Source organism: Algoriphagus sp. PAP.12 (assembly GCF_026652115.1).
GTDB lineage: Bacteria > Bacteroidota > Bacteroidia > Cytophagales > Cyclobacteriaceae > Algoriphagus.
Window position 1 is genome coordinate 1 of record NZ_JAPPSQ010000008.1, and the last position, 115,343, is coordinate 115,343.

The following is a 115,343-nucleotide window of genomic DNA, read 5'->3' on the forward strand; positions in this document are numbered from 1 at the left end:
CTCGCGTCGATTGGGAGTGCAAATATCCGAGAATTATCCGACTCCACAATACCCCAGTAGAAAAAAAGTTGAAGTTTTTTATAACTATCTGAAAACGAATAAAAAAAATATCAGATTAGCCTTTTGGCTTTTTGTACAAAGGAACTGTACTACAAGGTTCACCATACATAATCGACTTTGCATGCCTTTGAACTAAAGAAATCAATCTTCCATATGCATACATCGGAATAGGAAAATCACTACATCCTTTTATAACTACAGGACGGTTTTCAAACTCTTCAAAGTCGATATTTGAAATAAAATCTTCAGAAATAAAATTCTCGAGGTCTTTCAAATCTCCAATCACGTAACCTTTTGCCACATTCTCCAGATAAGTGGCCACCAACATAAATGCCCAATTAGGAATAATCGCATCTGCGGTACATGTTATAGCAACCCATTTATTAGAATAATTATCCCAAGACAACTCTTTTAAAGCAGTCCGAAAGTCTTTTTCTTTCAAAATGAGTTCTTGAAATAAAAAGGGTTTCAGATCAAAAATGATTCTTTCCTCTTTTGGATATCCTTCCTCCAGATTGATTGTTGCAATTGAACTATTGGCTACCCTATTGACGATCTCTGTCATGACAACAATGGATTCTTTTTCGAATGAAGAGCTTTAAACTCCTTTAAATAGTTTGGAACAAAATAAGCTAAGTCCGCGAACTCACTTTTCTCGTATTTCTTCCAAGCAATTTCTCCAACAGATTTTGATGAAACTTGGTTCTCTAAGAATAAAGCATTTGGATGAGAGATAATAGACTTTGATTTTTCCACCCCATCTCCAACAAAGGACACTTTCCCTTTTTCTAAATATTCTAAATAAAGGTCCTCAGTCAGAATTTCTGCTTTAAGCTCACGGATTACTTCTCCATCCATTCCAAAGATCTGGCTATAGACTTCCATCCTCCTTGCGTCCATCAAGGCTATAATTATTGGCGAATCATTGACTTCCTGAAAAGCCAATGCTTCTAAGGTATTTACAGCAATCAGCGGAATGTCATTAGCAAAGCAAATCCCCTTGGCTGTGGAAACCCCGATCCGAAGCCCAGTATAAGAACCAGGCCCTTCTGAAACAGCAACAGCTTTTAAATCCTTGACCGAAACACCAGATTCAATAGAGACCTCCTCAATCAAGCCCATAATCTTTTGAGAATGGGCTCCTCGTTCATTCACCTCACGAATGGACAAAAGCTGACCTGACTCATGAATAGCAACCGAACAAATATCAGTTGCAGTCTCTATCGATAAAATCGGGGTCATTTATTTTGCGGATGCAGTTAATATTTGTGTGACTTTAGAAGGAGCATTCAGTACCTGCACCGCAGCTTTTACATCAGAATCATCAGAAAGACTAGCTTCCACCATGCCTTCTTGGAAATAATAACGAGAGACGATCTCTTCCGAAATCACTTTTCTCACCTCTTCGGCATAAGTCACCAAATCTTGCTCCTTGCTATGATGAACTCTTTTTTCTAATGCCTCAATCTGATCTTTGATTTCATCATAATAAGGTGCCTTTTCAGCATTCTCCTTCAACTCATCCATTGACTTTTCCAGATAGGTAGTATAATCATACTCTTTCCCGTCAAGCCAAGCCACAAATTCATCGTAGTCTTGATCTGAAATCTTAAATGATCGTGGGTCTGAAATGGACGGATGCTCATAAAAGTATTCTGTCGCAAAATCAAAGACATGATTTCTCGCCACCAAGCTATAAGTAATCGGAGCATATCTTTTGGACTCAATCTCCTCATCTGGTTCGATCCCAGCACCATCCAGCACAATTCTCCCATTTTTGGTTTTGAATTCCTTTCTTAAAGAATCCGGAACTGAAACAATTTCTCCGTTCTCCCTGCTTTGAGCATAATCGATTGCCTGAATACATCTACCACTTGGAATATAATACTTTGCAGTAGTTACCTTCATTTGGGCATTGTAGGTCAAAGGAATTGTAGTTTGCACCAATCCTTTTCCAAAAGATTTTCTACCAATCAAAACTGCTCTATCATAATCCTGTAAAGAACCGGCAACAATTTCAGAGGCAGAAGCACTTCTTTCGTTGATCAATACGACCATTGGAATATCCTTGTCAACCGGAGTCTTGGTTGTTTTATAGGTGAAATTCACATTCTCCAACTTCCCAATTGTCTTCACCACCTCTTTTCCTTTTGGAATAAACAAGTTAACAATCTCAATTGCTTCATTGACCAATCCACCTGGATTATCTCTCAAGTCAAAAACCAATTTCTCGACCCCTTGACTTTTCAATTCCACCAAAGCGTTTCTAACCTCATTGGATGCATTGGTGGTGAAATCACTTAATTTGATATATCCAGTCTTATCATCAAGCTTTCCGTAATAAGGAACATTCTTCAAGAAAATCTTTTTACGCATCAGGTTAAACTCCAAGGTATCCTGATCTCTTTTCACTTTCAGATAAACAGGAGTATTCGCTGGCCCTTTCAACAAGTCAGAAACATCTGATGTACTTTTCTTAGTCACATCTACAGTATCCACCAAAAGCAATTGGTCGGCGATTTTCAATCCAGAGTTCTGTGCAGGAAAACCAGTATACGGCATGATGATGATGTTTCCTTCACCTCTACCACCAATTAATGCTCCAATCCCAGCATATTCTCCAGTGGTCAACATTCTAAAATCAGCAGACTCTTCCTCGGGAATATACTCGGTATAAGGATCAAGCTCCTCCAGCATGGCATTGATACCAATAGTCACCAATTCATCCGGATCGACGTCATCCACATAATAGGAGTCCAACTCCCTAACTAATGTGGCAAAAATGTCAATGTTCTTCGCCAAAGCGAATAGCTTATCGTTCTTTTCTTTAAAGGCAAAAAAACCAGTCACTAGCAAAGTGGCTCCTACAAAAACGAGAAGACGATTCTTCATTTTTTTATTCATGACTATCTATTGGTTCGGAAATTTGAGAGTTCAATTTAGAAAGGACTTGGCTCACTTTGGATGAAATCGAAGCATAGTCCATAGGTTCAGAAGCAACATAAACCAGTCCAATGTACAGAGGACCAACGGGATTTTGAAGTGAATGTTTGTTAAGCCTATAGGCTTCACGCATCCTACGCTTTACAAAATTCCTTTTTACGGCGCTTTTGATCTTTTTCTTAGAAACTGAAAACAGTACTTGAGTGGATTCAGTTTCCTCCCCGCCCTTTTTCAGATACAAAACCTTAAAGGGATATAAAAAAAAAGAGGAACCTTCGCTAAAAAGTTCCTTGATAGATTTTTGGGCATGAAGCCGCTCTCTCTTTTGAAGTCTGTAATTCATCGCAAGGACAGGATGCTTACTGCAACTTACGAAAACTACCTCGAAGAATTACTTCTTCAAGGTCTTTTCAGAGGAAACGGACAATTTTTTTCTCCCTTTTGCTCTTCTGGCTTTCAATACTCTTCTACCATTGGCAGTTGACATTCTTTCTCTAAAGCCGTGCTTGTTTTTTCTTTTTCTGCGAGAAGGCTGAAATGTTCTTTTCATGACTTATATCTTTAACTGATTTCTTTCTTTATATACTATTTTGGAATCGGCTATATAGGCTTACCCTCCAAAAAGGACTGCAAAGATATGCAGCCTTTTCTGAAATACAAACTACAGCTTTACATTTGTTGAAAGTCAATTGATTAAATAATGTTCGAATTCCACATTTCCACCCCAAATCCATGCTCTCAGTTCCTAGAAATCGAGCTTTCCATTCCAATTTCCTATTCAACAAAAATTTCACTCCAACTTCCAGCTTGGAGAGCCGGACGCTATCAATTGGCAAATTACGCTCAAAATCTCCGAAATCTCACGATTCAAAATCCTCAAGGAGAACACATTAATTCCTTGAAAATAAGCAAAGACTGTTGGGAATTTGCTGCCTCCGCACCGGGAACGTACAAAGTCAAGTATGAATATTATGCTTCAAAAATGGATGCAGGTTCCAGTTGGGTGGATGATCAACAGGTCTATATCAATTTTGTCAATTGCTGTTTTGAAGTAAAAGGGGCTCTCAATTTGCCTTATCAGGTTTTTTTTAAGGACAAAAACTACCCTAAAACTATCTGTACCCTCGAAAAATCAGACTCTGGATATAAAGCAAAGGACTTTCAATCGCTAGCGGATTCCACCTTATTGGCTGGAAAAAAACTCACGAATTGGAAATATCAAGTTCAAGAAACTGACTTCCATATTTGGATTCATGGAGAAATTACTTTTTCAAAAAATGATTTTATAAAGGTCTTTAAAAAATTTACCGAGACGCAGATTAGAGATTTTGGAGACTTCCCAGAAAAAGAATACCATTTCATTTTTCAGCTCCTTCCGTATAAACACTATCATGGTGTTGAGCATAGGAAAGGAACCGTCATTACCTATGGACCTGCCGAAAAACTTTTAGATAAAGTAGCCTTAGCGGACCTAATTGGCGTGAGTTCCCACGAGCTATACCATAGCTGGAATGTCTGCAGAATCCGTCCCATTGAAATCAATCCTTATGATTTTTCCAAAGAAAACTACACCGACGCAGGCTGGATTCTAGAAGGGATCACCACCTACATGGGGGACCTTTATTTATTAAAGTCCGAGTATTTCACACTGGAGGAATACCTACTTGAACTGGAGAAAATCATCAATCGAGTCAGTGTGAATTTTGGATGGAAAAACTCTTCTATCCTTGAATCTTCATTTGATCTATGGCTGGATGGTTATCAAGAAGGGATTCCAGATAGAAAGCAGAATATCTATGCAAATGGATGCTTGATTGCTTTGGCTTTGGACATTTCATTACTTAACCATGGCTCTTCCCTTCCTGAAGTCATGAAAATGGCTTGGTTGAAATTCGGCTTACCTCAAAAAGGATATCGACAATATTCCTTCTGGAAACTAGTAGAAAGGGCATCCAAAAACTGGGACTCTAAAAGCTTTTTCTCGAAATACATTGCTGGAAATCATTCCATCATTGATTTATTGAAAATTATCGTCTCTGACCTCGGGTTAGATTTAATCGAAAATGAAAATGACTCTGACCTGACCAACTTATTGGGAATCATTGAATCCGAAAAAACGATCAAGAAAATCCATCCAGAAAGCCCTGCTTATTCCAAATTAATGGTAGGCGATCAAATTCTCGAACATGGGGTATCAGGATCAAAAATCAGTCTATCCATCAAAAGAATTAACGGACAAGAACTCAAGCTTTCATTCTCTGTCCCAAAAGAGCGGTTTTTACCGAGCTATAAACTTGTAGTTAATCAAGAAACCGAACTTCAAAAAACCTGGAGAGCATAAAAAAGCGGAGAATAAATTCTCCGCTTTTCACTATTATCATTTTCTAATTATTTAAAATCATCTTCTGTCAAAGCAGGATTGATCTCCAGTTTAGAAATTTTTCCATCCAAAGGAACTGGGATCATTTGGGATTTGATTGTCCAGGTCATTGGGAATAGAACCCCTTCAATTTCTTGGTAATCTTTATAAAAGGTATCCCCTGCCATTGGATTTTCATTTTTAATCTTCAATCCGGTCTCTGCATCATAAAAATTAACCAATTGAGCTCCTGATGGAGACTCTATGACAACTTTATAACTAGGAGTTCCATCCACATCTTTCAAACCTTCCAAAGTCGCTTTGAAACCCAAATCATTCATCCAAGCTTCCGGAATCAAGTAAGAACTGATTTTTGCCATATTAAATTGCTCAGGAGTCAACTCAATAGTTTGTCCTTGAACACTAGAAGATCCACTTTCTTCAAGGATAGAGGAGGTTTGCATCACATTTCCTGAAACCAATGTCTTTTGGGCATATTTCCCACCATTAATATCATAGATTGACTCCATTGTGAGTGGAGTCCCCATCACATCTGCAGTTAATGTCATCGCTGCAGTTTTTACAGCTCTTGCTTTTTCAATCCCTCCAATTGCATCCAAATACTTAGAAATAACCGATTCTGCAGTCGCATTTGCATCAGCTGTCAATTCTTTTGCCTGAAAGCCCATGTTATCATACATGGTAACTTCACCAAACTGTGCCAATTTATCTTTGATTTCATCGGCATTACCAACAGCGGTGATATAAAGTTTATTAGGGTCAATCAGTTTTTTCGCAGTTGCATTCACCTCAGAAACAGTAGTTCCATTTAGCTTTTGCAAATAAGTCTTATAGTAATCAGCTGGCAAATCATATCTCTCGATATTCAAAGCGAAATTCGCGATGGTAGCAGGACTTTCTAAAGAACGCCCAAAGGAGCCAGTCAAATAGGCTTTTGCTTTATCCAATTCTTCTTGAGTCACTCCTCCATCTACGATTTTGTTGAACTCATGAATAAATTCCACAACTGCTGAGTCAGTCACCTCGGTTCTAACTGCTGCATTGGCAGAAATCTCACCTACCAATCGATCTGCTCCGATTGAGGAATACGCTCCATAGGTATAACCTTTGTCTTCTCTCAAATTCATGAACAATCTCGAAGAAGATCCTCCACCAAATATCTGATTCAAAAGACGGCTAGAAATATATTCTCCATCCCCAATAGATAATTCTACTGGCTGAACGATATCGATTACAGTTTGCACAGCAGCAGTGCTTCGATCAGAAATACCCACCTCATTTTTAGCAGGACGGACCGGAAGCTTATATTCAAACTTTGGCACATCACCCGGCTTCCAAGCTGAGAAATATTCTGTTACCACTTTCTCAGCTTCTTTTTTATCCATATCACCTACAATCGCCAAGTATGCAATGTTCGGCTTGAAGAAAGTATTATAATAATCCTTTACATCCTGAACCGTCACATTCTTCACTGTTGCCTCAGTTTCAACTTCTCCATATGGATGGTCTTTACCATAAACCATAGCTGCAGCCATTCTTCCAGAAATCGCATTCGGGTTATCCTTACTTTGAGCCAAGCCAGTTAAAGTCTGCTTTCTCAATTTCTCAAGCTCTTCCTCAGGAAAAACTGGATTGTAAAGAACGTCCGTCATCAAATCCAAAATCTTCGTCTGATGTTTTTTCAATGCAGATGCAGAAATTGAAGTAGAACTTGCACCCAAACTTGCTCCTATAAAATCAATTTCTTCATCCAATTGATCTTTGGTGCGAGAAGTTGTTCCAGAAGTCATCATCTGACCTACAAATCCAGTAAGACCGGCTTTATCTCCTTCAAACAAAGGATCCCTGTCCAAAATCAGCGTAAATGCAACTCTTGGAAGCTTGTCATTTTTCACCAAAAAGACTTTCAGTCCATTATCCAAGGTGAAAGTTTCAGCATCAGAAATCTTGATCTCCGGTGCAGGGCCTGGTTCTGGGAATTTGCTTCTATCAACTTGTGAAAAAGCAAGGGAGGCCATAATAAAGGCCATGAAATAGGTTAAAATATATCTTTTCATTGATTTGCTATTTTGAAGTTGAAACAATTACTGAACACCATCTTTAGGCTTAGGAAGGTAATAAAGCACCACTCTCCCAGTCAGGTTCAAATACTCGTTTGCCACACGCTTGATATCAGCCTGAGTCACCTTGCTGTAGTTTTCCATGGTTTTATTGATGTAATCAGTATCTCCATAGATCACGTGAGCTTCTGCCAAATTCTGACCGATTCCAGACATGGATGAATTGCTACTCACTATGTTGTTTTCCATGATATTCTGAAGCTTCGCAAAATCCTGATCAGATATCCCTTCTTCCTGAACCTGCTTGATTAATTTGTCGATTTCACTTTCCAAATCTTCAGGAGCAACTCCCATATTGGTAATGCCATACATGATGAATAATCCACCGTCTTCCAACTCCAGAGGAATAGCTGCCACTGCTAATGCTTTTTGCTGCTTATCCACCAACTCTTTTGTCATCAAAGAAGAATTCCCACCAGTCAAATAGGTGGAAAGCATATTCATCGCATACGAATCCGGGCTAGTCTGCTTCGGTAAATTATAAGCTTGAATTACAGCAGGGATCTGAATATTGTCATAAATCACATCCCTGATTTCCTCAGTCTTCTTCGGCTCAACTATATTCGGTCTGTAGATTTCTTTGGTTCCTTTCGGAATTTCAGAGAAATACTCTTTCACCCACTTTTCAGTCTGTCCATAATCGATATCCCCAGCAATGGTCAAAGTTGCATTATTAGGCACATAAAAATCTTTGTAGAACTGCTGAAACTCCTCAATCTGAGCAGCATTCAAATCATCTAATGAACCTATTGGAGCCCAACGGTATGGATGTGCCGAATATGCTCTTTTTAAAGTTTCAGGAAGGATGGTACCATAAGGTCTATTTTCATAACTCTGACGGTATTCCTCTTTCACCACTTCACGCTGTGTCTCCACTCCAGTCAGATCGACTTTGGAATGTAGCATACGCTCACTTTCCATATAAAGAGCCAATTCCAGTTCATTAGACGGCAAAGTCTCATAATAGAAAGTAATATCATTAGAGGTAAACGCGTTTAAAGTTCCTCCTCTTCCTTGGATAATATTCATGTATTGGCCTCGATCAATGTTTTCAGTCCCTTCAAACATCAAATGCTCAAAGAAGTGAGCGAAGCCTGTTCTATCAGGTTGTTCATTCTTTGATCCAACATGATATAAAACAGATGTATTGACAATCGGCGTTGAATTATCCTGATGCATGATCACATGCAATCCATTGTCCAAGGTAAATTCCTTGAACTCAATTTTGTTTTGGGCAAGGACTGGAGTACACAATACTCCAGCAAGCAAGCCAAAAGCTGCAATTTTTCTCATGGTAAAAATTTAGGGTTTGTTTCTGTAATAGTAGATCGTAATTGGATAGAATTTGTTCAAATATCCAGAATTGAACGAAAGGAAGCAATTTCGAACATTATTGTAGGGACAAGAACAATTTTTCCCTTAAAAAATCATAAATGCCTCAAATAAAAAGATTAGCTGCTGATTTTTAGCTGAAATTATTAGTTCAAGGATTTATGTCAATAACCGTATTTATCCACCCATTTGGATTTCAAATATCTCCTCAATTCATTTTCACGGGCATTATCTCCTGGATTATAAAGTTTAAGCCCTTTGATCTCATCCGGTAAAAACTCCTGATTTACGAAATTCCCTGGAAAATCATGGGAGTATTTATAGGCTTTCCCATAATTCAAATCCTTCATCAATTTCGTTGGAGCATTTCTCAAATGAAGAGGAACCGATAAATCTCCTGTCTCTCTGACCAAAGATTGAGCCTGTCCGATTGCCATATAGGCGGCATTACTTTTCGGAGAACTCGCTAAATAGGTCACACATTGTGAAAGAATAATTCTGGATTCTGGATATCCGATCATCTTTACTGCCTCAAAACAGTTCGTAGCCAAAAGCAATGCATTAGGATTGGCATTTCCGATATCCTCAGAAGCTAAAATCACCAACCTTCTTGCTATAAATTTCACATCCTCTCCTCCTTCGATCATTCTTGCAAGCCAATAAACCGCAGCGTTGGGATCGGATCCGCGAATGGATTTAATAAAAGCAGAAATGATATCGTAATGCTGTTCACCGGATTTATCATAAAGAGCTACTTTTTGCTGCGCAATACTCATGACCTTTTCATCGGTAATCACACAGGGATTTTCATTGATCCCATCAATTACGATTTCAAGCAAATTCAAAAGCTTTCTCCCATCCCCACCTGAAATTCTTAACAAAGCGTCAATTTCCTTCAAATCCACCTTGATTTTCCTCAAATCACCATCCTTTTCCAAAGCCTGCTGAATCATGGCTTCCAATTCCGGTTTACCCAATGAATTCAATGTAAAAACCTGGCATCTTGAAAGCAATGCAGCATTTACTTCAAAAGATGGATTCTCTGTGGTAGCTCCTATTAATCGAATGATCCCTTTCTCCACAGCTCCCAACAATGCATCTTGCTGAGATTTATTGAAGCGATGGATTTCATCTATAAAAAGAACCACTCCTTGTTGAAACCGAGCTTTTTCAATCACCTCTCTGATATCCTTTACACCAGAGCTGATAGCACTAAGGGTGTAGAAAGGTTCTTTGATTTCATTAGCAATGATATTGGCAATAGTAGTCTTACCCACTCCTGGAGGTCCCCACAAAATCAATGAAGGGACATTCCCAGATTTGATAGCTTTAAAAAGAAAGGAATTCGGTGAAGACAAATGATCCTGTCCGATTAGATCTTCTAATCGAGTGGGACGCATCCGTTCTGCCAATGGAGTGGAGTTCATCTATGAATACTCTTAATCGATGGAAATGAATCGGTTTTTTTAGAAAAGACCTTTGATTCTTTTTTCAAATTCAGCCAAATGCTCATCTGTGAAATCAAGATGAGTCACAAAACGCACTAGATCCTTCCCAAATTTGACTGATTTGATATTTTGATCTGCCAATTTACCCATAAAAACCTCTGGACTCAATCCATCCAGTCGGGCTATGACAATATTTGTCGTGACAGGAAAGATTTCTGAAACGACAATAAGATCGGATAGAATTGTTCCCAAAGTTCTTGCTCTCTGATGATCATCTTTCATACGATCCACCTGATGATCCAAGGCATAGATTCCGGCTGCTGCCAAAAATCCAGCTTGTCGCATTCCTCCGCCAAATACCTTCCGGACCTTTCTGGCTTTTTTGATTGCAGTTTTAGAGCCTAAAAGAACTGATCCAACCGGACAGCCCAATCCTTTACTCAAGCAAATAGAAATCGTATCAAATTCATTTCCCCAATCCGCAGGACTTTCTTCAGTCTCAACCAGCGCATTGAAAAGTCGTGCTCCATCCAAATGAAAATTGATTCTTTTTTCTTGGCACAGAGTTTTGATCGGTTTGATCTCATCTAATGTATAAATGCTACCTCCACCTTTGTTCATGGTATTCTCCAGAGAAACCAAGGTGGTCTCAGGAGCATGCACATCATCAGGATTGATGACATCGGCCACTTGAGAAGCTGTGATTTTTCCCAATTTTCCGGGCAAAAGCTTTACAGAAGCTAGAGAATTGGCCATAATCCCCCCTCCTTCATAGAGATAAATATGGGAATGCTCATGGCAAATCACTTCCGTCTGAATACCAGTATGGAGGCGAATCGCAATCTGATTGGTCATTGTTCCAGAAGGACAGAAAATGGCTGCTTCCATGGCGAACATTTTTGCTATTTTCTCCTCCAAGGCATTTACAGTTGGATCCTCTCCGAACACATCATCTCCAATCGGAGCTGAAAACATTGCATCTTTCATCCCCGGAGTTGGCCGGGTCACGGTATCACTTCTTAAATCAATCAACATGGGTAAAATAGGGTGATTTTGAACTATTAGATGGACTTAAACTTTTTAGAACTTTCGCAGCCTCAATCGGTCTGTCTGTAGCTAGGATATCGGCTCCTTTTTGAACAAATGAAGCATAAACCTCATCTCCTCTTCTTTCGGCCATTCTATCCAAGTTTCCCAATACTCCCAGAATTGTAAAAGCTCCTTTTTCATGAATGGCGTTATTGAATTCTGGATTCCTCTCGGCAACTCCTGTAAAGGCAATTACTCTAGTCCAAGGAATTCCAGTTTCCTCAAATCTTCTGATCTCTTCCTCATTTCTGATTGTCACAGATAGCATTAGATCAGGAGCCAAATAATGAAGTTTTTTTGCCGCAGGAAAAGTGTAAGAAATCAAAGCTGCATAAGCCTCCGATTGAGTCTCCCTAACAACATCAACTACCATTTCAAAGGGAACGGACTTTTTGATATCGACTGTTAAAAGTGCTTTTCCTTTACTCCAAAGTAAAGCCTCTTCCAAAGTCGGAACTTTGAAGCTTGTCTTTTTACCATCATTATCTTCCAAGAAAAGCCCCTGAATATATTCATAGGTCACATCCTCAACTTTGCCTGTCCCGGTAGTGGTACGATCCAATTCATCATCATGCATCAATACCAAAACCGAATCTTTGGTCATGGCAACATCCAATTCGATAATTGCAGGAGTGTATTTCAACACATTGTCAAAAGTCTCAATTGCATTTTCCGGGAAACCCGGATAGGGTCCTCCTCGATGTGCAGACACCAAAGGGATTCGATCTGAAGTCCAAGTATAAAATTGTCTGGTTTCATCCAGGTTGATTAATCGGATATAATGATTTCCCCCGGTTGAAACTGAAGCATTTTCTTCAGATTTACTTTGGCAGCCAAAGACAACTAAAAGGGATAGTATCCCTCCATAAATTTTATTCATTCTTTTTATTCTCTTTTTTGAAAAGGAAATCCAGACTTCCCGCTCTTTTTTCAAAGATTCCCTCCATATCTGCCAATTCCAGATTCAAGGCTTTGGTAGAAATCTGAATCTCTATCATTGACAAACCCAATGCAATCAGCAAAGAAGCCATACTTCCCACAAATACCCAATTGGCAGCGGATGTAAATCCGTGAAACAGCAAATACATACAAACCACACACAACAAGAAGCTAAATACTCCAAATAACTGCATATTTTTGATCAGGGAAAGGCGCTTACGGAGATTATGGATCTGCTCAACAATCATTTCCTCATCCGGGTTTTCATTGAATTTGGTATGCAAACCACGAATCAAACTAGCAATAGCCAAAAAGCGATTGGTAAAAGCCAACATCAATAAGGTGATGGCTGAAAAAAGCAAGGCGGGGGTCGAAAGTTGAAGTTCCATTCAGTAGAATTGGTTTAACCTGGATTATGCTCTCCTAAGTTCAGAAAAATCACGAAAAAAGCCCGCTTTTTAAAACGGGCTTTCAAAATGTATCTAATGAAGATCTATTACAAGTGGATCACCTCATCATACGCAGCAGCCGCAGCTTCCATTACTGCTTCTGACATGGTTGGGTGAGGATGAACAGTTTTGATCAATTCATGACCAGTAGTTTCCAATTTACGAACGGCAACGATCTCAGCGATCATTTCAGTTACATTGGCTCCGATCATGTGAGCACCTAGAAGCTCTCCATATTTCTTATCAAACACCAATTTCACGAAACCGTCTTTCGCGCCAGCAGCAGAGGCTTTACCAGATGCAGAGAATGGGAACTTACCGATTCTTAATTCATAGCCTGCTTCTTTCGCTTTTGCCTCAGTCATACCGACAGAAGCTATCTCTGGAGAACAGTAAGTACATCCTGGGATATTTCCATAATCCAATGGCTCTGGAGTATGGCCAGCAATTTTTTCTACACAAATAATTCCTTCTGCAGAAGCTACGTGAGCCAATGCTGGACCAGGAATAACATCACCAATTGCATAGTAACCTGGCATATTGGTTTTGTAGTACTCATCAACTTTGATTTTTCCTCTGTCTACCAAAATACCCACATCTTCCAAACCGATGTTTTCCAAATTGGAAACCACACCTGCTGCAGAAAGAACAACATCACATTCCAAAGTTTCTTCACCTTTTGCGGTTTTGACAGTCACTTTGCAACCGGTTCCTTTGGTATCAACACCGGTAACTTCAGATGAAGTCATGATGGTCATTCCAGCTTTCTTGTAAAGTTTTTCCAAAGTTTTGGAAACTTCAGCATCTTCGACTGGAACAATTCTATCCATAAATTCAACGATAGTCACCTCTGTTCCGATTGAGTTGTAGAAGTAGGCAAATTCTACTCCAATAGCACCAGAACCTACTACCACCATTTTCTTAGGCTGCTTCGCCAAAGTCATTGCTTCACGGTATCCGATGATCTTCTTACCGTCCATTTTCATAGAAGGCAATTCTCTTGATCTCGCTCCAGTTGCAATAATGATATTGTCAGCAGAATAAACAGTTTTGTTTCCGTCTTTATCAGCTACTTCTACCTTTTTGCCAGGCTTAACTTTACCCCAACCAGCGATGATTTCAATTTTGTTTTTCTTCATCAAGAAGTTCACACCTTTGGACATGCCATCGGCAACACCTCGACTCCTTTTGACCATTCCATCAAAATCAGCTTTGGCATCCTTTACAGTGATTCCGTAGTCAGTAGCGTGATTGATGTATTCGAAAACCTGGGCACTTTTCAACAAAGCTTTGGTAGGAATACAGCCCCAGTTCAGACAGATACCTCCCAATTCAGCTGCTTCAACGATAGCAGTTTTCAAGCCCAACTGAGATGCACGGATAGCAGCCACGTAGCCGCCTGGTCCGCTTCCCAATACGATTAGGTCAAATTTGGTAGAAGACATATATTATTTCGGTTTTATAACGATTTGAAACTATGCAAAAATAGGCCTTTTGGCTTCAGAAAAAAATTTGGAAAAAGCCCCATAAATCATTCAAAAACTAGCATAAATCAGCCCAAGCCACAATTCACCAAATGAATTTTGGACAGAAATCATTTGACTTCCAAAATATTCTATAATTTCACACTAGACCAGATTTATCGATTGAAAATCCAGACATTTTGAAATGTAATTTCTACGGAAACGATTCTTCTGGCTTTTTTTCTAATTTTGGCAAAACAAAATTTTAATAATTCATGGGTTTACTTTCAGGAAAAACCGCATTGATCACCGGAGCCTCTAAAGGAATCGGAAGAGCCATTGCTATCAAATATGCTCAAGAAGGAGCAAATGTCGCTTTCACTTATTTGTCCTCTGTTGAAAAAGGACAAGCATTGGAATCTGAATTAGCTGAATTTGGCGTGAAAGCCAAAGGTTATCGCTCCGATGCTTCTGATTTCAAAGCTGCTGAAGATCTGGTAAACAGTGTAGTGGCTGACTTTGGTGGATTGGATATTTTGATCAACAATGCAGGAATCACCCGCGACAACTTGTTGATGAGAATGACTGAGGAGTCTTGGGATGAAATCATGAATGTAAACTTGAAGTCTTGCTTCAACACTGTAAAGGCAGCAACTCGTACCATGATGAAAGCCAAAGCTGGATCTATCATCAACATGACTTCTGTAGTTGGTGCAAAAGGTAATGCTGGACAAGCAAACTATGCTGCTTCCAAAGCAGGGATCATCGGTTTCTCCAAATCCGTGGCCTTGGAATTGGGTTCCAGAAATATCAGATGCAATGCCATCGCTCCTGGATTCATCGAAACTGAAATGACAGAAGTTTTGGATGAGAAAACCGTGCAAGGTTGGAGAGAAGCCATCCCTATGAAAAGAGGTGGGAAGCCTGAAGAAATCGCAGATGCATGTGTGTTCTTAGGATCAGATATGAGTACTTATATTTCAGGTCAAGTGCTTCATGTAAATGGAGCGATGTATACTTGATTTACGATTTTAGAATTACGATTTACGAACGGCTGGAGAGATTCAGTCGTTTTTTTTTGTTTTAACCCCACAAATTCGCATGAAAAAAGTCACAGATACTCACTTGAACAAAAGATAAAAAATCCGTGAAATCTGTGTTTTTAATTTGTGTCTATCTGTGGGAAATGGAAGCTCTGAAACTATTTAGAAGTTACAAATAATACCTCGAGGCCTTTGAGGCCTAAAAGGATTTATATACTTGAAAAGACGTTCAGGGAAATACAACCCTCAATGGTCAAGCATACAACAGTGGAAATCCAATCATTTTTTTTTTACAACAAATTGATTTTCAAAACAATCCGATATAATGAAGAGTTTCGTATATACTTTTATTCATTTATCAACCTAAATAACCATCTCATGAAAAAACCTTTTCAAAAATTAATGGGACTGTCATTTTTAGTCCTTTTAGCATTTGCTTGTCAATCTCTTCCAGAGGAAGCCCCTATGGTCAATGAAAATTCAGACGAAGTCGCATCTGATTTAACTTCATCTGATCCAAATGCCCGAAAAAGCAATATGCTTGAATTCGGGGCATTCTTAATCGGCACTGAGGAAGTTCCCCCAGTCTCCTCCTCAGGTTCTGGAGCTATCAAAATCATGAAAGTGGATGAAAACACTTTGAGCTATGAGCTTCGAGTTGCAAACACAAGTGACATCATAGGAGCTCATTTACATTATGCACCTTCTGGAACTAACGGGCCTGTAGTTGTTTTTCTCTATATGACTCCTCCAAATGGACTTTACAATGGGTTGTTAGCTGAAGGCACCATAGATGCATCCAAACTTGTGGGTCCATTAGCAGGTATGTCTATTGATGATTTGGTAGAAAAAATGGAAGCTGGTGAAATCTACACAAATGTTCACACAGCATCGAACCCAGGAGGTGAAATCCGAGGTCAAGTAAGCATGGTGGAAGCGAGCGACAATAAAAATTATGGGACCAAGCTAAGTGGGGCAAATGAAGTCCCAGCTGTAATGACTGACGCAACTGGTGTAGCTAAATTTCATTTCTCAAAAGATGGAGAATCGGCTTCATTCCAAGTCAATGTAGATGGAATAGAAGATGTGCGATTCGCACATATCCACTTAGCTAAAGCTGGAAGTAATGGAGGAGTTGTTTTCACTTTGAGAATGGATAAAGTTGAAGGACCTGTTTCAGGGGTCTATGCCAAAGGAGAAATCATGGGTTCCACCCTTTCCGGACAGATGATGGGAGGAGATTTAGAAATTTTGAGAGAAGCTTTCCGAACGGGCAATGCTTATGTTAACGTACACTCTGATGATTTCCCTGGAGGTGAATTAAGAGGGCAGATCAATTAAAAACATGCTGTTGAAATCAAGAAAGGCTGAATGTTCCAGCCTTTTTTTGTTACCAAAACCTCAATCCACAAATCGACTTAAATCAATTTTATAAAACTCATACTCATCTTCGGAGGCTTGCTCAGGTTTATTGATGAAAAGCCCTTCGGAGGTTGAAAAGAGATTTTCAAAGCGGGTTCCTATAGGATAAACCATTTTAAGTTCTCCTTTCAGATTCCACTCAGAATCATAAATCAATAGCAGAAATGTTTCCTCATCTGAATACAATCTATCATGAGGATCTCTAACATTTGGATCAGGCCCTCTCCTACTAATTGAAGTCAATCTCACTTGTAGACCTGTAGTCTGATCTTTTATCAAGCGATAATTGATTGCACCATTCTCTGGCCTTTCCCAAGAACCTTTAAATTCGTCACCTTCATATTTATCAGGAAAATAGGTGACTGGAGTAATTGATTTGAGTATTCGCCTATCAACAATTTGGCAATCCTGAATCCTAAATAGTGAATCAGAATAGGAAAACATAGCCCAAGACTCCCCTTTCTCTACCATCCTAACCATGGCTGAAGCATCGGCCGAATTAGCATAGGTTTCATCATATGGAGCTTTAAAATCAGTTTTGCAAATCCAGTTTCCTTCTTCATCAAATTTCAAAATCCAAGATGAAAATTCAAGATCAAAGCCATCTTTCCCTATTCTGTGTGCCATGGCATCGAAAGGATTCACGGTAAGTTCAAATTCACCCGGGCTAACTTGATGCAAGGCATTTCCACTCATAGGGAATGAAAAGAATGTATTTGATTCCAAATCACTCAAATCCAATTTAAACTGACTAACCAACTGCTCATCTTTATAAATTAAAGCAAAGCCTGTGTGATTAGTCGCAACCAAAGTCGAATTATTAAATGCTTTGGCTCTAAGTACACCTCCTTTAAGGGAACCAGGTCCTTCTGCAGGAATTTGAAATTCTCCAACTTTCCTTCCAGTTTTGGGATCAAAAAACCTAAACAAGCCATTTCTTGAAATGTAGATCGTCTCTTCTCCTTTGTACTGGATGGTTCCCAAAAATGCCATAAAACCCACACCAACTTCTCTTTCGAAACTGAGGCTATCGATAAACAAATCTTTCAAGTCTCCTTGAAAAACAACTCTATCTTTTTTTGTCCCACAGCTTAAAAATCCAAAAATCAGAATCCCTAAAAATATTCTACTCATATAGCTGCGATAAATTCACTTTCAAACTAACTCTTTTTAGCTTTAAAAAGAAAAGCCTCGGAAATAATCCGAGGCTCTTGTGAAACCTTTGAGGTCTTTAAGACCTGGAAGGTTTGATAAAGTTGAAAAGACCTTCGGGGTTTTAGAAACCCCAAAGGTCAGATGAATCAATCTTCTCCCAAGAATGGGTATCTGTAATCTTTAGGAGAGACAAATGTTTCCTTGATAGTACGAGGAGAAACCCAACGCAACAAGTTGATCATAGATCCAGCTTTGTCATTGGTTCCCGAAGCTCTCGCTCCACCAAATGGCTGCTGACCAACCACTGCTCCTGTTGGCTTGTCATTGATATAGAAGTTTCCGGCAGCATTTCTCAATTTGGTCGTCGCCAATTCAATCGCATAACGATCCTGAGAGAAAATAGCACCAGTCAACGCATAAGGAGAAGTCTGATCAACCAATTCTAACGTCTGCTCAAAGTTTTCTGAGTCGTAAACATAAATGGTCAATACTGGACCAAAGATTTCCTCCTGCATGGTCGTATACATCGGATCCTGAACCACCAACACAGTCGGCTCGATGAAGTATCCTTTGGATTTATCATAGTTACCACCAGCTATCACTTCTACTCCCTCAGCTTCTTTCGCTTTGGCGATATAGCCTGAGATTTTATCAAATGCTTTTTCGTCGATTACAGCATTGATGAAATTGGTGAAGTCCTCTGTACCTCCCATTTTCATGGAAGCAAGATCTTCCTGCATGTATTTCTTCACATCCTCCCAAATGTTGGAAGGGATGTAAGCTCTAGATGCAGCAGAACATTTTTGTCCCTGGAATTCAAAGGCACCACGAACCAAACCAGTGGCCACAGCTTTTGCGTCAGCAGATTTATGAGCTACTACAAAATCTTTTCCACCAGTTTCACCTACGATTCTTGGGTAAGACTTATAACCATGAATATTTTCACCGATAGTTTTCCAAATATGCTGGAATACACCAGTCGAACCGGTAAAGTGAATCCCTGCAAAATCAGGATGTTTGAAAATCACCTCACCAGCAACAGGACCATCTACATAGATCAAATTGATCACTCCATCAGGAACACCAGCCTCTTTGAAAATCTCCATCAAGACATTCGCCGAATAAATCTGAGTATAAGCAGGTTTCCAAACGATGGTATTGCCCATCATTGCTGCAGAAGCTGGTAGGTTTCCTGCAATCGCAGTAAAGTTGAAAGGAGTCAAAGCAAAAACAAAACCTTCCAAAGGACGCTGCTCGACTCTATTCCAAACGCCTCCACCAGAAACTGGCGGCTGCTGCGCATAGATTTCAGTCATATACTTCACATTGAAAGTCAAGAAATCAATGATTTCACAAGCTGAGTCAATTTCGGCCTGGAAAGCATTTTTGGATTGCCCCAACATGGTCGCTGCATTCAATTTAGCTCTGTAAGGACCAGCAATCAATTCAGCAGCTTTCAAGAAAATCGCTGCCCTTTGTTCCCAAGCTAAATTTTCCCAAGCCTCCTTCGCGCCTAGTGCAGCATTGATTGCCTGCTCTACGTGAGATGCATCACCTTCGTGGAAATATCCCAAAATGTGCTGATGATCATGAGGAGGAGACATCGGGTGTTTATTTCCAGTCCGAACTTCCTCGCTACCGATATACATCGGCACATCTACTTCTTTGGATCGAAGCTCTGCCAACATCGCCTGCAATTCTTTTCTTTCCGGACTTCCCGGTGCATAGGACTTAACCGGCTCATTGACTGGAGCAGGTACGTTGAAGAAACCTTTTAACATACTATTTGGAGTTTATATGAATTTCTGATTGGCCAAAGATAAGGCATCCCTATGGAAAGAGCGGTGATTTCTTTTACAAAAGCGACTCTAATTCTTTCAGGTGCTTGATTTCAAAAGTAGGTGTTATTGAAATCGCTCTACCCTCTGGATTGAAAAAAACCTGGTCAATCTCCGCCCTTTGGGCACCTAAAATATCTGAATCCGGATTATCTCCTATCATCAGACATTCTCCACTTTTGGTTTGAAGAGTTTCCAATGCATAGTGAAATATCCTTGGATCAGGCTTTTTATGCCCTGTCGTTTCGGAAGTCACCACCAATTCAAAAAAGCCATCCAATCCCGAGGATTTCATTTTTTTAGCCTGTGATTCATTAAAGCCATTAGTAATGACATGAATTCGGTATTTATCTTTCAGGTATCCCAAAATCTCTTTTGAATAAGGGAAAACATGAGGTTTTGAGGAAGTTCGATGCATAAAATCCTCTTCAAATCCTGCTGGAATTCCATCTGCGATTCCTCCTGCATGGGAGAAAATCCTCGGAAAACGTTCCTTTCTAAGATTGTCTTTATCGATCTTTCCCACGTTGTACCAATCCCAAAGCTGGAAATTGACAGCATGAAAAGACTCAAAAAACTTTTCGAACGAAGGGATTCCCATTTCTACCAAGGAATAAACTTCATACAACTCGGATAGGGACTCAGCCACATTTCGATCGTAATCCCACAAGGTATGATCTAGATCGAAGAATAGGTGTTTGTACTTTTTCAATTGAAATTATCTCCTGTATTGATTGTTCTGGATTTTATTGATTGCCAACTCCCGGTTGGACTTAAGGACTTCAAATGTTTCCTGATCTCTGATAAGGTTAGGGTCCTTTTGAATAAACTTAAAAATCGCCTGAAAGATTTCCAGATACTCCTCCAAAATGTAATAAAACATCCATTGATCCACTCTACGGCTTCCCAAAAGTCCCGCATTTTTTAAGTATATTAAATGCCTGCTGGTTTTGGTCTGGGTAAAATCAAGGATATGCTCCAGGTCGGAAATGGTGAGTTCTTTATTAAGCATGAGTAAATGAATAATCCTCACCCGAGGCTCCTCTCCCAGTGCTTTAAAGATTCTCAGACCATAATTTAAACTGATGTTTTTGAGACGCATTAGTAAGTTTTAACGCTGTTTTCTGGGTGAATTTAAAAAATCACCCGAAATTAGGGTATTATCGCAGATTCAAAGCCAAATTTGGCAAGCCAATAAGATATTTATTTGTGAAGAAATCAATTCTACTCCCATATCTAATCCTATTCATCGGATTCTTTTTTTCAACTCAGCTAGCACAAGCCCAGGATGAAAAGAAAGTAATTCAGCTTTCTGGTATCATCTTGAATGCAGATAGTACAGATGCCGTTGCTGGCGTGAATGTCTATGTACCTCAAAAAGGTAGGGGTACAAGCAGTGGTCGCTTTGGTTACTTCTCCATGCCGGTACTTGAAGGAGACAGTGTCGTATTCAGTTTCATTGGATTGAAAAAACAAACATTCAAGGTTCCTGACAAAGTTGACAATGATAAAATCAGTTTGATCTTGACCATGGAAGTAGATGAAATCGCTTTGGCGGAAATAGAAGTAATGCCTTATCCAACCGAAGATGAGTTCAAGGACGCGGTTCTCGCCATGACTGTTGTAGACCCTATGTCCATCAGCCGTGCCAACATGAGTCCTGAGATGCTCCTGAGATGGGCGGAATCTATGCCCGCATCTGGAAATGAAAATTTCCGAACTTTTCAGCAGGGCATGATGCTACAAAATCAAGACTTGTATGGGCCTAGACCTTTGAGATTGTTGGATCCTTTTGCATGGTCACAATTCATTAGATCTATCAAAAGAGGAGATTTGAAAAGTAAGTAAACTCCAACTTGATAAAAAAACTCTCGCTGAAACTATACAGCGAGAGTTTTTTATTTCAATCCATTTGCTATTATCTCTCGCAAAGGAGCAAAGAAAAAAAGATTTGTTTCAAAGGTTATTGACAACCCTTTCTATATCATAGGTTAGCTTAGACTCTTTGAAATTGATGTTTCTCGCAGCGTCGCTGTGACGCCGCGAGAAATACTAAATCTTAATGAATTTCAGGAAGAACCCAGTTTTCCAAGACACTAGGAATCTTCATCATTGCCTCGATATCAGCCACTTTTCTTGGAGCATCCCCAGAAAGGTTCACTGGATCTTTAGAGGTAATCAAAATATCGTCTTCAATTCTTACAGCAATCCCCCACCATTTTGGATCACAATCGCTTCCCTCAGGGATATAAATCCCAGGTTCCACAGTGATTACAACACCTTCTTTCAGCGCTCCTCTTGTTCCTCTATCATGAACATCCAGTCCCAAATGATGACTTGGCCCATGAGGATAATAGCTGTGTCTTTGGCCTTCTTTGATGATACCCAACTCGACCAACCCCTCGTCTATGATCGTTCTTGTAATTTGACTGATTTCAGAAAACTCAGTTCCCGGCTTACATAGGGCAATTCCAGCATCCTGTGCTTTCAAAACCAATTCATAGATCACTTTTTCCTCAGGGTTAAATTGACCAGAAACTGGAATAGTGCGAGTGACATCAGCGGTATAACCTTTCCATTCAGCTCCCAAATCCATCAACAGCAAACGATCATTCACATGCTTCATGTCATTCTCAATGTAATGAAGGATACATCCATTATTACCTCCACCGACAATCGATGGGTATCCCAAATCTTCCGCACCATATCTTTTGTAGATAAACTCGTGAATCCCCTGAATTTCTCTTTCAGACATCCCCACTTTGGCAGCCTTCATCACTTCAATCTGACCTATTGCTGAGATTTTAGCCGCAGAGGCAAGAAGAGCAATTTCTTCTTCAGTTTTCACTTCACGCAAAACATCCATCATTTTGTCCAAAGAAAAAATATCAGTTTTGGACTCAGGCATTTGGTCTTTCACCTGCATTCTTTTTTCAGGTGAATCCGCAACAAGGAAATCCTTAATAATTGGATCATTTGCAATCTCAGGGTTTCGGTCTGTAAAGCGAGAAATCATTTGTGCAACATTTTCTGAATTGGCAGCATCAGTAGCTCGAATCATATCATACAGTTGCATCTGAGTATCTGACACCTCCATAGGATAGCCTGAAGCTTTCTTGAATTTCTTCACCATGTTTTTCAATGGGGCATTGCTGCTGCTACTTTCGATGTCTGCACCCAAGTTGAAGGAAAGCACCTTTTCAAAATCTGAAAAATTCACTGCTGGTTCTTTCCCAAAATCGTCATAAACGTATGCGAGATCAAAACCCAATTTATCCTTTACTCCTTCAGTACCCAATCTTTTCCCATTCCACATTTCAGACCTGGGATCTCGAGGCTGCACATAGATGATTTCATCTGTTTCTACGCCATCAATCATTTTTTTTTCTGAAAAAATAATCAAGGCCGCATTGGGTTCTCTCAATCCTGTTAAGTAATAAAAATCAGTATCCGGATGATAGATATAATCCACATCGTTTGTTCTGTTTTTCACGGGATTATTGAACAATACAGCCACAGAATTAGGCGGCATCATCTCCCGAATAGCATCTCTTCTTTGTCTATGCCAATCCGCAGAAAGGCCATCCTCAAAGTAAGATTGAGCAAATGCACTTTGCAAAACGCAAAACAAAAGGGTTAAAATGGTTAGCTTTTTCATTTTAGGTAATTTTTCTAAACCCCAAGATCAACTCTTTGGCCCATTTAACAAAGTCTTAATCCATCAATAGTATCATATCCTTATCTTTGGAGCCTAAATAATTCATGTAATGAAGAAAATTTCTATACTCCTATTACTTTCCATTTTTATGGGAACAGGGGTGTCCGCTCAGGAAACCGCTGAAAAACCTAAGCTAGTTGTTGGAATCATCGTCGATCAGATGAGGCAAGAGTACCTCTATAGGTTTGCTGACAGGTATTCTGATGGAGGATTCAAAAAGCTTATCGGAGAAGGATTTATGATGAAAAACGGGCATTATAATTACATCCCTACTTACACCGGGCCAGGTCACGCTTCTGTATATACAGGAACAACACCCGCAACCCATGGTATCATTGGCAACAACTGGTATGTAAGAAGTCTTGACAAGTCAATTTATTGTGCTGAAGACAGTACTGTTTACAACATTGGAGGCACTCCAGCTTCTGGACAGATATCACCAAGAAACCTATTGACTACAACCATCACGGATGAGTTGAGGTTCTCTACAAATAAAAGGTCAAAAGTCGTTGGTCTAGCTATAAAAGATCGTGGCGCAAGTTTGCCTGCGGGTCACCTAGGCGATGCTTATTGGTATGATAGCAACAATGGAGAGTTTATGACTTCTTCTTATTACAAGGAGGACCTTCCTGCTTGGGTAAAAGATTTCAATGCTCAGAAAAACCCGGACAAATACCTTTCTCAAACTTGGGAAACACTTTATTCTATCGACACTTACATCAATAGCATTGATGACAACAATGATTTCGAGGCTCCATTTGTCGGAAAAGACACACCAACTTTCCCTTATGATCTAAATGCATTGAGAGAAAATAATGGAGGATATGGATTGATCGCCTCCACTCCATTTGGAAATCAATTGACTTTGGATTTTGCTTTAGCTGCTTTGGAAGGAGAAAAACTAGGTGAAGGGGATGTTACAGATTTTCTTGCTGTCAGCTTTTCTTCCACAGATTATGTTGGCCATAGATTTGGGCCTACTTCCAAAGAATTGGAGGACATCTATTTGAGATTGGACTTACAAATTGAAAGCCTTTTGAATCATCTGGATGAAAAATTAGGAGAAGGAAACTATGTAGTATTCCTTTCTGCCGATCATGGTGTCGCAGATGTGGCCACTTATATGGAAAGCCAAAATGTACCAGCTGGCAACTTGAATGTTGGCTATGTAGTAAGTCAGGTGAAAGGCTATATGAATACCGTTTATGGAGAAGGTGACTGGGTATTGAATGCTTCCAATGAGCAAATCTTCCTAAACCATAAATTAATCAGAGACAACAAATTGAATTTGGCTGATATCGAAGAGGAATTGGCAACATTCCTTTTGAGGTTCAGAGGAATTAAAGAGGTGTACACCGCCCATACATTGAAAACAAATTCGTTTACTGAATTAAGACCTCACCTTCTTCAGATGGGATACAATCACAAAGCTTCAGGTGATATTATGTTGATTTTGGAGCCATCATGGTTGACAGGCGGAGCTAGAGGCACTTCTCATGGAACCGGTTTCTCCTATGACACCAATGTCCCTATTCTATTCTATGGATGGAATATTCCACATGGAAGTTCAACTCGCTATGCGACTATAACTGACATCGCTCCGACACTTTCGATGCTGCTTGAAATTAGACTTCCAAACGGCGCCACAGGCCAACCAATTCAGGAAATCGTTCATTAATCAAACAAACCATAAAAAAACCAGAATGAATTCATTCTGGTTTTTTTATGTCCTTTCGGTATTTATTTAATCTTCAGTCCAACTCATTGGGTAATCCTTATCCACAAATTCCAAAGCATCGGTAGTAATCTGCAATGGCCTAAAGGTGTCGAGCATCACTGCGTATTCCTCGGTAGATTTTGCGCCGATAGATTTCTCAACCGTTCCTGGATGAGGCCCATGAGGAAGTCCTCCCATATGTATAGTGAATGAGCCTCGATCGATCCCTTTCCGACTCATAAACTCTCCTTCCGCGTAATACAATACCTCATCCGAATCGATATTACTATGATTGTAAGGCGCAGGTATCGCCAATGGGTGATAATCAAACAAACGAGGAACGAATGAACAAATCACAAAGCCCCAAGCCTGAAAAGTTTGATGAACTGGTGGTGGCTGATGGATTCTACCCGTAATCGGTTCAAAATCATAAATCGACAAGGCGTATGGATACAAATAGCCATCCCAACCCACGATATCCAAAGGGCTATGATCATAGGAATATTGATGCAACATCCCCTGTTTTTTGATCTGAACCAGATAATCTCCCTTTCCCTCTTCAATGTGCAATTCATGAGGCGGACGAATATCTCTTTCGCAATAAGGAGAATGTTCCAACAACTGCCCTACTTCATTTCGATATCTCTTGACCGTTTCGATTGGACCATGAGACTCTACGATCAAAAGGCGCAGAGAACCTTCATCTTCAAATTCAAATCGGTAAATAGTCGTCCGAGGGATCACTACATAATCTCCTTTACCCACTTCCAGTTTCCCAAACTGAGAATAAAGAACACCCTTTCCATCATGAATGTAAATCAACTCATCCCCATCCGCATTTTTGAAATAAGAATCCATCTTCCTTTGCTTCGGAGCACAGATCCCCATCATCACATCATTGTTTTTCATCAACATTCTGCGAGCACTCAAATAATCCTCTCCAGAAGTTTCAACTCCAGAAGTTTTCAAATGAGTCTGGTTCAACCCATGCTGATCAGCGACTTTCCAATCATAGGGAATTGGCTTTCCGATGGATCGAACCGAATTGGGATTATAAATGTGATAGAGATTTGAATAGATACCGGAAAAGCCTTTGGAACTTACGAGCTCTTCCTTGTAAAGACTTCCGTCAGGCTGTCTGAACTGAGTATGCCTTTTAGGCGGAATCTTGCCTAACCTGTGATAGTATGCCATGATTAATTTGGGTTTATTGGAGCAATTTACAATTCTCCTTTTAGGGTAAAAAATAGGAAATCAAAAAGTCCATTTAAATCAATCGATCCCTTTTGTTCAAAAACATTTTCTTTTCGCAATAGATTAATCTAGCTTAAGATGACAATCCCAAAATACCATGAAAAGACATTTTGCCTTTCTTGCACTTCCTTGCCTTCTGTTCTCGATTGAGTCATTTTCCCAAAAACTCATCTGGTCAGATGAATTCGATAAGAATGGACTTCCAGATCAAACCAAGTGGACTTATGATGTTGGCGACTCTGGCTGGGGCAATAATGAGTTGGAGTTTTACACGGAAAAAGATCTGAAAAATGCCAGGATAGAAAATGGCATATTAATTATTGAAGCTAGGAAAGACGACTCTAAGCCAAAAGGCTTTACATCTGCAAGAATGCTGACCCGTGGAAAGGCTTCATGGGAATATGGTTATTTTGAAATAAAAGCCAAACTTCCAGAAGGAATTGGAACTTGGCCTGCCATCTGGATGCTTCCCGAAGAAAATAAATACGGTGGCTGGCCCAAAAATGGAGAAATCGACATCATGGAACATGTCGGCTATGATCCGGGGACAGTTCATGGGACTGTTCATACCGAGGCTTTCAACCATGTCAAGGGAACTCAAAAAGGAAAGCAAATTCAGGTCTCTAGTTTTCATGATGAATTTCATGTTTATGCTATCAACTGGACAGAGGAGAAGATCGACTTTTATCTGGATGGTGAAAAGTACTTCACTTTTGGAAATACAGGAGGGGGTTATCAAGAATGGCCCTTTGATCAACCTTTCCATTTAATCCTCAATATCGCTGTTGGTGGAAATTGGGGTGGTCAAAAAGGAGTTGACCCTGATATTTGGCCACAAAAGATGGAAATAGACTATGTAAGGGTATATGATGCGATTCCTTCTAAAGAAGACTAAGTATCTTTGCCTTGGGAATCTCTGGAAGATTTCCTATACTAAGTAAAATAGCTTGTTAGTAATACTAATTATATGCCTGACACGAGACTGAGAAAGAAAAAAATCCGAGCCCTTTTGATTATCAGCGTATTGCTCCTATTGATCTACGCCAAAAACCTAATTGAGCGTCAATCATTTAGAAGCATCAGCTCCACTTTCACGGAGGTTTACAACGACCGGCTGGTTGTTGTCGGCTATATATTTGAGATTTCAGAGAGCCTTTTTCAGATCCAAAAACTGGTAGATCACTGCAACTTGGATTATGATTATTCCAAAGTGCTAAATGAAATCCAAGGTCAAGAGGCAGCGATTTTAACAATCATAGAAGATTTCGAAAAAACGAAACTTACCCCGAAGGAGGAAGAATATCTCGGTGAGTTCAAGAAGATCATTGTAAACGACCTCAATATCAAATCCTATGATCTACTATACAGTGACTCGACTGGAGTGAATATCAATCAGGTCAAATTATATGATCAAAAAATCTCTTTAGCGAGAAAAGACTTGGACAACCTCAACAATATTCAGCTAGAAGAAGGCGAAAAATTAATCAGCAAAGCCAAAGTCTTGATTAACAGATCTCAGATCTGGGCTCAATTTGAAGTGGCTCTGCTGATTATCTTAATTATTGTAATGTTTCTATTGGTCTTCAGAAAATCAGAAGACACAAAAGGGATGATTTAATATTCCAATTTGCTCAAGTATGCGGCATTTTTCTCTGCTGCCTGCATAGGAGTCACGCCATCGAATTGTTCTTGCTCCACGATGTAATATTCCATTCCCAAGCTTTGAGATTCCTTGATCAACTTAGCGAATGGGATTTCTCCTTGACCTAATAGAACGCCTCTTTCGTGCGGATTTTCAATCCCTGCTGCAGCATCCTTCACATGGCATAGACGGAAACGATCTTGATATTTTTTCATGTAGGCTTCTGGATCCACCCCAGCTACATACACCCAATAGATGTCCATTTCGAAATCCACTAAAGCAGGATCTGTATTATCCATCAATACATCTTGAGGCAATTGACCTTCTTGATCTACAAAAGTATAGTCATGGTTATGGTAAGCAAACTTTAATCCGTAGCCTTTTAGGGTCTCTCCAATTTGATTGAATTGCTCAGCGATTGCTTTGTATTTATCTAAAGAATCCTGACCTCCAATCCATGGGCAGATCAAATATTTCATTCCAACTTCGGCAGCCTGTTCAGCTTGGGCTTCAAGGTTTTTGAATACATCACAGTGAGTGGCAACGAAATCTACTCCAATCTCCGAATTCAAAGATTTAAATTCTGCCGTTTCCATGCCCCAAAGGATCCCTTTTCCTCCATCAAAACCTTCAAATTGCTTATATCCATAAGAAGCCAATGCTTTCATAGTTTCTTGAGGATTTTCAGCCATTTGATCTTTTACAGAGTAAAGCTGAATACCAAACGCTTTCAAAGTTTGGGCTACAGTCTCAGGATCTGTTACAATGGTTTCGCCCTCTTTCTTAGCTGGGGAGCAAAACTGCATTGGCATCAAAGCAGCTCCCAGGCCCATTAAAGAGCCCATTTGGATAAATTTTCTTCTACTAGGTTTGTTCATAATCGAAAAAGCCTGCCCCATTGGAGCAGGCTTTGTATTTATAGGTTAAAATTATATTGCGTATGTCTTGTCACCCGGCTTCAAATCGATGCATCCATCGTATCTGCCTGGAACTTCTACATAATTCAAAGCTTGAGTAGCTCCGATTTCAGAAGTAAAGTAACCTAATACAGTCAAATCTCTCAACATATTTATGATAGCTGGCTCAGTTCTTCCAGAGCTCTTAAACTGTTCATAAAGACCGTTCAGATAATCTAAACGAACTTCATGGGAAGCAGCCTCAAACTCTTCACCATTCTCCTGCTTGAATTCCTTTCGGATTTTATTCAAACCATCCACAAATGTCTTTTGAGCATCGGCGTCATAAGTATCTTTCACCATCATTACCATAAAGGAACCGATACCCACCGCAGCTGCACCTGGAGTATCAGTTTCAGGAATAATGGTATCTCCAAGCAAATCCATGAAAGCAATATCTTCAGGACTAAAGTTTAACCCCTCGATTTGCTTATCCGGAGCACAACCTGTCAGGATAGCTGTAGCACCTACCATGGTTCCTCCCATCATTAGGACTACACTTTTCAATGCGTCTCTTCTATTCATAGTCATAGCTTTTTCTTTTTTAGATTAGAGATTACGCTTTTTCAACTCTTCCACTGCAAAGTTTGCAGCTCTTGCTGTAAGCGCCATATAGGTAAGTGATGGGTTTTGCGCAGCAGCAGAGGTCATACATGCCCCATCTGTTACAAACACGTTTTTAGCTTCCCACACCTGGTTGTTTCCATTCAAAACAGAAGTTTTGGGATCTCTACCCATTCTTGCTGTACCCATTTCATGAATACCTTGGCCGAATGTATAGCCATTATCATAGGTATTGATGTTTTTCACACCGGCGATTTCCAACATTTCGGCTGCATCAGCCATCATGTCTTTTCTCATTTTGATTTCATTCTCCTTGATTTCAGCATTCATCACCAAAGCTTCCATACCCCATTTATCTTTTACGGTATCGCTTAGCTTGATGGTATTTTCGTGATAAGGAAGAATTTCTCCAAATGCCGTGAATCCAATACTCCAAGGCCCTGGTTTAGTCAAAGCATTTTTCATAGGTGCTCCGAAGTTCAATTCAGCAACATCACGCGTCCAGCCACTTCTACTTGCACCACCTTGGTATCCAAAGCCTCTGACATAATCTCTCTTTTCACCATTTAGGTTTCTAAATCTCGGGATGTAAAGTCCAGTAGGTCTTCTACCGAAATAATACTTATCATCGTAGCCTTCCACAGTACCTCCAGCTCCCAAACGGAAATGGTGATCCATTACGTTGTGACCCAATTCACCTGAACTAGAGCCCAAACCTCCTGGCCAAATATCAGTGGCAGTACGCATCAAGATAGCAGTTGAGTTAAATGCTGATGCACAAAGGAAGATGATTTTAGCATCGTACTCAATAGTCTGATTTGTTTCAGCATCTACTACCTCAACTCCAGTTGCTTTTTGAGTGTCTTTGTCATAAATCAATCTTCTCACAATTGACCAAGGTCTCAAGGTCAAATTACCTGTAGCTTTTGCAGCTGGCAAAGTCGAAGCTTGTGTACTAAAGTATCCTCCGAATGGACAACCCAAAGAACATTTACTTCTATATTGACAGCCTGGGCGACCCGGCAAAGGCTGGGTAATATTTGCAGGACGACCCATAATCCAGTTTCTTGCACCTTTATAATGGTCCTTGATTTTCTGGACTGCATCGGTCTCCACACAGTTCATCGGCATCGGAGGCATAAACTCCCCATCTGGAAGAATTGGTAGCCCATCTTTATTTCCCGAAATCCCTGCAAATTTTTCAACATAAGAATACCAAGGTGCAATGTCCTTGTATCTGATTGGCCAATCTACAGCAATTCCTTCTTTTCCATTTGCCTCAAAATCTACATCAGCCCATCTATAGGACTGTCTACCCCAAAGAAGAGATCTACCTCCAACTTGGTATCCACGGAACCAAGTAAATGGTTTTTCTTCCACATAAGGAGAATCATCTTCATGAGCCCACCAGTCTAGATTTCGCTCATCCAACACATAATCTCTACGTAAATTCGGGTGATTTTCTAGCATTTCTTGGGTTCTTCTTCCTCTGTGAGGAATTTCCCAAGGTGGTAATGTGGCAGATTTGTAGTCTTTGATGTGCTCCACATCCGGTCCTCTTTCAAGCAAAAGGACTTTTAATCCTTTTTCTGTCAGCTCTTTTGCGGCCCATCCTCCACTGATCCCTGATCCAACTACAATTGCATCATACGATTCATTAGCCATAATTTGGTATTTAAGGTTATTAGTAATTTAAACGTCGCATACTTGAACTGCTTGTGCTAAAGCAGCAAGTTTATCTTTTGATTTTGGAATGAATTCATGAGAGACATATCCTTTGAAACCTGAATCTACAATCGCTTTCATGATTGCTGGATAATAAATTTCCTGATTTTCATCCAGCTCATTCCTCCCTGGATTTCCTGCAGTATGATAATGTCCGAAGTATTGGTGATTATTCTGAATCGAGCGGATAATATCGCCTTCATCAATCTGCATGTGATAGATATCAAACAATAATTTGAAGTTCTCACTTCCAATCATTTTGCATAACTCGACTCCCCAAGGAGACTTATCACACATATAGTCTTTGTGATTTACTTTGCTATTCAAAAGCTCCATTTGGATGATCACTCCATGCTTTTCTGCCAAAGGAAGAATCTTCTTCAAACCCTCAGCACAGTTTTTCATTCCTACTTCATCATCCATTCCTCTTCTATTTCCAGAAAAACAAATCAAGTTCTTGTAACCATTTTTAGCTACAAGTGGAATCACTTCCTCATATCTTTTGATCAATTCTGAGTGATTGTTAGGATCATTCCAGCCATCTGGAATTCCTAGTTCAGCACCGTTACACATAGAGCAATCTACCCCATGCTTCTGTAGGATATGCCAATTATCCGGCCCAATCAGATCTATTGCATTAAATCCAATTTCCTTCACTCCTATGCAGAGTTCTTCGATGGTGAGGGGATTCATCGACCAATGGCAAACTCCATGGTTGATATTTCCTTTCAATTTATAGGGTTGTTTTTCTTCTTTCATTTCAAATGAAGACATGCTTCCGATAGCCGCTCCACCCAACAAAACTTTCTTGAAGCTTTCTCTTCTTCCTTGATTAATAGGTTTGGTCATTTGGGATCACTTTAATGTTTAATTTTCTCATCTCTGAAAAGAGTCATGAAAAATAGTAAAACCAAAACGGAAATACCAGAAGGAATTAACCAAATAGATTTCCATTGGTGATTCCCTTGCATATCTGAGTAAAAATCTGAAATCATTCCTGCAATCCAGAAGCCTATCAACATCCCAACTCCATAGGTTGCCAAGGTTATCAATCCCTGAGCGGAGGACTTATATTTTTCTCCAGCGTGGGCATCTGTGTATATCTGACCTGTCACAAAGAAAAAATCATAGCACACTCCATGTAAGGCAATCCCTAATAACAGAAGCCAAACTCCGCTTCCTGCATCTCCCAAAGCAAAAAACAAATACCTAATTGCCCAAGCAAGCATAGCAACAATCAATGTTTTTTTGACTCCAAATCGGGAAAAGAAAATAGGCAAAGCCAACATGAATAACACTTCTGACATCTGACCAATCGCCATCTTTCCAGTAGAATTTTCAACGCCGATTTCGGTTAAAAAAGGACTTGCGTTCTGATAATAAAAAGCCAAAGGAATACAGATCAAAATCGAGCTCAGGAAGAAAATAGCAAAGTTTTTATCTTTCAATAAAGACAAAGCATCTAGCCCGATGGCTTCAGACAATTTAAATTTATCAGCTCTCCCTGCTTTTGGTGGTGTATTGGGGAGTGTCATACTAAATATCCCCAAAGCCAATGATAAGTAGGACGCCATCAGCCAGGTGTTTTTCAACATCCCAGATTCCAATCCTTCCTTGCTATCCCAAGCAAATGCACTGATCAAAAAACCTGCTGCGATCCAGCCGATCGTTCCCCAAACACGAACCACGGAGAATTCCTTTTCAGGGTTATTCATCTGATTAAAGGAAATTGAATTGACCAAAGCCAGAGTCGGCATAAACAAAATCATATACCCTAATATCAACGGAAAGAACGCAGCGAAATCCTCACTTTGATACAATTGGTACATCAACCAAGCTCCAATCAAATGGATAACCCCTAAAATTCGTTGTGCCGGAAAATATCTATCAGCAATAAGCCCTACAAGAAAGGGAGCTATGATCGCACCAATGGATTGGGTTGTAAAAGCAAGCGAAATTTCCTGATCGGTGGCTCCTAGGTTTGCACCTAAATAAGTTCCCATCGTCACATACCAAGCACTCCATACAAAAAACTCCAAAAACATCATCGTGGATAAGCGGACTCGGATGTTTAGCTTCATAAAATCTTAGGCTTTCAATTGGTGAATGAATTGGATAGTTTAGAATTCGGTCTTTTTGCCTTATTTTAAGCTCATCCTTTGACAATTGAAAATAAGGTAGCTAAAAGTTTTCTCAACACCATTCATAACTGGATGGAACAATTGGTCAACTTATGCTCTGAGTCAATCTAAGTTCAGAGGTTTTTTTGATTCAGAATCAATTATTTCACTAAACAAAAAACCAGAAATTTACATACTGACCTATGTCAAAAACCAAGAAACTCAAAATCGGATTAGTCGGTGGAGGGCCAGGTTCTTTTATTGGAGCAATCCACCTAAATGGCGCTTTGATGGATGGCCTTTTCGAGCTAGCTGCAGGTGCTTTTTCTTCCAATCCTGAAAAATCAAAAATCAGAGGCGAAGAATTGATGCTGGATCCTTCCAGAGTATATGCCAGCTACGACGAAATGTTTGAAAAAGAGCTGGAGCTTCCGGAGGATGTACGTATTGACGTGGTGGTGATTGTTACTCCAAACAATTTACATTTTGATCCAACAGTGAAAGCCCTAAAAGCTGGTTTTCATGTGGCTTTGGATAAACCCCTTACCCTAAATTATCAAGAAGCCAAAGACCTTTACCACATCGTAAAAGCGAGTAATAAAAGATTCTTATTGACCCATACCTATTCTGGATACCCGATGATCAAGCAAGCCAAGCAAATGATCGCTGAAGGGAAAATCGGAAAAGTTTGGAAAATCTATGTGGAGTATCCTCAAGGCTGGCTTTACAAGCTTTTGGAAAATGAAAACAATAAACAAGCTGCTTGGAGAACCGACCCTAAAATCAACGGCCTAGCAGGCTGTATGGGCGATATTGGAACGCATGCTTTCCATCTTTCTGAATATGTCTCAGGATTGAAAATGGAAAAACTTTGCGCTGATCTTCATATCAAAGTAGAAGGAAGACCCATTGATGATGACGGAGTTGTCTTGATGAATTTTGACAATGGAGCTACGGGAATTCTGATGGCTTCTCAAACAGACACTGGACTTGAAAACAATCTTCGTATCCGAATTTTTGGAGATAAAGGTGGAATTGAATGGCAACAAGAGGACAATAACTCCTTGACAGTGCGTTATCCAAATCAGCCAGCTCAGATTTATAGAGCAGGAACAGGCTACCTTGGTTCTTTAGCCAATGAAAATACCAGAACTCCTGCGGGCCATCCTGAGGGATATATTGAGGCATTTGCTAACTTGTACAGAAATTTTGCGCGCTGTATCTATGCTGAAAGAGCTGGCGAAACGCCAAAACCTGAATGGGAGGATTATCCAGGAATTGAAGATGGTATTCGTGGAATGGCATTTATCGACCACGTGTTAAAAAGCACCGAATCCGATCAAAAATGGACTCCGTTCATTGTAGAAAAATAAAATCAAACCAATAAATAACCTTTTAGTATGAAGACGATTAAAGGACCTGCCATATTCTTAGCACAGTTTGCCGACGATGTGGCTCCTTTCAATAACCTTAAGAACATCTGTGAATACATGGCCGATTTAGGTTATAAAGGTGTTCAGATTCCATCATGGGATGGTAGATTAATTGATTTACAAAAAGCTGCGGAAAGCAAAACCTATGCAGACGAAATCGCTGGTATTGTAGCTGAAACAGGAATGCAGATCACTGAACTTTCCACTCATCTTCAAGGTCAGCTGGTAGCGGTTCACCCTGCTTATAATGAATTATTCGATGGTTTTGCTCCGGCAAACCTAAAAGGTGATCTGAAAGGAAAAACCGAATGGGCTACCCAGCAATTGAAATATGCAGCTAAAGCATCTTCAAATTTAGGACTGACAGCACATGCTACTTTCTCAGGAGCATTGATGTGGCACACAGTTTATCCTTGGCCTCAAAGACCAGCTGGATTAGTCGAGACAGGCTTTACTGAATTGGCAAAAAGATGGACTCCTATCCTAGATGAGTTCGACCAATACGGAATTGACGTTTGTTATGAGCTTCACCCAGGAGAAGATCTTCACGATGGAGTTACTTTTGAAATGTTCCTTGAAAAAGTAAACAATCACAAAAGAGCGAATATCCTTTACGATCCAAGCCACTTTGTGCTTCAATGTCTTGACTACTTGCAATTCATTGATTTCTACCACGATAGAATCAAAATGTTCCACGTTAAGGATGCAGAATTCAACCCTACTGGAAAACAGGGAGTTTACGGTGGATTCCAAGGATGGGTAGAGCGTGCAGGTAGATTTAGATCATTAGGAGACGGACAAGTTGATTTTAGCGGAATTTTTAGCAAACTTTCGCAGTACGATTACGATGGTTGGGCAGTCTTGGAATGGGAATGTGCCATCAAGCATCCTGAACAAGGAGCTGCAGAAGGCGCTCCATTTATCGATTCACATATTATCCGTGTAACGGAAAAAGCATTTGATGACTTCGCTGGCGTCGGCGCTGACGAGGAATTCAACAAAAAGATTTTAGGAATTTAAGAAAACCTTTTATTAATCAGTTTAACATGAAAATTACAAAACCATTAAATCTTGGATTGGTTGCATTGGCCGGATTGGCTTTTGCTTGTGGCGGTGGTGAAAAATCCGCAGAAACCACCAGTACTCCTGAGCCAGTAGCAGCAGCGCCTGCTCCAGCTCAAGAAATCAGCTTGGAAGACAAGTACAAAGACGATCCAATCTATATCAAAGGATTGGAAAAAATCAAAGGATCTGACTGTATGTCTTGCCATATGGTAGAGCGCAAGATTGTTGGACCATCTTATGCTGATGTTGCAGCTAAATATGAATCTACAGACGAAAACATCACTAAGCTTGCCACTAAAGTAATCGAAGGTGGAGTTGGCGTTTGGGGTGAAGTTCCAATGACTCCACATCCAGGCTTGAGCTTGGATGATGCGAAAGACATGGTTGCTTACGTGCTTCTTTTGAAGAAATAAGATGAAAAAAAATTATTGGATAATGACTATGGCAGCCGGTCTTATGATCGGCTGTTCTGGTCAAAAAACAGAAGAGACTACCGTTGAAGAGGTCGTTGTAGAAGAAACTCCAAAAGAAGAGTGGATCAAACTTTTCGATGGAGAAAGCCTTGCTGGATGGCACAAGTATAATGATGGAGCCCCTGGCAAATCCTGGAAAGCTGAAAATGGCGAATTGATCTTTGACCCGAGTGGCGAAGATGGAGGAGATATTGTCACTGATGAAGAGTATGACAATTTCCATTTGAAATACGAGTGGAAAATCTCTCAAAATGGAAATAGCGGACTGATCTTTTTCATCCACGAATCTCCTGAGATCCAAAGAACTTACCAGACAGGTCCTGAGATGCAAGTTTTGGACAATGATGGACATCCAGACGCCAAAATCATCAGCCATAGAGCAGGTGACTTGTATGATCTAATCGTTAGCAGTGAAGAAACAGTAAAGCCTGCTGGCGGATGGAATCAAGCTGAGATCATTGCTGACAACGGAAAGCTAACTCTTGTTCTTAACGGCGTCAATGTAGTAGAAACTACCATGTGGACTCCAGAATGGGAAGCTATGATTGCTGACAGCAAGTTTAAAGACATGGAAGGTTGGGGAACCTACAAGAAGGGGAGAATCGGACTCCAAGATCATGGAGATGAAGTTCACTTCAGAAATATCCTTTTGAAAAAATTATAAAAAAATGGTCCCGGAATTTTCGGGACCATTTTTTTTTTAGAGTCTGGTGATATTGTCTTTCCTGATAAATGCAGGTTTATTTTTCCATTCAATCTCATACCAGATATCTTTTCCTGATTTAATCTTAACGCGATGCCCCGGTTCTACCTGATCGATCAATTCTCCGCCCGCTGAAGGCTTGGAAACGATGAATGCAGGGCTATGAGTGATTAAACCGGCTTTAGGCCCCTGAAGGAAGTTATTAACCACAAAAATCACTACAATCAACAAGACTGTTGGCCAATAGGAGGCTGACTTTTCTATCTTCCTTCCCATCCACCAATTGGAGATGAGAGAAATCATCAGAAACAAAGTAAGAAGTCCTACAATAATTTCTTTGTACTCCACAAGAAATAACAAGAATCTCCCACCATCGCTTACATCATATCCATAAAGATTTGCCTGACCGGTCAACGTTTTGATTTTGGAAATCGTCTGAGCATTTGGATTCAGGTCATAATATTTACTGAGATATAAAGTCGCCTGCTCTTTGTCTCCCATCCCCTCAGCTATGAATGCCATTTTGAGCAACATTGCCGGTGAGTAGAGGCCATTTTGGTAGTTGGGGGCATAAATTTCCATGGCTTCTTTATAACTTCGCAGATCAAACAAAGAATCTGCTTTTTGAAGCTCATTTACATCTGCCTGACAATGAATACTTTGCAGAACAAATGAAAAAAATAATAAAAGTTTTGTGAGAAAGTTTGATTTGGTGTTTGGCATTTCGAAAACAGAGTCATAAATTTGCAGTCCAATTACGGCAATGATCTGACAAAAAGCAAGGTTAGTGAGCCACTTTGAAAAGATAAAATTTAAGGTTGAAGCGTTAAAAAACGTCAATTCCAAATTCAATGATTCCGTAGCTCAGCTGGTAGAGCATAACACTTTTAATGTTAGGGTCCTGGGTTCGAGCCCCAGCGGGATCACATAAAATTTAACTTGCAAGGAGTTAAAAAAGATAGTCGAAAATTAAAGTCATCGGGGTGTAGCGTAGCCCGGTATCGCGCCACATTTGGGATGTGGAGGTCGTAGGTTCGAATCCTGCCACCCCGACTTTATTTATTCAGGTCCGCTAGCTCAGCTGGATAGAGCAACTGCCTTCTAAGCAGTAGGTCTTAGGTTCGAATCCTAAGCGGATCACTTTCTACGAGCGGAATTCTGTTCCGCTTTTTCTTTGATTCCGTAGCTCAGCTGGTAGAGCATAACACTTTTAATGTTAGGGTCCTGGGTTCGAGCCCCAGCGGGATCACAAAAAGCAAGTCTTCGGGCTTGCTTTTTTGGTTTAAAAACGAGTCAATCATTTATTGAATCTTTTCAGCTCTACACAGAAAGGATTTTGAAGAGCAGGTCAATTGGACCTGCTTTTTTTGTTTTTAGACTTTTCATTTCTCCACTGCTTAATTTTTCATTTGGGAATCACCTGCTTTTTCGCAAATTTTCCACATGAGAAAAACCACCCTATTCTTGTTCTTAGCCATTTCTCTTTTTGGCTGCTCAAAAAAATTCGATGACAGTCATTTTTTAGACCCGGGCATATCGATTCAACTCGCAGACTTTAGGAAGGAACAAATCTCCGACATTCATTATCAACTGGACTTTTCTATTCCAGAAAAGCTAAAGGATCCAATACCTTCCAATCTAAATTTGGAATTAAACTTAAATAGGATTGATCAACCTCTTATTCTGGACTTCAATGAAAAGAGCTCACATCTCCTTTCTTTAAAGGTGAATGGAGTAGATTCTGAAATCCGTCATGAACAAGAACATCTCATCATTTCAACAGATTTACTAAAAGAAGGTGGAAACAATATCGAAATCGAATTCCTTGCGGGTGAGCTTTCTCTCAATAGAAATCAAGACTTTCTCTACACGCTACTGGTTCCTGATAGAGCAAGTACGCTTTTCCCTTGTTTTGACCAGCCAAATTTGAAAGCATACTATAGTCTGACCTTAACTACTCCCGAAGACTGGAAAGTCCTTGCAGGAGGGCAAGAAATTAGCCAAGAAAATAAAGGAGGGTTCACCAAGCACATCTTTGCAAAATCTGACTTGATGAGTACCTATTTATTCTCTTTTGTGGCGGGGGAATTTGAAGAGGCTATCAATACCGAAACACTACCTCAAAAAGTTCTTTACAGAGAAACCAATGCCGATAAAATCGAAGTAAGTATCCTTGAGCAATTCAAGCTTCATCAGCAAGCAGTCAATTTCTTAGAAGCCTATACAGACTAGATATTTCCATTTCAGAAAATCGACTTTGCTACGATCCCAATTTTTCAATACGGAGGAATGGAGCATGTAGGAGCTATCCAATACCGAGAAAGTGCTCTTTTCTATGATGAAAATGCAACGGAATCAGAATTACTGGGTAGAGCGAAATTAATTGGACATGAAACTGCTCATATGTGGTTTGGTGACTTAGTCACTATGAGATGGTTCAATGACGTCTGGATGAAAGAGGTATTCGCCAATTTCATGGCAGGAAAAATTGTAAACCCAAACTTCCCGAACATCAATCATGATTTACTCTTTTTGACCAGCAATTACCCTTCAGCTTACGCAGAGGACAGAACTTGGGGCACCAACCCTATCCGTCAGGAATTGGGTAATTTGAAAAATGCAGGCTCTCTCTATGGAAATATTATCTACAGCAAAGCACCTATCATGATGAGACAGCTGGAGGCTACGATAGGTGAAACAGCTTTTCAAAAAGGCATTCAAGAGTATATAAGGGATTTTGCCAACTCCAATGCCGATTGGAATGACTTGGTGACCAGACTGGACAAACAAAGTGACATAGACCTTGTCAAATGGAGCGAAGTCTGGGTCAATCAATCCAGCAGACCCATTTTCGAAGAGAATCTTCAAGTAGATGAAAATGGTAAAATTACCGAGTTTTCCATCAAGCAAACCGCTGAAGATGGAACAGCTAAAATTTGGCCTCAACTATTCGAAATCACATTCATTTATCCTGAAGAAACAAAGTCTTTTGCAATAAACATTCAGGACAAGACGCTTCAAATTGCTGAAGTAGAAGGACTGGATCAGCCAGAAGCCGTCCTGTATAACAGCAATGGAATGGGTTATGGGGTTTTCCCAGTTCATGAAGAAAGCATTGCCAAACTCACTCAATTTGAAGCAGAGGTAGGGAGGGCACAAACTTTCATCAATATTTATGAAAACACCTTAGTCGGTAAACTAAGCCCTGAAAAAGCACTTCAAAGTTTTCTTCTGGCATTGGAAAGTGAAGAGAATGAAATTCTTTTCCGATTAATATCAGGTTATACCTCTTCTATTTTCTGGGACTTCTTGGATGAGGATCAAAGAGATGAATTTCTTCCGAACTTAGAAAAATCAATCTGGAATCAGCTTCAAACTACCAAACCCTCCAATATCAAAAAAGGCTTATATTCACTTTATTCTGGAATTGCTTACAACTCGACAGGTATTAAGAAACTACATCAAATCTGGAGCTCACAATTGACCATTCCAAACCTGAAACTCAATCAAGATGATTTCACCAACCTTGCAATGAAGCTAGCAGTTTTCGGACATCCAGACTCTGAATCCATTCTTAAAAAGGAAAGAGAAAAACTTGAAAATCCAGATAAGATCAAAAGATTTGATTTTCTAGTACCTGCCCTATCTCAAGACGCATCCGTTCGAGACTCTCTTTTTGTGTCATTCAAAGATGCTAAAAACCGTGAAAAAGAATCCTGGGTATTGACAGCCTGTGACTACATCAATCATCCACTGAGGCAAGCTGAGAGTATCAAGCATGTACCTCTAGCCTTAGATTTGATCCAGGAAATTCAATTGACAGGAGATATCTTTTTCCCAAAAAGATGGGCTGTCTCTACTTTCGGTCAGTACCAAGATCCACGAGCTTGGAATGAAGTCCAAAGCTATCTGGAAAGCCACCCTGATCTTGATAAAAACCTTAGAAACAAAATCCTTCAAGCCAGTGACAATTTGAGAAGGGTCCAGGGTATCATTAAAAATTAAGTGGATCAAGGTGCTTGAAGTGCCCATTTTGCTTAATCTTTTCTTTGGCCCTTTCGACAGCTTTGATTGCAGGAATCATTCTTTTGAAATAAGAAATCAAATATTCCATCCTTTTGGACTCCTCTGGGATTTTCAATAGTTCTAATTCCTCTTCAATCTTTAATCCCACTTTGTGGGCATAGGTAAAGGACTGCACCGTTTTAGTATTGATTTCAGATGGATAATTCAGAAGGTACAAGATCTCTTTGAGGTAAAAAATAAACTCATAATTCTGAACCTCAGAGACCACTGGAATATTTGTTAAAAACTCAACCTCTCCACCGGCATACAATTTTCCTGGAGAAGGGTTGTCAAAAGACTTCAATTTAAAAACTCGAACACCTTTGGTTTTGATATCCAGCCTTCCATCCTCATAACGCTTGTAGACCTGATCCAAAACCACTTCTGTACCATACTCCGGTATTTTTCCTAGATAAGGACAAATCCCAAAAGAGAGATTTTCACCTTCAACATCTTTTAAAAGTTCTCTATACCGAGGTTCGAAAATATGGAGATTGAGATCTTCTCCTGGAAACGCAACTAGTTTTAATGGAAATAATGGAAGATACATAGTGATACTTTACACCCTATTGAAAACGAAACATTTCATCCATTAGTTTTTAGTCATAAAAAAAGCCCCGACTGGCGGGGCTTAATTCTTATTTCTTAGCTATGTAAGTCAAAAGGTCAACAACTTTGTTGGAGTAACCCCACTCGTTGTCATACCAAGATACAACTTTCACGAAAGTATCAGATAGCTGAATCCCAGCTCCTGCATCGAAGATAGAAGTTCTAGCATCTCCTACGAAATCATTAGAAACTACTGCATCTTCAGTGTAACCCAAGATACCTTGCATAGAAGTCTCAGAAACTTCCTTCATTTTAGCACAGATCTCTTCGTAAGTAGCACCTTTCTTCAATCTTACAGTCAAGTCAACAACAGATACGTCCGGAGTAGGAACTCGGAACGCCATACCAGTCAATTTACCATTCAACTCAGGAATAACTTTTCCTACAGCTTTAGCTGCACCAGTAGAAGATGGGATGATGTTTTGACCAGCACCACGTCCACCTCTCCAGTCTTTAGCAGAAGGACCGTCAACGGTTTTCTGAGTAGCTGTAGTAGCGTGAACAGTAGTCATCAAACCTTCTTCGATACCCCAGTTGTCATTCAACACCTTAGCGATAGGTGCTAAACAGTTGGTAGTACAAGAAGCGTTTGAAACGAACACCATGTCATCAGTATAAGTATCTTCGTTCACACCCATTACAAACATAGGAGTATCATCCTTAGAAGGCGCAGACATGATTACTTTCTTAGCACCAGCATCGATGTGTCCTTGAGCAGTTTCCTTAGTCAAGAAAATACCAGTTGATTCGATTACATACTCAGCGCCAATTGCACCCCAGTTAAGGTTTGCAGGACTTTTTTCTGAAGTCACTCGGATAGCATTTCCGTTAACCACCAATTGTCCGTCTTTCACTTCCACAGTCCCTTTGAATTGACCGTGAGTGGAATCATATTTCAGCATGTAGGCCATGTATTCTACATCAATCAGGTCATTGATTCCTACTACCTGAATATCTTCGCGCTCTTGAGCCACTCTAAAGGCCAAGCGTCCGATTCTTCCGAATCCGTTGATTCCAACTTTAATCTTGCTCATAATTATTTTGATTATTGTATATAGGTTTGGATCTAAAAACTTTCCCCAGTCGGCCTCTTTCGGCCAAAAATCTTTGGGTCCGGCTAAGTTATTACAATTTTTCCGCTAGCCAAAACCCCAAAATAGGCTTTGACAATACTTGGGTGATACAATCGATTTCGAAAATTAAAAAAAACTTAAAATTTTGAAATTCACATGTATTCTTAGCCTTTTGGTTATTTTCAAAGAAATCAATTGACCAAAAATGTTTGTAAACGCAATCCAAGAAGTTTCAGGTTTTACCCGCGCAGTTCATTCTATTTCAAGGAGTTTTGGAAGCAACCAGATTCAAAGGGGCTCTGCTACACTTTTTTTCATCAATCAGGATGGCTGGGCGCTGACTTGTAAACATGTGGCCCAATGGATAGCTCAAGCTGAAAAAATCAATCAACGTCTAACTTCTTTTCAACAGCAAAGTCAAGACTTGAATGGAAAACAGCAGAACAACCTAGCCAAATCTTTAGGTCTTAGTCCTCAAAGCACCGCCGAAATGCGAATCACATTCGTCGATTGTATAGATAAAATGAGCAATCTCAAATTCATTTCTCATCCCGATTATGATCTAGCATTAATTCAGTTTGCAGGTTTTGACAAGCTTTTGATCAATACCACTCCCAAATTTCTTGAAAATGATCAGGCTGTTCAACCTGGCTCTATGCTTTGCAGATTAGGATTTCCTTTTCCGGAATTTTCAAATTTCAAATTCAATCCAGAAAAACGAGTGCTTGAATGGACCCAAGAAGGAGCTGCCAGATCACCTAGATTCCCAATCGAAGGAATGGTGACTCGATTTTTGGGAGGAAAAGAAGGAAAAGTTTATGGAATAGAAATGAGTACTCCCGGATTGAGAGGGCAAAGTGGCGGTCCCCTATTTGATACAGAAGGTAGAATTATCGGCATGCAAAGCCGAACAAAGCATCTTCATTTAGGATTTGATATTGAGGAAAAGGAAATTGTAGCCCATGGCAAAAGCAAAAAAATCAACGACTACGCTTTTATCCATTTGGGAGAATGTATCCATGTCAACGTCATCAAAGAGTTTCTGGATCAGCACCAAGTGAAATACGAAAAGGCATAAAAAAAACGGATCCCTAATCACCCCTGAAAAACGATCCGTTGAAAAATACTCTTTTGATTTACTTTCAAAAAGTTTTCAAAAGTCGGATTCCTCTAAGAAATGAATGTTGATTTTTCATATCCGTAGCACTTATTTAAATACCTGCGCAGGAACCTCCACTCATCTGTTTAATTTTCTTGTTGATTGCTGATTTTGCAGCAAAAACAGCGTCGTTTACCTTTCCTAAATCAATTAACCCATGATTAACTAACGCTTCTTCTTTCATCCAAACTTCAGGATTCTTCTTTCCCTTTGATTGATTGATCGCCCTCAAGGTAACTGCAATATTTTCCCGAAGATTGACGATTTCGGCAATCTCTTCATCAGTAAAATCATCCTTCAGTAAAGTATGGATCATCTCAGAAGGATATACATGATCATAATCATAAGGATCTCCGCCTCTGAGTTCATTTCCTGTGTAAGAATCGAAATAGAACGCTCTACCCCGCCCTTTCAAAACAGCCTCAGAATGGAGCTTGGCTTTAATTTTTTCAAAAGCCTTATTGATTTCTCCTCGATGATAGGGTCTTGACATGTTTTTAATTAAAGTGCTGGGGAATGAAACCCATTACTATGCCCATCAGGATGATGTGGACATTTCATAGATGTAAGATTGGCGAGACTTGGATTCGTGATCCCGCAAAATTTACAGGTATAGATCCGCTTCTCCCCTCCTTCGTATAGCTTATGCTTTCCCTGATTCGCTCCCCTTGGATGCCGAGGACAAGTCATACTGGTCAGCATTGTGATTGAAGGAGAAGGCGTACCGCAGTATTCGCAGAGGTGGGTGGGCATAGTTAAATATTTTCCAGATTAAATCTTCATTGTTAGTCTCCAACTAAAAATGAAACCATTAAAAAATCTATTAGAAAGTAAAGAATCAAAAAAAACAAACCCACCCATCCCGACAAGCCTAAAAAACCTAAGATAAAAAATACTGGAATTATATATATCAGCACTAGGAACATCATATATAACACACCTAACAACACTCCTCTATCAGGGACGACTACTAAAACAACATAACCTATAATTGCAAGTAGGACTAAATAAGAAAACCATGAAAACAACTTCTGAGAATTCAAAAGATGAAAATTTCTTTTGATGCGCTTAGTAACAGTATACTCATGAAGTTGAGCCTTTTCCAAACCCATATCAACAACATAGGTCTTACCATTAACATCAACTAAATCATAATTATCAAAATAACTATCTCCAACCCTCGTTTTGCCATCAATAATATCAAAAAAAATCTTTTCCTCATTAGAAACACCAAAACTGGGTCCTGTTATATTAACCTCAATTTTAATTGGTCTATTCAAATCGCCTTCTTGAAGAATATCAAAATAAACAAGACCTTTAAATATAAAGACTGTTAAAATACTAAACAGTAAGTGTCTCATCTTGTGTCAACTTCTTAAAATTGGTTTCATTGGCTCCACTAGCGCCTCTCCAAAAATAGATTTAAAAAAGCTTTGACTTTTTTTCTTCTCTTGATATTCTAATAAAGATTCCTGATAAACCTTTAAGTTTTCCTCATATTCCTCTTTTAATCTTTTCTCCCTGAGTTTAATGGCTAATTCATGAGACCTTATAAAATCCTCGTTATCAAAGCTATTTGTGAAGTTTTGAATAATTTCATAGTAATCATACTCCAAATCCAGCATGATGATTTCAATTACCATTAAAAAAATCTCTTCTGTCTTTTTGAATTTACAACCCAGTTCCGTGTCATTTAATAGGTTATAAATTCTAGTAGAATACTCCTCATTGATTTCAAGAATTCTTTTTAATTCTTTTTCATCAATAGAGTTAATGTTTTCTTTAGCTTCCTTTTGGTATTTATCACTTTCCATAGATAGATTATTAAGGAAGGATAAACCAGCAGTTAGCCCAAGAAGAAGCAACTCTCCTTTTTGTTCTTTTGTGCCCCAGCTCATATGATATTGATTACCTTCTTTTGTTTGATTCCGAAACGGCTTTCGCAATATCTCCAATCACATCGATAAGTCGATTAAAGAAAGTGTACTTTGAATCTCTTTGCCCTTTTTCATAGGCATTTCTTGAGCCTCCCCATTTTGATGAATAATCTCCTTTTGCCATTTTTTTTGATTTAGTTTTGGTCATCGTCCACTTCCTCATCATCAATGCAATCGCATTCTGGACATTCGTGGCAAAATCCATTATGAAAACCGTCTCGCTTCCACATCGCGGACAATCAGTGTTTAACAAGCCCATTTCTTAGATATATTTTGAGGAAGATAAATCGTTGAGATTTATCAAATAAACAGATTTAACACCTGCCCCAAAACCCTGTATAAGTGTCGCTTTTTACCCACAAAAAATCACCACGCGCACCTCACATCCATTGGAACTGGAGTGAATTTGGAGGCTTTTGGTAGTATAGCCTAGTAAAAGACTGAGCTTTTCACGGATCATTTTAATGCCTTTGGGTTCATGGGTTCCCCCTGTGTTTTGCATACCTGTACCATTGTCCTTGACGATACAGAGAAGGCGATGATTGGGCAAGAGATCATAAGTGATCGTCAATTTGGGATTAGGGTGCTCGACAGCAAAGGCATGATTGAATACATTTTCCACCAAAGGCTGTATAATCATGGGAGGAATCAGAATTTCTTCATGCCGATTCAAAGCATTCCCAGAAATCGTCCAATGGACACGATTATCCATTCTTATATTTTCCACTTCGATGTAGCTTTTTAGATAATCAAGCTCCACTTTCAACGTAATTTGGCTTTTACTGCTTTGATCTAGGGTACTGCGAATCAACCGGCTAAACTTGGTTAAGTAGTCTAAGGCCTGAGAAGTGTCTTTTTTCAAGATATAATATTGAATGCTATTGATCGCATTGAAAATAAAATGCGGATTCATCTGGGATTGCAATGCTTCCAGTTTGAGCTCAGTCAATCTTTCCTTGAGCTGAGACCTATTTTTCACTTGCTTCATCCTTATTTGGTAAATCAAGAAAAACAATCCTAATAAGCCCAATCCAATTAAAATCAAAAACCAATTTTGCAAAAAGTAAGGCCTAGCAATTGAGAAGCTAAGCAATTCTGACTTTGAAATTTTCCCGGAAAACAAATCCTGAGTTTCCACCTCCAATTGATAATAGCCTGAGGGCAGAAAAGTCAATTCAATGAGCTGCTCATCACTAAACTCTGTCCAATCCGCTTCGGGTTTGATTCGAAAGCGGTATCGAAGTCTACTTTCACTCAAATTTCCATTTGGATGGAAGCGAATTGTCAGGGAATTTTCTTGAGAACCCAGATTCAACTGTCCTCCCTGATAGACAAACCAACGAAATTGAGATGCCGAAATAGGTTTTGCGTTGACCTTAAGCTCAGATATAGCCAATTGAACAGGAACATATTCCTTTGAAATCAACTTTGGAATATCCAGCACATACAACCCCTTGTCCAGCCCGATATACAATTTATCACCAATCCGCTTCGCATTTTTGTAAACTCGATCAAAATCACCTCCACTTTGAGACCAAAATCGAATCTCATCTCCCTTCAAAATATGAAGACCAAGTTCGGTTCCGATAAGGAATACATCTTGGAAGGATTCGATAAAAAGAATAGAGGTTCCCAACAACTCTTCTTTCGGCCATTTTCTCAGGATTTCGAATTCTGAATCGACTTGAATCTGATAAAGATCTCCAAACTCTGTCCCAACCAGCAGCTCCCCTTCTCCCAAATCATGCAAGGTTTTAAACTTCAATTCCCCCCAGATGTCGGCATTTTTGTAGGACAAAAACTTCTGATTTTCATACTGATACAACCCATGGAAGACGGAGGCTAAAAAAGTCCGGTTTTGTGAAGTGATCACTTGCGCTATTTGCAATGGAGTGTGAGGATGATCTGGCTGATAATAGCGGTATTCCAACTCGGCTGGATCGGAATAAATACGAACCCCGGCATAAGGACTTGTCTCCAATAATTCGCCTGATGGAGTGAAACCAATGGTATAGGCATGAACCGGAAGGTAGTTCTGGACCTTTCCATCTTGGCTCAACTGAAAAATCCCAATATTCGAATTTGCCCAATAGGATCCCGCCTGCTGATGCAATTCGTAAAACTCAATCTCTTCGGCAGGAATATTCGGGTCCAATTCAAAAAAACCATCACTATGTTTGGGGATTTGGGAAGGATAAAACCTGTAGAACTCTTCTTGTTTTTCCTTCAAGTCTACTGCTTTGGCAAATCTCACATCACCATTTGCATCACGAATTTCAAGCCCATGATTCGTCAAAATGCCGAACTTCTCGCTGTCTCCTGCAAGCCCCTTTACTTCTAATTGATCCAGTTTCTCATAGATGATTGCATCATCCAATCTAACCTGATAAAGACCTTTGGTTTGAGAGCCAAGAAAAAGCAAATTCCGATCTTTGTCGATAGCCCCCGCTTGAATAAATTTGGACTCAACACCAAACCAAGCATTGAGATTTTCCAAAATCCCATCACTATAGCGAAACACCCCTCCATCTTTGGAAAATGTACTGGCAGCAATCAGTAAACTTTCTCCTTGGAGACCTTCCAGTTCTTGCCAGACAATGGACTGCCCGAAGCTATCAGAAGGAATCTCTCCTTTCAAAAAATCAGGAAGTCGTACTTTCTTGATAGACCCTTTATCCGCCAAAAATAAATCTTCCCCCTTCTGAAAAATTGAATAAATCGGAAACCATTCATTTACAAGAGAGACTTTGGAACTATGGCCTGAGAGGTCCAATCTATAAGTTCCACTGCGATATGTGGTAAAAAACAATTGGCCTCCATTTTCAAAAAAGCCAGTTGTATAATTGAGATCATTTTCCTTTTGAGAAGAGGTAATAGGTTGAATGCTAAAAGTTTTAATATCAGCAATACTAACTCCATCTTCAGTCCCGATTAGCATCAGATCCTGATAGGCATAAAATCGTCTGATCCTATTATCAGTCAAGCCATCATCTTTCGTGAAAACATGAAATTCACTCCCGTCAAAGACAGAGACCCCTCCACCATAACTTCCAAACCACAGATTTCCATTTTTGTCTTCGGCTATGGCCCAGCAACTATTAAAGCCCAAACCATCTTCCTCAAAGAAGTTTTGAAAAATACCATTTTCATATTTGGAAAGCCCGTTTTCAGTACCAATCCACAAAATCCCCCTAGAATCTACCAAAAGCGATCTGATAGCATTATTGGGAAGCCCATCGGCTGTAGTAAAATTATGAGATGGAACCTGCTGAGAATGTACTGAACCTCCTACCGCTAGGAAGATCCAAAAAAGAAAAAACAGCTTCTTAATAAAAACCATCTTTCAAATTTGCACTCTTCCTAACAGAAACAGAGATTTTGTCGCCGTTCTTCAAGACCATTATCCCCTCCCTTTTCTCATAGCGATGCATTTTGGTACAATTCACCAGGATCTTATCATGCACCCGAGTAAAAAGATTACTGGACTTTAACCGTTTTTCATAATGGAGCAAAAGCTTGGTGACTGTTAGTTTTTCTCCGCTTTCTAAATGAAACACAGTGTAGTTACCAGAAGCCTCCAAATAAAGAATCTCATCCAAAGAGACAAAGTCTTCGTGCGTTTGGGATTTCAGTCTGATCATTTGATTTCCACGAAGCTGGCTCTCCAACTTCACCTCAGCGTCTTCTTTAGACTTAAGTTTATTCAGGTACCGAGAAATTGTCTTGTTGAGCTCGATTACATCGATTGGTTTAAGCAGATAGTCAAATGCTTCATTTTTAATTGCTTCTATTCCATAATCCTGATGGGCTGTTGTAAAAATCACCTCAAATTCTCTATGCGGAACACTTTCAAGCAAATTAAATCCATTTTTTTGAGGCATTTGGATATCTAAAAAAATCAGTTCCGGCTCATACCTCTGGATTTCCGGCAAGGCTTGATCCACAGAATTACATTTTGCAAGTACTTCAAATTTCCCAGGGAAATTCCTATCTAAAAGAATTTCCATTGAGTCTAAGGCATGATTCTCATCATCAACAAGAATTGTTCTGATCATTTATTGTATGTGTTTTTAAAAATTAAGATTGAAAAATTAATTCTAAAAGAATGAGAAATTATACCAGTGTAATGTTTTAATAAATAAGCGAATGGTCTTTTTTAAAACTCACATTTTAAAAGCAAAAAAGCCAGACAATTCTGCCTGGCTTCCTAAGTTTTTACTTTACTATCAAGCTAACTCAGCTAAAATTTCATTCAAAGTTACGCTTGGCCTCATCGCTGTGGAAGCTTTCGCCTCATCAGGCCTGTAATATCCTCCGATATCTACAGCTGTTCCTTGAGAACCATTCAATTCAGCCTCGATTTGAGCTGCCTTTTCTTCCAAAGCTTTTGCAATCGGAGCAAACTTAGTTTGAAGCCCTGTGTCTTTACTCTGCGTAGCCAAAGCCTCGGCCCAATACATTGCTAAGTAAAAGTGGCTACCTCTGTTATCTAATTTACCTACTACACGAGCAGGAGATTTGTCATTTTCCAACCACTTTCCTGTTGCTGCATCAAGCGTCTCTGCCAATAGCAAAGCTTTTTCATTATGGAAAGTTTGGCCCAAATGCTCCAAGGAAACTGCCAATGCCAAGAATTCACCCAAAGAATCCCATCTCAAATGGCCTTCTGAAGTGAACTGCTCCACGTGCTTAGGCGCTGAACCACCCGCACCTGTTTCAAACAAACCTCCACCATTCATCAAAGGAACGATTGAAAGCATTTTTGCACTGGTACCTAGTTCCAAAATAGGGAACAAATCAGTCAAGTAATCTCTCAACACGTTACCAGTAACTGAAATGGTATCCAATCCTTCTTTGATTCTAGCCAAAGAGAAATTAGTCGCCTCAATCGGAGACATGATATGAATTTCCAAACCATCCGTATCGTGCTCAGGAAGGTAGGTATTTACTTTTTTGATCAACTCAGCATCGTGAGCTCTTTGTGGATCCAACCAGAATACGGCCGGCGTATTGGAAAGTCTAGCTCTTGTAACAGCCAATTTCACCCAATCTTGGATAGGTGCATCTTTGGTCTGACACATTCTCCAGATATCGCCTTTCTCTACAGAATGACTCAATAATACTGATCCATCTTCAGCCTTCACCTCAACAGTTCCGTCAAATGGGATTTCAAAAGTCTTGTCATGAGAACCATATTCCTCAGCCTTTTGAGCCATCAAACCTACGTTAGGAACAGAGCCCATGGTAGAAGGATCAAAAGCACCATGTTTTTTACAAAAATCTATGGTTGCTTGATATACACCAGCATAACTTCTGTCTGGAATAACAGCGATTGTATCTTGAAGCTTTCCAGCTTTGTTCCACATCTGACCAGAACTTCTGATCATCGCAGGCATGGATGCGTCGATAATCACATCTGAAGGTACGTGAAGGTTGGTAATTCCTTTATCGGAATTTACCATTGCCAAATCCGGGCTATCTGCATAACATGCATCAATATCAGCAAGGATAGCTGCTTTTTGATCAGCCGGAAGCTTTTCAATGCTAGCCAACAAATCACCAAAACCATTGTTAACATCAACTCCAGCTGATTCCAAAGCGGCAGCATGCTTTGTAAATACCGGCTCGAAGAACACTTTAACAGCATGCCCAAAGATGATAGGATCAGAAACCTTCATCATGGTAGCTTTCATATGAAGAGAGAAAAGTACTCCTGCAGCTTTTGCTTCCGCCTTTACTTTCTTCAAGAAAGATTTCAATGCAGCAATGCTCATGGTAGAAGCGTCAATCACTTCACCTTTTTGAAGTTTCAATCCTGACTTCAAAACTTCTTTCTGGCCATCAGCACCATTCAGTTCAATAGAAACGTTGGTTGCTTCTGCAAGAGTTGCAGATTTTTCACTTCCATAGAAATCTCCTTCGGTCATACTAGCAACCTCAGACTTGGAGTCTGGAGACCACTTACCCATGGAGTGTGGATGCTTTTTAGCATAAGCTTTTACCGCTTGAGGAGCCCTTCTATCAGAGTTACCTTCTCTCAAAACCGGGTTTACAGCCGAGCCTTTGATTTTATCATATTTTGCTTTGATTGATTTCTCCTCGTCGGTTTTTGGTTCCTCAGGATAGTCTGGCAAAGCATAGCCTTTTGCTTGCAATTCTTTGATCGCCGCCTTCAATTGTGGAACTGAGGCAGAGATATTTGGAAGCTTTACAATATTTGCTTCAGGAGTTTTCGCGATTTCACCCAATTCAGCCAATGCATCACCGATCTGCTGCTCTGGCTTCAAGAATTCAGGGAAATTGGAGATAATTCTTCCGGAAAGAGAGATATCTCTTGTTTCAACAACTACATCAGCAGACTTGGTGAAAGCCTGTACAATAGGAAGTAAGGAATAGGTCGCTAACGCTGGCGCCTCATCCGTTAAGGTGTAAAGAATTTTAGGGGTCTGATTGCTCATGATTAAAACTATACGAAATAGGTATTAAATGTCATTTTTCTCAATTCAGAGATTCCATTCGAATCATCCACTGAAATTTCAATAGAAAAAGGAGAAAAAGAGCTAGAAAATTGCGGGGCTAAAATACGGAAAATATCCTTGTATCAAATTCCATTAATGGATTTGAAAAACCGAGTGTCAATCCGAATATCAGTTTCTTGCTTTGATCTCGAAACTATCAGAATCCATCCAAGCTGGAAACTTCTCACGATATGCTAAAAGCTCCTCCTTATTTAAGGTGACCACTCCGATGGATTCATTTTCTCCCAATTGAAGTAATGTGTTGCCTTTGAAATCAAAAGCAGATGAATGGCCGACGTATGGAATTTGATTCCCATCAGTCCCTACCCGATTGACACCTATAGAATATGAGAGATTTTCAACAGCTCTGGCTGGCAATAAAATATCCCATGCCGATGCTCTTGGCGCTGGCCAGGATGCCACATATATCATCAGATCGAAAGCCATACCTTCAGAATCATGATGATTTCTAGACCAAATTGGAAATCTTAAGTCATAGCAAACCTGTGGAAGTATCTTCCAGCCTTTCCATTCAAAAACTGGCTGTGATTTCCCAGGAGAAAAGTGATCATGCTCCTTTGCCATTCTGAACAAATGGCGCTTATCATAAGACTGGATTTTGCCATCCGGCTCCACCCAAAGGAAGCGATTGAAGTATTTGCTTCCATCGACAATGATCGCACTTCCACAAATGACCGCTTTTTTTTGAGCCGCCATTTGCTTCATCCATTTGCAAACTGTCAAGTTCATCGGCTCAGCAAGCTCCTTGGCATCCATGCTAAAGCCCGTTGGGAACATTTCAGGAAGAATAATCAAGTCAACTTCTTCCTCAACCCCCCAAATCTTCTCCTCTAGCATTGCCAGATTGGCCACTTTATCTTTCCAATAAAGATCGGTTTGAACAATCGCTATGTTAAGAGGAGAATTCAAATTATTTGACCGGATAGATCATTCTATAATCCGTAGACACTTTTCCTTTGCTCACTTCGATCAGCTTGGACTGCACCAACCTTTTCTTTAAGCCTTTGAGATAATCAACAAAAAGGATCCCTTCCAAATGATCGTACTCATGCTGGATCACGCGGGCAGTCATACCAGAAAACTCCTCCTCTTTCAGGTTCCAGTTTTCATCAAAATACTCAATCGTCAATGTCTCAGGACGAATAATTTCGGCTCTTACATCCGGAATACTCAAACAACCTTCCTCAAACGAGAATTTGTCGCCATATTCATCCAAGATGATCGGATTGATAAATGCTCTTCTGACTCCCTTTTCTTCATCATCTTCATCTAGCATCAAGGTACTATCGATGACAAATAGACGAACTCCCTGATTGATCTGAGGAGCAGCCAACCCCACACCACTTGCATGGTCCATGGTAGCGAACATATCCTCAATCAAGTTGTTCAGCTCTTTTCCTTCTTCAATTTCTTCTGCTTCCCGCTTCAAGATCGGGTTTCCGTAAGCAACAATTGGGTATATCATTTTCTATCTAAATACGACTGTAATATGATTGCGGCACTTACCTTATCCAGGTTCCCGGACTTCTCTTTCCGGTCCTTCTTTTTACTCCCCATGGCGATCATAGACTGCATGGCCATTTTGGAGGTAAAGCGCTCATCAATCAATTCAATTTTCTTTTCAGGAAAGGTAGCTTCCAGCTTTTCCTTCATCGCAAACACTTTCGGAGTCATTTCCGTTTCCTCCCCATTCAATTTCCTTGGATAGCCCAAGACGATTGCTTCTACTTCTTCCCTTTCGAAATACTTTTTCAAATATTCCAGCAAAGTCGAGGTCTCGATTGTCTCTAGGGGATTGGCAAGCATTTGCAAAGGATCGGTAACGGCCAAACCTGTGCGCTTGGTTCCCAGATCAATAGCTATAACTCTGGGCATTAGTTTATTTTGATTTTGTTTGTGATTTTTCTGATTGCTTCTTTTTCCAGTTCTATGGCCTTTGGAAATAGCAATTCATCCTCAATTTGGGCATGAATAATTAGTTCTTGCTCGAAGTTTTGCAACTCGTGGTACAGAACTTTCATAGTCAATGGAGCATCTTCAGCAAGAGTGTAATCAGAAGTCAACTTCCGGATTCCTTGCATTTCATCATCATGAATCTCATGTTCGTCAGCTAGGGATTTGATCGGATCTTTTTTCAGAATAGTCAAAGCATCATGCAATGCAAAATTCCCATCCTCGATATCCTGAAGCAATTCAATCCTTTTGAATAGCCTGCTTTCCTCCTCATGAATATGGTGAATAAAATCCTCCACGAATAGCGGAAACATGATTCTCAGGTCATTCATCAGACCCTGAAACTCTTGTTCAGGAGAAATCCCGGAAATCAAATTGGATAAAAAAGGCAATTCCTGACGAACAAAGTAATAGTGCTTCTTTTTCAGGTAAGCCACCAACACTTCAATAGGATTCAAGTAAAGCTCTTCGGTGGTCGGCTCCTTTCTAGCAGCCCAAGATTCCAATTCAGAAATCAACTGATTCGGTCTTACCCGATGCTTTTTACATACTTGCTCCAAAGAGTGAGTAGGGTATTGATAAAAGCTGATACCGAAATAATGCAGAACAGAAGCAAAAACATAGTTTTCTGACACCAGGTCGCCTACTAATAGTTTATTGAAATTTTGCTCTGTTTGCATTTCACAAAAATAATTTATTTTAACAGAAATCTGGGGATTTTATCCGACCTTTATCTGATCCCATCGTATAAACTTTTACTAAGTTTATCACAAACATCTTTTAAACTCTCCTTTTTGGCAGTAGTTTATTGATTAGAAAATAACCAACGAAAGTTTAAAATCGTGAGCGAGACAAAGAATTCAAAATCACAAATAAGGCTTCCTATCATCCTAGCTTTGGCTATTTCGGCCGGTATTTGGATCGGAGCCACATTTGCAGAACCCAAAAGTAATCAAAATGACCTGAGAGCTGCTCTTTATAAGCTTCAGGAAATTATGACTTATATCAACAGGGACTATGTGGATAGTGTCAACACCAATGACTTGGTTGAATATGGCATTACCAAAATGCTCGAGAACCTAGATCCTCACTCCAGTTACATCCCAGCTAGAGACGCTTCATTGGCACAATCTCAATTGGATGGAGAGTTTGATGGAATTGGGGTTGAGTTCGGGATTATCCGAGATACCATATATGTGGTAGCCCCCTTGACAGGCGGACCATCTGAGGCTCTGGGAATCCAGTCCGGAGACCAAATCATCAATGTAGATGGGAAAACCGTAGCCGGAACAGGCATTACCAATAGAGACGTATTTGATTTGCTTCGTGGACCAAAAGGTTCGCAGGTGGTTGTAGATATTAAGAGAAAAAATCAACCTGAACTGATCACTTTTGATATTACTAGGGATAAAATCCCTCAGTACAGTATCAATGCTTCCTACATGGTCAATAATGAGATTGGTTACATTAAAATCACTCGATTTGCGGCTACTACTTTTGATGAATTCAAAGAGTCTGTTGCCGAATTGAAGGAAAAAGGAATGAAGAAACTGATCATTGACCTTCAAGGAAATCCAGGGGGATACATGGGAGCTGCAATCAACATTGCTGATGAAATCCTGGCAGATAGGGCTTTGATTGTTTCTCAAGAAGGAAAAGTTGATCAATACAGCCAAAAGGCATTTGCTTTCAGACCGGGAACCTTCGAAGAAGGATCTGTGATCGTTTTGGTCAATGAAGGATCTGCTTCTGCTTCAGAAATTCTTGCTGGAGCCATTCAGGATAATGACCGCGGATTGATCGTAGGTAGAAGATCTTTCGGTAAGGGTTTGGTTCAGATGCCAATCGACCTTTCCGATGGAGCCGAGTTGAGATTAACCATTGCCAGATATTACACTCCTTCAGGAAGATCAATTCAGAAGCCATACGAGGCAAACCATGAGGAGTATGAAAGAGATTTCATTGAGCGTTATGAGCATGGTGAATTCTTCTCAGCTGACAGTATCAAATTCAACGACAGCTTGAAATATCACACCAGCAAAGGCCGAATCGTTTATGGTGGCGGAGGAATCATGCCTGACTACTTCGTTCCATTAGATACAGCACTAAGTTCTGCCTATGTCAACAGACTTTTCAATTCAGATACTCCAAGGGAATATGTTTTGGATTATACTGAAAAGAACAAAGACAAATTTGCTGACATCAGTGTAGAGGATTACTACAAAGACTTCAAGTTCACAGATGCCATGCTACAAGACGTGGTGAAAGTCGGTGAAAAGAACAAAGTGAAGTATGACGCCACAGACTTCAACAAGTCCAAAGAATACTTGAGAACATTGATGAAGGCCCATTTGGGAAGGCAGCTATATGATGACGACGCCTTCTATATGGTAGTCAATGACATCAACGAAGTTTATTTACATGCGTTAAAGCTATTTGATGAAGCTCAGCGAATAGCGATGGCAACTGATCTTAGTCCTGCAAATCAAGAGGAAGAAGAATAAGCTGAAAATTATATATCTAGAGGCTTTCCAGAAATCGGGAAGCCTCTTTTTTTTGTCAATGCCTGAGAATGTTTTCGAAAAAGCTTTAGATTGAAATTCTCAAATCCAAAATATCATAACCTATGAAGAAGTTATTAGCAATTGCGGCTGTTTTGCTTTTTGCCCAAAACACATTTGCTCAAATCAAAACCAACCATATAGCGGTCCATGTTTCAGACCTAAAGGAAAGTAAAGATTTTTATGAGTCAATTTTGAAATTGCAAGAAATAGACGAGCCATTTAAAGATGGAATTCACGCCTGGTATGATATCGGAGGAGGTTCTGCACTTCACCTGATCGAAAGAGTCGATACCCCTACCGAAATATCCAAAACCAACCACCTTTGCTTTAGCATGAAAGATATGGATGGTTTCATCGAAAGACTCAGATCTACCGACTACCCTTTTGAAGATTGGCCTGGTGAAAAAGGAAAAATCACCACCCGCCCTGATGGTGTAAGACAAATTTATATTCAGGATCCAGACGGATATTGGTTGGAAATCAACGACGATTACTGAAAAATGAAAGCCCGATCAAAATTGATCGGGCTTTCCATTTAGTTAATCCTCATATATTTTTTGTGGCCAAGAATCATTCGAAATATTGATATCCGGAACAATCTTGTGTGGATCGATAGTTACGCCAACCACCTTTTTATCAGAATCGATGATGTGAGCCCAAGTATCACCTCTTTGCCAGATTTCCACTGGTAGAGTTTCTAGTTTTTTGCTTCCATCTTCAAACTCAACTTCTAATACTACCGGCATAGGGATATCTCCTTTGTTTGAAACAACAACCAAAGACTTACCAGCATAAGGGTAAACACCATCAATTGCCAAGTCAATATTTCCATTTCCATAGAACCAGCCTTTCCAGAACCAGGAAAGATTTTCGCCGGATACATTTTCCATATGATTGAAGAAATCTGAAGGCTGCGGATGCTTGAATGCCCAAGTTTTGATATAGGATCTGAATGCATTATCAAATCTCTCATGTCCCAAGATATATTCTCTCAGAACAACCAATCCCATACCAGGCTTTCTGTAAGCAGTCATTCCCAAATTGGAAATATTCACCACATCAGGATAAGTATCAATCCCTTCACGATCATCATTCAAGAAATAATTATTGAATTTTCTAGTTTCATTTAAAGTTGAAGGATATTCTCCATTATTGAAAGCCAAGGTACTATAATGGTTGATAAAGGTATTGAATCCCTCATCCATCCATGGATAACGTCTTTCGTTTGATCCCACAATCATTGGGAACCAGTTGTGACCAAACTCATGGTCAGTCACTCCCCAAAGTCCACGACCTTTGGAAGTATAATGACAGAAATTCAATCCAGGATATTCCATTCCTCCGATCGCTGCAGCCACGTTTGTTGCAGACGCATAAGGGAATTCATACCACATGTTGGAATAATACTCAATTGAAGCTTTTGAATACTCAGTAGATCTACCCCAAGCTTCCTGTCCTTCTGATTCTTTAGGATATACAGATTGTGCCAAAATGGTCTTTCCACTAGGCAAATCGATCTTTGCTGCATCCCAAATAAATGCTCTGGAAGTAGCAAAAGCTGCATCTCTGGAATTTTCAATTAGAAAATGCCAAGTAATCATTCCGTCTTGCTTTGGACGGGTCAATTCTGTGTTTTTGATCTCATCTGGAGCAACCAACATTACTGTTTCATCACTTGCCTGAGCTTTCGCATAGCGATCTTGAAGCTCTTTAGAAAGGACCTCTTTCGGATTCATCAATTTCCCAGATCCCACAACGATGTGATCGTAAGGAACTGTGATTTTGTAATCAAAGTCCCCATACTCCAAATAGAATTCACCAGCACCCAAATACGGTTCGATATTCCACCCTTCGATATCATCGAATACGGCCATTTTAGGATACCATTGTGCAAAGGCGTAGATCCAACCATCCTCTACTTCTAATCTCCCCATTCTATCCATTCCTTTTTCAGGGACTTTGAAAGAGAAATTCATAGCAATGGTAGCTTTTCCACCTTTAGCTGGAAGTGGTTCATTGAACCAAACCTGCATTCTGGTGTCAGAAATAATATGCTTGTCAGATACGGAGCCTTTGGAACCTACCTTTGCCTGTAGGCCGGTGATATCAAAACCTCCATCTACATCACCATTGTATCTATTTCCTTGAACTGGTGTTGTCAAAGTTCCACGCGAGTCTGGAGTAAATCTATTTTGTTCCAATTGCATCCAAACAAAGTCCAAAGTCTCTGGGCTATTGTTGGTATAAGTAACCGTAATCTTACCAGTCAAAACATGAGCCTCATCGTCAAGAGTAGCCTCGATCTGATAGTCTGCTCTGTTTTGCCAATAGTTTTCACTTGGTTTTCCTGAGGCAGTCCGGGTATAGGTACCCTTTCTGTCCATAAATTCTCCAAAGTCAGCTTGATTGCTTTCATAACCTTGTTGAGCAAAAGCAGCAGAGCTAGCCAACAAAGTCGAAAACATCAAACCCGAAATAATTCTTTTAATCATGGGTTTTAGTTTTTAGGAAGCTCAAAATTAAGGTCTTCTTTAAATTCACCAAGAGGCTTTTTCACAAGTGGTAAATGCTTAACGAATTTTTACAAAAGCCTAAAAATTGGAATTTGATTTTTATCAAATCATTTTTACTCCTTAATTATCCTTACTACCCAATGAAAAAACTGTTTTTCCCGGCAATCTTTAGCATGTTAGCACTACATGTGAATGCCCAAAATGACAGCACTACCCAAAATCTGGATGAAATAATTATTCAGGAAAACCGAATTCAAATCCCATTTTCCAAGCAGAGCAGGAACATTTCAGTGGTCACCAAACCACAATTGGAAACTACACCAGCAAGAAGCCTTCAGGAAGTTTTGGCTTTTGTTCCAGGCGTGGATGTTAGACAAAGAGGTGTCACTGGAGTCCAGGCCGACATCGGAATTCGAGGCGGTTCATTTAATCAAACTTTGATGCTTTTGAATGGTATCAAACTGACAGATCCTCAGTCAGGGCATCACATGATGAATATTCCAGTGCCCATGATCAATATTGATCGAGTGGAAGTATTGAAAGGTCCGGGATCGAGAATTTTCGGACAGAATGCCTATGCAGGAGCAGTTAATGTCATCACTAAACTTTCTGATCGTAGAAGCCTTAGAGTTCAAGGATACGGAGGAGATTTCGGCATGAAAGGAATCAATTTCGCCGGCTCCCTTCCTGCAGGAGGCTTTAAGCAAAACCTTGCCGTATCTTATGATGAGTCCAATGGACATTGGTACAATTCAGATTATCAGGTCAGTAATATTTTCTACGAAAATGGAATTGCTATCAACGAAAAACACTCACTACGCGGAATGATTGCCTATACTGACAGAAGTTTTGGAGCAAATGGCTTTTACACAAGTGCATTTCCAGATCAATGGGAAAGCATTCAGACAACCGTTGGTGCCTTGAGCCATACTTTTTCTCAGGAGAGATTTAAATTGAACACAAGAGCTTACTGGAGAAAAAATGAAGATGAATACCGATTGAGAAGAAACGAACCTGAGTTTTATCAAAACTTCCATACCTCCAATACCTATGCACTTGAAACCAATGGAACCTACCAGAGTAAATTGGGTACTACAGGTTTTGGCCTAGAGGCCAGAGAGGAAAAAATCGAAAGTACCAATTTGGGAAATCACGATAGAACTCTCACTGGAGTCTTTTTGGAGCATTTAGTCAATCTGAAAGGCGGATTTGATGTTCGAGCAGGCATTTACAGCAACTATTACAACGACTATGGTTGGAAACACTTCCCAGGAATGGAAGTTGGTTTCCAAGCTACCGAAGAATTAAGATTTTACACGGGGGTTGGAAAAAGCTTTAGAATCCCAACTTATACGGACTTGTACTACCAAGGCCCTACTAATGTCGGGAATCCTGAATTGAAGCCTGAACAAGCGCAAAACTTTGAGATCGGTGCCAAATGGAATCAATCGGGTCTTTTTGCTGAATTGGTTTACTTCAACAGAAATACAGATGATCTGATCGAATGGACTCGCCCAGACGAAGAAACCCCATGGCAGCCTCAAAACTTCAATGAAGTCAAATTCAATGGAATTGAAGCTTCTTTTGCCTATCGGTTTGCCAGTACCCCATCTACGGTAAGAGTAAAAGAATTCCAAGTATCGTATAATTATATCGATGCCAGTTTGGTCAATCAGCCAGGTGTAGAGACTCGATACGCATTCACTGCCTTGAAAAACCAGATAATCGGTGGCGCTTTGATTGGAATAGGTCAAAAACTGGAATGGAATACCAAAATGCGCTATGTAGAAAGAGTGAGTCAGGATCCTTACTTCCTTTTGGATATGAGAATGGACTACAACAGAATGGGTAAAATTGGATTCTTTGCCGAGGCCTCCAATATCACCAACACAGACTATATCGAGTCAGGAACAGTTCAGATGCCTCATCGATGGTTTAGAGCTGGATTTATGCTGAATCTGGAATAGTTCAAATGACAAAAAAAGCCTCCAAGAATTTTTCTTGGAGGCTTTTTTTATATGCTAATAAAACAACAAAGCCCCAGATTTCTCTGAGGCTAATGTGGGAGCTGAGGGATTCGAACCCCCGACCCTCTGCTTGTAAGGCAGATGCTCTGAACCAACTGAGCTAAGCTCCCGAAATGGGTAAATAATATGGAAGTGGGAGCTGAGGGATTCGAACCCCCGACCCTCTGCTTGTAAGGCAGATGCTCTGAACCAACTGAGCTAAGCTCCCATATTTTGTTCTCTTTCCGTCCGAAAGGGAATGCAAAGGTAGTTTCAATTTTGAATTAGGCAAACAATTTCTAACCCAAAAATTATAACAGACTGAAAATGAGACAAAATATTTTCAAATAAAATTACCAGCCATGATTCTGACTGGTATTTCTTATTTAAATATCAAACTTAATCCCTTGCGCCAGTGGCAAAGCAGTGGAATAATTAATCGTATTGGTCTGTCTTCTCATATAGGCTTTCCAAGCATCAGAACCAGATTCTCTTCCACCACCGGTTTCTTTTTCACCTCCAAATGCTCCACCGATCTCAGCACCTGATGTGCCTATATTTACATTTGCTATCCCACAGTCAGAACCAGCCACAGAAAGGAAGGCTTCTGCTTCTCTCATATTCGTAGTCATGATCGCTGAAGAGAGCCCCTGAGGCACTCCATTCTGTATAGCAATCGCCTCTCCAATAGTTTTGTATTTGATTAAATAAAGGATCGGCGCAAAAGTCTCGTGTTGCACAATCTCAAAATGATTTTCAGCTTCATAGATCGCAGGCTTCACATAGCAACCAGACTCAAAGCCAACACCTGTCAAAACCCCTCCAGCAACCACTTCTGTACCTCCTTCAGCTTTCACTTTCTCAATTGCGGCTTCATACATTTTTACAGCATCTTGATCGATTACCGGTCCCACATGATTCTTTTCATCCAGAGGATTACCGATCACCAATTTAGAATAAGCAGAGGCCAACCTCTTTGCAACCTCATCAAACACCTCTTCTTGAATAATCAATCTTCGCGTTGAGGTACATCTCTGTCCGGCAGTTCCAACCGCCCCAAACAAAGCCCCTCTGATAGCCATATCCAGATCAGCATCTTTGGTAATGATGATGGCATTATTTCCACCTAGCTCAAGTAAAGACCTACCTAATCGCTCACCAACGGCTTTACCAACCAATTTCCCCATACGGGTAGATCCAGTTGCGGAAACCAAAGGAACTCTAGCATCATGAGAAAGCATTTCCCCAACTTTGTAATCTCCGATGATCAGAGAGGAAATCCCTTCTGGTAAATCATGCTTCTTGAAAATTTTACTGACAATATTCTGACAGGCGATACCTGATAAAGGAGCTTTTTCGGAAGGCTTCCACACGCACACATCTCCACAAACCCATGCCAAAGCTGTATTCCAAGACCAAACAGCAACAGGGAAATTGAAGGCAGAAATAATCCCTACAATCCCCAACGGATGCCATTGCTCATACATCCTATGTCCAGGACGCTCAGAATGCATGGTCAACCCATACAGCTGTCGAGAAAGGCCTACAGCAAAATCACAGATATCAATCATTTCCTGAACCTCACCCAAACCCTCTTGGTAGGATTTACCCATTTCATAGGAAACCAACTTACCTAAATCTGCTTTTTTTTCTCTTAAAGCATTCCCGATTTCTCGGACAATTTCTCCTCTTTGCGGAGCAGGAACCAAACGCCACTTTTCAAAAGCTATTTGAGCTGCAGAGATTACTTCTTCGTACGTTTCTGAACTAGCAACCTGAACTGTTGCAATCACCTCTCCATCAGCTGGAGAAATCGAAGGAATATAGGATTCTCCTGAATCAAGCCACTTTTCACCCGTTGATACCCCAAGGTTTTCTTTTTGAATCCCTAGGTTTTTCAATGATTCAGCTATTCCAAATCTATCATTCATGCTCTTATTATTTTGGATTATGACCAAAGCTAAAGAAATGGCTTTTCCAGCCCAAAAGTTTCTACAAATCTTTATTGATCAATCGAAGTGGATTAACCTTCCTGAATTTTTGTCTGAATTTTTCACTCACCGACAATTTGTAAACAAAATTGATCCGGTAATTCCCTGTATTGACTGCCTGCTCAAAAGGCCCATCACGAACTAATTCTACATTTTTTAAAATGTAATTCGCGTTGATTGAAAAACGCTCAGAATTATATCCGGCAAACCCCCTGACAAAAAAGGTAGGAATGGCACCCACTTTCTTAAAACTTTGCGTTTCATTTTCCCAGTCAGCAAAACCGATACTCAAATTTGCTGAGGCAACCCCAGTCAGATAAAACCCTTTTCCAAAAACCAAAGTCCCCGCGAAACCTGCATTTGGGCCGGCTTGAAAATATTTCGCTTTATAAAAATTCAATTCTGATTGAGCTTCTGAAGACGGTATCAATAAAGAATCCCCTTGCATAGTCCCGCCGTACATTTCAAATCCTACAAAGGGCGAGAATGCAGACTTTTTTTGGATCATAGATTGATTAAAAGACGCCTGAACAGAAATCCTATCTCCATTGAAAAGGTAATTAAAATTGATCCCGTATTGCCGAAGTTTCAGATCTTCTCTCAAGTATTTCTCCGTCGAATTATTTAATTGATCCGCACTGATGGAATATCCAGTATAAAATTGACCAAAAAGGTCAATGATCATTTTTTTGGGATAAACATGAGATTGTAGATCAAGGTAAAATGGCCAGTCTTTCTGCCTATTTTGATTCATAAACCCCAAAGGCATTGCCAAGTTTAAAGTGAACCTTTGATAGGTAAACCCAATCCCTAGATTATTCCCAGAATTCGGCTCAAAAACATACCTTCTAGTTTCTCGCGGAACATAGACCACCAAATTGGTGTACTTTTTTGAAAAATAAAGTCGTAAACCCAACAATTCAGGATGTTCCTCCACATAATTGGAATCAAAACTTGATTTCTGCGCCATAAGGTTTGACACATTCATAAAAAAAATCAACATCAATAAAACTAATCCAATTTTGAGGCGCATATCCAGAATATTACAGCTCTAAAATCTGAAATATTTAGGCAAAAAGAAATCCGGGTGGTCGCCCCGGATTTCTTTAGAAAACATATAGAGTTCGAAAATTAGAGGTGTTAAAACCTCGGGATTTAAAAAGAATAGTTGACAAAAGTTGTTTAATCACCTCAATAAAATTACGAACTGATTTTAATTTTCCAAATTATTTATTGGATTATTTAGATTAAAAAGAATAAAAATAATGAATATAAATAGTAAGCTAGACCTAAAGAAAAGCTAACTCATTCCTAATGTTCACTTCCCAAGCCCTAGCCATTTCCAGAAGCCACCTGACTCCTTTTTCCGGAATTTGAGCGAAATATTATGTCCTCTATTTCTTTTGATATACTTAAATAATTCAGGCCGCGGTAGCGTATTGATCTTTACACCAGAAACAAATGAAGCTATAGGCAAACTCAATTGATCCCGGTGAGAATAAGTAGTCAGTATCTCTGACCACTTTTCCTCCAGATTTTTCACATCTTGGGACTTATCTCTCACCAGCACCATGGTCTCAAAAAGCCCTCCATCATCTTTGTAGCCTTGTTTTTGAGCAAACTCAAGTGTCTTTTCAATATTCTCAGGCATGTCTTTTTTCTTCCTCAAAATCTCTTTTCCCTCTTCCTTCAAACTCGATCTTTTGGGGTGTTGACAGGTCAAAATACCTCCTTTATAATACTTATCCAGAAACAATTTTGGATTTTGAATCAGCTCCATATTTCCATCCATATAGATCGTCACATCATATCCTGGAGTATTTTCAACACTATTGATTTTCAAAAGTCGCTGTTGCTTGATCGGATTATCTCCCGCGGCTAACACCTTGGTTTCCCAGCCATCCACTTTTAAATTGTCCTGATCAGTAAATAACCAAAAATCGAAGCCCTCATACTTCTTAACTGGCTTGATACTGTCATAGTTATTGGTGACTACGGAATATATAAGTGTCTTTGTCATATGTAAAAATCAAGCATTGTGTAATGGCTCTAAATCTTTTTAAAAGAACTAAAACCAGTCTGGCTAAAATATTTGGTTATTTTTCGATTTCTTTAAACTAGAATTACCAGCCGCAAAATAGAAAATTACAGCTTCATGCTAAAACATCAAGTAAAGTCTGCTTTCAAAGCGTTTTGGAAGAAATTAAGATTCGATTTAAGTGCCAATGACAACCCGATTTTTATAGGATTTTATAAAAATTTCTACAAACCAAAACCTGGTAGTCTCTCCGAGTTTCTTTCGGAATATTCTCTTTCCAAGAAAGGGGACTTTTATGTGATTCAGATTGGAGCCAATGATGGGATTACTCACGACCCTATCCACAAATTCATCAAAAGAGACCGCTGGAAGGGAGTTTTATTAGAACCTCAACCTGATGTTTTCAACAATGAGCTCAAGAGAATCTACCAATTCAATGAAGGCTTGACTCCTATTTGTGCTGCTATTGGAAAAGTAGATGGAAGCCAAAAGCTATACAAAATTGGATTTTCAGATATGCGCTGGGCTACTGGCTTGGCATCTTTTTCCCTAGAACAAATTCAAGAACACTACGATAGTGGTGTAGTTGCCATGAATTGTAAAAAATACGGTTTGGAGATTCCTTCTGATCCGGCTCAACAAATTGTGGCCGTGGATGTGGAAGTCATCTCACCTGAGACATTGATCAAAAAATATGGAATCTCCAGAATTGACCTTTTGCAAATTGATGCTGAAGGATATGATTTGGAGGTGATCCTGATTTTTGAAATTGAAAAGACTCAACCTCAGGTTATCAATTTTGAGAATGAAAACCTTCCTCAGGAAGATCTGGAAAGATGTTATCAGCTATTGAAAGCCAATGGCTATCAGCTTCAGAAATTTGGAAGAGACACCTTGGCCATGAAAAATCCGTCTGAACAGTTTCAGCGATTCTTTGAAAATGGGATTTAAATCTTATCCAAACCCTTCCAGTATTTTAGAAAATAGTATTTCAAAGGATTCTTGTATTTCAATTGTTTCCAGGGACGACTTCCATGTGGCCTATGCCAAACAGGAGCATCCATCAATACGTAGTTTTCAAATCCACACTCCAGAGCTTGAGATGATATAAAAGTATCATACCAATCTTTTGCATCATCCAAACCAGTAAAATCATAGGCATTCAAAAAACTTTGTGAAAATAGCGTACAGCAAAAGCTCAAGCTTCTTTTGGTATTGATTTCAGGTTCTTTTCTTCCTTTGAACTTCAAATAGGGAAAATTGACAACGCCCTCCTCGTCCACAGTTACAGATCCTGTCAGTCCAGATGACTGATGGGAATCTTGATGGGCCAAAAGTTTACTGATCGTATCTTTTTTCACCACCACGTCAGACTCAATCACCAAAAGCGGCAAGCCCATTTCCAAGGCTTTTTTCTGAGAAACCTGAAGCACCAGCTTATAATTCGGAGAAGGATGATCAGTGATATCTTCTAGATGGACCAGTTCATACCCAATCTTACTTTTGTTCTTTTCTAACTCAGCTTTGGTTTCGGCAGTACTGAAATCATTGAAAATGATATGATTCACCTTTACATCAGATGCTGCAATAGCTTTCGCAGTATCCAAGGTAGTTTCAATGGAGTTTTTGACAGGTGTGATAACGAGAACTTCTGACATAGTAAAAATTTCTCCAAAAATAAGCCTTTCTGAACAGGCAAAAAAATAACCCCAGCCTCTGGACTGGGGTTTTGTATGATTAGGCTAGTTCACCCAATGCTTTTTTGATTCGCTTCATCGCTTCAACCAATTCCTCTTCAGAGGCTGCATAACTTAACCTTACGCAATTAGGAGCTCCAAATGCTGCTCCTGTTACGAGAGATACATTTGCGATATCCAAAAGATACAGACAAAGATCATCGGCGTCTTTCACAGTATGTCCATGAGCTGATTTACCAAAGAAAGCAGTCACATCTGGGAAGAAATAGAATGCTCCTTCAGGGATGTGAGTTTTGATTCCTGGGATTTGCTGAAGCAATTCCAAAACGATTGCTCTTCTTTTGAAATATGCATCCGCCATGTCTTTGGACGGCTGCTGATCACCGGCAATACCTGCAAGAGCAGCTCTTTGCGCGATACCAGTACCACCTGAAGTAAACTGACCTTGGATTTTCTCAACCGCTTTTGCGATAGCCAAAGGAGCACAGATGTATCCTACCCTCCATCCTGTCATGGCATATCCTTTAGAGAAACCATTCACGGTGATGGTTCTTTCGAACATTCCCGGAAGAGAAGCAATGCTAAAGTTTTTACCGGTGAAGTTGATCAACTCATAGATCTCATCAGCGATTACTACCAAGTTTTCTCTCTTTTTCACCACATCAGCGATAGCCTCCAACTCAGATTGACTGAATACAGAACCAGTAGGGTTACAAGGAGAAGAGTAAATAATAGCTTTTGTTTTATCAGTCAAAGCCGCTTCCAACTGCTCAGCAGTAGCTTTGAAGTTATTTTCCAAAGTACCCTCGATCAAAACCGGAACACCACCGGCCAATTTGATGATCTCTGCATAACTCACCCAATAAGGGGAAAAGATCACTACTTCATCGCCTTCATTGATCAGGCACATGAAGGTATTGGCAATGGAATGCTTTGCACCGGTAGAGACTACGATGTTTTCTGCTTTCGCTTCAGAGATGTTATTTTCTTCTCTTAATTTCTTTGAGATAGCTTCTCTCAGATCCTGATATCCGGCCACAGGAGGATATGAGAAATACTTTCCTTCGTCGATAGCAGCCTTGGCAGCTTCCTGAATATGTTTGGGGGTTTTGAAATCCGGCTCACCAAGGCTTAGCCCGATGATATCGATTCCCTGAGATTTCAGCTCTCTGGCTTTTTTTGCCATTGCGAGAGTAGCTGACTCTTCCATATTCAAGATGCGATCTGATAGAATAGAATTCATTTTTGTTTCGTGTTTTTTACAAATTCCACAAAAATAGACAGAAGATTATAAATTCTAAACAAAGCGCTGCATTTGATGACGAAATGTTATTTTTGGATAAAATAGACCGAACAGAATTCCGTTTTTTCAGTATATGAAGCCTTTTTATTTCATTCTTCTGATTTCTCTTTTTTCCACAAAGCTCGCAAAAGCCCAAACGGAGGAGAAAAAAACCGACCCGGATTCCTCAGGAGTGGTAGATTCCTCTCTTCTTCCTACGACTATGCCGTTGTTGCTTTTCGATGATCAAGCTGAGAAAGAGGAGAAAAAAGAAAAGAAGAAAAAGGCTAGAAAAAACATCTGGTTTGGAATTAAGACTCAAAGAGCATTTACGAGAAGTAATCTTAGAGGTCAGGATATCTATGAATATTTCAACTACACTGATGTCGAAAGAAGACCCGACCCTTATATCAGGGATGTGTATTGGTTTGACCCGAAAGACAGAGCGATCAAAGACGAAGGCTATGTTTTGGGAACAGGCTACTTACTCCATGGACCTTATGAAAGACGTGTCAACGATGTCGTAGTAGAAAGTGGCATGTATTATTACGGTACTAAGCATAAGACTTGGATGCTTTTTGATTCTCAAAATGTATTGCAGGACAAAAACCATTTCCAGGAAGGCTGGCCCAGAGAATCAAAAATCACTTATTACAATCGCTCCAGCAACACAATCGAAGAAATCACACCTATCCAATATGGTTTGGCAGAGGGTAACTACTTCTATTTCTATGAGGACCGTCAAGTAGCCGTTACCGGTGAGTTTCAATACGGAGAAAAGGTAGGATTATGGACGGAATACTGGGACACCAACAATGCCCGGGCGATCCGCAAAAGGGAAATTCAATATCCCGAAAATCCGTACGATGACAACTTCAAGCCCTTTATCCGGGCCGAATGGGACAAAGACGGGAATTTAGTCTACCGAAGCGATAGAGCTACAAATTAAGCTTTAATAAAAAGCGTCTTCAAACTGACGAAAGTTGATATTTCCTTGCTTGTCTTTGTACACACCCATTATATCAAATCGAATGTCTTTATGCCAATCAATCTCATGGATATAGGCATCTGCTGCTTTAACCAAAAGTTTTTTCTTGGTGAAATCGACAAATTCCTCGGCATAGCCAAAACCTATCCCCGATCTATACTTGACTTCTACAAAAATGAGAAGTCCTTTAAACTCCATGATCAAGTCTATTTCGGCATGCTTGAAGCGATAATTTTGAGCCAAAAGCACATATCCCTTTTTCTGTAACCACTGAGAGGCAAGCATTTCTGCCCTATTCCCCAAATCATTATGCTCAGCCATCCGAATATTGTTTAATTTTGAAAAATCGTAGAACGAAATCAGCCAGATGTGGGTTAGAAAATACCCATCCCAAAAAAGCAGATGAACGAAATTATTAATAAAAAGGTGGAATTCCGAGACTTGGGAAAAATGGATTACCAAGAAGCTTGGGATTATCAGGAAGACCTCTTCGCAAAAACTGTCGCTTTAAAAATTCAAAATCGAAACCGGACCACGGAAGAGCAAAGCCCTACTCCAAACTATCTTTTATTTGTAGAACATCCCCATGTGTATACCTTAGGGAAAAGCGGGAAAGAAGAAAACCTGCTTTTGGACGAACAAGGATTGGTAGATCATCAAGCCACTTATTATAAAATTAATCGAGGCGGGGACATTACCTATCACGGTCCTGGACAGTTAGTTGGCTATCCGCTTTTGGATCTGGACAATTTCTTCACAGACATCCACAAATACCTCCGTTTTCTGGAAGAAGCCATCATTCAAACCCTTTCGGATTACGGTATCGATGCGGGTCGAATCGATGGACTCACAGGTGTATGGCTAGATCATGTGGAGCAGAAAAATCCACGTAAAATCTGTGCTATGGGCGTTAAGTCCTCCAGATGGGTGACTATGCATGGATTTGCTTTCAATGTCAACGCGGACCTTTCCTATTTCGGAAATATTATCCCCTGCGGAATAGATGATAAGGCCGTGACATCCCTGGAAAAAGAATTAGGTAAAAAAATCGACTTGAATGAAGTCAAAGAGAAGGTCAAGAATCACTTAGCGGACCTTTTCGAAATGGAATTGATTTAGGCATGAAAAAAGATATAGATTTCTCTCCTGTGACTGGAGTAAAATTGGCGATCGCCAAAGAAGAAACGAAGAATGGAACCGAATGGGGAGTTTACATCATCAATTTGAATTTGATTGAGCTCAATACAGTGATGATTACATCCAAAGGATACGGAGAGTTGGATGGAGAAATGCGCAAAACCTCAACACTCCGACATATGATTCAGGAATTAGGTGCTCAAAGTGTTGCCAAAATAGAACCTATTGATCCTGCCGTTTTTGCTTTAACCAATGAGTTTTGGGTTAGCTACTATATCCTTGACCAGATATTTGACAAAAAGTTTATATTTACTTCAGGCAGTTTTGACCCCTCGCTGCAGCAGATGATCCCCGAACTGGGACTGGAAGGGGTTTTACATAGTTAAGTAGAGTCATGGCAGATTTTTTGGAGCAACTAGGTTCAATCTTGTTTTTAGATATTGAAACAGCGTCTTTGACCGAAAGCTTCGAAGAATTAGACCCAAGACTTCAGGATGAATGGGTCAAAAAAGAAAGACTCATCAAAAAAACCGAAGAAGGTCATATTGATCCTGGATCCCTTTATTTTGATAGAGCTGGGATTCATGCAGAATTCGGCCAGATAGTCTGCATTGGAGTAGGCTATTACCAAAGGAAAAAGAAAGAGAAGAAGTTGATTTTCCGTTCCAAGGTTTTTGCCAATGACAGCGAAAAGGAACTTCTTCAGGACTTTTCTGCTTTATTGGAAAAGAAGAAGTGGGTTTTATGTGCCCATAACGGAAAGGAATTTGATTTTCCTTACATCTGTAGAAGAATGTTGATTCAAGGCATTCCGCTCCCAGAACCGCTTCAGATTTCAGGTAAAAAACCATGGGAAGTTCGTCACCTTGATACCATGGAGCTCTGGAAATTTGGAGATTACAAACATTACACCCGACTAGAATTACTTGCTTCTGTTTTTGGGGTTCCATCTTCAAAAGACGATTTGGATGGCAGTCAGGTCAACAGTACTTTTCACTTAGAAAATGACCTCGAAAAAATCAAAAAATACTGTCTCAAAGACGTAGAAGTAACAGCCAGAGTCTACCTAGCGATGAACCCCCAGCTAGAGTTAGAAGAATTTGAAATCATCCAATTGGATGATGATTCAGATCAAAAGGGGGACTAAAATTTTTATTAATCACCTAACAGTACCCACATCATGGGAAGAAAATCAAGAAAACACAATCCAAAACATAAAGGAGGAAAAAGTACAGACTCGGCTTCATTGGCCAAGCGACTCCTTCAGTTTTTAGACTCAAATTACGGACAAGAATTTACTGCAAAGCAGATTATCAAAAAGCTGGAAATCCGTGACTCACTCACCAAAGGAGGAGTAGAGCCAGTTTTGTATAAGCTTGTCGATAGCGGAGCTGTTTCCAAAAGTCCGAGAAATTACTTTTCATCCACCAAAGATCCAGACTTCATCATCGGTACGGTTGACTTTGTCAATCCACGATTTGCCTTTATTATACCTGAAGATCCAGCCCATACGGGTGGAGATATTTTGGTAAAAGAAGCAGATCTCAAACAAGCTTTGGATGGAGATAGAGTTCGCGTCATGGTTTATCCAATGAAAGGAAAAACAGGCCGAATCGAAGGAAAAGTCCTTGAAATCGTTGAGCGTGAAAGAGATGAATTTGTAGGTAGAGTGGAAATCTCTCCGCGATTCGCTTTTGTCGTGCCCGATTTCAAAAAAATGCACAAGGACATCTTTGTCCATAGAGGAGACCTCAAAGGTGCTGAGCACAATGAAAAGGTTATCGTGAAATTGACCGAATGGAGAGAAGGGGACAAAAACCCAACCGGTAAAGTCATTCGAGTCCTTGGAAAAGCCGGAGTTCACGAAGTGGAAATCCACTCCATCATGGCTGAATTTGGACTTCCATTTGAATACCCTGAAGAACCAAATGCGGAAGCAAATGCGATTCCTGAGAAAATCACGGCTAAGGAAATCAAAGCTAGAAAGGATTTCAGAGACGTTACCACTTTTACGATTGACCCAGTAGATGCGAAGGATTTCGATGATGCGATTTCGTATCGAACATTAGAAAATGGAAATCTGGAAGTAGGCGTTCACATTGCTGATGTGACCCATTATGTCAAACCAAAGACTGCTCTTGAAAAAGAAGCCTATGACAGAGCCACTTCAGTTTATTTGGTAGATCGAACGATCCCGATGCTACCTGAAAGATTGAGTAACGGGCTTTGTTCCTTGCGACCAAATGAAGACAAATTGACTTTTGCCTGTGTATTTGAAATGGACACCAATGCAAATGTTATTAATCATTGGATCGGCAGAACAGTCATTCATTCCGACAGAAGATTTGCTTACGAGGAAGCTCAGGAGAATATCGACAACCAAGATGGAGACTATTTTCAAGAATTGACTCTACTGAATGACTTGGCTAAAAAGGTTCGGAAGAGAAGATTTTCGAATGGAGCAGTCAATTTCGAAACAGTTGAGGTCAAATTTAAGTTGGATGAAAAAGGAACTCCTTTAGGCCTGATGGTCAAGGAGCGGAAAGACATCCACAAGATGATTGAGGAGTTTATGCTGTTGGCCAATAAATATGTGGCTGAGTTTATTTACAAAAAGCATAGCGGAACTGATACATTTGTATATAGGACCCATGACTCCCCAGACATGGAAAGGCTTGAAACATTTTCAGGTTTTGCCAAAAGGTTTGGACATCAGGTTGATCTGGAAAATGAGAGAAAAATCTCAACAGCTCTCAATAAGTTGATGGATGAAATTCAGGGGAAGCCTGAACAAAATGTATTGGAGCAGTTGGCTATTAGAAGTATGGCGAAGGCGAAATATACCACAGAACCTAAAGGTCACTTTGGATTGGCTTTCCCTCACTATACTCACTTCACATCGCCAATCAGAAGATACCCTGACATGATGGTTCACCGTCTGTTGGAGCATTATTTGGATGGAGGAAAATCTCCTGAAGCAGAACCTTGGGAAGTGAAATGTGTTCATTCCTCGGAAAGGGAAAAACGTGCTGCTGATGCAGAAAGAGCCTCAATCAAATACAAACAGGTAGAATTCATGTCCTTGGCTGAGGAGAAGGATTATGAAGGCATTGTCTCAGGAGTAACTGAATGGGGTGTATTCGTAGAAATCACCGAAACCAAATGTGAAGGTATGATCAGGGTCCAGGATATGGATGACGATTTTTACGAATTTGACGAGAAAAACATGCGTCTCATTGGGACGAGAACAAAAAAAATGATCACTTTGGGTGACAAAGTGATGGTACGGGTAGTTAATACCGATATAGACCGTAGAACAATCGATTTGGAATTTGCAAGTAATGACGAAAGAAAGCCACGCCCACGCGCTTTTAAATAACCTAGAAACTTATATCCGGAGCCAAAAATTCGGAGAGACACCTCAAGAATTATACGAGCCGATTTCTTATATTCTAAGTCTTGAAGGCAAGAGAATCCGGCCCCTTCTAAGCCTTTTGGCTTATGGTATGTATAAAAATGATCCTGAATCTATTTTAAGTCAGGCATCTGCAATTGAAATTTTCCACAATTTCACTTTGATGCATGATGATATCATGGACAACGCCCCTTTGAGAAGAGGGAAAATGACTGTTCATGAAAAATGGAATAGCAATGTCGCCATTCTTTCCGGTGATGTCATGCTAGTCAGAGCATATGATTATCTTTTGCCTACCGAACCTGCTTTACTTCCAAAAGTCATCCGCCTCTTCAATGAAACTGCAGCAGGAGTATGCGAAGGACAACAGATGGATATGAATTTTGAAACTCGGGATGAGGTTCATGAGGACCAATACCTGACAATGATTCGTCTCAAAACTGCTGTTTTATTGGGATATGCCCTACAGATGGGGGTGGTTTTGGCAGGTGCATCTGATGAAGATGCTCAGAAGATTTATGATTTTGGAGTGAACGTAGGCGTTGGATTCCAGTTGAAAGATGATCTACTGGATGTATATGCTGACCAAACTAAATTCGGGAAGCAAGTAGGTGGAGACATTATCTCCAATAAGAAAACCTACCTACTGATCAAAGCATTGGAACTTGCCGAAGGTGATGATAAAAGAGAACTTGCCTATTGGATCGCAAAAGAGGATTTTGACAAGGAGGAAAAAGTAAATGCAGTCAAAAGCATTTATGAAAAGCTAGGTATCAAGAAACTTGCGGAGGATAAGATGAATGACTTTTTTAACGAAGGCTTCAATCAATTGGCATCAATTCACTACAAAAACACAGCTTTTTACGAGGAAATCCGTCAATTGACTGAAGACCTGATTCATAGAGAAAAATAAGCATGAGCCTTTCTATTACTGTCATACTGATCATCCTCACGGTGATCAGTAGTTTTTATGGATTCAACAATCTAAGCTTTATTGAGCGTTGGATGTTCATTCCTTATAAGATTAAAAATCGCAAACAATGGGATCGATTTATTCTTTCTGGTTTTATCCATAAAGACTATATCCATTTACTATTCAACATGTTTACATTCTACTTTTTCGGTAGAGTTGTAGAGCAATTTTTGATGTATAAATATGGCGCGGCGGTTGGCGGAATTGTATTTGTCATTTTCTACATTCTAGGAATCATCATCGCAGATATACCCACCTATTTAAAAAACAAAGACAACTCATACTACAGAGCATTAGGAGCGTCGGGAGGAACAGCTGCTACCGTATTTGCCAGTATCATTATTTTACCCTTAGCCGACATATGCCTATTTGGAATTCTATGTCTTCCAGGATTTATTTTGGGGGCTTTATTTCTGATTTATTCTTATACCAAAGGCAGACAAGACAATGATGGTATCAATCATGACGCTCACTTATATGGCGCCTTATTCGGAATCATTTTTATTCTGATTATATCTCCCGGAAGTGCGGTTGACTTTTTTGATCAGATCAAAAACTGGAGAATCTTCTAAAAAAAATGCCTTCCGAATTCGGAAGGCATTTTTCATTTATTTCTTCAAATCTAACTTCGTTCGCATTTCATCAATGTTGAGAATCTTGGAGATTTCCTCTTGTTCCAATTTCTTAAACTTGGCCAGTTGTACATCGATCAATTCAGTGATTTCTCCTCTGACTGATTCGGACTGATCAGTAGGAGGATAGTCTCCATAACCCACCACATTGTTCAGGTGAGCTAGTTTATTGTTCAATCGTATAGGGAAGTTCAATGGATCTTGACGGCTGCTATTTTTGGTTTGATATAGTTCTTCTTCAATACTCTTCATCTCAGCTTTGATCTGCTCCAGATTCGCAGGCTTAGCCTCCAAGCTATCCAGCGCCTCACGATACTGACGAATCAATTTGATCGTCTGGTGAGTTTCTGTCAACTTTCTATTCACCTTCATCAAGAATTCAAACTGCTTCTCCAAGTCAGCCTGAGAAGTCTCGTATCTAGGATCTGCCAAAACCTTGAAATCCTGAACCTGAGAAGTTCCATCCAAAGTCATTTTCACCTTGTAATCTCCTGGGACTACTGCCGGGCCTCTTAAACTTCCTGACCACATAATCAGTCCCTCAAAATCTTCAGCATCTTCCACTCGTAGGTTCCAGTTGAACTTATTGCTTCCGGGTTTTACTTTCAAAGTATCTCCCTTGTAACCTTTGGTAGAGAAAGTTCTTAAGACATTATTTCGGTTGTCCAAGAATTCAATTTTCAGCTCATCCTTTGGATCCTCTTTCAAGAAATAATAAACTAAAACACCACCTGCTCGGTTGGTTCCTTCAGTATTAGATTTTCTGCTCGCTCCATCGATTCTATAAGAATCCTGAGGCTTGAAAAGGTGAAGAGCATCATTTTCATCTCCCGGCTCAGCCTGATGTAAAACTGTCAAATCATCAATAATCCAAAATGAACGTCCTTGAGTTGCAGCAATCAGATTATTTTCTTTGACCGCCAAATCAGTGATAGGAACGATTGGTAGGTTCATTTGAAGAGAATGCCAGTTGGCACCATCGTCTTTGGAATAATACATACCGGTCTCTGTTCCTGCATATAGCATTCCTCTCTTCACAGGATCTACTCGAATTACTCTGGTGAAATGCTCTGGATCGATCCCAGCGGTAATCTTTGTCCAAGTCTTTCCATAGTCTTTTGTCTTGTATAGATAAGGCTCGTAATTCCCGCTTTTATAACCTGTTGCTGCGAAATACATTTCACCAGCATCAAATGGACTCGCTTCAATGCTATTGATCTGAAGCCACTCAGGCATATCAGTAGGAGTTACATTATTCCAAGTCGCTCCATTATCAGTAGTTACGTGAACCAAGCCATCATCGGACCCTGCCCAGATTACGCCTTGTTTCACTGGTGATTCTGCAGCTGTAAAGATGGTCGCATAATATTCCACAGAAGTATTATCCTTGGTGATCGGTCCACCGGAAGGCCCCAATTTGCTTTTATCATTTCGAGTCAAATCAGGAGAAAACACTTCCCAGCTTTGGCCTTCATTGGTAGATCTGTGAAACTGATTACTTGTGGTATAAATCAAATCCGAATTATGAGGGGAGAAAAAAATCGGGAAATTCCACTGGAATCTATATTTCATACCTTCTGCACCATGCCCCATTGGGTTATCCGGCCATACATTTACATTTCGAGAGATTCCCTTGTCATGATCCAAACGAATCAAAAGACCTCCATAAGAACCTCCATAGACAATGTCATTGTCATCCGGATCTGGAGCAAGCCAACCTGACTCACCCCCTGCAGATACTTCCCAATCGCTTTCAGAGATCCCGCCCATTCCATCAATTCTATGACGAATTCTTAGCGTAGTATTATCCTGCTGAGCTCCGTAAATTCTATAAGGGAAAGATTCATCCGTGATCACTCTGTAAAACTGAGCTGTTGGCTGATTGTAATAGGTAGACCAATTCTTTCCTCCATCTTCAGAAACTTGAGCACCTCCATCATCTGCGATAACCATTCTTTGATTGTTCTTTGGATCAATCCAAAGATCATGATGATCGCCGTGAGGAGCATTTGCGCTTTCGAAAGTCTTACCACCATCTGTTGATTTATGGTAGCTTACGTTCAAAACGTAAACTATTTCCTCATCCTGTGGATCAGCAAAGATTCGAGAGTAATACCAGGCTCTTTGTCTTAAGTTTCGGTCTTCATTTGTTTTTGTCCAGCTTTCACCGGCATCTTCTGAAACGAAAACTCCCCCGTTCTCATTTTCAATGATAGCGAACACTTTGTTAGTATTAACTGGAGAAACATCCATTCCAATGATTCCCAAAACTCCTTCCGGAAAGCCCTCTTTCTTAGTCAGATCTTCCCAGGTTTTACCTCCATCTGTTGACTTGAACATTTTGGATCCAGGGCCTCCACTTTCTAAGGAATAAGGAGTTCGTTTCAGCTCCCAAGTTGAGGCATACAAGGTCTCAGGGTCTTTAGGATCCAAGACTAAATCAATAGCCCCAGCGATTTCAGATTCGTAAAGAACCTTTTCCCAAGTCGCTCCGCCATCGGTCGTTTTGTACACCCCTCTTTCATCACTTGGCTTGAAAATATCTCCCAACACCGCAGCATATACGATATCTGGATTGGTTGGATGGATTTTCAATCTTGCTACAAATCGGCTTTTATCTAGTCCAGCTCTTTCCCAGGTTTTACCTGCGTCTTTACTTTTCCAGATGCCATAGCCATAAGAGACATTTCCTCTTACTGTATATTCTCCGCCTCCAGCATAAACTACACTCGTATCACTTTGTGAAACTGCAACAGCCCCAATTGAGCCGCCGAAATAACCATCAGAAACGGGCTTCCAGGTAGTACCAGAATCGACCGTCTTCCAAACTCCACCGCCAGTAGAGCCGAAATAATAAGTATGGTCAGATCCTGCAACTCCAGTTACAGCATCAGCCCGACCTCCTCGAAAGGGGCCTATTGATCTCCATTCCAATGCCTTATAGACATCTGGATTGGCTACATTTTGAGCCGTTGATGGTGTGGTTTGGAATAAAAAACAAACCAGCAACCCCAGCAGACCCAATGAGTATTTATTCTTCATAAGGATTTAATTTGGTGGTTGCCTGAAGATAAAAAAATTAGATGTAGCCTTTTATGCCGTTTACAAAATTTTCAAATCAATCAATTGAGAATAAGGCATAAAAAAAGCCCCGTCTTTCGACAGGGCTTCATTCAAATAATTTTCGTAGGTCTTATGCCTCAGCAGGAAGAACGCTAACGTAAGATTTGCCATCTGCTTTCTTTCTGAAGGCAACTTTACCATCAGTCAAAGCAAACAAAGTGTGGTCTTTTCCAACACCCACGTTGTTACCTGGATGATGCTTTGTACCTCTTTGTCTTACGATGATGTTTCCGGCGATAACTGCTTCGCCACCAAATTTCTTCACACCCAATCTTTTGGAATGTGACTCTCTACCGTTTTTGGAACTACCTACACCTTTTTTGTGTGCCATGGTTTTATACGTTTATGGTTTTCTGTGAGGAAAACTTAGAGTGTAATATTTTCAATCAATACTTTGGTGAAGTCTTGTCTGTGACCGTTCTTCTTCTTGTAGCCTTTTCTACGCTTCTTCTTGAAGACGATGACTTTATCACCTTTTACGTGATCTAGCACCTTGCCAGATACCTTAGCGCCCGCGATTACAGGAGCACCAACAGACACATTCCCGTCAGCTTCTGCCAACAGTACTTGGTCAAATTCCACGGAAGCGCCAGTTTCTGCGTCTAGCTTAGGAGCATAGACAAACTGATCTTTTGTTACTTTGAACTGCTTACCAGCGATGTTTACAATTGCGTACATGTCGTTTATTAATGATTCTTTGTCGAAATCGGAGTGCAAATATAAGGAAGAGTATTTGAACAAAAAAACAGCCCCAAAAAATTATTCACTCCTTAACCCTGACTTTTTCAGGTTGTTAGACCTCAATACACCTTTTATAGCACATTTTCAAGAGCCATCTTATCTTATTTTATCCTCAGATTTGCATCGAAATCAGGAAGAATTTGAAAGGATCCCGGAGGAGAAAAGGCATTGTAGAAATTAGCGCCCAAACCCTAAATTAATTATTTAATAATCACCAAAAATTGATTTAAGGTTTTATATAAATTCTCAATTTAAACCTGATTTTCAATCATTTATTAAATATAAAATCATAACTAAAAAATTGACCAGCATTCAAAAAATAGCTTGAATTGGGTTAAAAATATTTTTTTCAAAAAAGTTGAAAAAAGTTTACACCGCCCAAAATGGCCATTTCAGCTAATCTTAAGCTTCACTTGAATTGTCATAAATAATTAATTTACTGCTATTTAAATAACATTTGACCAAAGTTCAAAAAATACCCTTAAGTAGCCATTCAAGGGTTTTATTTCTGGATTTTGGTTCACATATTTGTTCAAAGGCTGTTCTGAAAAGGCAGCCTTTTCTATCCCAGACAGGCATTTGCAAGATGCTATCCGACTGAAATTAAAAGAATTAAACCGTTACCAAATAAAACCAACAGAGTACGATGCAAGAAGAACCGATATTACAAGAGAACAAGGATCGCTTCGTTTTATTCCCAATTCAGCACAACGACATTTGGCAATTTTATAAGAAGGCTGAGGCGAGTTTTTGGACTGCAGAGGAAATCGATTTAGGACAAGACATGAGAGATTGGAAAAACCTAAACGATGGTGAGCGTCACTTTATCTCTCACGTACTGGCATTCTTTGCAGCAAGTGATGGTATTGTTAACGAAAATTTGGCCGAACACTTCGTCTCTGAAGTACAATATACCGAGGCTAAATTCTTCTATGGCTTCCAGATCGCGATGGAAAATATCCACTCCGAGACATATAGCCTTTTAATTGACACTTATATCAAAGACGCCGTAGAACGTGATAAACTCCTTCATGCGATTGAGCACATTGATTGTGTGAAGAAAAAAGCGGACTGGGCTCTTCGTTGGATCGACAATGGAAACTTCCAAGAGAGATTGATCGCTTTCGCAGCTGTGGAAGGAATCTTCTTCTCTGGCTCTTTCTGTTCTATTTTCTGGTTGAAAAAGCGTGGCTTGATGCCAGGACTTACATTCTCCAATGAGTTGATTTCTCGTGACGAAGGTTTGCATTGCGATTTCGCTTGTCACCTTTATACAAAGCACGTAAATAATCCTCTTCCGAAAGAAACTGTTCGTGAGATCATCATGGATGCAGTGGAGATCGAAAAAGAATTTGTAACGGACGCTCTTCCTGTAAGACTAATCGGAATGAACTCTGACTTGATGTGTCAGTACATTGAGTTTGTTGCTGACAGATTATTGATGGAACTGGACTGTGAAAAAGTTTGGAACAGTACCAACCCGTTTGACTTTATGGACATGATTTCCTTGCAAGGTAAAACCAACTTCTTCGAAAAGAGAGTAGGCGATTACCAGAAAGCTGGCGTTATGAAGTCTACAGACTCAAATGAATCCTCACGCTTCTCCCTTGGAGAGGACTTTTAATAAAATCCCTTTTTACCAACCTTATAACCTCACCTACATATGTTAGTAATAAAAAGAGACGGAAGACGCGAATCGGTTCGCTTTGACAAAATCACCACTCGGATCGAAAACCTTTGCTATGAATTGGATCCCAAATTCATCCAACCAATTGAAGTAGCGAAGAAGGTAATTGACGGTTTGTACGATGGTGTGACTACTTCAGAGTTGGACAACCTGGCTGCAGAAGTATGTGCTTCATTGACAGTGAAACACCCAGATTACGCAATCCTAGCGGCAAGAATCGCTATTTCAAATCTTCATAAGACTACTAGCCAGTCCTTCTCTAATACGATGAAGAGACTGTACACCTACGTCAATCCAATCACAGGTGAGAATGCAGCATTGATTGACCCAGAGGTTTATGGCATCATCAAAAGGAATGCAGCGAAGCTAGATGCTACGGTTGATTACAAGAGGGACTTTGGATACGATTACTTCGGATATAAAACATTAGAAAGATCCTATCTAATCCGTCTGGACGGTAAAGTGGTAGAAAGACCTCAACACATGTTGATGCGTGTTTCTATCGGGATTCATAAAGAGGATATCGAGGCAGCTATCGAGACGTACAACCTACTTTCTGAAAAGTGGTTTACTCATGCTACTCCTACTCTATTCAATGCAGGTACTCCTAAGCCACAGCTTTCCTCCTGTTTCCTTTTGACCATGAAGGATGATAGTATCGACGGGATTTATGACACTTTGAAGCAGTGTGCTAAGATTTCTCAATCTGCGGGAGGTATTGGACTTTCTATCCATCATGTGCGTGCGAAAGGATCCTATATCAAAGGAACCAATGGAGTTTCCAATGGTATAGTACCGATGTTGAGAAACTTTGACATGACTGCAAGATATGTCGATCAGGGTGGTGGTAAAAGAAAAGGTTCTTTTGCGATCTACCTAGAGCCTTGGCATGCAGATATCAAAGACTTCTTGGAATTGAAGAGAAACCATGGAAAAGAAGAAATGAGAGCAAGAGATTTGTTCTACGCTCTTTGGATTCCAGATTTGTTCATGAAGCGGGTTGAGCAAAATGAAACCTGGTCTCTATTCTGCCCGAATGAAGCCCCTGGACTTTCTGATTGCTACGGAGAAGAATTCGAAAGATTATACGAAAAGTACGAGCGTGAAGGCTTGGCTAGGGAGACTGTCAAAGCACAGGAACTTTGGTTTGAAGTATTGGAATCTCAAATCGAAACCGGTACTCCTTACATGCTTTACAAGGATGCTGCTAATGGCAAATCCAATCAGAAGAACTTGGGTACAATCAAGTCCTCCAACTTGTGTACTGAAATCATCGAGTACACTTCTCCTGATGAGGTAGCAGTTTGTAACTTGGCTTCTTTGGCTCTTCCAAAATTTGTAAAAACTGGTCCTGATGGTAAAACTTATTTCGACCATCAGAAACTATATGAAATCACCAAGGTTGCTACTCGTAATCTGAACAAAGTAATCGATGTCAACTACTACCCTGTAGAGGAGGCTAAAAGATCCAACTTCCGCCATAGACCTATTGGTCTGGGTGTGCAGGGATTGGCTGATGCTTTCATTATGTTGAGAATGCCATTTGATTCTCCAGAGGCAAAAGGTTTAAATGAAGACATCTTCGAAACCATCTATTTTGCAGCAGTTGAGACTTCCATGGAATTGGCGAAAGTTCAGGGAACTTACGAAACCTATGAAGGATCTCCAGCTTCTAAAGGTGAACTTCAGTTTGACATGTGGGGTGTGACTCCTAAGTCAGGCAGATGGAACTGGACAGAAGTAAAAGATCAAGTGAAAAAGTATGGCTTGAGAAACTCCTTGTTAGTAGCTCCAATGCCAACTGCATCTACTTCTCAGATCTTGGGTAACAACGAATGTTTCGAGCCTTACACTTCTAACATTTATACTCGTAGAACACTTTCCGGAGAATTCATCGTAGTGAATAAGCACTTGATGAAGGATTTGATCAAATTAGGATTGTGGAATGATACCATGAGAAACAGATTGATCGCCACCAATGGATCTGTTCAGGATGTTCCTGGCATCCCTCAAAACATCAAAGACATTTATAAAACTGTTTGGGAAATCTCTCAGAAGATTGTCATTGATATGGCTGCAGATAGAGGTGCTTATATCTGTCAATCTCAAAGTATGAATGTGTTCTTGCAGGATCCAAATTTCGGAAAATTGACTTCTATGCATTTCTATGCTTGGAAGAAAGGTTTAAAGACCGGGATGTATTACTTGAGATCTCAAGCAGCAGCTGCAGCGATCAAGTTTACTTTGGACAAATCAGCTTTGGTAGATCAAAAAGAAGAAAACATTCAAGTTGATGCTGTAAAAGCGCATAAACAAGAAGCGGTACAATGCTCATTGGACAATCCTGATGATTGCGAAATGTGCGGTAGCTAAAATATTTTAGAGTTCGTTAATTGGAAAAAGCATCTGGGAATCTCAGATGCTTTTTTTAATTATGTTGGTAGTAAATTAAAAACTAAACCTAAATAACATGACCAGCTCCTTAATCGATTTCAGACTCAAAAAGCTAAAGAAGGATACTCTCGCAAAGTTTGGAATCATGACTCCCCAACATATGGTGGAGCATTTGACCATCACATTAAAAATCAGTTCAGGAAGAATTAAATTACCCGAGTTCACTGTGGAAGAAGGGGATGCTAAATTGAAGCAAGCCTTACTTTATTCCGAAATGGAATTTCCTGAAGGAGTCAAATACCCAAAGGATACAGGAAAATTGATGGAATTACGATTCCCCGATTTAGAAACTGCCAAGCAAAAGTTGAATGAGGCATTGGCAGAATACCAACAAATATCCGCCGAGACTCCGGATTTCAAAACAGTTCATCCACGATTCAGCACTTTGACAAAAGAGGAATGGGATACTTTCCATCAAAAACATTTCAAACATCACTTTTCTCAATTCGGGATTTGGGAATAAAAAAAGCCGTGAGAATCTAATCTCACGGCTCTCCATTTATTGCCAATGGTATATTAAGCCATTTCTTCTTCGCTAGCGTAAGCATCAACTGGAATACAGCTACACATCAAGTTTCTGTCACCGAATGCAGAATCAATTCTACGAACAGCAGGCCAGAACTTGTTTTCTTTCACATATTCCAAAGGATAAACTGCTTTCTCTCTAGAGTAAGGAAGATCCCACTCCCCTACCAATACCATTTGAGAAGTGTGAGGAGCATTTTTCAAGACATTGTTTTCCTTGTCAGCTTTACCCTCTTCGATTTCTTTGATCTCAGCTCTGATTGAAACCAAGGCATCACAGAATTTATCCAATTCCGCCTTCGTCTCAGATTCAGTTGGTTCGATCATCAAAGTGCCAGCAACAGGGAAAGAAACTGTAGGAGCATGGAAACCATAGTCCATCAATCGCTTCGCAATATCTTCTACCTCAACGCCGACTTCTTTGAAGCCTCTGCAATCCACGATCATCTCGTGAGCAGCTCTTCCTTTTGTTCCGGTATAAAGGATCGGATAATGTCCATCCAATCTTTCTTTAATATAATTCGCATTCAAAATCGCCATTTTGGTAGCATTGGTCAAACCATCACCACCCATCATTGCGATATAAGCATAAGAAATAGGAAGGATACTCGCACTTCCGTAAGGAGCTGCAGACACAGAAGAAACTGCTTTGGTACCACCTGTTTTTACAATTGGGTTACCTGGAAGGAATGGTGCCAAATGTGCTGCAACGCAAATCGGTCCCATACCAGGTCCACCACCACCGTGAGGAATACAGAAGGTTTTATGCAAGTTCAAGTGACAAACGTCAGCTCCGATTCTTCCCGGAGAGGTCAAGCCAACCTGAGCATTCATGTTTGCTCCATCCATGTAAACCTGTCCTCCATTGTCATGGATGATTTGACAGATTTCCTGAATACCCACTTCAAATACACCGTGAGTAGACGGGTAAGTTACCATCAGGCAAGAAAGATCCTGAGAATGAGCCTGAGCTTTTTCTCTCAAATCTTCGATATCGATATTTCCTTTTTCGTCACATTTCACCAAAACCACTTTCATACCTGCCATCACAGCAGATGCGGGGTTGGTTCCGTGAGCAGAAGTAGGAATCAAAGCTACATTTCTATGTCCTTCACCATTGTTTTGGTGGAAAGCACGGATCACCATCAATCCAGCATATTCACCTTGAGCACCGGAGTTTGGCTGTAAAGAAGTATCAGCAAATCCTGTAATTTCAGTCAACCAAGTTCTCAAGTTTGTAAACAATTCCTGGTAACCCAACGCTTGATCCATTGGAGCAAACGGGTGGATCTGACCGAATTCTGGCCAAGTCACAGGAATCATTTCTGCTGTAGCATTCAACTTCATGGTACAAGAACCCAAAGAAATCATGGAGTGAACCAATGAAAGATCTTTGTTTTCCAATCTTTTGATATAACGGAGCATTTCATGCTCTGCATGATAGCTATTGAATACTGGGTGAGTCAAATACTCTGAAGTTCTAGCCAAACCTTCTGGAAGCTCCAATTCTAGAGTTTCAACTAACTCATCCAAATTCAACGTATGCTTTCCTTCCTCTGTAGCGAAGATGGAAACAATCTTCTTCACATCTTCCAAAGTCTTGGTTTCATCAAACGAGATGAATACAGAGGCTTCTTCATATCTGAAGTTCATTTTGGAACCTAATGCCAATCCTCTTACACGCTCCATAGCCACTTCATTCATCTTGACCTGGATGGTATCGAAGAATGTTTGAGAACCGATTTTCAAACCTACTTTCGCCAAAGCTTGGGCAGTCAATTTCGCCAAACCGTGGGTTCTCAAAGCAATATTTTTCAATCCCTGAGGACCATGATACACAGCATAGAAACTGGCCATCACACTCAAAAGTACTTGCGCAGTACAGATATTAGAAGTTGCTTTTTCACGCTTGATATGCTGCTCACGTGTTTGAAGCGCCATTCTATAGGCTTTGTTGCCTGCCTTATCTACAGATACACCGATGATACGGCCAGGGATTTGTCTTTTATAATCTTCTTTGGTAGCAAAAAATCCTGCGTGAGGCCCACCGTATCCCATTGGAACGCCAAATCTTTGAGAAGAACCAATTACCACATCTGCTCCCATTTCACCTGGAGGTGTCAACAAGGTTAAAGCCAACAAATCAGATGCAAAAGCTGTCATCACATTGTTTTCTTTAGCAGCAGCAACAATAGAAGAATAATCTCTTACTGCTCCATCTGCATCTGGGTATTGGAACATCACCCCATACAAGTTAGGATCTGTCAAATCTAAATCATCGATAGATCCAAAAACCAAATCAATTCCGACCGGCTCGGCTCTGGTTTCCAAGACAGCCTTTGTTTGCGCAAATGTCTTTTCGTCCACAAAGAATTTATTGGCGGTCTTTTTCACTCTCGGTTTTACGGCGTGAAGCATAGTCATTGCTTCAGCTGCTGCAGTTCCTTCATCCAAAAGAGAGGCATTCGCCAATTCCATCCCGGTCAATTCCATCACTACAGTCTGGAAGTTGATCAAAGCTTCCAATCTCCCTTGGGCGATCTCAGCTTGATATGGAGTATAGGCAGTGTACCATCCTGGATTCTCCAATACATTTCTCAAAATCACGCCAGGAACGATAGTATCGTAATACCCCATTCCAATGAAGGATTTGAATACTTTGTTTTTGGAAGCCAATTTTTTGAAATCAGCCAAAAACTCAGACTCCAATTTAGCCTTAGGCAAATCAAGTGGACGTTCGGACTGGATAGATTCAGGTACAGTTTGGTTGATTAGTTCCTCAAGGGAAGTTGCCCCGATTTTCTCCAACATCTCAGCGATCTCTGCCTCGGTAGGGCCATTGTGTCTGCTCTCAAACTTGACAGCATTTGAAAGGTTAATCTTCATATTGATTAGTATGGAAGCTGTATAGAATATTTGGGTTAGAAAGCCTTTGTCTTTCTGGCGGCAAAGGTACGATTAATTAAAAGATAATCTTCTCTTAACCAGTAGAAATTCAGCCCTTCCTTTTTCCTTTCTTGTAATCGACATATGCCAAGGTTAAAATTTTGTATAGCTTAGGGGCCTAATTCAAAAAAATAGCTATGAAAAAACGTTTTGCTTTGACGGGAGCACTTGCTTTGGGCCTAACAATCGGCTCATTTGCACAAAACCCGGTGCAGGTAAAGTATGCTAATACGATCACTGCGGGAGATCTAGAGGAGTATTTGACGTTCCTTGCCTCTGATGAGATGAAAGGAAGAGATACCGGGTCACCTGAGGGTCTTATTGCAGCCAACTATTTGGCAGATTTCTACAAGGAGCTTGGATTCACTGGACCTGTTGATGGAAGTTATTTCCAAGCAGTTCCATTGGTGAGCACCAAGTTTGAAGAAGTCAATTTGAAAATCGGAAAGAACAAATTGGTTTCAAATGAAGACTATGTATTCATCGGTGATGGAGACATGAAAAAAAGCGCCAAAACAGATCTAGTTTTCTTAGGTCTAGTCACTGATGAAAACTTGGCAAAAGTGGATGTTAAAGACAAACTAGTAGGCATCTGGGCTGTAGGAGAAAGAAGCAACAACTTGATCAACACTGTCATGGATGCCGGAGCCGCTGGTATTGTTATTGTCAGCATGGAAGGTCAGGCTAACTTTGATCGTATTGCTAACAGATACAAAACTTTGGCTGGAAAAGGAAGAATCGGTTTTGACAAGCCTACCGATCAAAGACCAATCTTTATGGTTAGCTCTGACAAAATGGGAGAGCTTTTCGGCACTTCTGTAGAAGAATTGAAAGAGGCAGCTAAATCCAATCCTGAGTCAATCAAATCTCAGAAAGCTAGCTACCAAGTAGAAAAATCCAAAACTCCAGTTGAGGCTTACAACGTATTGGGTTTCTTGGAAGGAACTGACAAGAAAGACGAAGTTTTGGTTATCTCTTCTCATTATGATCACGTGGGTGTTAGCTCCACCGGCGAAGTATTCAACGGAGCAGATGATGATGGTTCTGGAACTGTTTCTGTAATGGAAATCGCTCAGGCTTTCGGCACTGCTGCAAAAGATGGAATCAGACCTAGAAGATCTATCCTTTTCTTGAATGTAACTGGTGAAGAAAAAGGTCTTTTGGGATCTCAGTATTACTCTGAAAACCCAATCTTCCCAATCGCAAATACAGTAAACAATATCAACATCGACATGGTTGGTCGTATCGATTACGAATACCAAGATGCTGAAAACAAAGATTACGTGTATGTGATCGGTTCTGAGATGCTATCCACTGATTTGAAAAAAATCAATGAATACAACAACATTACTTACACTGATTTGATCTTGGATTACAGATATGATGCTGAAGATGATCCAAACAGATTCTACTACAGATCTGACCACTATAACTTCGCTAAATTTGACATTCCTGTGATCTTCTTCTTCAACGGTGTTCATGACGATTATCATCAGGTGACTGACACAGTGGACAAAATCGAATTCCCTTTGATGACGAAAAGAGCTCAGCTGATTTTCCACACAGCTTGGGACTTGGCAAACAGAGAAAACAGAACTCGCGTTGACGGGACAAATACCAGAACAGACAGATAATTTCATGAATTCCTTTGCTTGAAAGTAAAGGAAGTTGGAAGTCCGATGATTTTATCATAAAAAAGGCTAGCTCAATTCAATGAGCTAGCCTTTTTCACTTCTTCCTATTCTTAGTCTTCAGCTGATTCCGGTTCTTTTTGCTGCCGGATTTTCTCGCTTTGACCTTTTCACCTTTTCCGATATTCTTTTTAGGCTTGGCTTTCTTGTCATGGAATGCACCTTTGTAATCCGGATTTTCTTTCTGCTTCAACTTATCCAATTCTCTTGCATAGATCTGCTTTTCTGCAAATGGTGTCTCGGTAATGAACACCGGCAGAGGAATCTGCATTTCAGGCACCTCCATACGGATTAATGCTTCAATCTTTTCAAAATGCCAGGCTTCTGCAGGATTGATAAAGGTTACCGCTTTTCCTTCGTTTGCAGCACGTCCAGTTCTACCGATTCTATGCACATAATCCTCATAGATCAAGGGCACATCAAAATTGATCACATGAGAAACCATAGACACGTCCAAGCCCCTGGAGGCCACATCTGTTGCGACCAAAAGCCGGACATCACCCGCTTTGAAATCATCCATGGAATTGATTCGGGTGTTTTGCCCTTTATTGGCATGAATCACACGGGCCTCTCCGAACTTTGTTCTAGACAAAAACTGGTAAACCTCCTCTGCATTCTTTCTACTTCGGGTAAAAATGATCGCTCTCGTCACATCCTCCAATAGAAGTAAATGTTCCAACAAATTCAGTTTCGTTCGAATATTAGGAACGAAATATTTTACCTGAGCAATGGTTTCTGCTGTAGTTGCAGATGGAGTCACCTCAACTCGTTCAGGGAATTCCAAGAATTCCGCAGCCAATCCTTCTACTCGAGGCGCGAAAGTGGCTGAGAACAATAAGTTTTGCCTTTTGACAGGAATCACTTCCAAAATTGCACGGATTTGAGGCATAAAACCCATATCCATCATTTTGTCAGCCTCATCCAAAACCATTGTTTTAAGCTCCTTGGTCAGGATCACTCCTTTTTTGTAGAGATCCATAAATCGACCTGGAGTGGCAATAATTATATCAACTCCCTCTTCGATTTGTTCTATCTGAGTCTTGGGACCAACTCCCCCATAAAGACATACTACTCTTAAATCTGTATATTTTCCCAAATCGCTACAAACCTTTTCGATCTGCATCACCAACTCTCTAGTTGGCGCCAAAACCAAAGCCCTTGGAAGTTTACCTTGAGCATATTTGGTCTTCATTAGCAATGGAAGCACATAAGCTGCAGTCTTTCCAGTCCCTGTCTGAGCGATACCAAGCACATCATGACCGGCCAATGCCAATGGAATAGATTTTTCCTGAATTACTGTCGGACTAGTATAGCCAGCCTCCTCAATAGCATTGAGTAATTGCTTATTGAGTTTAAAAGCCTCAAATCCTACTGCCTCATTGGTCATGATTCCTTATTTTTGGAGAAATTTTAAGAGAAATGATGAAAAGTATTCTGATCACCGGTGCAAATATAGTCAATGAGGGGCGGATCTTTCGTGGAGATGTTTTAGTAGAGGATGGAAGGATTGCCAAAATTGGAGAAAATCTAGCAGGAACAGCTGCTGATAAAACAATCAACGCTGAGGGAAAATACCTACTCCCTGGCGTGATCGATGATCAAGTACATTTCAGAGAACCTGGACTAACTCACAAAGGTGAAATCTATACTGAAGCAAAGGCTGGTGTGGCTGGCGGTACAACTTCCTTTATGGAAATGCCAAATACAGTTCCTCAGGCAGTGACTATCCCGCTTTTGGAAGAAAAATACGCAAGGGCAAAGGAGGTTTCTTTAGCCAATTATAGCTTCTTCTTTGGTGCAACTAATGACAATCTTAAAGAAATCCTCAAAGTAGATCCTAAAAATGTTTGTGGCATCAAAGTATTCCAAGGTTCCTCTACAGGAAACATGCTGGTAGATAACCTGGAAGTTTTGGAAGGGATATTCAAAGAATGTAAAATGCTTATTGCGATCCATTCTGAAAATGACAATATTATCAAGGCAAATCTGGAGTCTTTCAAAGAAATCTATGGAGATGACATTCCTGTCAAATATCATCCAAAGATCAGATCTGAAGAGGCATGCTATGATGCTTCGAGCCGAGCAGTTGCCATGGCAAAGAAATATGGCACTCGCTTGCATATCCTCCACATCAGCACTGCCAAAGAGCTAGAGCTTTTCGACAACACGATTCCTTTGGAAGAGAAAAATGTGACTGCAGAAGCTTGCATCCACCACATGTGGTTCTCTGAAAAGGATTATGACACAAAAGGAACCTTAATTAAATGGAACCCCGCTGTGAAAACTGAAAAGGATAGAGATGGAATCTTCAACGGAGTTCTTTCTGATAAAATCGATGTGATTGCAACAGACCATGCGCCGCATACATTGGAAGAAAAGGATCAAGTCTATACTAAGGCCCCTTCTGGCGGACCTTTGATCCAGCATAGCCTTGTTGCCATGTTGGATTTTTATCACCAAGGAAAAATCAGCCTGGAGAAGATTGTCGAGAAAATGAGCCACAATGTCGCCAAGCTATTTAGAATCGAGGAGCGCGGATACATCCGTGAGGGATATCATGCAGATTTAGTATTGGTGGACCTGAATGATCCATGGACAGTAAGCAAAGAAAACATCTTGGCAAAATGCGGCTGGTCTCCATTTGAAGGCCATACATTCCAGTCAAAAGTGAGCCATACGATCGTTTCTGGACATGTGGTATTTGAAAATGGACAGTTTGATGAGAGTAAAAAAGGAGAAAGATTAAATTTTATCACAAAATAAACGCTTAGCTCTTGTTCGGATAAATCAAACTTTTTACCTTTGCCAACCGATTGAGAAAGGAGTTCTCAAGAGAAATAAAATGGTGATTGTAGCTCAGCTGGTTAGAGCGCTGGTTTGTGGCACCAGAGGTCGCCGGTTCGAACCCGGTCTTTCACCCAAAACCCCTCCGAAACGAGGGGTTTTTGCTTTATACGGGGTGCCATTGGCACAACATTTGACAATTCTAGGTCAAACTAAACCAACTTGAGATGTTTACTTTATTCAAATCATCGCCAAAATTCCCTGTAGTCCAACCAGTGGATATGCACGTGGTTAAAAACTACATGGTAAAATTTGAAGAATCTCTTAGAAATTTTGAAGAGATGCAAAAAGAGAATCTTAATTCCTAAATATTAAGGAGTTTAGATAAAGGTTATGGAAACATAACCTTTATTTTTTAGTATTTCGTTTTAACTATGGATACAAAATTCTATTTTAATGGGCTACAAATTAGGCCCTATGAGTTATATCCATTTCGATAAAACACAATTGATTAATCTGAATTACTCTCTGGACAGGGAAACAATTCGGACAAATCGCTCTGGAACGTACACCAGCACTACAATTATCGGTTGTAACACCAGAAAGTACCATGGACTACTGGTAGCCCCTCAACCTCAGATTGATTCACAAAATCACGTATTTTTATCAACTGTTCACGAGACGGTTATCCAGCACGGATCCAAATTCAATCTTGGAATAAGTAAATTTCCTGGAAATTACTCTCCTCGAGGACACAAATATTTGGAAGATTACGATTCTGAACCCATCCCAAAATTAACTTATCGCGTCGGCGGAGTCCTTTTGCAAAAGGAATTAATCCTGGACACAAATAGAGACCGGGTGATGATTCGCTATACTTTATTGGAAGCTCACTCTCCTACAAAGATCCGTATCTCTCCATTCTTAGCTTTTAGAGGATACCATACCCTTTGCAAGGAAAATTCAGACATCAATAAAGATTTCGAAGTTGTTCCTTGTGGAGCTAAGTTTCAGCTTTACCCTATTTATGATCCACTTTACCTTCAGCTTTCGAAAGCAAACACTTTTGTTTCAGACCCCAACTGGTACAACAACATAGAGTATATTCTAGAAAGAGAAAGAGGATATGAATATCAGGAAGACCTTTTTGTACCGGGATATTTTGAATTTGACATCAAGAAAGGAGAATCGGTGATTTTCTCAGCTGGACTAACTGATGCCGATCCTAAAACTCGTGAGAGAGCATTTTCCAAAGAAATCGCACGACGAATCCCTAGAAGTAATTTTGAAAACTGTTTAAAGAATTCTGCTTCTCAATTTATCCGAAGAAGAAACGGTGACACGAGAATTATCGCGGGTTATCCTTGGTTTGGATGGTGGGGAAGAGACACGTTTATTGCGGCTCCCGGCTTAACACTTCCTATGGGTGACAATGAAACATTCCTTGAGATCATGGACACCATGGCAAAGGATCTAACTGGCCCACTTTTTCCAAATGTCGGCAGTGGAACCTTCACCAACATGAATTCAATCGATGCACCACTTTGGTTCTTCTGGTCACTTCAGCAATACATCCAATTTACCGGAGATATCCAAACAGTCAAATCTAGATATCTTGACAAGCTCAAAGGAATCATTGAAGGCTATAAGGCTGGAACAGATTTCAACATCCACATGCTTGACAATGGATTGATCTATGGCGGAAATGACGGCCTAGCACTTACTTGGATGGATGCAGTTACACCTGATGGCCCAGTGACCCCTAGAACTGGATGTCCTGTCGAGATTCAAGCTCTTTGGTACAATGCATTATGCTTCTACCATGAGCTAAGCGGAGATGAATCTTCCATCGAATTGGCAGCAAAAGTCAATGAAAGTTTTGAAAAAGAATTTTGGGATGAGGAAAAAGGATATTTAGCTGACTATATTAATGGTGAGTTTAAAGATTGGGCTATTCGTCCAAATATGGTTTTCGCTACATCGCTACCCTATACGATGCTTAGTGAAAGTCAGAATGACCAGATTTTAGAAACTGCTAAATCCACGTTATTAACTACTCGTGGATTAAGAACACTAACCCCAGAAGACCCTGCTTACAAAGGATATTATTTTGGAGATCAGATCAGTAGAGATCAAGCATATCATAACGGAACCGTTTGGGTTTGGCCATTAGGCCATTTTATGGAAGGCTACATCAAGCTGCATGGAAAGTCTGCAAAAAACTTCCTTAAGAAAATCTTAAAAGGTTTTGATGACGTGATTACACAATACGGTGTAGGAACAGTTGCGGAAATATATGACGGAGATCCTCCTCACCGTCCCAAAGGAGCTATTTCTCAAGCATGGAGTGTCGCTGAATTGCTTAGAATGATGGAATTGGTCAAAAGTTTATAATTAATTTTTATGAGAGTATTAATGTTCGGATGGGAATTCCCTCCACATATTTCGGGAGGTTTAGGCACAGCTTGTTATGGCTTGGTCAAAGGACTTGCCCACCACAACCAAGACATCATTTTTGTGGTACCCAAACTTTGGGGAGACGAAGAACCTTTGGCTAGGTTTGTCAATGCCAGCGACGTTGCAATAGATTACAAGGAGAGGAAATTTAAAAAGATTTGGAAAAACCTCACTTATTTAGAAGTAAGCAGTTTTTTGGTCCCTTATTTAGGACCAGAGGAGTATAAAAAATTTACTGATTACGCGATTCATGACCGAGCTGATGTAGATGATAGCATATTTTCCCCTAAGTACCAATTCAGCGGAAAATATGGAAAAAATCTCATGGAAGAGGTTAGCAGATATGCATTGACAGGCGCCCAAATTGCGAGAGACAGGGATGATTTTGACATTATTCATGCACATGACTGGCTCTCTTTTCCAGCTGGAATTGCTGCGAAAGAAATTTCCGGAAAGCCTTTAGTTGCCCATGTACATGCCACAGAATTTGACAGGTCAGGAAAATCGGTCAACCAGCCAGTTTATGATATTGAGCGTGCAGGCATGGAAGCAGCCGATCATGTTCTTGCGGTAAGTCAACTGACTAAAAACACGATTGTCACCAAATACGGAATCCCTGAAGAAAAAGTCAGCGTACTGCACAATGCAGTATTGGATGCCAGCATCATTAAGTCTAAATATGACAAGAAAGTACCTGAGAAAATTGTGACCTTCTTAGGGAGAATCACTTTCCAAAAGGGACCTGAATATTTTGTGGAAGCTGCGAAAAAAGTATTGGACAGAGATCCAAATGTTCGTTTTGTAATGGCTGGATCGGGTGACTTGCTAAATCGAATGATTGACCGGGTAGCAGAATTGCGAATAGCATCCAAATTCCATTTTACAGGCTTTTTGAAAGGCGATGATGTGGATCATATGTATGCAATTTCGGATGTCTATGTGATGCCCTCAGTTTCTGAACCTTTTGGAATCTCACCACTGGAGGCCGTAAGACACAATACTCCAGTGATAATCTCCAAGCAATCTGGAGTTGCAGAGGTTTTGGTCAATGCCATCAAAATAGACTTTTGGGACATTGACTCAATGGCAGATTCAATTTTTGCCTTACTCCACTACAATGGAATTTCCCGCATGTTCAAAGAGATGGGAAGCCAAGAATTAAAAAAATTAAAATGGGAACATGTGGCTGCTAAACTGGTCACTGTTTACGAAAAAACTATATCCGCACGACCATGAGAAGCATTTGTTTTTATTTTCAGGTTCATCAACCATACCGCTTAAAACCTTATCGTTTTTTTGATATTGGTGACGATCATTACTATTGGGATGACTTTCTAAACAGAAGTGTCATTAGAAAAATCGCACAGAAGTGTTACCTCCCAATGAATTCACTACTTTTGGATCTGATCCACCAATACCCCGGTCAGTTCAAAGTTACTTTCTCCTTCTCAGGCACCTTTATGGATCAATTGGAGGCTTACGCACCAGATGTTTTAGAAAGCTTCCAGAGATTGGTGAAAACTGGCCAAGTGGAACTCTTAAGCGAAACTTACGGACATGCTCTCGCTGCCTTAAAAAGCAAAGATGAGTTTTCCTCAATGGTGGATCAACATCGAGAAAAAATCCAGGCACTGTTTGATGGCTATACTCCAAAAGTTTTCAGAAATACAGAATTGATTTATTCAGATCAGATTGGAGCAATGGTCGCAGACATGGGTTATAAAGGGATATTGACTGAAGGTGCCAAGCACGTTTTGGGATGGAAAAGCCCTAATTATGTCTACCATAATTCTATCAAACCAGACTTGAAAGTTCTATTGAAAAACTTTAGGCTGTCAGATGATATTGCATTTCGATTCAGCAATAAAACCTGGGAAGATTATCCATTGACTACAGATAAATTCATCAATTGGATCAACGCCATTCCAAAAAGTGAGCAGGTATTAAACCTATTTATGGATTATGAAACTTTTGGTGAGCATCAATGGGCCGAGACAGGGATTTTTGAATTCATGAAAGCATTGCCTAGGGCAGTATTTAACAAAACTGATTTTGGTTTTGCCACTCCTTCAGAGATCATTGACCAAGTTTCAGCTATTAGTCCGATTCACGTCCCTACCCCAATTTCTTGGGCAGATGAAGAAAGAGATTTGACTGCTTGGCTTGGAAACGATTTGCAGGATGAAGCATTTGACAGACTCTATGATTTGGAAAACATGGTTAAAAAGACCAACGATCAGGATTTGTTGAGAGACTGGAATTATCTACAGACATCCGATCACTTCTACTATATGTGTACCAAGTTCTTCTCCGATGGGGATATCCACTCCTATTTCAGCCCTTATGACACGCCATATGATGCATTTATCAATTATATGAATGTGCTCAGTGATTTTGTCCTAAGGGTAAAAGAAAAATTAAAAGAACCCGTAATTGCATAAAAAAAGGGCCTGTTTTTTTTTGGAAAACAGGCCCTTTTTGTTTTGGATCCAAAATCAATTATAATTTCACTTTATAAATCCCTCCAGATCCTGGAGAAACTTCCTCACCTGTAGATGGGTTAATTGGTGTTTGAAGAAGTATATAAGCATCTCCACTTTTATCCACAACAAAAGTCTTCATCGCACTTTCCCCTGACCTGATGTAATAAGTATTTCCTGCGAATTGGAAAGTCTGAATAATTGAGAACTCACCCAATTTTTGAAAATTCCCGCTTGCATTCATTTGTTTTCCTAAAGTATAATTCAACTTTGGATAACTGGTAACACCAATGTTTGCATTGTCTAGAGAAGCAGCTGCCATTGCATAAATATTTGAATTTCTGTAATCCATACCGATCAATCTGGTGAACGAAGCCCCGTCAGCTCTTATAGAGAGAAGTTGATCTTTCCAACTAATAAAATCTCCAACGCTTTCTCCATCTCCATCAAAGTACTTAGTATCACCTATGGATCGCTTTGACACATAGCGGTATTTGTTTCCGGACATCGCCAGCAAAAACACGAAGTTGCCTGCATCTTCTTGTAGAACCTTTCTGTTCAAAAAGTTTTTATCATAGCTCGCAAAAACATAACCTGGACCTGGAGAAACAAATTCAGGCATGTAGATTCTCTCGTTGTCTCCGACAAATAAACCATACGGATCGGCTCCATTGGTGATTTTATGGTCTCCAAACATTTCAACACTGTTAGATGAAAGGTTCAACTTAAAGCCATTTTGAACTCCCCCTATCATAAATACACCACTTTTGATCCCAAAAAGTGTATTCCCTTTTGGATAAAGTGCAAGCGGTAAGGTCAAAGAATTATAAACATTCAAATCATTTTTATAAATCTCACTTTCGGTACCTGCAAGTTTGGTGACAGAATTAGTAGTAAGATCAATTGACAACAAAGAAGATGCAGTCACTGCATACAAAACATTCTTTTCTGCGTCAATTTGAATATTCCAAATTGCTCCAAATTCATTGGCATTTGACAAAACTTCCTCAAAGCTGATATCTCCATCAATCACTTCAAAAATCTCCTCAACTGGAAGTCCCAATGTTTCTTGTTTTTCTTCGATTTGAAGTTCTGGTCCTTCTACAGCGTCTTTACCTTTTCTAGCTACTGTAACATTTCCTGTAACAGCGCCTTCAGGAACTACAACTTTCAAACTCGTCAAAGAGGCAGAATTAATCACCAAAACTTTTTCTCCCATTTTAACTTCCAAAAGTGATTTATCAGTGTCAAAGTGCTTCCCAATGATTGAAACTTCGTCACCAACTTTAGCCAGATCAGTAGAAATACTCGAAATGATTGGCTCATAATAAAACATCTCTGTTTCCACTGATTCACCTAAAACTGACACCGAGAATTTCCCATGTTCTCCATTCTCCGGAATCGACAATTTGATTTCTGTAGGAGAAGCACTCGTTGCCTCCACTAATAGATCATTCAATTTGATTGTATTTTCATCTTTCAATGCACTGAAACCAGTTCCCTTAATGCTCACCTCAATCCCGGCTTTCCCGTAGGAAGGAGTCAGACTTGCAATAGTTAAATCAGTTGTTGGATTGCTGATTTGGGATTTGGGTTTTGTCACTTTTTTGAAATCTTGAACCTCAAATGCTCCTTTGGATGTAAAAGTATTCCCATCCTTATCCTTGAAAGTAATATCCCAATCCAATGACAATTTGTTGCCATCAATTTTGATAACAAGCTTTCCAGAAATGGCAAAAAAGCTATTGGTTCCTGAAAGAAACTTTACAAATGAGGGAGGCAATGCTTGGACTCTAGCACTTTCAGAATTGGATCGGAGACCAGATGAGTTCACTCCCATTACAGCAGGGAAGGATTGGATTAAGGTAATTGTTCCATCCTTGAGCTCATCCACAAAAAAAGTCAAACGCTCCGAATTTGGAAGTTGGGCTGTGACTTCTGCAGCACCAAATTCATCTCCTTCGTCTAAGAAATAAACTGCTTGAACAGAGCTTCCTGTAACAGAAAGGCTTTGACCTTTTAAATCACCGGTCAACTTATTTTCAGATGTAACATCCGGAGTAGGTGTATCAGAATCTTCCTGACAAGAAAACAAGGTCAAAAAGGCAAATAGAATAAAAAGGTTCTTTTTCATATGTTTTGTTTAAAAGAAAGGAATGAAGCTTATGCTTCAATTTTTCTTCAAAACTACCTTCGGGAGGAAGGATGCACCATACGATAAATGCCCTATTTCTAGACCATAAAAAAAGGAGCGCTAAGCTCCTTGATATTAATAACTCTCCGAATCGTTAGGAAAATGCTGACTTTTCACATCTTGGATATAATTCTTAAAAGCATCTGTCATCACCTGTTGTAGATCGGCGTATTGTCTCAAAAATCTAGGTTTAAATTCTTGTGTAATACCTAACATATCGTGCATTACAAGTACCTGACCATCCACATCTCCTCCCGCTCCGATACCAATCACTGGGATTGAAACTGTTTCTGCTACTTTCTTGGCCAATGCTGCAGGGATTTTTTCCAAGACTATCGCAAAACATCCACACTCTTCCAAGATTTTTGCATCTTCCAAAAGTTTTGCTGCTTCAGCATCCTCTTTTGCCCTTACAGTGTACGTTCCAAATTTGTAAATCGACTGAGGGGTCAAACCCAAATGTCCCATTACAGGAACTCCAGCGCTTAAGATACGAACAACGGATTCCTTGATCTCCGCACCGCCTTCAACTTTCACGGCATGAGCCCCTGATTCTTTCATAATACGAATCGCAGACCTCAAGGCTTCGGAACTATTTCCCTGATAGCTTCCAAACGGGATATCAACTACGACAAAGGATCTTTTCACTGCCCTAACAACTGAAGAAGCATGATAGATCATCTGGTCCAAAGTAATGGGAAGGGTAGTTTCATGACCTGCCATCACATTGGATGCCGAGTCTCCCACCAAAATAATATCTATACCTGCTGCGTCCACAATTTTTGCCATGGAATAATCATAGGCAGTCAACATGGAAATCTTCTCTCCACGCTGCTTCATTTCCTGAAGAATATGAGTTGTAATTCGCTTGATTGAAGCTGAAGAATGTACTGACATGATCTTAATGAAGGTGGACTGAAAAATTATCTCCAGAGAAATCTACTTTAATATGCTCATTGAGAGTGGTAGAAAGCTCATAACCGGTATAATCGGGACGAATTGGAAAAAGACCATGTGCTCTATTCACCAATACAGCCAATTCCATCTTTCCAATGTCAGATTTCAAAAATGGCTTCATCGCAAAAACCACGGTTCTTCCTGTATTCAGCACATCATCGACTAGAATCAAAGTTTTCCCAGTCAAATCAACTGGATGGGAAAGCTCCACAGTGGAGGTGCTTACTTGACTTTTGTCCAATTTTATTTCCACCTCTTCCAAAGGTAAGGTAGAAATCGCCTTTAATTCCGCTGAAAGCAATTGTGACAAGGTCGTCCCCATTCCAGTGATTCCTGCTAGGATTACACCAGAAGAATGGATATTCCTCTCATAAATTTCGTAGGCCATCCGGGTGATTTTCTTCCGGATTTGTTCATGATTGAGTACTTCGCTCATAGTATTTTTCAAATGTGAAAATTAGGCCAAAATGGCCTGCTTTCAAAATCAATTCCTATCGGTGTGAATCTTCTTCACTGAGGATATTGATATAACTCTGATATCGGTAAGGATGAATGTATCCTTCCTCCACTTTTTGAATGATCACGCAGCCAGGTTCATTGATATGTTTGCAGTTGTTGTATTTGCATTCTCCAAGGTAGGCCCTCATTTCTGGAAAATAGTGAGAAAGCTCAGTATCCTCCACATCCAAGATCCCAAACTCTTTGATCCCTGGAGTATCAATCAAATCACCTCCTTCTTTCAAGAAAAACATCTCAGCAAATGTGGTAGTATGGACCCCTTTACTGCTGTAACCAGAAACCTCATTGGTTTCCTGCCTAGCCTCAGGAACCAAACGATTCAACAAAGTGGACTTTCCAACCCCCGAATGTCCTGAGATCAAACTTGACTTCCCTTGAATAAATGGTAAGATTTTATCCCTAACTCCCTCATCATGCATGGCGGAAACCTCCAAAACCTCATATCCTAAAGGCTTATAGATATCTCTTATATCCTGCAACCAATCTTCTTCATCCTCTCCATCCATTAGGTCCACTTTATTGACGATAAGGATGGCAGGGATCCTAAAACTCTCCGTGCTCACCAAAAACCGATCTATGAAACCCAATGAAGTTCTTGGGTTTTTCATTGTCACTACCAAAATGGCCTGATCCAAATTACTGGCTATGATGTGTGAAAAATGCTGCTTTCTGGTGGACTTACGGATGACGTAGTTTTCTCGAGGCAGAATAGTGCGGATGATCGCTGTTTCCTGTCCAGGCTCCATCTCTATTTCCACCCAATCTCCGACTGAGATTGGATTGGTCAATTTCAAATCACCTTGTTTAAACTTCCCCTTCAATCGGGTTTGGATAAATCGATCTTCCGCCAAAACGGTATACCAACTTCCTGTAGACTTGATGACTCTACCTTTCATTTAAAGATGATTTGATTACTAAATCTGTGATTCGATTTGCAGCTCCAACTTGTGAATCTACCCAATTTTTGGCTGCTTCGACTGCTTTTTGATGGTTTTCTGGTCTTTCCAAAAGATCAAATTCTCGAGATAGCTCTTCCTTATCTTGTACTGAAAAACCACAGCCTCTTTGAATAGCCTCTTCGGACTCTGGAAATTTGCTTATCCTTTTCACCTTGCCAAAAAACACAGGAACTTGGAATCCCAAAGGCTCCAAAATATTATGAAGTCCTTCTCCAAACGCTCCGCCCACATAGGAAACTTTAGCATATTGATAAAGTGAACTCAGCATCCCAATATTATCTATAAAAAGCACTTGCGATTTCTCAGATTGATCCCATTTGGAATAAAACAAGCTTTTCTGAGGAATAGCAGATGCCCATGAATTCATATGTGGAGACCGGATATCATGAGGAGCAATGATCCATTTATACTCTTGTTTGGATTGAATCAAGGGAATCAAAAGTTCCATATCTTCCTCCCAAATAGATCCTAATACAATCACATCCGAATTCCCCTTCCAACTTTCGATTTCTGGAAACGATTTGGGTGCCAAAGCATTTTGACTCACTCGATCAAAACGAGTATCCCCAGCCAATGAATGATTTGAATATCCAATTCCACTTAAAAGATCGATGCTTTGTTGGTTGGAGGTGAAGATATGATTGAAATAGAAAATCATATTTCTAAAGAACCCTTTTCTTTTGAAATAAGGTTGCTCTGGCCGAAAAGCTGCTGCTATCAAATAGAGAGGAATTCCCTTTGATTTGGTTTCTGAAAGAAAGTGATACCAAAGATCATATTTAACAAAAAAGACCAAGCTGGGATTCACTAAATCAAGAAAACGTCTCGCGTTTGCAGCAGTATCAATGGGCAGGTAAGAAATATAATCCACTTTTTCCTGCTTTTTTTTAGAAGCAGGAATGTATCCTGATGGACTAAAAAAACTCACAAGAACCAAGGAATCAGGCATTTTTTCTTTCAAAGATGCAATTACCGGCTTGGCTTGTTCATATTCTCCAAGTGAAGCAACATGAAACCAAATAAGTTTTCCCGGATAATTTTTCCGAAATTGCGCGAGGTTCTGGAAAAGAAATTCTCTTCCTTGCCGAAATGTCTTGAGCTTTGGGGATAGAAAAGAAAGTATAGGTAATAAGGTCTCAAAAAGAACTGTTCCCAAACTGTAGATCCACTTCATGCTCCAAAATTAGGTTTTACTTCCGAATTTATTCTCTTTTGAATCATCCATTAGGTATTTTCTGACCTTCTAGATATTTCTAAAAAAGGAAAACAAGGCGTGTAATTCCACCAAAAATTAAGTATTTTCAAATCCGTTGTTTACCGCCGCACCTTTTTTACACTGAAAATTGAAATGATAAAAGTATTATTTGTCTGTTTGGGTAATATTTGCAGGTCCCCATTAGCAGAGGCTATTTTTAATCAAAAGATTACAGACGCTGGCATCAAGTCACATTTTAAGGCTGATAGCGCAGGTACTTCTGACTATCACATTGGAGAACTACCTGATGAGAGGACAATTAAATGCGCTGCTCTCCATGAGATCCCGATCAGCCATAGGGGAAGACAGGTCAACCGGACTGATTTCAGGGATTTTGACTACATCATTGCAATGGATGACAGCAATCTCCGAAATCTCAACAACCTAAAAACTAGATTTGGCTTCCCAGAAAAAGAAATCTTTATGATGCGGGATTTTGTTCCTGAAAGCGTGGGGCTTTCTGTTCCAGACCCCTATTACGGCGGAGAGGAAGGATTCATGGAAATCTACAGGATTCTGGATGAAGCAATTGGCCACTTTTTGAGTCAAATTCAGGAGAATCATCAGATATATGCATGATTTCAATGAATTATATGAACAAGTAATCTATCAAAATCTCGGACCTTTAGCCGAGCTCAAATCAGCCTCTTTAATCGCAGCAGGAAGCCATAATCAAGGAATCCGACTTGACACGAATGAAGGGGCTTTCTTTTTGAAATTAAACTTTGACCATGAAAAAGACACCTTAGTCAAAGAAGCGAAAGGCCTTGACAGAATCCGGAAATCCACTTTTTTAAAAGTCCCAGAAGTCTTTGGCTGCGGAAGGATTGGAGACTATAATTATCTCCTTTCGGAATTTATCCAATCAGGAAGATATTCATTGGACTATTGGGAAAACCTAGGGCTTGGACTCGCTCATTTGCACCTAACTCATCAGCCCAAGTTTGGATTAGATCATGACAATTACATCGCTTCACTTTTTCAGAAAAACTTGGAGAGTGAGTCTTGGTTGGACTTTTATATAGAGCATCGACTCGAACCACTTTTGGGAAAGGCATATTTCGACAGATTGATCCCTTTGGATTTTTTGAAAAAATTTCAGGAAATATACCCTAAACTCGAATCAATATTCCCCAATGAAAAACCTGCTTTGGTCCATGGTGATCTTTGGTCAGGAAATGTCATCAGTACCAAATCAGGAGAACCCTGCTTGATCGATCCTGCTATCTATTTCGGACACAGAGAAATGGACATTGCTTTGAGCCGGCTATTCGGAGGCTTTGACAATAGATTTTACGAATCTTATGAGTCCATTTTACCCATGGAGCCAGGATTTGAAAATAGAATAGGAATATATAATCTCTATCCTCTTTTGGTCCATCTGAATCTCTTTGGAATCGCCTATCTTCCGGGAATAGAAAAAATTATCAAGCGATTTCAATAATGGATTTTCAAATTCGCCCCTACCAAGCTTCTGATCTTGAAGCAATCCGCAAAATCATCAACGATTCCATCCTTTTCACTAGCAACAATTACGATTACAAAACAAAGACCTCCGAAGAAGTCCAACTTCAGATGGAGCAAAAACTAACTGATGGCTTCCCAATCTTGGTTGGAGTTTCAAAAGGTGAAGCTTGTGGATTTGCTACTTACGGAAAATTCAGAGCAAAACCCGGCTACAATACCACAGTTGAGCACTCAATTTATCTCAATGAATCTGCACAAGGAAATGGCTTGGGAACAGCCATGATGCAGGATTTGATCCAAATTGCCAGAAACCAAGGCATCCATGTGTTGATCGCAGGGATGGACTCTCAGAATCTGGGAAGTTATCGATTCCATGAGAGATTGGGATTCAAAGAAGTCGCACGGATCCCTGAAGTCGCTACCAAATTTGAAAAATGGCTGACGCTGGTTTTGATGCAATTAACCTTAGATTGATCAACCTAAGGAAACCTTCTCCCCTGTTTTCACAGCTTTAAAAATCGCATCAATAATCACCATATCTTTCAAACCCTCTCTACCATCTACGGGAATTTCTGGCTCGACACCATCAAAAATAATCCTTGCCATCTGGTCCATTTGAACAGTCTGATGCATGATATGCGGCTCATCTAAGGGACCGTGATTGGTTCTTCCTTTGATGGGACCATAACCCGTCGAAGGCTGCATTTCGGCAAAACCTTTGGTTCCGTTCAGGAAAAATTTATCCAAATTATTCATGGAATACGTTGACAAACAAGAGGCGATAACTCCAGATGGAAATCCCATTTGAAATGTAATGGTCTCATCAATTCCCTCTTTAAATTTCACAGGATCGGTTTTCACTTCTTGAGCAGTCACCCAAATTGGTTCTTCACCGGTCATATATCTCGCTCCATTTATTGAATAGATACCAATATCCATCATAGCTCCACCACCAGATAATGCTGGATTTAATCGCCATTGGGTAGGATCACCAATCATAAAACCACTAAGCCCCTGAAAGAACTTAATTGTCCCAAACTCTCCTGCCTTCCTCATTTTCACCACCTTTAGGGTATTTGCTTCAAAATGCATTCGGTAACCAATCAATAACTTCACTCCTGCCCTATCGCAGGCGTCCACCATTTCTTTGGCTTCAGCAGCATTGATGGCCATGGGCTTTTCGCAGATCACATGCTTACCCGCCTGAGCTACGCGTATGGATTGTTCCTTGTGCAGGGCATTTGGGGTAATCACATACACTGCATCGATATCTGGATTATCCTTGATTGCATCAAAGTTCTCGTAGTTATAGCAGTTTTTATCCGGGATAGAATACTTCTCCTTCCAGACCTCCACTTTGGAAGGCGTTCCACTTATCAGACCTACCAATTTTGCTCTTTTCGAATCCTCCATGGCTTGAGCCACCCTAGATCCATAACTTCCCAAACCCATAATTGCTACACGTAACACTTTGTCACTTTGAGTAGGCTGTTCTTCAATTCTAGAGAATGGCTTAGAAAAACTCGGCAAATAAGGAATGGAGATGGCAACTGCGGATGCGCTGGCTTTTTGGAGAAAAATTCTTCTTGAGTTCATAGATAGGTCATAGAGGTTAGAATATGAAAATAGGGATTTTCAAGCAATTAATCTTGATCTCCAGGATGCAACTCTCTAGTGACCAACTGAACGGTATTTCTAGTCCGCTGCTCCAGCAAAATTTCAAAACTAGCTCCTAGGTTTTCCCATCTCCCTTCTTTTGGATTGAGAATGGTCAGCAAATCCAGTCCTTCATTGTATCTGATAGAAAAAGATTCTTCCAAAGCGGCAACCAATTTCTTCAATTTGAAAAGCTGATGATCGATGATAATTGTAATCCCGACGGCAGAAGTTTGAAGCATATTCACTTTCAGTTTCAACCGATCTAACTCATTATAGATTTCATGGATATGGCACTCTTCGACAAAGGCAAAATCAGAAACTCGAAACGAGACCATTATTTGCTTTCTTTTTAAAATAACAGATGGAATCGGGTTCAGCTTACCAGTCGCATGAATTTTGGTGCCAGATTCATCCGGTTTTAGAAAAGACTTAACGAAAAGCGGAATACTCAAATTAGCTAAAGGTTTGATAGTTTTTGGGTGAATAACGCTAGCTCCATAATAAGTCATCTGGGCAGCCTGCAAATAATCTAGTTCCGAAAATAACTCAGGATCGTTGAAAACTTTCGGATCACAATTCAAGACACCCGGCACATCCTTCCAGATAGTAACAGAACTTGCTCCTAAACAAGATGCAAAAATCGCAGCCGAAAAATCCGAACCCTCACGCCCCAACGTAGTAGTCCTACCTTTGGAATCAGCTCCAATAAATCCTTGAGTGATTACTGGGTATTGATCCAAATTAGGTTGAAGAATCGACTTGCACCTCTTTTTGGTTTGAGCCCAATCCACTTTCGCGAAGCGGAAATCACTGGAAGTCAGAATCAACTCTCTAGCATCCTGCCAAAGGACTACTATCCCTTGCTCACAAAGATATTCCATCACGACCCGGGTAGAAATCAATTCTCCAAAAGCTACAATTCGGTCATAGGACTCATCGTAATTATCTTCGTTTACCTCTTGATAAAGCAAATTCTGAAGTTGAACAAATAGATTTTCCAGTTTGGGAAAAATCAGATGATCTTCCGGAAAAAGCCCTTTGCAGATATCTAGGTGAAATTGTTTTAAATTTGTACTTTTTTGAGAATAATCATCCTGATTCATTCGAGATGATAGAATTTCCTCCAAAGCGTTTGTGGTTTTCCCCATTGCGGAAACCACGATTAGCATATTTTTTCGCAATCGATTACGTAAAATTTCAGCCAAGTTTTTAACAGAGTCAGCATCTTTCACAGAAGCTCCACCAAATTTGTATACTATAGTTTTAGCCATCAGATTTTATTCCTAATTTCGAAAAGATATAAACCCAAATATTGTATTTTTCTAAGCAATGAAAATTAATCCTTATCAGCCGGACCAAAGCGGTATGGCCTATTCAGTCGGTACCACACTCGACAGATTTATTAAATCAAAACAATCCGATTTCCCTTTTGCTTCCGGAGAACTTTCGCAGCTACTCAGAGACATTGCCTTGGCAGCCAAGATAGTCAATCGGGAAACTAACCGAGCCGGACTTGCCAATATCGGAGGCGCTTTTGGTCAAACGAATGTCCAGGGCGAAGAACAACAAAAACTCGATGTCATCGCCAACATCCGATTTATAAGAGCACTCAGCAAAGGAGGCGAAGTCTGTGCCATAGTTTCTGAAGAAGAGGATGCGGTGATAGATTTACACAATACCTCTGGAAAATATGTGGTAGCTATAGATCCACTGGACGGAAGCTCCAACATTGATGTGAATATCAGCATCGGTACTATTTTCTCCATTTATCGAAGAATCACTCCAGCTGGTAGCCCTATTCAAATGGAAGACGTGATGCAACCGGGATCCAAGCAAGTAGCTGCAGGATATGTACTCTATGGCTCTTCCACCATGTTGGTCTACACTACAGGATTTGGCGTCAATGGCTTTACCTATGAAAGTTCCTTAGGAGAGTTTTTCCTTTCTCACCCCAATATTCAGGCTCCAAAAGACGGGGACATCTATTCTATCAATGAAGGCTCAGAATTTGAATGGAACAAAGGAGTACAGGATTACATCAGACTTTGTAAGGAAAAAGGTTATTCGGCAAGATACATTGGATCCTTGGTTGCTGATTTTCACAGGAATCTTCTGAAAGGAGGGATTTACATTTATCCACCAACTCAAAAGAATCCAAATGGAAAGCTAAGGCTTCTTTATGAAGCAAATGCTTTGGCGTTTTTGGCCGAACAAGCAGGCGCTTTGGCCACAGATGGGAAGCAAAATATTTTGTCAATTCTTCCTGAGTCTTTGCACCAAAGAACTCCATTGATCATTGGCTCAGAAAAAATGGTGCAAACTGCCATGAAATATTTTGCGGAGGAAAAGCTATAGAACCCTTTATCAAACTAAAGGTTGAAGGTTTTCTGATCCAAATAACTGGATGTATCTTAGAGGCTAAATCATCAACTTATGAAACTATATCATTCCATTTTAGGAGTCGCCGCGTTTTCAGGTGCGATTTTTCTGAATTCATGCGAATCCAAAACCGAGACTGAAGTCGTTGTAGAAGAGCCAATTGACGATACATACGCAGTCTCTACCGAAAAAATGAAAATCAAGGTAGACACTTTATACACTGGGTTTGAGCACCCATGGGGTATGACTTGGCTTCCTGACGGAAAATTGTTGGTAACCGAAAAAGAAGGTGACATCCTTATTTTCGAAAACGACAAATTTACAGGGACCAAAATCGCGGGACTTCCTGCTTTTTATAAGGAAGGGCAATCCGGACTTTTGGACATCGAAGCACATCCAGACTATACCAACAATGGCTGGATTTACATTTCTTATGGAAAAGCCAAAGAAGATGAAAAATCAGCCACTACCATCGCTAGATTCAAATTGGATGGAAGCAATGCTGTAGAATTGGAAGAGCTTTGGGAGGCCACTCCAGCTTGGAAAGGCGGCAATCACTTCGGTTCAAGAATTGTCTTCGACAAAGACAACTACATGTATTTCTCCAGTGGAGATCGTTTTGACACCAAGATGAATGCTCAGACTTTGGAAAATGCTCATGGTAAAATCCACAGATTGAAAGATGACGGAAGTATTCCAGAAGACAATCCATTTGTGAATGAGCCAAATGCAGTGAAATCTATCTGGGTTTTGGGTAATAGAAACCCTCAAGGCTTGGTATATGATGCAGCAAACGATAAAGTTTGGGAATCAGAGCATGGCCCGATGGGTGGTGATGAGCTAAACTTGATCGAAAAAGGCAAAAACTATGGTTGGCCAGTAATCACCTACGGAACCAATTATGATGGATCTACCATCACAGAAATCACAGAGAAAGAAGGTATGGAGCAGCCAGTTTCCTACTATGTTCCATCTATTGCTACTGCTGGTATTGCGATCGTAACTTCTGACAAATACCCTGCTTGGAAAGGAGATATTCTAATCGGAGCTCTTGCAAAAATGCATATCAACCGTGTGGATATGGATGGAGACAAAGCACTTTCTCAGGAAATCATGCTTCAAGATATCGGAAGAGTAAGACAAATAAGCCAAAGCCCAGATGGTTATCTTTATGCTATCACGGAAGGAACTGGATTACTTGTCAAACTAATCCCAATCCCATAAAAAATTAAAGCTCTCCAAAACGGAGAGCTTTTTTTTAAACAAAGTCTACATCGACATTGAATGGATACTTCATCAAGAAATGAAGTGCATCTTCGATTTTTAAATCTTCGAATAGTACACGGTACAAGTTCTCGGTAATTGGAGCTCTTAGATCTGAGGTTTCCAAAAATGCCTTGATAATTCTTACGGTATTAATCCCTTCCGCTACTTCCTCCATATCGGATTGTATTTCTTCCAGCGTTTCCCCCTTAGCCAATCTGAAACCGACAGTAAAATTCCGGGAATCCACCGAATTGCATGTGGCAACCAAATCTCCAATCCCCGCCAAACCAATTACGGAACGAACTCCCCCTCCCAAAGCATTGCTCAAATGCACCATCTCCACCATCCCTCTGGAAATCAATAAACCTCTGGCATTTTCACCCAATCCCAAACCTGCCAAGGCACCTGAAGCAATTGCAATGATATTTTTCAATACTCCACTTAGTTCAACTCCGATAATATCTGAATTTCCATAGACTTGGAACTTATCAGACCGAAGCAATCTCTGTCCTTCCAAAATCACTTCATTGAATTTGCTCGCCACAACAGTTGCTGCAGGTTGCCCCTTGCTGAGTTCTTTGGATAAATTTGGACCAGCAAGACAACCGACTCTTACAACGACGGTTTCTTTTTGAATCACCTCACTCATGGTCAGCAGCTGGCTCCTTTTGATTTTTCTCAGTGAATTCAGGTCATGTTCTCCGGGAAGATTAAGGCATAGCCCTTTTGTCCCATGAATAATCAAGTGATAGGGATGTAAAAAAGGAGCAAAATTCCTGACCACTTCTTGAAATCCACTGGAAGGCACCACAAAAAACAAAACCTCGCATTGTTCACAAATCCACTCAGGATCAAAAGTAGCAATGATTGAATGGTTGAGTTTTCTGCCTTGGGTTTCGTGCTTTTCATTGATTTCCTCAACCACCTCAGGTTTTCGAGCGTAGACTATCACATTGCTTTTCTCTGCAAGCATATTTGCGATGGCCGCTCCAAAGCTTCCTACTCCTACGACTCCGACTTTCTTATTGGAAGAGTTTTTCGAGTCCATACCCATCTAATCTGTTATGATAAAAATATAATAAACTCATATCCTCTGTAACGATGAATCCGTCCTTATTGCGGATCAAAGGCCTTTTGGCATGATACATCCCCACATTACTTAATCCATGAGCGATGATTTCATCCATGCCACGCTTCATATGTGGAGCAATATTGATCAGTCCCTCTTTTTTTAGTTCCAAAATCCGATCATAGACCATTTGACAAGCAGCTTTGAATTCATCATATGGCAAGAAGATATCTTCTTCAGGCAAACGAATCAGATCAAACAAATCCAGTTTTTGATTCATGGATTTGATCATCTCAAAAGCTGTAAAAGCTACCAAATGTGATGAGAATACTCGATTGATTTTATGAAACTCCTCCACGATTCTCTTTCCCAAAAGATTGGAATACTCTTCTTCACGTTGGGAATCCACACTCACCGCCCCATTGGAAATAAAATAATCCTGGGTTTCAATAGTTCTCCCTTGCTTATCCAGGCTATTTCCATTTTCATCCACATAATTTCCGAGGACATCCATTGCTTTCCCAACAGAAACAGAAATATCAGATCCTTTGGTAAAGAACTTCACCAAGAATTTGGAGATTTTATAAGAAGTAGAGAACTCATCATTCTCTTTGTAATATCTCTCCTGACCAGTGATGCTCAAATAATCCTGAATCAGACTAGGTGCTTCCAGCACAAAATGATAATTGATAGTAACAGGAACGATAAAGACTTTTCCTGAGACATCTTTTATTCCTTTTTGGTAATTCGCTCTTTGCGCTTCTATTGCAGTGCTCAGCAGTCCCAACTTCAATTTGGATTCGATCATCCCACTTCTACTTCTGGTTCCTCCAGGGAAAAACAAGGAATGACAACCAAACTGTATAGCTTCTTTGGAATAGGTTTTCAGGGTCTCCAGGTACATCAAATTCTTCTTTCTCCTATCTACTTTGTAAGCACCAAGTGCATCCATGAAATAGGCGAAAATGGAGATATTGAAAAGATTCAATCCTGCTCCATAGATAAAAGGAGGCAAACCCAAAACAGAAATCGTCCAGCCAATCAGGATACTATCCAAATTGGAAAAATGCGTAGGAACCATCACCACAGTTCCTTTGGTAGCCAAATCACGCAACTGGTCTGTCTCTCCGGTAATCTGGATTTTATCTTGCAGAGAATATTGATTACTGAAAATGGAACGAAAACCTTTTACCCTAGCCGCATTCAAAAGTCTCGAAAAGCCGAATGCTACGACACTACGGGTAAACTTATAGTGGTGGTGTTTGAAATTACTGGCGATTTCTTCAGAATATCTGGAAGTGATTCTTTGCAACACTTCCTGGTATTCTTTCAACCTATCAGCTTTGGACAGCTTTGACTCAGAATTCACTTGGAGCAAAGACTCCTTAACTTTATTCCAAAAACTGGATTCATCATCCGGATCAACCACCCAAGGATTTTGCTTGACCCTTAGCTTTTCACGATAGAGGGTTGTCTCCAACTCCTCCTTCAAAATATCAGGATTGTGATTGGTCAAGTTCAGGATCCTCTCCTGAGACTTATCCGAAACTTTCTTGATGAATTCTTTTCGTTCCCTTGCCAGTTTTACCACAGGCCATTCATCCTTGCTGGGCAGAATGGGGTCGTACCTATGTTTGATATATTTCTCCTCCAAGTGGATTGCTGGTTTGATCGAATAAAGATCAAAGATAAGGAATTAGTATTTCCTGAATAAGAATTTTACATACAGGGTGGGTGGCTATTTTGATTTGGACTTTACAAAAATCGCAACGATCAATGATGTCACTAATCCCATTACCAAAGCTCCGATTACTGATTGAATCATATAGCTATTGATATTAAAATAGGCTTCAGCATCAGCTTGAGTCATTTTTCCAGATGATACTGCATATTCAATTACATTCGGGAAATAATCAGGAGTAATAACGGTTGAAGTAATATATTGAGCCAATGGACTTAAAACGGTTACAAACGCCGTAATGATCAAGCCTGAAATCACCCCTTGTTTGTATGACATGACTCCAGAATAAAAATTCTTCTTCTTGTCCAAAAGGGCAAACACATAAATCAAGATGGCGGGGATTGCAAAAAAGTTGGTGTAGGTAGCATGATCAGCGATTTTCTCATCATGCCATCCCATAGTTTTTTCAAAAAACATCCAACCCAACATACTAAGAGTAAAGATAATTGCCCATTTAATTTCAATTCTTAAATTTTTCATATTTCGGTTTTGGGGGGATAAGTTGAATCACTAATTCAAAATACAAAAAATCCTCCTCGAATTAAATTTGGATTTTCTGATGTATCCTGATGGAAAACCTTGTCCATCAACTAAAGGGTATTATTTTTACGCCTTCAAAGCCTGATGAAACCAGACCTCAAAAAAATACAAGTCCCGATTGAGTCCGAAATGCATGTTTTCGAACAGAAATTTCGGGATTTCATGAAAAGCAAGGTCAAGCTTCTTGACCATGTCACTAACTACATTGTAAAACGCAAAGGGAAGCAAATGCGCCCTATGTTCGTTTTCTTGAGTGCTGGGATTTTTGGGCCTATCAATGATTCTACCCATCGAGGTGCAGCTTTAATTGAACTATTGCACACCGCAAGTTTGGTTCATGATGATGTAGTGGATGATGCCAATTACAGACGTGGATTTTTCTCAGTCAATGCCCTTTGGAAAAACAAAATTGCAGTTTTAGTTGGTGATTATTTGTTAGCGAGAGGCTTATTGTTGAGTGTGGATCACGGAGATTTCCATTTATTGAGGATCGTATCCAATGCAGTGAAGGAAATGTCTGAGGGTGAATTGCTGCAAAGCTACAAAGCCAGAAAACTGGATGTAGATGAGGAGATTTATTATGATATCATCCGCCAAAAGACAGCTAGCCTGATCGCTTCCTGCTGTGCTGTAGGCGCAGCGAGTGTACAAACTGACGAGGGCATTGTGGAAAGAATGAGAACCTTTGGAGAAAAAGTAGGTATGGCTTTCCAAATCAAAGATGACTTGTTTGACTATGGTGATGAAGAAATCGGAAAACCGGTAGGTATTGATATCAAAGAAAAGAAAATGACTTTGCCATTGATCTATGCCCTTCGAAATGCCGATTGGATGGAAAAGAAGCAAATCATTCACCTGATCAGAAACAAATCCAACAACAAAAAGGCTGTCAATCAAGTCATTGACTTTGTGAAGAAAAGCGGCGGATTGGAATATGCAAAAGAGAAAATGAATGAATTCTACCAGGAATCCTTGGCTATTTTGAAGGAGTTCCCAGAATCGGAATTCAGAACCTCATTGGCTGCTTTGGTCAGCTATTCTATTGAGAGGAAGAAATAAGTCTTTCATTTTCATTTCATTTTTAAAAAGAACCTACATTAGATAGTATCAAATGATACTATCATGCAATCCCCTCCAAAAACCCCTTAAACTCCTCAAATCCTTTTCCCATTGGGATCACATCTTTCTTTCCTTCCAGAAAAGCAGCCAATCTTTCAGGAAGCACCAACTCTTCTTCCAAAGCTTCTTCCACCACATCTCTGAATTTCCCTGGATGAGCGGTCTCTAAAAAGACTCCTACATAGCCTGGGTTTTCATCCATAAAGGCTTTCAATCCCAGGTAACCAACAGCCCCATGTGGGTCTAAAGTATAGCCATTTGGCTTTACAGCCTGAATCGCCTTCACTGTTTCCTGATCGTCATAAAAATAGCCTTTGACTTTGTCTCTGAATAATTCCTCATCATTTCCATACAAAGCCTGAAGTCTTGGGAAATTACTCGGATTTCCTACATCCATAGAGTTGGAAACCGTCTGGATTGAAGGCTTGGCCAAAAACTCCTTGCCTCTCAAATAATCAGGAACAACCTTATTCACGTTGGTTGCTGCTACAAATTGATCGATTGGCAAGCCCATTTTTTGTGCCAAAATTCCAGCTCCAATATTTCCGAAATTCCCACTTGGTACGGAGAATACAATCTTTTTGCTGCTTTTAGGCAATCTAGAATAGGCATAGAAATAGTACAGGCATTGAGGAATCCATCTGGCAATATTGATGGAATTGGCTGATGTCAATAGCAATTTTTCGTTCAACTCAGGATCCAAAAAGGCCTTTTTCACCAAAGTTTGGCAATCGTCAAAAACACCATCAACTTCTAAGGCAGTGATATTTTGACCTAGGGTGGTGAATTGCTTTTCCTGGAGTAAGCTTACTTTCCCTTTTGGAAAAAGTATAATCACCTCCACACCTTCAACTCCCAAAAAGCCATTCGCTACAGCGCTCCCGGTATCACCAGAAGTGGCCACCAAAACCCTTACTTTTTGATCAGAATCTGTCAGAAGCAAACTCATCAATTTGGAGCAAAACCGTGCCCCAAAATCTTTGAATGCCAGGGTAGGACCATGAAACAGTTCCAAACTGTAAACATCATCCTCCACCTGAACCAATGGCGCATCAAAAGTCAAAGTATGATCCACCAACTCTTTGATTTGCACATCAGTCAAATCCTCAGTGAACAAACTTCCAATCACCAAATAGCCAATCTCCTGAAAACTCATGTTAGAGAGGCTTTCAATTTGATCTTGGGACAGAGTTGGAATTCTTTCCGGCATATACAAACCATTATCAGGAGCAAGCCCTTTGATAACCGCTTCTGACAATGAAACCTTGTGATTCGGATTTTGGGTACTGTAATACTTCATGGCTTTTTATTCTACGATATAACCACCTCTGGTATTGATGGCAGAAAAGAACACATCAACACCTAAACCTATACTTTCATAAACTTCCTTTGCGGCATCGGCTATTTCCTGAGCTTTCTCTTCGCCTTTGGAAAGGCAGAAAAGAGTTGGCCCACTACCAGAAATCCCCATACCTAAAGCTCCTTTTGCTTTTACAGCTTCTCTGACCTCATTGAATCCTGGGATCAGGATCGAACGATAAGGCTCGGCAATTACATCTCTCAGGGATCTGGAAATCAAATCAAAATCCTCCTCGTAAAGTCCTGCCACCAACCCTGCAACATTCCCCGATTGAATTGTGGAATGTTTCAATGGAATTGAATCTCTTAAAACCGATCTGGAATCTGCGGTTTTCAGCTCAAAATGCGGG

The 115,343-nt window shown here is 40.1% G+C and carries 102 protein-coding genes and 7 tRNA genes (1 of these 109 running past the window's edge); 45 read left to right on the forward strand and 64 right to left on the reverse strand.

Going from position 1 to position 115,343, the window contains the following annotated elements:
* Positions 1-115: 115 nt before the first annotated feature.
* Genes O0V13_RS11025 through rpmH form a run of 5 tightly spaced genes read right to left on the reverse strand, consistent with a single transcriptional unit; the run spans position 116 to position 3,553 of the window.
* Positions 116-625, reverse strand: coding sequence for a DUF2480 family protein (locus tag O0V13_RS11025; RefSeq protein ID WP_268035027.1), 510 nt, complete (start codon positions 623-625; stop codon positions 116-118).
* Positions 622-1,302 carry a tRNA (adenosine(37)-N6)-threonylcarbamoyltransferase complex dimerization subunit type 1 TsaB gene (tsaB, locus tag O0V13_RS11030; protein WP_268035028.1) on the reverse strand — a complete coding sequence of 227 codons (681 nt, stop codon included), beginning with the start codon at positions 1,300-1,302 and terminating at the stop codon, positions 622-624. Before tsaB ends, O0V13_RS11025 begins: the two co-directional genes overlap by 4 nt.
* Positions 1,303-2,964, reverse strand: coding sequence for a S41 family peptidase (locus O0V13_RS11035; protein ID WP_442780921.1), 1,662 nt, complete (start codon positions 2,962-2,964; stop codon positions 1,303-1,305).
* Positions 2,957-3,346, reverse strand: coding sequence for a ribonuclease P protein component (gene rnpA / locus O0V13_RS11040; RefSeq protein WP_073570882.1), 390 nt, complete (start codon positions 3,344-3,346; stop codon positions 2,957-2,959). Before rnpA ends, O0V13_RS11035 begins: the two co-directional genes overlap by 8 nt.
* A 48-nt stretch (positions 3,347-3,394) precedes the next feature.
* Complete coding sequence (gene rpmH / locus O0V13_RS11045) at positions 3,395-3,553, reverse strand: 50S ribosomal protein L34 (RefSeq protein WP_073570883.1); 159 nt, start codon at positions 3,551-3,553, stop codon at positions 3,395-3,397.
* Positions 3,554-3,703: 150 nt separating this feature from the next.
* Here rpmH and O0V13_RS11050 point away from each other — a divergent pair, with 150 nt between their 5' ends.
* A complete protein-coding gene (locus O0V13_RS11050; protein WP_268035030.1) occupies positions 3,704-5,344 on the forward strand; it encodes a M61 family metallopeptidase in 1,641 nt (546 codons plus the stop codon).
* Between the two features lie 47 nt (positions 5,345-5,391).
* Here the strand turns inward: O0V13_RS11050 and O0V13_RS11055 are convergent, their stop codons facing one another.
* The 7 genes from O0V13_RS11055 to lpdA form a co-directional block, all read right to left on the reverse strand.
* A complete protein-coding gene (locus tag O0V13_RS11055; RefSeq protein WP_268035031.1) occupies positions 5,392-7,440 on the reverse strand; it encodes a M16 family metallopeptidase in 2,049 nt (682 codons plus the stop codon).
* A 27-nt stretch (positions 7,441-7,467) separates the two neighbouring features.
* The gene (locus O0V13_RS11060) at positions 7,468-8,796 is read right to left on the reverse strand and encodes a M16 family metallopeptidase (RefSeq protein WP_268035032.1); all 1,329 of its coding nucleotides are present in this window, start codon (positions 8,794-8,796) and stop codon (positions 7,468-7,470) included.
* Between the two features lie 203 nt (positions 8,797-8,999).
* Positions 9,000-10,262 carry a replication-associated recombination protein A gene (locus O0V13_RS11065; protein ID WP_268035033.1) on the reverse strand — a complete coding sequence of 421 codons (1,263 nt, stop codon included), beginning with the start codon at positions 10,260-10,262 and terminating at the stop codon, positions 9,000-9,002.
* 39 nt (positions 10,263-10,301) lie between these two features.
* Positions 10,302-11,318, reverse strand: coding sequence for a threonine aldolase family protein (locus O0V13_RS11070; RefSeq protein ID WP_268035034.1), 1,017 nt, complete (start codon positions 11,316-11,318; stop codon positions 10,302-10,304).
* Complete coding sequence (locus O0V13_RS11075; protein WP_268035035.1) at positions 11,308-12,252, reverse strand: glycerophosphodiester phosphodiesterase family protein; 945 nt, start codon at positions 12,250-12,252, stop codon at positions 11,308-11,310. Before O0V13_RS11075 ends, O0V13_RS11070 begins: the two co-directional genes overlap by 11 nt.
* Entirely contained in the window at positions 12,245-12,700 is a 456-nt protein-coding gene (locus O0V13_RS11080) for a DUF2721 domain-containing protein (protein ID WP_268035036.1), read from the reverse strand. The genes O0V13_RS11075 and O0V13_RS11080 overlap by 8 nt, the downstream gene beginning before the upstream one ends.
* Positions 12,701-12,807: 107 nt before the next feature.
* Positions 12,808-14,205, reverse strand: coding sequence for a dihydrolipoyl dehydrogenase (lpdA, locus tag O0V13_RS11085; RefSeq protein WP_268035037.1), 1,398 nt, complete (start codon positions 14,203-14,205; stop codon positions 12,808-12,810).
* A gap of 293 nt (positions 14,206-14,498) precedes the next feature.
* Between lpdA and fabG the strand changes: the two genes are divergently transcribed.
* Both fabG and O0V13_RS11095 read left to right on the forward strand, forming a co-directional pair.
* A complete protein-coding gene (gene fabG, locus O0V13_RS11090) occupies positions 14,499-15,245 on the forward strand; it encodes a 3-oxoacyl-[acyl-carrier-protein] reductase (RefSeq protein WP_073570891.1) in 747 nt (248 codons plus the stop codon).
* Positions 15,246-15,644: 399 nt separating this feature from the next.
* On the forward strand, positions 15,645-16,607 hold the full coding sequence (locus O0V13_RS11095) for a CHRD domain-containing protein (RefSeq protein WP_268035038.1): 963 nt from the start codon (positions 15,645-15,647) through the stop codon (positions 16,605-16,607).
* A 60-nt stretch (positions 16,608-16,667) separates the two neighbouring features.
* Here the strand turns inward: O0V13_RS11095 and O0V13_RS11100 are convergent, their stop codons facing one another.
* The 4 genes from O0V13_RS11100 to O0V13_RS11115 all read right to left on the reverse strand — a co-directional run bounded on the left by O0V13_RS11100 (position 16,668) and on the right by O0V13_RS11115 (position 20,783).
* The gene (locus O0V13_RS11100) at positions 16,668-17,822 is read right to left on the reverse strand and encodes a hypothetical protein (RefSeq protein WP_268035039.1); all 1,155 of its coding nucleotides are present in this window, start codon (positions 17,820-17,822) and stop codon (positions 16,668-16,670) included.
* Positions 17,823-17,989: 167 nt separating this feature from the next.
* On the reverse strand, positions 17,990-19,624 hold the full coding sequence (gene pruA / locus O0V13_RS11105; RefSeq protein WP_268035040.1) for an L-glutamate gamma-semialdehyde dehydrogenase: 1,635 nt from the start codon (positions 19,622-19,624) through the stop codon (positions 17,990-17,992).
* Positions 19,625-19,697: 73 nt separating this feature from the next.
* Positions 19,698-20,393, reverse strand: coding sequence for a YjjG family noncanonical pyrimidine nucleotidase (locus tag O0V13_RS11110; protein WP_268035041.1), 696 nt, complete (start codon positions 20,391-20,393; stop codon positions 19,698-19,700).
* Between the two features lie 6 nt (positions 20,394-20,399).
* Entirely contained in the window at positions 20,400-20,783 is a 384-nt protein-coding gene (locus tag O0V13_RS11115; protein ID WP_073570897.1) for an ArsR/SmtB family transcription factor, read from the reverse strand.
* 137 nt (positions 20,784-20,920) lie between these two features.
* Between O0V13_RS11115 and O0V13_RS11120 the strand changes: the two genes are divergently transcribed.
* Positions 20,921-21,529, forward strand: coding sequence for a carboxypeptidase-like regulatory domain-containing protein (locus O0V13_RS11120; RefSeq protein ID WP_442780923.1), 609 nt, complete (start codon positions 20,921-20,923; stop codon positions 21,527-21,529).
* A gap of 211 nt (positions 21,530-21,740) precedes the next feature.
* Here O0V13_RS11120 and O0V13_RS11125 read toward each other — a convergent pair whose 3' ends face one another.
* On the reverse strand, positions 21,741-23,339 hold the full coding sequence (locus O0V13_RS11125; RefSeq protein ID WP_268035043.1) for an aminopeptidase P family protein: 1,599 nt from the start codon (positions 23,337-23,339) through the stop codon (positions 21,741-21,743).
* 109 nt (positions 23,340-23,448) lie between these two features.
* Between O0V13_RS11125 and pafA the strand changes: the two genes are divergently transcribed.
* The gene (gene pafA, locus O0V13_RS11130) at positions 23,449-25,077 is read left to right on the forward strand and encodes an alkaline phosphatase PafA (protein WP_268035045.1); all 1,629 of its coding nucleotides are present in this window, start codon (positions 23,449-23,451) and stop codon (positions 25,075-25,077) included.
* 66 nt (positions 25,078-25,143) lie between these two features.
* Here the strand turns inward: pafA and O0V13_RS11135 are convergent, their stop codons facing one another.
* Entirely contained in the window at positions 25,144-26,310 is a 1,167-nt protein-coding gene (locus tag O0V13_RS11135) for a homogentisate 1,2-dioxygenase (RefSeq protein WP_268035046.1), read from the reverse strand.
* A gap of 157 nt (positions 26,311-26,467) precedes the next feature.
* Here O0V13_RS11135 and O0V13_RS11140 point away from each other — a divergent pair, with 157 nt between their 5' ends.
* Both O0V13_RS11140 and O0V13_RS11145 read left to right on the forward strand, forming a co-directional pair.
* Entirely contained in the window at positions 26,468-27,265 is a 798-nt protein-coding gene (locus O0V13_RS11140; RefSeq protein WP_268035047.1) for a glycoside hydrolase family 16 protein, read from the forward strand.
* A 72-nt stretch (positions 27,266-27,337) separates the two neighbouring features.
* Positions 27,338-27,988, forward strand: coding sequence for an MCP four helix bundle domain-containing protein (locus tag O0V13_RS11145; RefSeq protein WP_268035048.1), 651 nt, complete (start codon positions 27,338-27,340; stop codon positions 27,986-27,988).
* Here the strand turns inward: O0V13_RS11145 and O0V13_RS11150 are convergent.
* The 5 genes from O0V13_RS11150 to O0V13_RS11170 all read right to left on the reverse strand — a co-directional run bounded on the left by O0V13_RS11150 (position 27,985) and on the right by O0V13_RS11170 (position 33,338).
* Positions 27,985-28,857 (reverse strand): sugar phosphate isomerase/epimerase family protein, encoded by an 873-nt coding sequence (locus tag O0V13_RS11150; protein ID WP_268035049.1) that lies wholly within the window; start codon positions 28,855-28,857, stop codon positions 27,985-27,987. The two genes, O0V13_RS11145 and O0V13_RS11150, sit on opposite strands and share 4 nt — an antisense overlap.
* A gap of 84 nt (positions 28,858-28,941) precedes the next feature.
* Positions 28,942-29,499, reverse strand: coding sequence for a gluconate 2-dehydrogenase subunit 3 family protein (locus O0V13_RS11155; RefSeq protein ID WP_073570903.1), 558 nt, complete (start codon positions 29,497-29,499; stop codon positions 28,942-28,944).
* 18 nt (positions 29,500-29,517) lie between these two features.
* Positions 29,518-31,197, reverse strand: a complete 1,680-nt coding sequence (locus O0V13_RS11160) for a GMC oxidoreductase (protein WP_268035050.1) — start codon at positions 31,195-31,197, stop codon at positions 29,518-29,520.
* Positions 31,198-31,224: 27 nt separating this feature from the next.
* Positions 31,225-32,106 (reverse strand): hydroxypyruvate isomerase family protein, encoded by an 882-nt coding sequence (locus tag O0V13_RS11165; protein ID WP_442780922.1) that lies wholly within the window; start codon positions 32,104-32,106, stop codon positions 31,225-31,227.
* Positions 32,107-32,117: 11 nt separating this feature from the next.
* Entirely contained in the window at positions 32,118-33,338 is a 1,221-nt protein-coding gene (locus O0V13_RS11170; RefSeq protein ID WP_268035051.1) for a nucleoside permease, read from the reverse strand.
* A 242-nt stretch (positions 33,339-33,580) separates the two neighbouring features.
* Here O0V13_RS11170 and O0V13_RS11175 point away from each other — a divergent pair, with 242 nt between their 5' ends.
* From O0V13_RS11175 to O0V13_RS11190, 4 genes are read left to right on the forward strand one after another with little or no spacing between them, the layout of a single operon-like run.
* Positions 33,581-34,750, forward strand: a complete 1,170-nt coding sequence (locus O0V13_RS11175) for a Gfo/Idh/MocA family protein (protein ID WP_268035052.1) — start codon at positions 33,581-33,583, stop codon at positions 34,748-34,750.
* 27 nt (positions 34,751-34,777) lie between these two features.
* Positions 34,778-35,830, forward strand: a complete 1,053-nt coding sequence (locus tag O0V13_RS11180) for a sugar phosphate isomerase/epimerase family protein (RefSeq protein WP_073570908.1) — start codon at positions 34,778-34,780, stop codon at positions 35,828-35,830.
* A 26-nt stretch (positions 35,831-35,856) separates the two neighbouring features.
* On the forward strand, positions 35,857-36,288 hold the full coding sequence (locus O0V13_RS11185; RefSeq protein ID WP_268035053.1) for a c-type cytochrome: 432 nt from the start codon (positions 35,857-35,859) through the stop codon (positions 36,286-36,288).
* Positions 36,289-36,316: 28 nt separating this feature from the next.
* Positions 36,317-37,012, forward strand: coding sequence for a 3-keto-disaccharide hydrolase (locus tag O0V13_RS11190; RefSeq protein WP_268035054.1), 696 nt, complete (start codon positions 36,317-36,319; stop codon positions 37,010-37,012).
* Positions 37,013-37,048: 36 nt separating this feature from the next.
* On the opposite strand, the gene O0V13_RS11195 is transcribed toward O0V13_RS11190, so the two are convergent.
* On the reverse strand, positions 37,049-37,573 hold the full coding sequence (locus O0V13_RS11195) for an SH3 domain-containing protein (protein WP_268035055.1): 525 nt from the start codon (positions 37,571-37,573) through the stop codon (positions 37,049-37,051).
* Positions 37,574-37,904: 331 nt separating this feature from the next.
* Between O0V13_RS11195 and O0V13_RS11200 the strand changes: the two genes are divergently transcribed.
* The 6 genes from O0V13_RS11200 to O0V13_RS11225 all read left to right on the forward strand — a co-directional run bounded on the left by O0V13_RS11200 (position 37,905) and on the right by O0V13_RS11225 (position 41,056).
* Positions 37,905-37,977 (forward strand) — tRNA-Lys (locus O0V13_RS11200).
* 53 nt (positions 37,978-38,030) lie between these two features.
* Positions 38,031-38,104, forward strand: a tRNA-Pro gene (locus O0V13_RS11205).
* A 13-nt stretch (positions 38,105-38,117) separates the two neighbouring features.
* Positions 38,118-38,191 (forward strand) — tRNA-Arg (locus tag O0V13_RS11210).
* Between the two features lie 36 nt (positions 38,192-38,227).
* A tRNA-Lys gene (locus O0V13_RS11215) sits at positions 38,228-38,300 on the forward strand.
* A gap of 194 nt (positions 38,301-38,494) precedes the next feature.
* Positions 38,495-39,283 (forward strand): hypothetical protein, encoded by a 789-nt coding sequence (locus tag O0V13_RS11220; protein WP_268035056.1) that lies wholly within the window; start codon positions 38,495-38,497, stop codon positions 39,281-39,283.
* Entirely contained in the window at positions 39,284-41,056 is a 1,773-nt protein-coding gene (locus O0V13_RS11225) for a M1 family aminopeptidase (RefSeq protein WP_268035204.1), read from the forward strand.
* On the opposite strand, the gene O0V13_RS11230 is transcribed toward O0V13_RS11225, so the two are convergent.
* Entirely contained in the window at positions 41,046-41,666 is a 621-nt protein-coding gene (locus O0V13_RS11230; RefSeq protein ID WP_268035057.1) for an LON peptidase substrate-binding domain-containing protein, read from the reverse strand. The two genes, O0V13_RS11225 and O0V13_RS11230, sit on opposite strands and share 11 nt — an antisense overlap.
* Positions 41,667-41,754: 88 nt before the next feature.
* On the reverse strand, positions 41,755-42,759 hold the full coding sequence (gap, locus tag O0V13_RS11235; RefSeq protein WP_268035058.1) for a type I glyceraldehyde-3-phosphate dehydrogenase: 1,005 nt from the start codon (positions 42,757-42,759) through the stop codon (positions 41,755-41,757).
* 244 nt (positions 42,760-43,003) lie between these two features.
* Between gap and O0V13_RS11240 the strand changes: the two genes are divergently transcribed.
* Positions 43,004-43,876, forward strand: coding sequence for a S1 family peptidase (locus O0V13_RS11240; RefSeq protein ID WP_268035059.1), 873 nt, complete (start codon positions 43,004-43,006; stop codon positions 43,874-43,876).
* Between the two features lie 133 nt (positions 43,877-44,009).
* On the opposite strand, the gene O0V13_RS11245 is transcribed toward O0V13_RS11240, so the two are convergent.
* The 12 genes from O0V13_RS11245 to O0V13_RS11300 all read right to left on the reverse strand — a co-directional run bounded on the left by O0V13_RS11245 (position 44,010) and on the right by O0V13_RS11300 (position 55,066).
* Complete coding sequence (locus O0V13_RS11245; protein ID WP_268035060.1) at positions 44,010-44,450, reverse strand: hypothetical protein; 441 nt, start codon at positions 44,448-44,450, stop codon at positions 44,010-44,012.
* Positions 44,451-44,458: 8 nt separating this feature from the next.
* Positions 44,459-44,710 (reverse strand): hypothetical protein, encoded by a 252-nt coding sequence (locus O0V13_RS11250; RefSeq protein WP_268035061.1) that lies wholly within the window; start codon positions 44,708-44,710, stop codon positions 44,459-44,461.
* A 32-nt stretch (positions 44,711-44,742) separates the two neighbouring features.
* Complete coding sequence (locus tag O0V13_RS11255) at positions 44,743-45,318, reverse strand: hypothetical protein (RefSeq protein ID WP_268035062.1); 576 nt, start codon at positions 45,316-45,318, stop codon at positions 44,743-44,745.
* A gap of 6 nt (positions 45,319-45,324) precedes the next feature.
* Positions 45,325-45,855 (reverse strand): hypothetical protein, encoded by a 531-nt coding sequence (locus O0V13_RS11260; protein ID WP_268035063.1) that lies wholly within the window; start codon positions 45,853-45,855, stop codon positions 45,325-45,327.
* 10 nt (positions 45,856-45,865) lie between these two features.
* Entirely contained in the window at positions 45,866-46,099 is a 234-nt protein-coding gene (locus O0V13_RS11265) for a hypothetical protein (RefSeq protein WP_268035064.1), read from the reverse strand.
* Positions 46,100-46,246: 147 nt separating this feature from the next.
* Complete coding sequence (locus O0V13_RS11270; RefSeq protein ID WP_268035065.1) at positions 46,247-49,234, reverse strand: histidine kinase; 2,988 nt, start codon at positions 49,232-49,234, stop codon at positions 46,247-46,249.
* Positions 49,221-49,949, reverse strand: a complete 729-nt coding sequence (locus O0V13_RS11275) for a LytR/AlgR family response regulator transcription factor (protein ID WP_268035066.1) — start codon at positions 49,947-49,949, stop codon at positions 49,221-49,223. Before O0V13_RS11275 ends, O0V13_RS11270 begins: the two co-directional genes overlap by 14 nt.
* Positions 49,950-50,120: 171 nt before the next feature.
* Positions 50,121-52,352 (reverse strand): NADP-dependent isocitrate dehydrogenase, encoded by a 2,232-nt coding sequence (locus tag O0V13_RS11280; protein WP_268035067.1) that lies wholly within the window; start codon positions 52,350-52,352, stop codon positions 50,121-50,123.
* Between the two features lie 189 nt (positions 52,353-52,541).
* Positions 52,542-53,342: an amidohydrolase gene (locus O0V13_RS11285; RefSeq protein ID WP_268035068.1), complete on the reverse strand. Its 801-nt coding sequence runs from the start codon at positions 53,340-53,342 to the stop codon at positions 52,542-52,544.
* 1 nt (position 53,343) lies between these two features.
* A complete protein-coding gene (gene def / locus O0V13_RS11290; protein ID WP_073570917.1) occupies positions 53,344-53,898 on the reverse strand; it encodes a peptide deformylase in 555 nt (184 codons plus the stop codon).
* A complete protein-coding gene (gene ruvX, locus O0V13_RS11295) occupies positions 53,895-54,308 on the reverse strand; it encodes a Holliday junction resolvase RuvX (protein WP_268035069.1) in 414 nt (137 codons plus the stop codon). The genes def and ruvX overlap by 4 nt, the downstream gene beginning before the upstream one ends.
* A complete protein-coding gene (locus tag O0V13_RS11300) occupies positions 54,308-55,066 on the reverse strand; it encodes a hemerythrin domain-containing protein (RefSeq protein WP_268035070.1) in 759 nt (252 codons plus the stop codon). Before O0V13_RS11300 ends, ruvX begins: the two co-directional genes overlap by 1 nt.
* A 162-nt stretch (positions 55,067-55,228) precedes the next feature.
* Here O0V13_RS11300 and O0V13_RS11305 point away from each other — a divergent pair, with 162 nt between their 5' ends.
* Both O0V13_RS11305 and O0V13_RS11310 read left to right on the forward strand, forming a co-directional pair.
* Complete coding sequence (locus O0V13_RS11305) at positions 55,229-56,890, forward strand: S41 family peptidase (RefSeq protein ID WP_268035071.1); 1,662 nt, start codon at positions 55,229-55,231, stop codon at positions 56,888-56,890.
* Between the two features lie 122 nt (positions 56,891-57,012).
* Entirely contained in the window at positions 57,013-57,447 is a 435-nt protein-coding gene (locus O0V13_RS11310; RefSeq protein ID WP_268035072.1) for a VOC family protein, read from the forward strand.
* A gap of 42 nt (positions 57,448-57,489) precedes the next feature.
* Here the strand turns inward: O0V13_RS11310 and O0V13_RS11315 are convergent, their stop codons facing one another.
* The gene (locus O0V13_RS11315) at positions 57,490-59,442 is read right to left on the reverse strand and encodes a M1 family metallopeptidase (protein ID WP_268035073.1); all 1,953 of its coding nucleotides are present in this window, start codon (positions 59,440-59,442) and stop codon (positions 57,490-57,492) included.
* Positions 59,443-59,603: 161 nt separating this feature from the next.
* Between O0V13_RS11315 and O0V13_RS11320 the strand changes: the two genes are divergently transcribed.
* Positions 59,604-61,430, forward strand: a complete 1,827-nt coding sequence (locus O0V13_RS11320; protein WP_268035074.1) for a TonB-dependent receptor plug domain-containing protein — start codon at positions 59,604-59,606, stop codon at positions 61,428-61,430.
* A gap of 95 nt (positions 61,431-61,525) precedes the next feature.
* Here the strand turns inward: O0V13_RS11320 and O0V13_RS11325 are convergent.
* From O0V13_RS11325 to O0V13_RS11345, 5 genes are all read right to left on the reverse strand, one after another.
* Positions 61,526-61,600, reverse strand: a tRNA-Val gene (locus tag O0V13_RS11325).
* A 23-nt stretch (positions 61,601-61,623) separates the two neighbouring features.
* Positions 61,624-61,698: transfer RNA gene (locus O0V13_RS11330), tRNA-Val, on the reverse strand.
* Between the two features lie 157 nt (positions 61,699-61,855).
* Positions 61,856-63,400 carry an L-piperidine-6-carboxylate dehydrogenase gene (gene amaB / locus O0V13_RS11335; RefSeq protein WP_268035075.1) on the reverse strand — a complete coding sequence of 515 codons (1,545 nt, stop codon included), beginning with the start codon at positions 63,398-63,400 and terminating at the stop codon, positions 61,856-61,858.
* 61 nt (positions 63,401-63,461) lie between these two features.
* Complete coding sequence (locus tag O0V13_RS11340) at positions 63,462-64,430, reverse strand: DUF4421 domain-containing protein (protein ID WP_268035076.1); 969 nt, start codon at positions 64,428-64,430, stop codon at positions 63,462-63,464.
* 348 nt (positions 64,431-64,778) lie between these two features.
* Positions 64,779-65,480, reverse strand: coding sequence for a glycosyltransferase domain-containing protein (locus tag O0V13_RS11345; protein WP_268035077.1), 702 nt, complete (start codon positions 65,478-65,480; stop codon positions 64,779-64,781).
* Positions 65,481-65,615: 135 nt separating this feature from the next.
* Here O0V13_RS11345 and O0V13_RS11350 point away from each other — a divergent pair, with 135 nt between their 5' ends.
* Positions 65,616-66,449 (forward strand): FkbM family methyltransferase, encoded by an 834-nt coding sequence (locus O0V13_RS11350; RefSeq protein WP_268035078.1) that lies wholly within the window; start codon positions 65,616-65,618, stop codon positions 66,447-66,449.
* Here the strand turns inward: O0V13_RS11350 and O0V13_RS11355 are convergent.
* Together O0V13_RS11355 and O0V13_RS11360 are read right to left on the reverse strand one after the other, a co-directional pair.
* The gene (locus O0V13_RS11355) at positions 66,446-67,156 is read right to left on the reverse strand and encodes a glycosyltransferase family A protein (RefSeq protein WP_268035079.1); all 711 of its coding nucleotides are present in this window, start codon (positions 67,154-67,156) and stop codon (positions 66,446-66,448) included. The two genes, O0V13_RS11350 and O0V13_RS11355, sit on opposite strands and share 4 nt — an antisense overlap.
* A gap of 79 nt (positions 67,157-67,235) precedes the next feature.
* Complete coding sequence (locus O0V13_RS11360) at positions 67,236-68,438, reverse strand: pyridoxal phosphate-dependent aminotransferase (protein ID WP_268035080.1); 1,203 nt, start codon at positions 68,436-68,438, stop codon at positions 67,236-67,238.
* 133 nt (positions 68,439-68,571) lie between these two features.
* Here O0V13_RS11360 and O0V13_RS11365 point away from each other — a divergent pair, with 133 nt between their 5' ends.
* Entirely contained in the window at positions 68,572-69,426 is an 855-nt protein-coding gene (locus tag O0V13_RS11365; RefSeq protein WP_268035081.1) for a toxin-antitoxin system YwqK family antitoxin, read from the forward strand.
* A gap of 3 nt (positions 69,427-69,429) precedes the next feature.
* On the opposite strand, the gene O0V13_RS11370 is transcribed toward O0V13_RS11365, so the two are convergent.
* Entirely contained in the window at positions 69,430-69,786 is a 357-nt protein-coding gene (locus O0V13_RS11370) for a YraN family protein (protein ID WP_268035082.1), read from the reverse strand.
* An 81-nt stretch (positions 69,787-69,867) separates the two neighbouring features.
* Here O0V13_RS11370 and lipB point away from each other — a divergent pair, with 81 nt between their 5' ends.
* From lipB to O0V13_RS11400, 6 genes are read left to right on the forward strand one after another with little or no spacing between them, the layout of a single operon-like run.
* Positions 69,868-70,584, forward strand: coding sequence for a lipoyl(octanoyl) transferase LipB (gene lipB / locus O0V13_RS11375; protein ID WP_268035083.1), 717 nt, complete (start codon positions 69,868-69,870; stop codon positions 70,582-70,584).
* Between the two features lie 2 nt (positions 70,585-70,586).
* Positions 70,587-70,988 carry a hypothetical protein gene (locus O0V13_RS11380; RefSeq protein WP_268035084.1) on the forward strand — a complete coding sequence of 134 codons (402 nt, stop codon included), beginning with the start codon at positions 70,587-70,589 and terminating at the stop codon, positions 70,986-70,988.
* Positions 70,989-70,996: 8 nt separating this feature from the next.
* Positions 70,997-71,749, forward strand: coding sequence for a 3'-5' exonuclease (locus tag O0V13_RS11385; protein ID WP_268035085.1), 753 nt, complete (start codon positions 70,997-70,999; stop codon positions 71,747-71,749).
* A gap of 33 nt (positions 71,750-71,782) precedes the next feature.
* Positions 71,783-73,981, forward strand: a complete 2,199-nt coding sequence (rnr, locus tag O0V13_RS11390) for a ribonuclease R (protein ID WP_268035086.1) — start codon at positions 71,783-71,785, stop codon at positions 73,979-73,981.
* Positions 73,944-74,930 carry a polyprenyl synthetase family protein gene (locus O0V13_RS11395; protein WP_268035087.1) on the forward strand — a complete coding sequence of 329 codons (987 nt, stop codon included), beginning with the start codon at positions 73,944-73,946 and terminating at the stop codon, positions 74,928-74,930. Before rnr ends, O0V13_RS11395 begins: the two co-directional genes overlap by 38 nt.
* A 2-nt stretch (positions 74,931-74,932) precedes the next feature.
* Positions 74,933-75,562 carry a rhomboid family intramembrane serine protease gene (locus tag O0V13_RS11400; RefSeq protein ID WP_268035088.1) on the forward strand — a complete coding sequence of 210 codons (630 nt, stop codon included), beginning with the start codon at positions 74,933-74,935 and terminating at the stop codon, positions 75,560-75,562.
* A 36-nt stretch (positions 75,563-75,598) separates the two neighbouring features.
* Here the strand turns inward: O0V13_RS11400 and O0V13_RS11405 are convergent, their stop codons facing one another.
* The 3 genes from O0V13_RS11405 to rplU form a co-directional block, all read right to left on the reverse strand.
* Complete coding sequence (locus tag O0V13_RS11405; protein ID WP_268035089.1) at positions 75,599-78,664, reverse strand: VPS10 domain-containing protein; 3,066 nt, start codon at positions 78,662-78,664, stop codon at positions 75,599-75,601.
* A gap of 151 nt (positions 78,665-78,815) precedes the next feature.
* Complete coding sequence (gene rpmA / locus O0V13_RS11410) at positions 78,816-79,076, reverse strand: 50S ribosomal protein L27 (RefSeq protein ID WP_073570937.1); 261 nt, start codon at positions 79,074-79,076, stop codon at positions 78,816-78,818.
* A 35-nt stretch (positions 79,077-79,111) separates the two neighbouring features.
* Positions 79,112-79,423: a 50S ribosomal protein L21 gene (gene rplU, locus O0V13_RS11415; RefSeq protein ID WP_073570938.1), complete on the reverse strand. Its 312-nt coding sequence runs from the start codon at positions 79,421-79,423 to the stop codon at positions 79,112-79,114.
* 709 nt (positions 79,424-80,132) lie between these two features.
* Between rplU and O0V13_RS11420 the strand changes: the two genes are divergently transcribed.
* The 3 genes from O0V13_RS11420 (at position 80,133) to O0V13_RS11430 (ending at position 84,090) form a co-directional block, all read left to right on the forward strand.
* Positions 80,133-81,110, forward strand: coding sequence for a ribonucleoside-diphosphate reductase small subunit (locus tag O0V13_RS11420; RefSeq protein ID WP_268035090.1), 978 nt, complete (start codon positions 80,133-80,135; stop codon positions 81,108-81,110).
* A 39-nt stretch (positions 81,111-81,149) separates the two neighbouring features.
* Positions 81,150-83,546 (forward strand): ribonucleoside-diphosphate reductase subunit alpha, encoded by a 2,397-nt coding sequence (locus O0V13_RS11425; protein ID WP_268035091.1) that lies wholly within the window; start codon positions 81,150-81,152, stop codon positions 83,544-83,546.
* Positions 83,547-83,643: 97 nt separating this feature from the next.
* On the forward strand, positions 83,644-84,090 hold the full coding sequence (locus O0V13_RS11430) for a DUF1569 domain-containing protein (protein ID WP_268035092.1): 447 nt from the start codon (positions 83,644-83,646) through the stop codon (positions 84,088-84,090).
* A gap of 53 nt (positions 84,091-84,143) precedes the next feature.
* Here the strand turns inward: O0V13_RS11430 and gcvP are convergent, their stop codons facing one another.
* Positions 84,144-87,038: an aminomethyl-transferring glycine dehydrogenase gene (gene gcvP, locus O0V13_RS11435; RefSeq protein WP_268035093.1), complete on the reverse strand. Its 2,895-nt coding sequence runs from the start codon at positions 87,036-87,038 to the stop codon at positions 84,144-84,146.
* 197 nt (positions 87,039-87,235) lie between these two features.
* On the opposite strand from gcvP, the gene O0V13_RS11440 reads away from it, so the two are divergent.
* Positions 87,236-88,732: a M28 family metallopeptidase gene (locus O0V13_RS11440; protein ID WP_268035094.1), complete on the forward strand. Its 1,497-nt coding sequence runs from the start codon at positions 87,236-87,238 to the stop codon at positions 88,730-88,732.
* Between the two features lie 94 nt (positions 88,733-88,826).
* Here O0V13_RS11440 and O0V13_RS11445 read toward each other — a convergent pair whose 3' ends face one another.
* A complete protein-coding gene (locus tag O0V13_RS11445; protein ID WP_268035095.1) occupies positions 88,827-90,176 on the reverse strand; it encodes a DEAD/DEAH box helicase in 1,350 nt (449 codons plus the stop codon).
* Between the two features lie 35 nt (positions 90,177-90,211).
* On the opposite strand from O0V13_RS11445, the gene O0V13_RS11450 reads away from it, so the two are divergent.
* From O0V13_RS11450 to O0V13_RS11475, 6 genes are all read left to right on the forward strand, one after another.
* Positions 90,212-91,552, forward strand: coding sequence for a dihydroorotase (locus tag O0V13_RS11450; protein WP_268035205.1), 1,341 nt, complete (start codon positions 90,212-90,214; stop codon positions 91,550-91,552).
* A gap of 81 nt (positions 91,553-91,633) precedes the next feature.
* Positions 91,634-91,709: transfer RNA gene (locus O0V13_RS11455), tRNA-His, on the forward strand.
* A 91-nt stretch (positions 91,710-91,800) separates the two neighbouring features.
* Positions 91,801-91,941 carry a hypothetical protein gene (locus O0V13_RS11460; protein ID WP_268035096.1) on the forward strand — a complete coding sequence of 47 codons (141 nt, stop codon included), beginning with the start codon at positions 91,801-91,803 and terminating at the stop codon, positions 91,939-91,941.
* Positions 91,942-92,050: 109 nt separating this feature from the next.
* Entirely contained in the window at positions 92,051-93,967 is a 1,917-nt protein-coding gene (locus O0V13_RS11465) for an amylo-alpha-1,6-glucosidase (RefSeq protein WP_268035097.1), read from the forward strand.
* A gap of 9 nt (positions 93,968-93,976) precedes the next feature.
* Positions 93,977-95,266 carry a glycosyltransferase family 4 protein gene (locus O0V13_RS11470; RefSeq protein ID WP_073570947.1) on the forward strand — a complete coding sequence of 430 codons (1,290 nt, stop codon included), beginning with the start codon at positions 93,977-93,979 and terminating at the stop codon, positions 95,264-95,266.
* Positions 95,263-96,471 carry a glycoside hydrolase family 57 protein gene (locus O0V13_RS11475; protein WP_268035098.1) on the forward strand — a complete coding sequence of 403 codons (1,209 nt, stop codon included), beginning with the start codon at positions 95,263-95,265 and terminating at the stop codon, positions 96,469-96,471. Before O0V13_RS11470 ends, O0V13_RS11475 begins: the two co-directional genes overlap by 4 nt.
* A 58-nt stretch (positions 96,472-96,529) precedes the next feature.
* On the opposite strand, the gene O0V13_RS11480 is transcribed toward O0V13_RS11475, so the two are convergent.
* The 5 genes from O0V13_RS11480 to O0V13_RS11500 all read right to left on the reverse strand — a co-directional run bounded on the left by O0V13_RS11480 (position 96,530) and on the right by O0V13_RS11500 (position 102,313).
* Entirely contained in the window at positions 96,530-98,644 is a 2,115-nt protein-coding gene (locus O0V13_RS11480) for an IPT/TIG domain-containing protein (RefSeq protein WP_268035099.1), read from the reverse strand.
* A gap of 135 nt (positions 98,645-98,779) precedes the next feature.
* Positions 98,780-99,601, reverse strand: a complete 822-nt coding sequence (panB, locus tag O0V13_RS11485) for a 3-methyl-2-oxobutanoate hydroxymethyltransferase (protein WP_268035100.1) — start codon at positions 99,599-99,601, stop codon at positions 98,780-98,782.
* A gap of 4 nt (positions 99,602-99,605) precedes the next feature.
* Positions 99,606-100,097, reverse strand: coding sequence for a phosphoribosyltransferase family protein (locus tag O0V13_RS11490; RefSeq protein WP_268035101.1), 492 nt, complete (start codon positions 100,095-100,097; stop codon positions 99,606-99,608).
* Positions 100,098-100,152: 55 nt separating this feature from the next.
* The gene (gene rsgA, locus O0V13_RS11495) at positions 100,153-101,076 is read right to left on the reverse strand and encodes a ribosome small subunit-dependent GTPase A (protein ID WP_268035102.1); all 924 of its coding nucleotides are present in this window, start codon (positions 101,074-101,076) and stop codon (positions 100,153-100,155) included.
* The gene (locus O0V13_RS11500) at positions 101,066-102,313 is read right to left on the reverse strand and encodes a 3-deoxy-D-manno-octulosonic acid transferase (RefSeq protein ID WP_268035103.1); all 1,248 of its coding nucleotides are present in this window, start codon (positions 102,311-102,313) and stop codon (positions 101,066-101,068) included. Before O0V13_RS11500 ends, rsgA begins: the two co-directional genes overlap by 11 nt.
* A 174-nt stretch (positions 102,314-102,487) precedes the next feature.
* Between O0V13_RS11500 and O0V13_RS11505 the strand changes: the two genes are divergently transcribed.
* From O0V13_RS11505 to O0V13_RS11515, 3 genes are read left to right on the forward strand one after another with little or no spacing between them, the layout of a single operon-like run.
* A complete protein-coding gene (locus O0V13_RS11505) occupies positions 102,488-102,973 on the forward strand; it encodes a low molecular weight protein-tyrosine-phosphatase (RefSeq protein ID WP_268035104.1) in 486 nt (161 codons plus the stop codon).
* The gene (locus O0V13_RS11510) at positions 102,966-103,838 is read left to right on the forward strand and encodes a fructosamine kinase family protein (RefSeq protein WP_268035105.1); all 873 of its coding nucleotides are present in this window, start codon (positions 102,966-102,968) and stop codon (positions 103,836-103,838) included. Before O0V13_RS11505 ends, O0V13_RS11510 begins: the two co-directional genes overlap by 8 nt.
* A complete protein-coding gene (locus O0V13_RS11515) occupies positions 103,838-104,335 on the forward strand; it encodes a GNAT family N-acetyltransferase (RefSeq protein ID WP_268035106.1) in 498 nt (165 codons plus the stop codon). The genes O0V13_RS11510 and O0V13_RS11515 overlap by 1 nt, the downstream gene beginning before the upstream one ends.
* Here the strand turns inward: O0V13_RS11515 and O0V13_RS11520 are convergent, their stop codons facing one another.
* Entirely contained in the window at positions 104,336-105,457 is a 1,122-nt protein-coding gene (locus tag O0V13_RS11520; protein ID WP_268035107.1) for a Gfo/Idh/MocA family protein, read from the reverse strand.
* Positions 105,458-105,504: 47 nt separating this feature from the next.
* Positions 105,505-106,791, reverse strand: coding sequence for an aspartate kinase (locus O0V13_RS11525; protein ID WP_268035108.1), 1,287 nt, complete (start codon positions 106,789-106,791; stop codon positions 105,505-105,507).
* A 58-nt stretch (positions 106,792-106,849) separates the two neighbouring features.
* Here O0V13_RS11525 and fbp point away from each other — a divergent pair, with 58 nt between their 5' ends.
* A complete protein-coding gene (gene fbp, locus O0V13_RS11530; RefSeq protein WP_268035109.1) occupies positions 106,850-107,875 on the forward strand; it encodes a class 1 fructose-bisphosphatase in 1,026 nt (341 codons plus the stop codon).
* Between the two features lie 78 nt (positions 107,876-107,953).
* Complete coding sequence (locus O0V13_RS11535) at positions 107,954-109,123, forward strand: PQQ-dependent sugar dehydrogenase (RefSeq protein WP_268035110.1); 1,170 nt, start codon at positions 107,954-107,956, stop codon at positions 109,121-109,123.
* A 34-nt stretch (positions 109,124-109,157) separates the two neighbouring features.
* On the opposite strand, the gene O0V13_RS11540 is transcribed toward O0V13_RS11535, so the two are convergent.
* The 3 genes from O0V13_RS11540 to O0V13_RS11550 form a co-directional block, all read right to left on the reverse strand.
* Positions 109,158-110,213, reverse strand: a complete 1,056-nt coding sequence (locus O0V13_RS11540) for an NAD(P)H-dependent glycerol-3-phosphate dehydrogenase (protein ID WP_268035111.1) — start codon at positions 110,211-110,213, stop codon at positions 109,158-109,160.
* Positions 110,188-111,888 (reverse strand): 1-acyl-sn-glycerol-3-phosphate acyltransferase, encoded by a 1,701-nt coding sequence (locus O0V13_RS11545; protein ID WP_268035112.1) that lies wholly within the window; start codon positions 111,886-111,888, stop codon positions 110,188-110,190. Before O0V13_RS11545 ends, O0V13_RS11540 begins: the two co-directional genes overlap by 26 nt.
* Positions 111,889-111,972: 84 nt before the next feature.
* Positions 111,973-112,455 (reverse strand): DUF4199 domain-containing protein, encoded by a 483-nt coding sequence (locus O0V13_RS11550; RefSeq protein WP_268035113.1) that lies wholly within the window; start codon positions 112,453-112,455, stop codon positions 111,973-111,975.
* 144 nt (positions 112,456-112,599) lie between these two features.
* Between O0V13_RS11550 and O0V13_RS11555 the strand changes: the two genes are divergently transcribed.
* Positions 112,600-113,574, forward strand: a complete 975-nt coding sequence (locus tag O0V13_RS11555; protein ID WP_268035114.1) for a polyprenyl synthetase family protein — start codon at positions 112,600-112,602, stop codon at positions 113,572-113,574.
* A 61-nt stretch (positions 113,575-113,635) separates the two neighbouring features.
* On the opposite strand, the gene thrC is transcribed toward O0V13_RS11555, so the two are convergent.
* A complete protein-coding gene (gene thrC / locus O0V13_RS11560; RefSeq protein ID WP_268035115.1) occupies positions 113,636-114,934 on the reverse strand; it encodes a threonine synthase in 1,299 nt (432 codons plus the stop codon).
* 6 nt (positions 114,935-114,940) lie between these two features.
* Positions 114,941-115,343, reverse strand: partial view of a homoserine kinase gene (locus O0V13_RS11565; protein ID WP_268035116.1) — the 3' portion only. 527 nt of this gene lie beyond the right edge of the window; only the last 403 of its 930 coding nucleotides appear in the window; its start codon lies off the right edge, out of view; the stop codon is at positions 114,941-114,943.

What these genes read in the sequence shown, in the direction of transcription:
- O0V13_RS11025 (WP_268035027.1), bottom strand. Translation starts at nt 625, where the DNA reads ATGACAGAGATCGTCAATAGGGTAGCCAATAGTTCAATTGCAACAATC.
- tsaB (WP_268035028.1), bottom strand. Translation starts at nt 1,302, where the DNA reads ATGACCCCGATTTTATCGATAGAGACTGCAACTGATATTTGTTCGGTT.
- O0V13_RS11035 (WP_442780921.1), bottom strand. Translation starts at nt 2,964, where the DNA reads ATGAATAAAAAAATGAAGAATCGTCTTCTCGTTTTTGTAGGAGCCACT.
- rnpA (WP_073570882.1), bottom strand. Translation starts at nt 3,346, where the DNA reads ATGAATTACAGACTTCAAAAGAGAGAGCGGCTTCATGCCCAAAAATCT.
- rpmH (WP_073570883.1), bottom strand. Translation starts at nt 3,553, where the DNA reads ATGAAAAGAACATTTCAGCCTTCTCGCAGAAAAAGAAAAAACAAGCAC.
- O0V13_RS11050 (WP_268035030.1), top strand. Translation starts at nt 3,704, where the DNA reads ATGTTCGAATTCCACATTTCCACCCCAAATCCATGCTCTCAGTTCCTA.
- O0V13_RS11055 (WP_268035031.1), bottom strand. Translation starts at nt 7,440, where the DNA reads ATGAAAAGATATATTTTAACCTATTTCATGGCCTTTATTATGGCCTCC.
- O0V13_RS11060 (WP_268035032.1), bottom strand. Translation starts at nt 8,796, where the DNA reads ATGAGAAAAATTGCAGCTTTTGGCTTGCTTGCTGGAGTATTGTGTACT.
- O0V13_RS11065 (WP_268035033.1), bottom strand. Translation starts at nt 10,262, where the DNA reads ATGAACTCCACTCCATTGGCAGAACGGATGCGTCCCACTCGATTAGAA.
- O0V13_RS11070 (WP_268035034.1), bottom strand. Translation starts at nt 11,318, where the DNA reads ATGTTGATTGATTTAAGAAGTGATACCGTGACCCGGCCAACTCCGGGG.
- O0V13_RS11075 (WP_268035035.1), bottom strand. Translation starts at nt 12,252, where the DNA reads ATGAATAAAATTTATGGAGGGATACTATCCCTTTTAGTTGTCTTTGGC.
- O0V13_RS11080 (WP_268035036.1), bottom strand. Translation starts at nt 12,700, where the DNA reads ATGGAACTTCAACTTTCGACCCCCGCCTTGCTTTTTTCAGCCATCACC.
- lpdA (WP_268035037.1), bottom strand. Translation starts at nt 14,205, where the DNA reads ATGTCTTCTACCAAATTTGACCTAATCGTATTGGGAAGCGGACCAGGC.
- fabG (WP_073570891.1), top strand. Translation starts at nt 14,499, where the DNA reads ATGGGTTTACTTTCAGGAAAAACCGCATTGATCACCGGAGCCTCTAAA.
- O0V13_RS11095 (WP_268035038.1), top strand. Translation starts at nt 15,645, where the DNA reads ATGAAAAAACCTTTTCAAAAATTAATGGGACTGTCATTTTTAGTCCTT.
- O0V13_RS11100 (WP_268035039.1), bottom strand. Translation starts at nt 17,822, where the DNA reads ATGAGTAGAATATTTTTAGGGATTCTGATTTTTGGATTTTTAAGCTGT.
- pruA (WP_268035040.1), bottom strand. Translation starts at nt 19,624, where the DNA reads ATGTTAAAAGGTTTCTTCAACGTACCTGCTCCAGTCAATGAGCCGGTT.
- O0V13_RS11115 (WP_073570897.1), bottom strand. Translation starts at nt 20,783, where the DNA reads ATGCGTCTCAAAAACATCAGTTTAAATTATGGTCTGAGAATCTTTAAA.
- O0V13_RS11125 (WP_268035043.1), bottom strand. Translation starts at nt 23,339, where the DNA reads ATGAAAAAGCTAACCATTTTAACCCTTTTGTTTTGCGTTTTGCAAAGT.
- pafA (WP_268035045.1), top strand. Translation starts at nt 23,449, where the DNA reads ATGAAGAAAATTTCTATACTCCTATTACTTTCCATTTTTATGGGAACA.
- O0V13_RS11135 (WP_268035046.1), bottom strand. Translation starts at nt 26,310, where the DNA reads ATGGCATACTATCACAGGTTAGGCAAGATTCCGCCTAAAAGGCATACT.
- O0V13_RS11140 (WP_268035047.1), top strand. Translation starts at nt 26,468, where the DNA reads ATGAAAAGACATTTTGCCTTTCTTGCACTTCCTTGCCTTCTGTTCTCG.
- O0V13_RS11145 (WP_268035048.1), top strand. Translation starts at nt 27,338, where the DNA reads ATGCCTGACACGAGACTGAGAAAGAAAAAAATCCGAGCCCTTTTGATT.
- O0V13_RS11150 (WP_268035049.1), bottom strand. Translation starts at nt 28,857, where the DNA reads ATGGGCTCTTTAATGGGCCTGGGAGCTGCTTTGATGCCAATGCAGTTT.
- O0V13_RS11155 (WP_073570903.1), bottom strand. Translation starts at nt 29,499, where the DNA reads ATGACTATGAATAGAAGAGACGCATTGAAAAGTGTAGTCCTAATGATG.
- O0V13_RS11160 (WP_268035050.1), bottom strand. Translation starts at nt 31,197, where the DNA reads ATGGCTAATGAATCGTATGATGCAATTGTAGTTGGATCAGGGATCAGT.
- O0V13_RS11165 (WP_442780922.1), bottom strand. Translation starts at nt 32,106, where the DNA reads ATGACCAAACCTATTAATCAAGGAAGAAGAGAAAGCTTCAAGAAAGTT.
- O0V13_RS11170 (WP_268035051.1), bottom strand. Translation starts at nt 33,338, where the DNA reads ATGAAGCTAAACATCCGAGTCCGCTTATCCACGATGATGTTTTTGGAG.
- O0V13_RS11175 (WP_268035052.1), top strand. Translation starts at nt 33,581, where the DNA reads ATGTCAAAAACCAAGAAACTCAAAATCGGATTAGTCGGTGGAGGGCCA.
- O0V13_RS11180 (WP_073570908.1), top strand. Translation starts at nt 34,778, where the DNA reads ATGAAGACGATTAAAGGACCTGCCATATTCTTAGCACAGTTTGCCGAC.
- O0V13_RS11185 (WP_268035053.1), top strand. Translation starts at nt 35,857, where the DNA reads ATGAAAATTACAAAACCATTAAATCTTGGATTGGTTGCATTGGCCGGA.
- O0V13_RS11190 (WP_268035054.1), top strand. Translation starts at nt 36,317, where the DNA reads ATGGCAGCCGGTCTTATGATCGGCTGTTCTGGTCAAAAAACAGAAGAG.
- O0V13_RS11195 (WP_268035055.1), bottom strand. Translation starts at nt 37,573, where the DNA reads ATGGCATTCATAGCTGAGGGGATGGGAGACAAAGAGCAGGCGACTTTA.
- O0V13_RS11220 (WP_268035056.1), top strand. Translation starts at nt 38,495, where the DNA reads ATGAGAAAAACCACCCTATTCTTGTTCTTAGCCATTTCTCTTTTTGGC.
- O0V13_RS11230 (WP_268035057.1), bottom strand. Translation starts at nt 41,666, where the DNA reads ATGTATCTTCCATTATTTCCATTAAAACTAGTTGCGTTTCCAGGAGAA.
- gap (WP_268035058.1), bottom strand. Translation starts at nt 42,759, where the DNA reads ATGAGCAAGATTAAAGTTGGAATCAACGGATTCGGAAGAATCGGACGC.
- O0V13_RS11240 (WP_268035059.1), top strand. Translation starts at nt 43,004, where the DNA reads ATGTTTGTAAACGCAATCCAAGAAGTTTCAGGTTTTACCCGCGCAGTT.
- O0V13_RS11245 (WP_268035060.1), bottom strand. Translation starts at nt 44,450, where the DNA reads ATGTCAAGACCCTATCATCGAGGAGAAATCAATAAGGCTTTTGAAAAA.
- O0V13_RS11250 (WP_268035061.1), bottom strand. Translation starts at nt 44,710, where the DNA reads ATGCCCACCCACCTCTGCGAATACTGCGGTACGCCTTCTCCTTCAATC.
- O0V13_RS11255 (WP_268035062.1), bottom strand. Translation starts at nt 45,318, where the DNA reads ATGAGACACTTACTGTTTAGTATTTTAACAGTCTTTATATTTAAAGGT.
- O0V13_RS11260 (WP_268035063.1), bottom strand. Translation starts at nt 45,855, where the DNA reads ATGAGCTGGGGCACAAAAGAACAAAAAGGAGAGTTGCTTCTTCTTGGG.
- O0V13_RS11265 (WP_268035064.1), bottom strand. Translation starts at nt 46,099, where the DNA reads ATGGATTTTGCCACGAATGTCCAGAATGCGATTGCATTGATGATGAGG.
- O0V13_RS11270 (WP_268035065.1), bottom strand. Translation starts at nt 49,234, where the DNA reads ATGGTTTTTATTAAGAAGCTGTTTTTTCTTTTTTGGATCTTCCTAGCG.
- O0V13_RS11275 (WP_268035066.1), bottom strand. Translation starts at nt 49,949, where the DNA reads ATGATCAGAACAATTCTTGTTGATGATGAGAATCATGCCTTAGACTCA.
- O0V13_RS11280 (WP_268035067.1), bottom strand. Translation starts at nt 52,352, where the DNA reads ATGAGCAATCAGACCCCTAAAATTCTTTACACCTTAACGGATGAGGCG.
- def (WP_073570917.1), bottom strand. Translation starts at nt 53,898, where the DNA reads ATGATATACCCAATTGTTGCTTACGGAAACCCGATCTTGAAGCGGGAA.
- ruvX (WP_268035069.1), bottom strand. Translation starts at nt 54,308, where the DNA reads ATGCCCAGAGTTATAGCTATTGATCTGGGAACCAAGCGCACAGGTTTG.
- O0V13_RS11300 (WP_268035070.1), bottom strand. Translation starts at nt 55,066, where the DNA reads ATGCAAACAGAGCAAAATTTCAATAAACTATTAGTAGGCGACCTGGTG.
- O0V13_RS11310 (WP_268035072.1), top strand. Translation starts at nt 57,013, where the DNA reads ATGAAGAAGTTATTAGCAATTGCGGCTGTTTTGCTTTTTGCCCAAAAC.
- O0V13_RS11315 (WP_268035073.1), bottom strand. Translation starts at nt 59,442, where the DNA reads ATGATTAAAAGAATTATTTCGGGTTTGATGTTTTCGACTTTGTTGGCT.
- O0V13_RS11320 (WP_268035074.1), top strand. Translation starts at nt 59,604, where the DNA reads ATGAAAAAACTGTTTTTCCCGGCAATCTTTAGCATGTTAGCACTACAT.
- amaB (WP_268035075.1), bottom strand. Translation starts at nt 63,400, where the DNA reads ATGAATGATAGATTTGGAATAGCTGAATCATTGAAAAACCTAGGGATT.
- O0V13_RS11340 (WP_268035076.1), bottom strand. Translation starts at nt 64,430, where the DNA reads ATGGCGCAGAAATCAAGTTTTGATTCCAATTATGTGGAGGAACATCCT.
- O0V13_RS11345 (WP_268035077.1), bottom strand. Translation starts at nt 65,480, where the DNA reads ATGACAAAGACACTTATATATTCCGTAGTCACCAATAACTATGACAGT.
- O0V13_RS11350 (WP_268035078.1), top strand. Translation starts at nt 65,616, where the DNA reads ATGCTAAAACATCAAGTAAAGTCTGCTTTCAAAGCGTTTTGGAAGAAA.
- O0V13_RS11355 (WP_268035079.1), bottom strand. Translation starts at nt 67,156, where the DNA reads ATGTCAGAAGTTCTCGTTATCACACCTGTCAAAAACTCCATTGAAACT.
- O0V13_RS11360 (WP_268035080.1), bottom strand. Translation starts at nt 68,438, where the DNA reads ATGAATTCTATTCTATCAGATCGCATCTTGAATATGGAAGAGTCAGCT.
- O0V13_RS11365 (WP_268035081.1), top strand. Translation starts at nt 68,572, where the DNA reads ATGAAGCCTTTTTATTTCATTCTTCTGATTTCTCTTTTTTCCACAAAG.
- O0V13_RS11370 (WP_268035082.1), bottom strand. Translation starts at nt 69,786, where the DNA reads ATGGCTGAGCATAATGATTTGGGGAATAGGGCAGAAATGCTTGCCTCT.
- lipB (WP_268035083.1), top strand. Translation starts at nt 69,868, where the DNA reads ATGAACGAAATTATTAATAAAAAGGTGGAATTCCGAGACTTGGGAAAA.
- O0V13_RS11380 (WP_268035084.1), top strand. Translation starts at nt 70,587, where the DNA reads ATGAAAAAAGATATAGATTTCTCTCCTGTGACTGGAGTAAAATTGGCG.
- O0V13_RS11385 (WP_268035085.1), top strand. Translation starts at nt 70,997, where the DNA reads ATGGCAGATTTTTTGGAGCAACTAGGTTCAATCTTGTTTTTAGATATT.
- rnr (WP_268035086.1), top strand. Translation starts at nt 71,783, where the DNA reads ATGGGAAGAAAATCAAGAAAACACAATCCAAAACATAAAGGAGGAAAA.
- O0V13_RS11395 (WP_268035087.1), top strand. Translation starts at nt 73,944, where the DNA reads ATGACGAAAGAAAGCCACGCCCACGCGCTTTTAAATAACCTAGAAACT.
- O0V13_RS11400 (WP_268035088.1), top strand. Translation starts at nt 74,933, where the DNA reads ATGAGCCTTTCTATTACTGTCATACTGATCATCCTCACGGTGATCAGT.
- O0V13_RS11405 (WP_268035089.1), bottom strand. Translation starts at nt 78,664, where the DNA reads ATGAAGAATAAATACTCATTGGGTCTGCTGGGGTTGCTGGTTTGTTTT.
- rpmA (WP_073570937.1), bottom strand. Translation starts at nt 79,076, where the DNA reads ATGGCACACAAAAAAGGTGTAGGTAGTTCCAAAAACGGTAGAGAGTCA.
- rplU (WP_073570938.1), bottom strand. Translation starts at nt 79,423, where the DNA reads ATGTACGCAATTGTAAACATCGCTGGTAAGCAGTTCAAAGTAACAAAA.
- O0V13_RS11420 (WP_268035090.1), top strand. Translation starts at nt 80,133, where the DNA reads ATGCAAGAAGAACCGATATTACAAGAGAACAAGGATCGCTTCGTTTTA.
- O0V13_RS11425 (WP_268035091.1), top strand. Translation starts at nt 81,150, where the DNA reads ATGTTAGTAATAAAAAGAGACGGAAGACGCGAATCGGTTCGCTTTGAC.
- O0V13_RS11430 (WP_268035092.1), top strand. Translation starts at nt 83,644, where the DNA reads ATGACCAGCTCCTTAATCGATTTCAGACTCAAAAAGCTAAAGAAGGAT.
- gcvP (WP_268035093.1), bottom strand. Translation starts at nt 87,038, where the DNA reads ATGAAGATTAACCTTTCAAATGCTGTCAAGTTTGAGAGCAGACACAAT.
- O0V13_RS11440 (WP_268035094.1), top strand. Translation starts at nt 87,236, where the DNA reads ATGAAAAAACGTTTTGCTTTGACGGGAGCACTTGCTTTGGGCCTAACA.
- O0V13_RS11445 (WP_268035095.1), bottom strand. Translation starts at nt 90,176, where the DNA reads ATGACCAATGAGGCAGTAGGATTTGAGGCTTTTAAACTCAATAAGCAA.
- O0V13_RS11450 (WP_268035205.1), top strand. Translation starts at nt 90,212, where the DNA reads ATGAAAAGTATTCTGATCACCGGTGCAAATATAGTCAATGAGGGGCGG.
- O0V13_RS11460 (WP_268035096.1), top strand. Translation starts at nt 91,801, where the DNA reads ATGTTTACTTTATTCAAATCATCGCCAAAATTCCCTGTAGTCCAACCA.
- O0V13_RS11465 (WP_268035097.1), top strand. Translation starts at nt 92,051, where the DNA reads ATGAGTTATATCCATTTCGATAAAACACAATTGATTAATCTGAATTAC.
- O0V13_RS11470 (WP_073570947.1), top strand. Translation starts at nt 93,977, where the DNA reads ATGAGAGTATTAATGTTCGGATGGGAATTCCCTCCACATATTTCGGGA.
- O0V13_RS11475 (WP_268035098.1), top strand. Translation starts at nt 95,263, where the DNA reads ATGAGAAGCATTTGTTTTTATTTTCAGGTTCATCAACCATACCGCTTA.
- O0V13_RS11480 (WP_268035099.1), bottom strand. Translation starts at nt 98,644, where the DNA reads ATGAAAAAGAACCTTTTTATTCTATTTGCCTTTTTGACCTTGTTTTCT.
- panB (WP_268035100.1), bottom strand. Translation starts at nt 99,601, where the DNA reads ATGTCAGTACATTCTTCAGCTTCAATCAAGCGAATTACAACTCATATT.
- O0V13_RS11490 (WP_268035101.1), bottom strand. Translation starts at nt 100,097, where the DNA reads ATGAGCGAAGTACTCAATCATGAACAAATCCGGAAGAAAATCACCCGG.
- rsgA (WP_268035102.1), bottom strand. Translation starts at nt 101,076, where the DNA reads ATGAAAGGTAGAGTCATCAAGTCTACAGGAAGTTGGTATACCGTTTTG.
- O0V13_RS11500 (WP_268035103.1), bottom strand. Translation starts at nt 102,313, where the DNA reads ATGAAGTGGATCTACAGTTTGGGAACAGTTCTTTTTGAGACCTTATTA.
- O0V13_RS11505 (WP_268035104.1), top strand. Translation starts at nt 102,488, where the DNA reads ATGATAAAAGTATTATTTGTCTGTTTGGGTAATATTTGCAGGTCCCCA.
- O0V13_RS11510 (WP_268035105.1), top strand. Translation starts at nt 102,966, where the DNA reads ATGCATGATTTCAATGAATTATATGAACAAGTAATCTATCAAAATCTC.
- O0V13_RS11515 (WP_268035106.1), top strand. Translation starts at nt 103,838, where the DNA reads ATGGATTTTCAAATTCGCCCCTACCAAGCTTCTGATCTTGAAGCAATC.
- O0V13_RS11520 (WP_268035107.1), bottom strand. Translation starts at nt 105,457, where the DNA reads ATGAACTCAAGAAGAATTTTTCTCCAAAAAGCCAGCGCATCCGCAGTT.
- O0V13_RS11525 (WP_268035108.1), bottom strand. Translation starts at nt 106,791, where the DNA reads ATGGCTAAAACTATAGTATACAAATTTGGTGGAGCTTCTGTGAAAGAT.
- fbp (WP_268035109.1), top strand. Translation starts at nt 106,850, where the DNA reads ATGAAAATTAATCCTTATCAGCCGGACCAAAGCGGTATGGCCTATTCA.
- O0V13_RS11535 (WP_268035110.1), top strand. Translation starts at nt 107,954, where the DNA reads ATGAAACTATATCATTCCATTTTAGGAGTCGCCGCGTTTTCAGGTGCG.
- O0V13_RS11540 (WP_268035111.1), bottom strand. Translation starts at nt 110,213, where the DNA reads ATGGACTCGAAAAACTCTTCCAATAAGAAAGTCGGAGTCGTAGGAGTA.
- O0V13_RS11550 (WP_268035113.1), bottom strand. Translation starts at nt 112,455, where the DNA reads ATGAAAAATTTAAGAATTGAAATTAAATGGGCAATTATCTTTACTCTT.
- O0V13_RS11555 (WP_268035114.1), top strand. Translation starts at nt 112,600, where the DNA reads ATGAAACCAGACCTCAAAAAAATACAAGTCCCGATTGAGTCCGAAATG.
- thrC (WP_268035115.1), bottom strand. Translation starts at nt 114,934, where the DNA reads ATGAAGTATTACAGTACCCAAAATCCGAATCACAAGGTTTCATTGTCA.